This is a genomic window from Erwinia sp. V90_4 (assembly GCF_029967685.1).
Taxonomy (GTDB): Bacteria; Pseudomonadota; Gammaproteobacteria; order Enterobacterales; family Enterobacteriaceae; genus Erwinia; species Erwinia aphidicola.
This window is the reverse complement of record NZ_JASCAQ010000039.1, coordinates 1-81,754: the sequence shown is the minus strand read 5'-3', so window position 1 is coordinate 81,754 and position 81,754 is coordinate 1. Positions and strand designations below refer to the sequence as shown.

The window sequence follows — 81,754 nt, the reverse complement described above, 5'->3', positions numbered from 1 at the left end:
GGGCGCGGCATGCCGCGCCCGCCAGGGGTGATCATTCCGAAAGTCGTCAGAGGCGCAGTTTCAGGGGCTACAATGGCTGGCGCATACGCTTAAAACGGAGAACCAATGAAACCCTTACTTCAGGAGAAGATCGGCCAGAATATCCTGCTGAAGCTGGCCACGCTGATGGTGATCCTCGGCGCGATTAAGCTGTCCGCAGAGATCGTCGTGCCGTTTTTACTGGCGTTGTTCTTTGCCATCGTGCTTAACCCAATGGTCAGCTGGCTGATGCGGCGCGGCGTGCGGCGCGGGCTGGCGATCGGCCTGGTGACGGTGGCGATTATTATTGTGCTGGGGCTGCTCGGTCTGATGATTGCCGGGTCGGCGCAGGAGTTCAGCGAGGTTTACCCGCAGCTCCAGGCGCAGGCGGAACAGAAGCTGGCCGTGGTGCAGCATCTGGCCGGGCGCTTCCACATTAATATTTCGGCGCAGTCGCTGGCGCAGCGGCTGGATCCAAACGCCATCGTCGACGTCGCCACGACCATGCTTGGGCAGTTCTCCGGGGCGATGGCGCAGGTTATTCTGGTGGTGATGACGGTGATTTTCATGCTGTTTGAGGTGCACCACCTGCCGTACAAGCTGCGCTATGCCCTGGTCAATCCGCAGATCCGCATCGCCGGGCTGCACAAGGCGCTAAAAGGGGTGACGCACTATCTGGCGCTGAAAACCCTCATCAGCCTGTTTACCGGGGTGCTGGTGTGGCTGGCGCTGCTGGCGCTCGGCGTCAAGTTTGCGCTGCTGTGGGGCGTGGTGGCCTTTGTGCTCAACTTCATTCCTAATATCGGCCCGGTGATAGCCGGAGTTCCGCCGGTGCTCCAGGCGCTGTTGCTCAATACGCCGCTGGATGCCGGGCTAGTGGCGGGGCTGTTTATCGCCATTCATATGCTGCTGGGGAATCTGCTGGAGCCGCGCGTGATGGGGCGCGGGCTGGGGTTGTCGAGCCTGATTGTGTTTCTGTCGCTAATCTTCTGGGGCTGGCTGCTTGGCCCCATCGGCATGCTGCTGTCGGTGCCGCTAACCAGCGTGTGTAAGATCCTGATGGAGACCACGCCGGGCGGCGGAAGGCTGGCGATTTTACTGGGTAACGGACGAAAAGCGCTGTAATCAACGCGGGTCGGGCATGCCCGACCCCTACCACGATCTATTCAATAAACAGCCGGTCATACACGTGCTGTAAATGGCGCTCCATGCAGGCGCGCGCCTGCGGGGCATCGCGGGCGATAATCGCCGCGGCAATATCGGCGTGATCCTGATTCATCTCGCGCGGGAAATCACTTTCGGCGTAGTGGCTCTCCAGGCGCACAAAGCGCGAGCTTTTACGCTTGTTCCACAGGTATTCCATCATATCGCGCAGCACCTCGTTGCCGGTCATCTCGGCAATCAGCAGGTGGAAACGCTTATCTTCGCGCAGAAACTTGTCGTCATTCACGTGCAGCTGGATGAGATCCTGGGTGATCTCCTGCAACTCTGCGCGCTGGTCATCACTGCCGTTGCGCGCCGCCAGTTCCGCGGTCATCGCTTCATACACCTGGCGCGCCTGTATCAGCGCCTTGAGGCTGAACTCCTCCTCTGCCGGGGCGCTCTCGCTCTGCGGCAGCGGGTTCATGACGTAAACCCCGTTACCGGTGCGGATCTCCACCCAGCCGGTAATTTCCAGCGCAATCAGCGCTTCGCGGATCGACGAGCGGCTGACGCCGAGCTGCTTCGCCAGCTCCCGCTCCGGCGGCAGGATAGCGCCCGCCGGAAACTGTCCCTGCTTAATGCAGTTAATCAGCAGGTTAGAAATCTGCCGGTATAGGCGCTCTACTTTTAGTGTCGGTAAATCCATACCTGTTCCTGGCGGGGAAAGTGATGCGCTGAGCTTATCACAGCCGGGCGAGGCATGCCTCGCCCCGTCAAACGCACGCGACGCACGAAGGAGTTTGCCCTACCCAACCCACGCCAAATTTACCGTGCTGAGATCGCCATCACGGAACCGTAAGGTGATTAGCGTTTATTCTCTGGTCCAGCGGCCTGACCACTGGGCCGGAAAATCCTATAACGACACCGATAAACGGCCGCTGAGCCGGCAAGGATTACCGATGACGGTTTCTACCTTTGCAACACCTCTACAAAAAACCAGCCGTATCAAACGGATACAAACCGTATCGCTGATACTGCTGTTCACCGCCGGGATCATTAACTTTCTCGATCGCGGATCGCTGTCGATCGCCAACGCGGCGATCCGCAACGATCTCGGGCTGTCCGCCACCGAATTCGGCGTGCTGCTCTCCGCCTTCTCGCTCTCTTACGGCATCTCGCAGTTGCCGAGCGGCCTGCTGCTGGACCGTTTTGGTCCGCGCATCGTGCTGGGCGGCGGCCTGCTGTTCTGGTCGGTGATGCAGGCGATGGCCGGGGCAGTGAACAGCTTCAGCCACTTTATTATGCTGCGTATTGGCCTCGGCATCGGCGAAGCGCCGTTTATGCCGAGCGGCGTTAAAGTGGTCAACGACTGGTTCAGCGCCCGCGAGCGCGGCCTGCCGATGGGCATTTTTAACTCCTCCACCACCTTCGGCCAGGCCTTTGCCCCGCCGATCCTCGTGGCGCTGATGCTGGCGTTCGGCTGGCGCATGATGTTTGTGATTATCGGCGTGGCGGGCGTGGCGGTAGCGCTGTGCTGGGTGGCCTGGTATCGCAACCGCGACCGCTTTCCCCTGACCAGCGAAGAGCAGCAGTATCTTGACCAGGACACGCAGCCGTCGCAGAAAACCCGCGTGTCGCTAAAGGAGTGGGGGGCGCTATTTAAGAAGCGCACGGTGTGGGGGATGATCCTCGGCTTCAGCGGGGTCAACTATACCGGCTGGCTCTATCTCTCGTGGCTGCCGGGCTATCTGCAGGCGGAGCGCGGGCTGAGCCTGGCGAGCACCGGCTGGGTGGCGGCAATCCCATTCCTGTTTGGCTCCATCGGCATGCTGGTCAACGGCACCGTCGCCGACCGCCTGGCGCGACGCGGCTATGCGCTGGCAAAAACCCGTAAAGCGCTGATCTGCTTCGGCCTGGTCTGCTCCGCCGCCTGTACCCTGCTGGTAGTGCAGTCCACCTCCACCGCCATGGCCGTGGGCTTTATCAGCCTGGCGCTGTTCTTTGTCCACTTTGCCGGCACCTCAGCCTGGGGGCTGGTGCAGGTGATGGCGCCGTCGCGCATGGTGGCCTCGGTCAGCAGTATTCAGAACTTCGGCAGCTTTATCTGCGCCTCATTCGCGCCAATTGTCACCGGCTGGGTGGTCGACACCACCGGCTCGTTCAATATGGCGCTGGTGATCTGCTCCTGCGTGACCTTTGCCGGGGCGCTGGCCTATTTCTTTATCGTAAAAGATCCGATTACAGACTAATCAAGGAGAACTCATGGAACATACATGGCGCTGGTACGGCCCTAATGACCCGGTATCGCTGGATGATGCCCGCCAGGCGGGAGCCACGGGCATCGTCACCGCTCTGCACCATATCCCTAACGGCGAAGTGTGGCCAGTGGAAGAGATCAAAGCGCGTCAGGCGCTGCTGGCGGAGAAGGGCCTGGTGTGGTCCGTGGTCGAGAGCGTGCCGATCCACGAGTCGATCAAAACCCAGCGCGGCGACTACAAACAGTACATCGCCAACTATCAGCAGTCGCTGCGCAACCTTGGCGCCTGCGGCATCGACACCGTGTGCTACAACTTTATGCCGGTGCTGGACTGGACGCGCACCGACCTCGGCTGGGCGCTGCCGGATGGGGCGAAAGCGCTGCGCTTCGACCATATCGCCTTTGCCGCCTTCGAGCTGCATATCCTGCAGCGCCCGAACGCGGCGCAGGATTACAGCGCGGACGAGCAGCAGCAGGCCGCAGCGTACTTTAAGGCGATGAGCGCGCAGCAGGTCGAGACCCTGACGCGCAACATTATTGCCGGGCTGCCGGGTGCCGAAGAGGGTTACACGCTGGAGCAGTTCCAGGCGCAGCTGTCGCAGTATGACGGTATCGACCACGCCAAACTGCGCGAGCATATGGCGGAGTTTTTACGCGCTATCGTGCCGGTAGCGACGGAAGCGGGCATTGTCCTGGCGGTGCACCCGGACGATCCACCGCGCCCCATTCTCGGCCTGCCGCGCATTGTCTCCACCATTGAGGATATGCAGTGGCTGAAAGAGACCGTCGACAGCGTAAACAACGGCTTTACCTTCTGCACCGGCTCTTACGGCGTGCGCGCGGATAACGACCTGGTGAAGATGGCGGAGACCTTTGCCGACCGCATCCACTTTGCTCATCTGCGCTCGACCAAACGCGAAGAGAACCCCAACAGCTTCCATGAGGCCGCGCACCTGGCGGGGGATGTCGATATGGTGGGGGTGATCAAGGTGATTCTGGCCGAGGAGCAGAGGCGCCGCCGCAGCGGTAATCAGCGTGCTATTCCGCTGCGCCCGGACCACGGCCACCAGATGCTCGACGACCTGCATAAAAAAACCAACCCGGGCTATTCGGCGATTGGTCGTCTGAAAGGGCTGGCGGAAATTCGCGGCGTCGAGCTGGCGCTGAAGCAGATCTTCTTTAATTCTGACGCGAAATAGTTCTGGCGGCAGGAGGGCGGCAAGTTCACGCATCCCCGCACTGTAAGCGGGGTAGGTGAACGCAGCCAGCGCATCTGCGGCTTGAAGTATGACGGGTCAGTCGACGATAAACAGATGCGCACCGTTGTCAGTCCACGAGCGGTGCGCTTCCGCATTATCCGCCACCTGGTAACTCATGCCCGCCGTCAGGGTAAAAACGCGGCCATCTTTCAGCTCGGTATGCAGCTCGCCGGACAGGCACAGCAGGATATGGCCTTTACTGCACCAGTGGTCGGCCAGGTAACCTGCGGTGTACTCCACCATCCTCACCCGCACCGCGCCAAACTGCTGCGTGCGCCACCATGCCGTGCCCTTCTCACCCGGATGTTCCGTCGCTTCCAGTGCTGACCAGGCCGTGGTGCCAAAAGGAATGTCGCTCATCTTCATTATCTTGCCCTTTCATCTCGCGAAAAAACCAAACTACGCCTGCCTGTCGGCGGCGACAAGGCTTCTCGCCTCTTTCTGGCATTTACTGGCAGTATTCATATTTGTTATGCAAATTTTTTAATTGTTTAATGCAGGGTGTCGATAATTACTTGATAACATGCGGTGTAAAACCGACCATTTCCCGCCATTGCGGACTATTCGTGCGCCCTTCCGCGCCCACAGGGGATCAGCTTGCAAGCAATCATAAAGCCAAAGTATGAGCGTTTATGGCTGGTCATCGCCGGGCTGCTGCCGCTGATCCTGTGCCTGATCTTCACCTTTATTGAGGCGCGCCAGGCGGTGAAACGTCAGCAGGAGGTCACCGCCTCCATGCTGCTAAGCCAGGCGGAACATATCAGCGATATGGCGTGGAATATGTCTGACCGCCTGCGCCAGTTCAATAACCGCAGCTGTAACGAGATTAAGTTCAAGCTTCAGCAATTTGGCACGCTGTACCCCTATTTCCGTTCCGTCGGCGTAACGCAGGATGACACCGTATTCTGCTCCTCGGCCTTCGGCGATACCCGGGGCACGCTGGAAACCATGATGCGTCAACCAATGCCGGCCCTGCGTAAAGCCTGGTGGAGCCTGTCGGTGGCGGGGACTTTCGGCGTCCAGGACCGTCCGGCAGTGGTGTTTATGCGTGAAATCCCCAACGGCTTCGGTACTTATGCCGTGGTGGATGGTCAGTATCTGATAGATGTTATGCAGGCTGCCGGTACCCGCCACGGCTACCATATCGCCATGCGTTTTGGCGGTGGCTACCGCATTATTAGCGGTGAAATGCAGAACGATCGGCCCGGTATCCTCGGTAACAGCATCTACCGCCGTAGCTCTGAGCGTTACCCGATTGCCATCAGCATTACCGCCCCGCGCTCTGAAGCGCTGCTAAGCTGGCGGCAGGTGTTGTTCACCTTCCTGCCGATGGCAATTATCCTCTCGCTGCTGTTTATGGCCCTGACCAGCAGCTGGCTGAAGCGGAAAAGCTCGTGGGGTGATGAAATTCGCCGCGCCATTAGCCGCGATGAGTTCTCGGTAAATTATCAGCCGGTGATGAATCTGCAAACTGAATCGCTGGCCGGAGCCGAAGCGCTGATGCGCTGGCAGCGCTCCGACGGCAGCTGGGTGCGCCCGGATATCTTTATCGCCGCCGCCGAACAGGAAGGCATGATCGTTCCGCTCACCCGCCATCTGTTGGCGTTAGTGAGTAAAGACTGCGCCAGCTGGCAAGTGTCGCCAGGATTTCATATCGGTATTAACGTGGCGGCAGAGCATTTACAGCATGAGGCGTTCGTTAGCGACATTCGCCAGTTCGCTGCCAGCGTCGCGCATCTGCAACTGGCGATTACGCTGGAGTTGACCGAGCGCAGCCTGATCGTCGACGGCGCCGAGGTGGCGCGCAAGCTGGCCGAGCTGCGTCAGGAAGGGATGCACGTGGCAATCGACGATTTCGGCACCGGTCACTGCTCGCTGAGCTATCTGCAAACCTTCCCGATCGACTATCTGAAGATTGATAAAGGGTTCGTCAATGCGATTGAAGCGGTTGATGGCGAAACGCCGGTGCTGGACGCCATTATTCAGCTGTCGCACCGTCTGGCGCTGGAGGTGGTGGCAGAAGGCGTGGAAAATGCGATGCAGCTTGAATACCTGAAAAAACAGGGGGTGGCGTTTATCCAGGGCTTTTACTACGCCCGCCCGCTGGACAATGCCGCGCTGCTCAACTGGGTTAAGCAGCAGGAGAATAAGCCGCGATAACCTCTACTGACGCCAGCCGCGGAAGGTTCACCCCAGTTCCCGGGGGGAAAATGCCGTTAGTCGTCATCCCTCCCCCCGCTGTTTCTGAGCGAAATTATGTGACCTCGCCAGGAACAGATATACTGTATGCGGGCAAAGTGCGCGGACGTGCTACATGCAACGTTTCTGCATGGCTGACGATGGCGCATTTTGCTGTAGGTTTTTCACCCGTGACCGGTCAGGCAGACAGCGCGGGCCTGACCTTTGTCGTGTGAATTTTTATTTGTGAAACAGATAATTACAGGGTGTTTTATATGAAGCTACGTAGGAAGCGTGTTAAGCCTATTGGGATTAAAGACGTCACCATTATTGATGACACCAAATTACGTAAAGCCATTACCGCGGCCTCACTCGGCAACGCGATGGAGTGGTTTGATTTCGGCGTTTACGGCTTTGTGGCCTATGCATTGGGCCAGGTATTCTTCCCGGGAGCTGACCCGGGCACACAGATGATTGCCGCCCTGGCAACCTTCTCCGTTCCCTTCCTGATCCGTCCATTAGGCGGCCTGTTCTTTGGCGCTCTGGGCGATAAGTATGGTCGTCAGAAAATCCTGTCGATCACCATCATCATTATGTCAGTCAGTACCTTCTGTATCGGGCTGATCCCGTCCTATGCCTCCATTGGCATCTGGGCACCGATCCTGCTGCTGCTGTGCAAAATGGCACAGGGCTTCTCGGTCGGCGGTGAATACACCGGGGCTTCAATCTTCGTTGCCGAATACTCACCGGACCGTAAGCGTGGATTTATGGGCAGCTGGCTGGACTTCGGTTCAATTGCCGGTTTCGTGCTCGGTGCCGGACTGGTGGTGCTGATTTCAGCCGTTATCGGTGAAGCGAACTTCCTCGACTGGGGCTGGCGTATTCCGTTCTTCGTTGCGCTGCCGCTGGGCATCATCGGCCTTTACCTGCGCCATGCGCTGGAAGAGACCCCGGCGTTCCAGCAGCACGTGGATAAACTGGAGCAGGGCGACCGTGAAGGCCTGGCCGACGGCCCGAAAGTCTCGTTCAAAGAGATTGCCACCAAACACTGGAAAAGCCTGCTGGCCTGTATCGGTCTGGTGATTGCCACCAACGTCACCTACTACATGCTGCTGACCTACATGCCGAGCTACCTGTCGCATAATCTGCACTACTCGGAAGACCATGGCGTGATGATCATCATCGCCATCATGCTGGGTATGCTGTTTGTCCAGCCCGTTATGGGCCTGATGAGCGATAAGTTTGGCCGTCGTCCGTTCGTGATTATCGGCAGTGTCGCGCTGCTGCTGCTGGCAGTGCCTTGCTTTATGCTGATTAACAGCGGCGTGATGGGGCTGATTTTTGCCGGTCTGCTGATTCTGGCGGTGATCCTCAACTGCTTCACCGGCGTAATGGCTTCCTCACTGCCGGCGATGTTCCCAACGCATATCCGCTACAGCGCGCTGGCCAGTGCCTTCAATATCTCGGTGCTGATTGCCGGCCTGACGCCAACTGCCGCCGCATGGCTGGTAGAAGCGACCAGCAATCTGTATATGCCGGCTTACTACCTGATGGTGGTGGCGGTGATTGGTTTAATCACCGGCATCACGATGAAGGAAACGGCCAATATGCCGCTGCGCGGTGCCACTCCGGCAGCCTCTGATATGGCAGAAGCCAAAGAGATCCTGCAGGAACACCACGACAACATCGAGCACAAAATCGAAGATATCAGCGAGCAGATCGCCGAGCTGGAAGCCAAGCGCTCCCGCCTGGTGGATCAGCATCCGCGTATCAACGAGTAATCGTTACGGGCCGGGCATGCCCGGCCCCTACCACGATCGTGCAAATGGGTAGGGGTGAGGTATGCCCGGCCCCTACCACGACCGTGCGAAGTGGTAGGGGTGAGGCATGCCTCGCCCGTTTTTTTATCCTGCATTTGCCCACTTTCCCCGCAGTCAGCCCTTCAGATAAACCTTACGTGCGGCGAAACGCTCACTTTTACCGCCCGAGCAGCTACACTTCTCCCCTGATGGAAAACTGAATCTGAGGTAATAACGTGAAAATCAAAAGCTACGCGGCAATGAAAGCAGGCCAGGCTCTGGAACTGTATGAGTACGACGCGGCTGCGCTGAGCGCAGAGGAAGTTGAAGTCGAAGTGGAATACTGCGGCGTCTGCCATTCTGACCTGTCGATGATCGACAACGAATGGGGTATTTCCCAGTACCCAACCATTGCCGGCCACGAAGTGATCGGCCGCGTTTCCGCGCTTGGTGAAGCGGCACAAGACAAAGGCCTGAAGGTTGGCCAGCGCGTCGGCATTGGCTGGACGGCAAAAAGCTGCCAGCACTGCGATGCCTGCATCAACGGCGAGCAGGTCAACTGCCAGAACGGCAGCACGCCAACTATCCTCAACCACGGCGGTTTTGCCGAGAAGCTACGTGCCGACTGGCAGTGGGTGATCCCATTACCGGAAAGCCTGGATGCGGCCAGCGCCGGTCCGCTGCTGTGCGGTGGCATCACCGTATTTAAACCGCTGCTGATGAGCAACATCACTGCTACCAGCCGCGTCGGTGTTATTGGCATTGGTGGCCTGGGCCACATCGCGATTAAGATCCTGCGCGCCATGGGTGCCGAAGTGGTGGCGTTCAGCTCCACACCGAACAAAAAGCAGTCGATTCTCGATATGGGCGCCGACGAAGTGGTCAACAGCCGCGATCCGGAAGCGCTGAAGTCTCAGGCAGGCCGTTTCGACCTGATCCTCAGCACCGTTGCCGTCGACCTCGACTGGAAGCCGTACTTCACCGCGCTGGCGCCAAAAGGCAAGTTCCACACCGTCGGTGCCGTGATGAAGCCGATCGAAGTAGGCGCGTTTGACCTGATCATGGGCGACAAAGCCGTGACCGGTTCTTCCACCGGCTCCCCGGGCCAGCTGCGTTCGCTGCTGAAGCTGGCGGCACGCCGCGATATCGCGCCGCACGTGGAGTTCTTCCCGATGTCGAAAATCAACGATGCGCTGGACCACGTCCGCGCCGGGAAAGCCAATTTCCGCGTGGTGTTGAAAGCCGATTTTTAATCGGTTTCACCGTCAGGGCCGGCCTTTTTTTCGGTCGGCCCGTTTTATCCCCCTAACTCCCTCCCCCCGATAGCATTCCCGTCCCCCTGTAATATTTATTTACATCGCAATGCTAAATACATATAGTTCTCATTTGCTTTAACATTACAGGCCAGCAGTGGTCTGGATTGCACGCCAGTGGACCTCACCGCGTCATCAGGGATTCAGTTCAGAGACTCTACCGCTCAGGGATATTCGGTAAATTTTTCATGTCCGGTGCAGGAAATTAATTAAAACTATCGAGTTATCCGAGGAATTACCGTGCTGTTTTCTCGTCCTGAATTCACGAATAAAACACCCGCTACGTCATTATCCGCTCAGCGCATTTTCACCCCCTCCGTCGCCGCGTTACTGGTGATTTCTGCACTGCATCCGGCACTGGCAGCGGAAACCGCGCAGAGTGAAACGCTGACCGTGGAAGCTAACACCGCCAGCAGCCCGGCAGCACAGGCCGCAGCGGACTACAGCGTGCCGGTAACGACCGCCGGCACCAAAATGACGCTGGCGCTGCGCGATATCCCGCAGTCGGTCAGCATCATCAGCAAACAGCGAATTCAGGACCAGGCCCTGCACAGCATCGGCGAAGTGCTGAATAATACCACCGGCGTGTCCGCCTCGAATATCGACTCCGACCGCGCGAACTACTATTCACGCGGCTTTCTGATCAACAACTATCTGTTCGACGGCGTTCCGACCGTGGTGCAGGATGTGTGGGACCTCGGCGACGCCCAATCCGACACCGCCATTTACGACCGTATTGAGATCGTGCGCGGCGCTAACGCCCTGTCGCTCGGCTCCGGCAACCCTTCCGCCTCGGTTAACATGGTGCGCAAGCACGCCGACAGCAAAGTGGTCAGCGGCAGCCTGTCTGCAGAAACCGGCAGCTGGGACAAGCAGCGCTATGTTGGCGATGTCACCGTGCCGTTGAACGAGTCCGGCAGCGTGCGCGGCCGCGTCATCGGCGGCTATCAGGAAAATGACACCTGGCTGGATCGCTACCATGCCCGTAAGAAATTCCTCTCCACGCTGATCGACGCCGACCTGAGCGACGCCACCACCCTGTCGCTGGGCTGGGATTACCAGGACACCAGCAGCGAAGACCCAAGCTGGGGCGGTATTCCGACCTTCTACAGCAACGGCGAGCGCACTCGCTTCGACCGCAGCTTTAATTCCGGTGCGGACTGGGCCTATAGCGATAAACAGTCAAATAAGATCTTTGCCACGCTGAAGCAGAGGTTTGATAGCGGCTGGCAGGCGCAGGCCACCGGCAGCCACAGTAAAACCACCTTCGACACCCGCCTGATGTACCCGGACGGTTACCCGGATAAAGCCACCGGCCAGGGGATTGCCCTGTACAGCGGCTGGAACAAAGGCCGCCGCACCACCGACAGCGTAGACCTCTACGCTAACGGTCCGTTTGAGCTGCTGGGCCGCAGCCATGAGCTGATGATTGGCGGCAGCTACAGCAAGCAGGACAACACCTTCTTCAACAGCTTTGCAGACCTGTCCGGCGTCAATGTTGGTGATTACAGCAGCTGGAACGGCTCTACCGGCGCGACCGACTGGTCAGCCTTTAGCCCCTATCTGGAAGACACCATTCGCCAGAAATCGGTGTATACCGCCGCACGCTTCTCGCTGGCTGACCCGCTGTCACTGCTGGTCGGCGCTCGCTATACCGACTGGAGCGCCAACGGCACCTCCGGCACCAACGACAGCGATAAAATCGCGCCGTATGCGGGCCTGACGTACGATCTCAACGACACCTACTCCGTCTACGCCAGCTATACCAGCATCTTCCAGCCGCAGACGTCACGTAACAGCGAAGCGAAGTACCTCGATCCGGTCAGCGGAAAAAGCTATGAAACCGGCATCAAAGGCGACTGGGCCAACAGCCGTCTGACCGCCACGCTGTCGCTGTTCCGCACCGAGCAGAACGGCCTGGGCGTCAACAGCTACACCTACATCCCGGGCAGCACCGAATACGCTTACGACGCTGTCGATGCGGTCAGCCGCGGCGTGGAATTTGAAGTTAACGGTGCCCTGACCGACAACTGGCAGATGACCTTCGGCGCCTCGCGCTATATTGCCGAGCAGCGCGATGGCACCGCCGTGATGCCGGAGATCCCGCGCACTACCGCCAAACTGTTCACCAGCTATCGCCTGCCGATGCTGCAGGACCTGACCGTGGGCGGCGGCGTCAACTGGCAGAACAAGACCTTTAATAACGTCGCCGGTGGCCCGGCTGGCAGCGACTACATCGATCAAAGCCCGGTGACGCTGGTCAATCTGTTCGGTCGCTACCAGGTGACGAAACAGGTTTCCGTACAGGCCAACGTCAACAACCTGTTCGACAAAGAGTACTACGACTATATGGGCACGTATGTGGTGTATGGCGCGCCGCGTAACTTCTCCGTTTCGGCTAATTACGCGTTTTAATCTGCGTTAAAATCGGCCAGCCGCGCCCCTGCGGCTGGTTTTTTTTCACATATTAAGAAAAGTCCGATACGTTCTGATAATTTCCGATACACTGCTTTATCGACCCGCCCACATTGCTGATTCATGCACTACTACTCACCCGATGACAGCCAGTTAAAACTGCGCTCAACGCGTTTTATTCGTCGCATGTTCGCCATGCGTCAGCTGGGCACCTTTTTGTGTTTTTTTCCCTTTCAGTCGGTGCTTTCGGAACTGGATCGCAGCACGTGGTTCACTATTTTGCTGTTTATTAATGCCTTTATCTGGCCGTCGGTCGCCTGGCTACTGGCGCACTCCTCACCCGACCCGACCAACACCGAGCGCCGCAACTTAACCATTGATGCCGCGTTTGGTGGCGCATGGGTGGCGCTAATGGCCATCAGCCCGATGCCTTCGCTGATTATCATCGCTGTGCTGGCCTCTGACCGCTATGCCGCCGGCGGCTGGCCGCAGCTGAAACCGGCGATCCAGGCGTTTACGCTGACTTTTATTCCCGTCTGGGCGGTGCTCGGCCTGCCACTGCAGCCGACCTTCAGCACGCGCACGGTGTGGCTGACGCTGCCGCTGGCAACCTGTTATATGCTGGTGCTCAGCGCGGTGTCGTATCAGCTCACGCTTAGCCTGCGGCGTAAAAACCGCGAGCTGGAGCGCATCTCGCTGATGGACCCGAGCCTGAAGATCCCTAACCGCCGCCTGTTTGACCGCCGTCTGGAGAGCGAATACCTGCGCACCCAGCGTGGCGAAGGCCGCGCCTGGCTGATGCTGATCGACGTGGATAATTTCAAGCAGGTCAATGACCGTTTTGGCCACGAAGCGGGGGATTATCTGCTGGCGGAGATCTCACGCCTGCTGCGCAGCGAAGTGGGCACCCGCGATATTCCGGCACGCTTCGGTGGCGATGAGTTAGGGGTGATTGTGCGCGATGCCGACGATATCACTATCGTGATGCTGGCAGCGGCGCTGAAAGAGAAAATCGCCCAGATCCGCCTGCCCGCCTCTGCTGAATTCCAGTTCTCCGTCAGCATCGGCATTGCCCCGGCCAGTAACGCCGACTCCATCCACCAGTGGCTGCGCCATGCAGACCAGGCGCTGTACAGCGTCAAACGCACCGGCCGCGACGGCATTCACCTGTGGCAGGCTGCGGAAGTGTGAGCTGACAGATGATTCACATCACAACCTGAGACGCTTCTCCGCGATCAAATCACATTATTGCGTCGCGCAAAATCGAGCAGATCGACGGTTTTTTCCAGGCCGAGCTTGGTCATGATCCGCCGTTTGTAGGTGCTGATTGACTTGTTGCTAACGTGCAGCTTTGCGGCGATGTCGATCAGCGCCTCTCCTTTTGCCAGGTAGCCGAGCACTTCCAGCTCGCGGTTAGATAACATGCTGAGCGCGCCTTCTTCAGAAACTTTATCGGCAGGGGCTGCTCCTTCGAGTGCTCTTCTCGGGAAAAAATCATAGCCGTTGTAGATCGCTTTGAACGCATCCACCAGCTGGTCGAGATCGTTATCTTTACTGATGTAGCCATTTGCTCCGGCGCTGCGGGCGCGGTCGATAAAGTGCTGCTCACCGTGCGTTGAAAGCACCAGAATGCCGCCCGTGAACCCATCCGCCCGCAGTCGTTTGATCACCTCCAATCCGTTAGGTGGTGGGATATCGATATCGATAACCACCAGCTCCGCCTGACTGGATTGCAAAGCGCGTAGCGCTTCGCGGCCATTATCACACACGCCAACGACCTCATGACCGTTCGCCGTCGCCGTCACCTTCACGGCCAGCTGTGAAACAGGATGATCATCTACAATAAAAATCTTCGCCATATCATCAGCACCCAGAAATTAAATGGAATCAGTGGAAAACTTGTCGCGCAGCCTTTTCAGGGTGCGGACGCTATGCATTGCGTTCGCCCAGCGCCCGTTGCAGCTCATCCTTGAGCGTATCAATCTGCACCCTACACTCGGCCACCAGCGCTGACAGGCGCTGATACTGCCCTGCATCGACGGCCAGTTCCAGCTGCCGCGACGCATCGGCCAGCGCCAGCGCATTGATGGTCCGTGCGCCACCCAGCAGACTGTGTGCAACCTGCTTTAACTGCGGCATATTTTGCTGGGCCAGCGCGCTAGTCAGACGCTCACCATCGCGCTGGTTTTGCGCCAGTACCGAACCGATGAGTTGATTAAAGATCTCCGGCTGCGACTGCGCCAGCTTATCCAGCGTCAGGACGATATTCGGGTCAACTCCCCCTTCCTCATTCGCCTGCAATCCGTTGATGCGGGCGAGCAGGCTGCCGAGCTCAACAGGTTTGAACAGACAGTCGGTCATTCCCGCCTGCTTCGCCTGCGCCATCACTTCCTGCTCCGCCATCGCGGTCAGCCCAAACATCGGCTGCGGCGCCAGGCCGCGTTCAGTTTCCAGCTGGCGCAGGGCCCGCACCAGCTCAAAGCCGTTCATGACCGGCATATTACAATCGGTGATCACCAGGTCAAACGACGGTTGCGCCTGCTGCCAGGCATGCAGGGCGGCCTGACCATCTTCGACCGCGAGGCTGCGATGTCCGGCAAACGCCAGCTGCTGACTCAGCAGCAGCCGGTTCGGCGGATGATCATCAACAATCAGGATGTTGCGTGCCACAGGTGCCACCTGCGGCAGCGATACGCTCTTGTCCACCAGCGGCCCCTGCCAGACCGGAGCGGAAAAACGGAAAATAAACGTGGTGCCTTCATCGGGGGTGCTCTCCACTTCCAGCGTGCCGCCCAGCAGATCGGCTAACTGGCGGCAGATACTCAGCCCCAGCCCGGTGCCGTGGTGCGCGGCGCGGCTGCTCTCCACCTGCACAAACGGCTCGAATATCGCCTGCTGTTGCTCCGCACTCAAGCCCACTCCAGTATCACACACCTCAAGCACGAAGTGCGCATGCTCATCTGGCGCTTTTGCCGCCTGATAAATAACCACTTCCACCTCACCCTCGGCGGTGAATTTAATGGCGTTACTTAACAGGTTAGAGATGATCTGCTTCAGCATTACCGGATCGAAAAGGATCCGGTCATCCCGCACCTCAACACGGGTCACCAGCGTAATATCTTTCTCGTCCGCGCTGTAGCGAAACAGCGTGCTGATGCTGTTAAGCGTCTCCGTCAGGGAGAGCGGGATGCTGCGCACCTTAAATGTGCCCGACTCAATTTTCGCCATGTCGAGAATGTCGCCGAGCAGCATCAGCAGCGAACGCGCCGACTCGTAGGCCACGGCAATATTATTTTTACGCTGCTGCGGGCTGGATCGCCCCTGATTCTCCAGCTCCAGTAGGCCGATTAACGCGTTCATCGGCGTGCGGATTTCGTGGCTCATCTGCGAGAGAAACATACTTTTCGATTCGCTGATTTTGTCGACCCGGGACTTAGCGATTTGCAGCCTGCGCCGCAGGTTTTGCTGCACGGCGAGGTTGCTCTTCAGCAGCCGATTGCGCCAGAAAAAGAAGCCCAGCATCAGGCCGATGACAATCAGCGCAGCAATCGAGCTGACGATAATGTTCTGATAACGGCCCCAAACGTCGAGCCGCTCAAGAGTAAAGCGCAGCTGCCATCCGCTGAGCTGTGCATCCATCGCCTGTGGCGAGATATCGATCAGCGCGCTGTCGATAATCGTGAGCAGTGTGCGGTTCTGTTCGGTCGTCGCCATCGCCATTTTCAACGGCGGGATCGGCAGAATCATTGCCATTTTAAAGCGATCGGCAAGGTAGCTTTTCAGGAAGAATCCCGCTGCCGTTTGCGGTAGCACGGCCCCGTCCAGGCTGCGGGTCCACAGTGAAAACACCGTTTCTAACGAGAAGTTTTCCTCAACGAATTTTACCTGCGGGAACTGCGCGCGCAGGGCAGGCAGGTAGTAACTACCGGGATACACCGCCACAGTGCGGCCATTCATATCCGCCAGCGACTGCACCGCCGCACTCTCTTTGCGCGTGACCAGTACCCAGCTTGAGATCAGATAAGGGCGCGAGTAGATAACGCCATCACCACCGCCAGCGGAAGCATCTGCCAGCGCGATCAGCGATTCAGGATGTTGGCGCAGGTGGGCGCGCATCGCAGCCAGATTATCGAAGTTTTGCCAGCGAAATGTTATGCCGCTTTGCTGGCCGATTCGCTTCAACAGCGAGATAGTAAAACCACTCTCTTCACCCTTATCGTTAATAAAGGTCATCGGTTCGTGGGTATTGGTGATCAGTACCGGCACTACCGGATGCTGCTGCACCCAGGCACGCTGTTCCGGGCTGAGGGTGATGGCGCTGTTGATACTGAGCGGCGTCGCCAACCGCCAGGCCTCTGCCATGCGGGCAAAAGTGCGGGTAGGTACCGCACTGCGCACCTCATTGATGGCGGTAATCAGCGGTGCGAATTCCTGACGAGCGACAAAAATCAGGCTCTGATCCTCCAGCAGCGAACTTTTTTCACTGGTCAGCCGATTCTCATAAATGCGTGCATTGATTTCGCTGGCGGTAACGTCATTGCTCCACATCACCACGTTTTCATCATTGGCGACGGCGGCCATTGCCGAGTAGTAATCGTCCCTGGCCACCAGCCGGGCCTGCGGATAAGCCCGCTGCAGTGACCGACGCAGGCTGTCATCACCGACATAAACCAGCGTTTTGCCCGCCAGCCCTCCGGCACCGTTCAGCTCAATAATTGGCTGATGAACCAGCACCGCGTGGTCGGCCACCCAGGCGTCGGACAGCGTCAGCCCGGGCTGCTGCGCCAGCTGTGGCGTAGCGGGCAGCAGATCGATGTCGCCGGCATTTAACGCCTGCAGCGCCGAATGATGGTCGGGGTAGCGGATAATATTGAACGACAGCGGCAGGGCGCGCTGCAGCAGTGAGAGATAGTCGGCCATCAGGCCTTCAAAACTTTGCGGATCGGTGTCAACAACGTAAGGTGGATGGGCCGGCAACCAGACGCCAACGCGTATCTGCCGATGCTGTTGCAGCCAGGCAAGCTGGCTGGCTGGCAGCGTGAGCTGCGGAACATCAACGCGCGCACGCGGCAGTAACGTCTGGGAAACCGGGGCGGCTGCCAGCAGCAGCGGCGCGGAGAAAATGACCCCGACCAGCAGACGGCGAAACGCGGCGGTCAAAAGCACGTGGCAATACCTGAGTTCAGCTAAACATACTTTGATAATAGCAGGCAAACCCTCGCCTGCTGTTACACTGCCTGACGTTTATTTCCTCTCGTGTAGCCAGCGCTCTATGGCGCTATTCAGCTCAGTCACCGCGTCGATCACCGACTGCCACAGGCGGCTGATTTTCACTTCATCTGCGGGGACTTCCCGGCAAGCTAACTCCATGCTGCGGGAGACAGTTTTCACCCCCTCTGCGCCAAAAATCTGTGCGGCCCCGGAAATACTGTGTATAGATTTCGCCAGCTCAGGCCAGTCCTGCAGCTGGAATAGGTCGGCCGCCTGCGCCAGATCCTGCTGGTTGGTTTGCAGGGTAATGCTCATCAGTTCACGCAGAATCTCATCGTCATAGTCGCTGAGCGACTGTAGCTTGTCGTAGTTGACCAGTTCCTGCAAAGCCCGGGCATCAGTCGACTCCTGCGGCATATTTTTCATCACGATATCGAGGATAGACTGCAGCTGCGGCAGCTGTAAGGGTTTAAACATGCAGTCGTTCATCCCTGCGGCCAGGCAGCGGACGCGCTCCTCCGGCCATGCATTCGCCGTTAGCCCGAGGATGGTCACGTCCGCTTTCTGATGTTCACGGATCAGGCGCGTCAGCTCTAACCCATCCATTCCAGGCATGCTGCAGTCGGTAATCACTACGTCAAACGCCTCCTGCTGCCAGCAAACCCAGGCCTCTTCACCGTCTTTTGCCTCTTTCACCCGATGCCCGAGGTGCACCAGCTGGCGCCGCAGCAGCATACGGTTAGCCGGATGGTCATCAACCGCCAGAATACGCAGTGCCTGATGCTGAACCCGGCTTTCACCTGCGGTGCTCTGCCCATGTTCCGGGCGTTTATGGCTAAGGGCCACTGGCACGGTAAAACTGACCTGCGTTCCCTGTCCGGGATGGCTTTTCATGGAAATTTCACCGCTCATCATATGCACCAGCTGCGCGCAGATAGCGAGGCCGAGGCCGGAGCCAATCTGGGTGCAGCCGTTGTGCGCCTGCACCCACGGGTCGAAGATATCCTGCTGCTCCTCCTGCGAGATGCCTTTGCCGGTGTCCGTCACGCTGATGCGTAACATAGCCGAGCCGGCGATCTCATCGTTTTCCAATGCCATATCCACATTAATGCTCCCCTGATCGGTGAATTTAATCGCATTACTGACCAGGTTAGAGAGCACCTGACGAAAGCGCAGCGGGTCGATAAATAACTGGTACGGCAGCTGTGGCGGCAGCGTACAGCGCAGCCGTAAGCTCTTCTGGCGCGCCAGCCCTTCAAATACCCGCACCACCGGCGGCAGCAGATCGGTAGATCGCACCCACTCCGGCGCCAGCTCCAGACGGCCTGACTCGATGCGTGCCATATCCAGGATATCGCCGATTAACCCCATCAACGTGCGTGCCGACTCCCAGGCAACGCGTACCGGATCTTCCTCATCTGGCCGCGTCTCGCTGGTTTTTACCGACAGCTCCAGCAGCCCGATGATCGCGCTGACCGGCGTGCGGATCTCATGGCTCATGGTGGCGAGGAAGGTGCTTTTGGCGCGGTTGGCCTGCTCGGCCCGCTCGCGTGCTTCAGACAGGGCCTGCGTCAGCGTTTCGTTATGCTCCAGCTGCGATTGCAGATCCTGCTGAGCCACGCGCCTGGCGCGAACTTCACGGCGCAGATAGTAGATCCACAGCACGGTGGTGAGGATGATCACGCCCGCCACGCTGAATACCAGCCAGAACTGGGTTTTATAAAGCTCCCAGGTATCAAGCCGCACATCCGGCCGCGTCTGCCACTTATCAATGACGCTGTTGATATCAGCCGGGGAGATATTTGCCAACGACTTGTTGAGAATGCTTTGCAGCTCAGGCTGATCGCGGGCGATCGCAAAGGCAATAGCAGCCGCCTGGCTACCGACCTGCCCCCCTATTTTCAGCCGATCGCGGAAATAGCGTTCAATCATATAGCTGGCGCCAAACAGCGTATGCACCGCCACATCCGCATCACCGTTATCCACCATCTGCAGCGCAATGCTGGCATTCGCGGTTTCAATAAGATGGATGCCCGGATTGAGCCGTGCCAGTTCTGAGATCAGGCTGTTTTTGCTGACTATCGCTACGCGCGTCCCTGGCGGTAACGGCGTGGAAAAACTGCTCTCTTTGCGCTCAATCAGTACAAACGGCGAGTTAAAATAGGGCCGTGAGAACAGTAGATTCTCATTGCGGTCGTCACTGTGGCTGAGGGCTCCGATAAACAGCGCCTTTTTCGTTGCCACCTGCTGCTCCATCTCTTTCACCGAATCGGCCGCGACCGGGCGAAAATGGATGCCGGTACGCAGATGGATCATCCGCAGGATATCCGCGGTGACGCCATAAAAGTTGCTGCTGGCGTCCATCATGGTAAACGGTGCATAGAAGGCATTGACAGATACCGCCACGCTCGAGTGCTTCGCCAGCCATTTTTTTTCCGTCTCGCTGAATTCAACCGGCTTATTCACGCGCCACTGGTTGGCGCGCTCGCTCCACTGTTGCAGGATCACCTGCTGCTGCGTTCGCGGGATAGAATCCAGCACGCGGTTGACAATGCGGGTCAGGACCTCATCCTCTTTACGCAGCACAAAATGGCTGCCGGTGTCGCGCGCAGGATAGACCTGCTGTAACGTCAGATAGTGAGAGTAGTTGCGTTCCAGCAGATATGAGGTAGTGACCAGGTTGCCGATGTAGAAGTCGTTTTCGTCAAAGGCCACCGACGCCAGCGCCTGATCGTCCGTATTAAAATGCATAATGCGTACGCCGGGAAAGTTCTCCTCAATCCAGCTGTCATCCACGTACCAGCGGGCGATCGCCAGCCGCATGCCCTGACGATACTGAAAGGGTATTCCGCTGCCTTTCTTGCGGTGAACCAGCACCGGATGGTCGCTGATAAAGTTTTTTGAAGGGGTCAGATCGCTATGCAGCGGAATATCCTTGCCGGAAGGATCGGCCACCATATCCACCTGCTGCTGTAACAGGGCTTCCATTGCCGCTTCACGGTTAGGGAACCTTTGCATCTGCAGTTTTATCCCAAGATACTGGGAAACAAGGAAGATATAGTCGGCGATCATGCCTTCGAAATGCCCTTCTCCGCTAAAAATAGCCAGCGGCGGGATCTCCGGCTGCCAGACGGCCACGGTCAGCTCGCGCTTGTTACCCAGCCAGCGCCAGTCGCTATCATCCAGGGTAAACACTTTCGGGTTATAGACCTCCTGGCTGAGAAGATTGAGCGGTTCAGGCCGGGTGGGAATGGCAGCGGTCGCTGCCATGCTGAACATAAGGAACAGGGAGAGGATGAAATTTTTCACCGTATTAATCCAGGTTATGCCGACGGGCGAAATCGATCAGCTCCAGCGTGTTGTTTAACTGAAGCTTGGTCAGCAGCCGGGATTTATAGGTGCTGACCGTTTTATTGCTGATGTGCATTTTCTCCGAGATCTCAATCACCCGGATGCCGCGACTCAGATAGCGCAATACCTGAAGCTCACGGCTGGAGAGCTGGGTTACCACTTCCAGCTCTTTCGGCGGGGCCTTGCGCGAGACGCCGGGCTGGCGCCGCAGCGGAAAATAGCCATAGCCGCGCACCACGGTGCGTACCGCATCGCGCAGTTCATCAAGGTTATTGCCTTTGCCGATAAAGCCATCCGCACCGATGTTGATACAGCGGTTGAGATAGTGCTCATCATCGCGTCCGGTCAGCACCAGCATGCGGCCTTTAAACTCTGAGGCATTGAGTTTTTCAATTAGCTCAATTCCGCTAAGTCCGGGAATATCCAAATCTACAACGATAATATCCGGCTGCATTTTCTGCGCCAGCTTGAACGCTTCCAGTCCATTACCCGATTCAGCAAGAATCGTATGCCCGTCTTTTTCCAATAACATACGGATAGCCAGACGCGCCATTGGATGGTCGTCGATTATAATTACGTTTGCCATAGGTGTACCTTTAAATGTTTTCTCGCTATAAAGGTTGGCACAGGCACGGCAAAATAATCAACACAAAATTGATATTTTTTTATTTAAACCAAAAAACAAAAACTTAAATCAGAATATTAAAACCTTTTTAATCAGTGCGAGAAAACATGAAGGATGACAAAGATTTTCTTTTTTCCTGATTGTCACATGCTGATTATACCCTACAAAAATCAAACAAATGCTCACTCATAAATAACTGATAAAAAACAATTAAATCTCAAATGGCATTATCAAACCCACATCTGCAACAGCGATTACCCTGACTCCCCCCCTTTCAATGTAGTCCATGGATGACATTACGCGCTGAATATGATGACAGCGCTTGCCGCATCGCCCTAATGTTTATCAAATCCACGAGGGTATAGTAATCCCCAGCAAAAGAATAACTCAACAGGCTCATTCAAATACATCATAGATGAATAAATGACGTGAGTGAACGCTTTTGATATTTATTTCATTACAACAATCCAGACATCGCCTGGCCATTAACAATGAAATAAAAACCCTTATTGAAAACAGACCACAGGAATTTAAATCATGAAAAAGCAACTTCACGCTCTGGCGTTATTTTCTGTTTTTTGCGGCGCGGCAGTTTCAACTGCAAATGCAGCTGATGGCACTATCCAGTTCAACGGTGAAATCATTGATGCTGCTTGCACCGTGTCGCCAGCCAGCGCCAACCAGACGGTAACCCTGGGCCAGGTGAGCAGCTCTGCGCTGGCTACCGTTAACCAGCGCGCAGCCGCCACGTCTTTCCAGATTGATCTGACCGCCTGCCCGGCCAGCGTGACCACTGCCAGCGTTAAATTCGACGGTAACTCGTATCAGGGCGATAGCAGCACCCTGGCACTGTCGCCTGTACCGGGTGCTGCAACCGGTGTCGGTATCCAGATCCGTACCGCTACCGGTCTGGTGCTGCCACTTTATTACGGTTCGACGCCTACAGCACTGACTCAGGGCACAACGAATACCCTGAAATTCGACGCGGCCTATGTCGCTAAATCCGTTCCGGTAACTGCGGGTCCGGCAAATGCCGTTGCCACCTTCAGCGTTATCTACAACTGATTATCGGGCAGTGCCCTGCGTACTGCAGCCTTCTGCAAAGCCGGCTTAACGCCGGCTTTCACTTCCTCAGGAGTCACGATTGTGAAATCAAAACTTTGTTCTCTGCTGTTAGCAGGTTTACTCGCAGGAAGCGGAATTGCCCATGCCGGTGTGATCATCGGCGGCACGCGTCTCGTCTATGACGGCGCAAAAAAAGAGTCATCCATCAGCCTGGAAAATCCTGATGCCTCTCCTTATCTGATCCAGTCGTGGGTGGAAAACGAAGCGGGCCAGAGTGACAAAAGCAGTTTTATTGTCACCCCGCCGCTGTTTCGCCTTGACGCTAAACAGAAGAACACGCTGCGCGTGATGCAGGCCGCATCGGGTTTAGCTCAGGATCGCGAAACGCTCTACTGGCTGAACATTAAATCGATCCCAACGGCCAATCCAGACCGTGCGGAAAATACATTGCAGCTCGCCGTCAATACACGCATCAAGCTGATCTATCGCCCTGCTTCGCTGAAAGAGAGCACGCCTGACCAGGCCAGCGCGCAGCTGCAATGGTCGCGCCAGGGCAACAAGCTGAACGTCAATAATCCGACCCCTTACTACGTCAACTTCAATGCCATCAGCGTGGGCGGCAAAGCGCTCGCCAACGTGACCTATGTTGCGCCACGCAGCTCCGCCAGCTTTACGCTACCAGCTGCCGTTAGCAGCAGTCAGGTGGAGTGGAAAGTGATTAGCGACTACGGCGCGATCGGCGCTGCTCACAAGTCATCCTTCTAAGATTCGGCTGGAAAAAACAATGCGCTCCCTTGCTCATACTGAAAAATACCGCGGCAACCTGAAACCCTCATATCTGGCGGTGGCAATTGCCCTGCTGCTGCCGACGCTGTCGGTACAGGCCAAAGACTACTTCAACCCTGCGCTGCTTGAGCAGCCGGGGGAAAGCACTGCCGCAACCGATCTCTCGGCATTCGAAAACGGCGGGCAGCTACCGGGCCGCTATCCCGTCGAAATCTGGCTGAACGATGAGAGGGTCGACAGCAGAGATGTGGTGTTTTTTCAGACGGAGAGCAGAGGGCTGCAGCCCTGCCTGAGCGTGGACGAACTGCGTCTGTACGGCGTGAAAGTGGATCAGTTCCCCGACCTGCAAAAGCCCGGTGAGCGCTGTGTGGACCTTGCCGCCATTGCGGAAGCGACGGCAGAATTTGTCTTCAGCGCACACCGCCTGAATCTGTCGGTGCCTCAGATAGCCGTCACCCCCCGCATCCGCGGCTACGTCCCCCCTTCCCAGTGGGATGAGGGCATTAACGCGGCGCTGTTAAACTACAGCTTTAGCGGCACCAGCGAGCTGGAAAATCAGCAGAGCAGCAGCGGTAACAGCCAGTATCTCAACCTGCGCCCGGGAATAAATGTCGGACCATGGCGCGTACGCCACTACTCAACCTGGTCACGCAACAGCAGTGGCGAGGACCGCTGGGATACCGTCTACAGCTACGCGCAGCGCAGCATCGTGCCACTGAAAAGTCAGCTCACGCTGGGTGAAAGCCAGGCCCCTTCGGACGTGTTTGATAGCGTGCCGTTCACTGGAGCGCAACTGGCTTCCGACGATGAAATGCTGCCGGAGAGCCTGCGCGGCTATGCTCCGGTAGTGCGCGGCATTGCGCGCGGCAATAGCGCTCAGGTGCTGATCCGTCAGAACGGCTACCTGATTTATCAGACCACCGTGCCCGCTGGTCCGTTCGAAATCACCGATATGTTCCCGACCGGCGGCAGCGGCGATCTGTACGTTACGGTAAAAGAAGCCGACGGTAGCGAACAAAATATGGTGGTGCCATATGCTTCACTGCCGGTCCTGCAACGTGAAGGCCGGCTGCGCTTCAGCGTCACCGGAGGACAGTACCGCGCGTATGACCGCAGCGTCGATAACGCCGCATTTGCACAGAGCACGGCGATCTATGGCCTGGGTAAGGGCATGACGCTGTACGGTGGAGTCCAGGCGGCCCAGCACTACCGCTCGCTGGCGGCCGGAGTTGGGCAGAATCTCGGAGAAATTGGGGCAATTTCCGCCGATCTCACTCACTCCAGGGGGGAACCTAAAGAGGGGGAGAGCCGCCAGGGGCAATCGTGGCGACTGCGCTACAGCAAAAGTCTGGCGGAAACCGGCACCAACGTGGCGATCGCCGGTTACCGCTATTCGACAGAGGGCTTCTATACCCTGGCGGACGTGCTGGACAGCTACAGCGATAATCCCAACACCCTGCTGAGCAATAGAAAGCGTAATCGTGCCGAGATAACGCTCAGCCAGGACCTGGGCGACGAACGCGGCTACCTGTCGGTTGGCGCAGTCTCTGAAAGCTACTGGAACAACAGCCGCAAGACCTCATCATGGAACCTGGGCTACAACAACAGCTGGAACGGCATCAGCTACGGCCTGAACTACGCGATGAACCGTAACACCACGTCCGCAGGTACCACCGACAGCGGCCTGAGTAAAACCTACGATCGCGATCGCGTGGTCTCTTTGAATCTGAGCATCCCGCTGAATCGCTGGATGGGTAATACCTATGCCAACTACAACGTTAGCAGCAGCAAATCACGCGGCACGGTGAATACCGTCGGCCTGAACGGCACGGTGCTGGAAGATAACAACCTGAACTGGAATCTGTCGCAGGGCTATGCCGCCAACGGCCAGGGCAGCTCCGGCTACGCCGGTATGAACTATCGCGGCACCTACGGTGAGGTCAACGGCGGCTACAGCTATGCCAGCGGTCAGCGCACCATGAACTACGGCGTGCAGGGCGCGATTGTGGCGCATGCCGACGGCATTACCGCCGGGCAAACCATGGGGGAAACCTTTGGCCTGGTGAAAGTCCCGGGAGCCAGCGGCGTCAGCGTTAACAACCAGACCGGAGTCAAAACCGATTATCGAGGCTACGCGCTGGTGCCTAACCTGATGCCGTTCCGTAACAACGACATCACGCTAAACACTGAAACCCTGCGGGACGATGTCGACCTGCAGCAGACCACCCGTAACGCTGTGCCGACGCGCGGCGCGATGGTCAGGACAGATTACCGGGCGCAGGTCGGACAGCGTGTGCTGATGACCCTCACCCGCGCTGATGGCAAAGCCGTGCCGTTCGGTGCCACGGTAGTGAATGACGCCGATCGTGACGCGGGCAGCAGCATTGTCGGTGACGGCGGCCAGGTCTATCTGGCCGGGATGCAGAACCAGGGAACGCTGCTGGTGCAGTGGGGCAAAAACGCTGACCGCCAGTGCCGCGTCACCTATCGCCTGAACAGCGAGAAAAATGTTACCGGAATTCAAACGCTCAACGGCCAGTGCCGCTGATCGCCTCATCGTTAAGGTATTGATATGAAAAATTTGCTCAAAAAAGTGTTAACGCCTCACTTCCTTTGCTGTGCTGCTTTACTGGCTGCCTCCAACGGAGCAATGGCGTCCTGTAGCATCACTGATGCACGCTATACTGCTGCCGATGGTTTCACCATGAACCTGCCAACGATTGTGGTACAGCGAGATGCCCCCGTGGGGAGCATCGTGTACAGCAATACGCGCAACGAACTCAACTCGCGCGGCAACTTTATCGAATGTACCGTCGGCGGATTCAGTTCGCAGTGGGGTACGGGCGGTGCCCTTACCCCGGTAAGCTACGGCGGCCAGACGCTTTATGCCTCAGGCGTTACAGGGCTGGCATGGCGTGTCGTTACCCCCGGAGCGGGCTCAACCAGCGGCCGCTACGGCACGGGTGCACTCCCGCGCCAGCTTAACGGCGTTGCCTGCGTGTCCGGTACCAACTATTGGCGGCTGTGTGGCGGAACCTGGGGCAGCGTGCGCTTCGAACTGGTAAAAATCGCCTCGGTTACCGGCTCCGGTATGTTGACCACCGGGTCACTGACGCAGGCCAGCGTGGTCGGCGAGACAAATATTTATCATTTTTCTATCGGCGGCGGAGCAGTACAGACGGTGGCGTGCTCGGTGACCAACCCAAATATTACCGTCACGATGGGCAGAACCAAAAATACCGACTTCAGCGGCGTAGGCAGCACCAGCGGCGATGCGGACTTTAATATCGGCCTGAACTGCGATGCCGCCACCAATGTCAAAATGACTATCAGCCCGGGCAGCTCCGGCGCGGAAAACGCCGCTAACGGCGTACTGAAGCTGGATAATCCCGGCAGCGATGCCGCCAGCGGCGTCGGCGTACAGCTGCTGTACAACAGTGCTCCAGTCGCGCTCGGCAGCCGCATGACGATTGCCACCACCAGCGCGGACGGGGCGTATAATATTCCGCTGAAGGCGCGTTATATCCAGACCGGCGCGCAGATTGTGCCAGGTAAAGCCGATGCCAATGCCACCTTTACCATGACCTACCAGTAAGGCGGTAAGCGGTCCGCTGCCGGGCGACTGCCTTTTGCGCCCGCCGCGCCGCGAGTACGAACAGTGGATCGGTGTGTACTAAATGTCTATAGTAGACTTTAAATACACTTACTGGATGCCATCATGCTGACCCTCTCTCAACTCTGCGACGATAGCCAGCTGGCGCACGCCGCACTGCGCCCTCAGGTAAAAGTGACGCCGCTCGACCGTAGCCACGCACTCTCTGCGCAGTATCATTGCGAGCTGTTCCTGAAAGGCGAACATCTGCAGCATACCGGTTCGTTCAAGTTCAGAGGGGCGAGCAATAAGATGCGGCTGCTCTCGCCGCAGCAGCGCGCACAGGGGGTGATCACTGCCTCATCCGGCAATCACGGCCAGGGCATGGCGCTGGCCGGGGCGATGGCGGGCATACCAGTGACGGTGTACGCGGCGGCAACCGCGTCTCCGCTTAAGCTGGAGGCCATTGCCTCCTACGGTGCCCGGGTGGTAACGCTGGAGGGCGACGCGCTGAGCGTGGAGCTGGCCGCTGCGCGTACCGCCGCAGAACAGGGCGTTCCGTTTGTCTCCCCGTATAACGACGCGCAGGTGATTGCTGGCCAGGGCACCGTGGCGCTGGAAATGCTGGAGCAGGAAGCGCCGCTCGACGCCGTTTTTGTCGCGGTGGGCGGCGGCGGGCTGATCTCCGGGATTGGTGCGGTGATGAAAACGCTGTCGCCGCAGACGCGCATTATTGGCTGCTGGCCTGCAGCCTCCGTCGCGATGTGTGCTTCCCTCGCGGCGGGCGAAATCGTTGAGCCGCCCGAGCACGAGACGCTGTCCGACGGCACTGCAGGTGGCCTGGAGCCTGGCACCATCACCTTCCCGATCTGTCAGCAGGTGGTCGATGAGTGCGTGCAGGTCAGCGAAAAGGAGATCAAAGCCGCGATGAAAACGCTGGCGCGCTACGAGCGCTGGATGGTTGAAGGCGCGGCGGGCGTGGCGATGGCGGCGTTTATGCAGCAGGCAGAAAAATGGCGCGGCAAGCGCGTTGCGGTGATCCTGTGCGGCAAAAACATCACCCTGGAGAAGTTCTGCGAGGCGGTGCAATGAGGATTATTGAGCAGGCGGTGATTCAGGCGCACTACCATGAGGCGGACGCGCTGGAAAAGCTCAAAGAGGGGTTTCGCGCTTTTTCAGCAGGCCGCGTTCAGCTGCCGCCGGCGCAGCAGTTTCTGTTTGCGCAGGCGGGTGGCGACTGCTGTATTAAATCCGCGTGGATGGAGGGTTCAGAGAGCTTCTGCGTCAAAGTCTCCAGCGGCTTTTACCGCAACGGCGACCTCGGCCTGCCGGGCAATGACGGGCTAAATATGCTGTTTAGCGCACAAACCGGGCAGCCGCTGGCCCTGCTAAATGACCACGGCTGGCTGACCGGGATGCGCACCGCGCTGGCCGGAAGGGTTGCCGCCGAACTGCTGCTGCCAGAACGGGTTGAGCAGATCGCCATCTTCGGCACCGGGTTACAGGCCGAGCTGCAGCTGCGCCAGCTGCTGGCCCTGACCGCCTGCCGCCAGGTGATTATCTGGGGGCGCAGTGAGAACGCGCTGGTGCGCATTCGCCAGCGGCTGGCTGACTGCGATATCAACCTCATTACCACGCTGGAGGCCGAACAGGCGGCGCGCGCGGCCTCGATTATCGTTACTGCCACCCCCTCCTCCGTGCCGCTGCTGCGCCGGGAGTGGATCCGGCCGGGGACGCATATCACCGCCGTGGGTGCCGACTCGCCGGGCAAACAGGAGCTGGATGCCGCCATCGTTGGCGCTGCCGCCTGCGTGCTGGTCGACTCGCTTACCCAGTGCAGCAGCTATGGCGAGCTCAGCCATCTGCCCGCAGCACAGCGCACGGGAAAAATCATTGAGATTGGCAGCCTGCTGAGCGATAGCTCGCAGTATCAGCGTGCGGCGGAGGCGATCACCGTCGCCGATCTGACCGGACTGGGCGTGCAGGATGCGCAGATCTCCGCCAGCATTCTCGCGCAGATGGGGGGCCTGAGATGAACCAGCAAAGCCCAGCAGAAAGCCAGCAGTTCGCCACGCTGACAGCGATAGCGGACGGTATTGCCGCGCTGTTTTTCCCCATGGTGGAAGTGGCCATCCACGATGTCACCAGCAGTAAAATTGCCTATCTGGCGAATAACCTGTCGAAGCGCAGCATCGGCGATGATGCCGGGCTGGAGCAGCTGACGCTCAACGACCTCGATACGCTGACCGGGCCTTACGAGCAGCTGAACTGGGACGGGAAAAAGATGCGCTCCGTCAGCATTCGCGCCAGCGTGCCGGGCAGTGCGGGCTACATTTTCTGCATCAACTTCAGTACCGCGATGCTGGAAGATGCGCGCAATGCGCTGGAGACGTTCCTGTCAATGAGCCAGCTGCAGCCCCAGCCTGCGCCGCTATTTGCGCACGACTGGCGGGAGAAGATTAACACCGCCGTGCATCAGTGGCTGGCCGAGAACCACAGCTCGCTGACTATTCTGACGCGCAGCGACAAGAAAGCGCTGGTGACGGCGCTTTACGCTCAGGGAATATTTAACGTGCGCCACTCGGCCGACTATGTGGCGAACGTGCTGTCGCTGGGAAGAGCAACGGTGTTTAAATATTTGAAAGAGATTAAGGGTTGAGGTGGGCGTCGATTCTGTTCCTACTCTCAACCGTATCAGGATGGTCTTTCACTGCCCATGGGAAATAAATTATTTTTAGTGTTGTGTTAGCTCAGCATGGGCGGCGCCTGAGTTAACTATCCTGCGATGTTATCGCTGACGCTGTAGTCTTTGATTGATAAATACCACATCTTCCCAGCCGATAACTGGCTGCATATGACTCTCCCCAGTGATATGCATCTCATGGGGTGAAACAGGATCGTATTTTCGCCACAGCCGATCCTCAGGCAGGGTATTGTGTGGATTGGGATCGCCGTATTTGATGAAGCTGATCCACGCCGTCTGCATCTCTTTGACAACGCCTTTTGCCTTGTCACTCCATGCATCAGAATCGGTAAAATTATTAAAAATAAACTTAAGCTCCGATCCGTGGATCACCCCTAACCCCGTCGAAGCAAGATCGGGATCGATATAATCAAAATGGTAAAGATAGACATCACGGTGGCGCGCTAATGCATCGGCGTACAGATACAGACCGCTACGCAATAATCCCAGGGTAATGAGTTGGTTCATGCGTGCGGCTGCGCTGTATTGCTGGTTGAGCGGAAAACGCAGGAGAATCTCATCCGCACTCGGGCCAAATGCACTTTCAATTAATGATATATAGTGCTGTTCAGTGGCATCAGGGGGGACGAAAAGGCTACCTTCGTCCGTATTAAATCCTGCAAGCAGTCTTACCGGGTTTATCTCACCTTTTGCGACTGTATCAACGGGGTCTGCATGATAAACGTGTCCGTCTGGTACTGGCCAGAAACCGGCTACCTGCGGCGGCTGTAGCGTGGGTTGGGCTGTCTGGGTCAGCAGTTTATATACAGGTAATTCTCTTAACGCTGAAAGTCCTGCAGCATCATCCTTTAATCCTAACTTTTCAAAAAAATGAGATGCCCTGGACTGAGCCTGCTCAATTGAGAGCGCATTTTCAGGTGCAACCGCTGTTGCGTTAGGGAGGCTACCACTTTGCATAATGGCCTGATCAAATAAGCCTCTGGCAAGCGGTGACACAATCAGCGTACTGACCGCATAAGAGCCTGCAGATTCTCCCCCCACCGTGACGCGAGCAGGATCGCCCCCAAATGCCCGGATGTTACTCTGAACCCACTGGAGCGCGGCAACGATGTCCAAAAGACCCCAGTTCCCCGTTGTACCCTGTTCTGCGAACGCGGCTGCGGAGGGCAAAAAACCCAGGGTCCCCAGCCGATAGTTCAGGGTGACAACAATGATCCCCTGCTGAGCCAGATTTTTTCCCTCATAAAGCGGCTGGGAGCCACTTCCCATTAGATAACCACCGCCATGAACGAAGACGTAAACCGGTAATGCAGCTGCGCTACTGGCTGCCGGGCTCCAGATATTCAGATAAAGGCAGTCTTCGGAGAAGCTACCCTCGCCGTGTTGATGACTCATCGGTCCAAACTGAGTGGCATCCCTGACTCCTTTCCAGGGTTTAATTTTCTGCGGAGGGGAAAAACGCCGCGATCCCACTGGAGGTTGCGCATAGGGAATACCTCTGTAGATGAACACACCGTCGTGCTGACGGCCACGAAGCTTGCCGGCAGGAGTGCTGATTTCATGTGGAACTTCTCCTGGCCAATGCGGTGCACTGACGGGCGTCAGAAAATCCGATAACCAGCGATTCAGACTCTTATCTTCCATCGTATTTACCTCAATATTCATCACAACTCTGCAAGCCACAGGGGTAGCAGCATCTATGAGGAACAGGGTAAATTCGGAACAAAACGAAATAAATGCACGACTCATAGATACTTTATCTATGATTTGTTTTTAATAGCATTGACTGATTCGTTCCATTTTGGAATTTATATTGCTAATTTTGACCTGATAATCATCTTCAGGGAAAGGGTGTAGAGTCTCCTCATCAACTTAATGAGAGGAAAACGCCATGTTCGATACCCGCACAACACCTTATGCTGCACTGCTGATGCGTCTGACGCTCGGCACTCTTTTTCTGGCACACTTCGGGCTGAAATTTTTTGTTTTTACTCCCGCAGGTACTGCGAAATTCTTCGCTTCGCTGGGTCTGCCTGCTGGTCTGGCCTACCTTACTATGGCGGTGGAGCTGATTGGCGCAATAGCCTTAATTCTGGGTATCTACACGCGAATTGTCGCCGTGCTGCTGATCCCTGTTTTACTGGGTGCGATCGTTACCGTCCACGGCCCAGCAGGCTTCTTCTTCACAAATCCAAATGGTGGATGGGAATTCCCTGCTTTCTGGATTATTGGCCTGCTCGTTCTGGCGCTAACCGGTGACGGTAAGTTTGCCCTCAAACCGACCCAGCTGAACAAATAAGCTCTCTCTAAATGGCGAACGCGCTGTTCGCCTTTTAACCTGTCTGTGTACTGTTGTGACTTTCCGCTTTAGGCTAAAGTACCCCTCAGATTTCCAGCCAGGCCTCTACTATGTCAGCCCTGTTTTCTACCGAATCTTTCAGCAGCATTGTCCACTTTGTAACGGCAGCAAATTCAAGCAGTTTTACTGCGGCCGCTGAACAGCTGGGCGTTTCGAAATCGGCAATTGGTAAGAGTATTCAGCGGCTTGAGGCCAGCCTGGGTACGCCACTTTTCCATCGCACTACTCGAAAAATAAGTCTCACCACTGAAGGTGAAGCCTATCTTGCAAGCTGTCAGAGTGCGCTTGAAACCCTGCAAATGGCAGAAATGGCGCTGCGTTCAAAGCTCACTGAACCTACGGGGACAGTGAGGATCGATCTGCCCGCAGCCTTTGGCCGCTCGGTAATGATGCCGGTGCTGATGGACATGACAAAACGTTATCCCTATCTGAAATTAACCATCACCTTTAACGATCGCATCATAGATCCCCTTGATATTGGTTTTGATCTCGCCATCCGCTTTGGCCCCATAAAAGACACTACCGACCTAATCGCCCGCAAGCTAAATGACCAGCACCTGATTATCTGCGCTGCGCCTGACTATCTCTCCACTTATGGCACGCCTGAAACTCTGGCCGATCTTACTCATCACCGCTGTATTCTGGCCTGGCGCGGCGGGGCACCGCTAAGCTGGTTGATTCGTGACGAGGCCGGGAAAGAGATCAGGCTCAAGCCCGTGCCTTTTCATCAAATCAGTGATGGCGATGCCATGATTGATGCCTGTATCGCCGGAGCAGGCTTAATACAGTTTCCAGAAGCGCTGCTGCGCCCTCATATTCAGAGCGGCAGGCTGGTGCCGCTGCTAGCTGCCTGCAACCCTGCCCCCACAGAACTCAATGTCATCTGGCCCCGCGCCCGTCATTTGCTGCCGGGCGTACGCTTCATTATTGACGAGTTGATTGATTTAGCTGCACGCAAAGCATTCGAATAATTGTAGACTTCAGCTCTACACTCTGTGCCCTTATAGCCTGTTTATCCACTCAGGTTATCAGCGTAGGATCTCTTCAACGTCAGGTTGTCTGACAATTCATCCATTCATGAAGGGGTTCTACCATGCCAGTAGTCAATATCCAGATGTTCGACGGTCGCGACGACGCTAAACCTGCTATCGCTAAAGCAGTGACTGAAGCTATCGCTACCCACGCCAAAGTTGATCCGCAGTATGTCTATGTCATTTTCAACGATGTCACCACCGATAACTGGGCGATTTCAGGGGAGATTTTTGCTGAGACGCTGAAGAAATCCAGCTGACACAGGGCACTGATTAAATCAGCCGTTATGCATCAGCGCGTAACGGCATATTCCTGTTACAGGGAATGTCTCCCCCCTCTTCTTTGCACGTTTTCCTGCTGCCAAAGCTCTGGAGATTACAATGAAAAATGAAATTACCTGTGTGTTTAACCTGGCCGTCAATAACGGGCAATTCCCTGCGTTTAAAGAGTTAGTGTCACGCGTGGTTGAAGCCACCAGTAAAGAGCCTGGCACGCTAAGCTATGTGTATAGCGTCAGCGACGATCAAAAAACCGCACATATCGTCGAGCGTTATCGTCAGCAGGATCTGGTGAGCCATGTTGATCGCACGTTCGCCCCTTTTGCTGAGACCTTCCTCTCTTTAGTCACCATCACCGGCCTGACGGTTTACGGTGAACCCGATGATGAAATTCGCAAGCGATTAGATCCGTTCGGTGCCGTATATATGAAGCCTTTTGATGGGTTTACACGCTAATTAACAGCCTGAAGATGATGGATATCTCTGCTATGAAACTTTATGTTTACGATCACTGCCCGTTTTGCGTTCGTGCGCGCATGATTTTTGGCTTGAAGGATGTTGCCTGTGAAATCATTACTCTGCCAAACGATGATGAAGAAACGCCAGCGCGACTTATCGGCAAAAAAATGCTTCCCATCCTGCTGACGGAAAGTCATGAAGCAATCGGAGAGAGCCTGGATATCGTCAAGTATATTGATGACACCTATGGCTCGCCTGTCTTGACGATGCCAGACAATTTAGCCATTGAAACCTGGATGGAAGAGGCGACGAAACTGATTTACCCTCTGGCGATCCCAAGATGGGCAAACTCAGACTTTGCTGAGTTCAGCCAGGATGCGGCAAGGCACTATTTCGTTAACAAGAAAGAGACCGTTTTTGGTCCTTTCTCGCGTTTGCTGGAACAATCAGAAAGCATGGTGACTGCGATCAATGCACAGCTTGAAGTTCTTGAGTTGCTGTTCTCTCAGCAGCAGAGAGAGGCCGGGCATTTCTCACTGACGGATATCCGCCTGTTTCCCCTGCTGCGATCTTTATCTATCGTTAAGGGTATTAACTGGCCGCCACTGCTTGATGCCTGGCGGAGAGAGATGGCCCTAAGATCGCAGGTCAATCTTAATGACGATATCGCTATTTGAGTGGGATATCACGGGCGGCGGAGATTCAGAGCCGCCCGGAGCCAAAGTGGTCAGATGCAAAATCGAGAAAGCTACGTACTTTAGGCGTCAGGCGACGATCGGGTGCGTGGAGAATATGCAAAGGACGCGTGGGTATTTTGAAATCGGCAAGCACCTGAACCAGACTGCCCTCCTTAATCATAGGTGTAACCAGTTCAGCCGGTTGTAGCGCTACCCCCTGGCCAGCACGAGCTGCACTGATAAGTGCTTCTCCGCTGTCCAGCATTAACCGCCCCCCGACCGCTACCCGTAATATCCCTCCCTTATCTGCAAATTCCCAATGTGTTCTCAGTGATGTATGGCTAAAAATCAGGCACTCGTGTTGGCTCAGATCGTTGGGATGAACTAATGCAGGGGCATCATTAAGGTAAGCCGGTGACGCACAGGCGATCAGCTCATAGGGGTGTAACGCGCGGGCGACCAGCCCACTGTCGGGCAGCTGGCCAACGCGAAACACAATATCAAAGCCTTCATCAATCAGGTCTACCATCCTGTTTGCCAGCATGAGTTCCACGGTAACATCGGGGTTTTGCTTAAGGTAGAGGGGTAATAGCGGTGCCAGGGCATGAACACCAAATGTGACCGGGGCATTAATACGGATGCGGCCTCGTGGCGTTGAACGCGTCTCAGCAGCAAAAGACTCAACCGCCTCCAGTTCGGCAAGAATGATTTTTGCCCGCTCATAGAAATCGCGCCCTGCTTCCGTCACGCTGTGCTGGCGGGTGGTACGATTGATCAGGCGAACGCCGAGATGATGCTCGAGGAAGGAAACGTTTTTTCCCACCAGTTGTGGCGACATATCCAGCGCTTCAGCCGCGGCGGTAAACGACCCCAGCTCTACGGAACGCGTAAAAACCGTCATACTGGTAAGACGATCCATTAGAAACATCCTGTTGTAGATGAGCCGATAGTTGGCATGAATAATGTCATTTATGGGTAATGAGTACAATGTCAGGCAGACCTGGACGTTCCCCCTTCAACACATAAGAGTGTGAGTATGATTAACGCGGAATTTTCTCTAAGGCGTGAAAGCACACAGTTTATCTACCCGGAATCAGATAAGAAAATTGATATCGCGAAAGGCGTGGATTACATCCTGTCAGGAATAACGGCGCAGACATCACTGACTGCGTGGCATCTGGAAATGATGATTTACCGTACCGAGGAGATTATTGAAGCCGATGCGACCATCAGACCAATCCACGGTGAGATAGTCTGTCGAGAACCGTTATTGAAGAGCGTGTGCGCCAGCTATTTAGACGGTGCATCTATAGCCACGCCCGAGCATATTGAAGCAGCTTTTAATAAGCTGGCAGATGATATTTCCTACCATCCTCTCTCACTGTCCGATGAAGCGCTACCGGTTCTTGCCTGGTTCGTCTTCATCCGCGAGATAACGCATCATCTCGGTATTACTGCAGTGCGGGCGGCTTAGGTTTAGAGCAAAAAAAACCGGCTACTGTAGAGGCAGGTAACCGGTAAGGTGCTGCAGGATATCATTTTTATAAGAGTTTATATTTGGCTAGCGTGGCTTATGCCAGCCAGGTACCAGCCTTTTGATCGGGCGCGGCAGTCATGCCGCACCTGACAGAGTCAGTCATCAGTAATGAATAACGGTGCGGATCGATTTGCCTTCGTGCATCAGATCAAATGCATCATTGATATCATCAAGTGCCATGGTATGAGTGACGAAAGGTTCAAGCTCAATGTCGCCTTTCATGGCATCTTCAACCATGCCCGGCAGCTGGCTGCGGCCTTTAACGCCACCAAACGCAGAGCCTTTCCACTGGCGCCCGGTCACCAGCTGGAACGGACGGGTGGAGATTTCCTTGCCCGCGCCGGCCACGCCGATAATAATCGACTGGCCCCAGCCGCGGTGTGCGGATTCAAGTGCCGAACGCATCACATTCACATTGCCAATACATTCGAATGAGTGATCAACACCCCATCCCGTCATTTCGACAATAACCTCCTGAATGGGTTTATCGAAATCATTGGGATTAATACACTCTGTCGCACCGAACTGCTTCGCCAGCTCAAATTTAGCCGGGTTGGTGTCGATGGCAATGATGCGGCCTGCCTGTGCCTGACGCGCGCCCTGAATGGCTGCAAGCCCAATGCCGCCCAAGCCAAAAATAGCGACGGAATCACCAGGCTGCACTTTCGCCGTATTATGGACCGCACCAATACCTGTTGTTACGCCGCAGCCCAGCAGGCAGACATGTTCGTGATTTGCCTGTGGATTAATTTTTGCCAGAGACACTTCGGCAACCACGGTATATTCACTGAACGTAGAGCAGCCCATATAGTGATAAACAGGCTGGCCGTTATAGGAGAAACGCGTGGTGCCATCAGGCATCAGTCCCTTGCCCTGCGTTGCTCGCACCGCTGTACAAAGATTGGTTTTGCCCGATTTGCAGAACAGACATTCGCCACACTCTGCGGTGTACAGTGGAATGACATGATCGCCAGCTTTAACGCTGGTGACGCCTTCCCCTACTTCTACCACCACGCCAGCACCTTCGTGACCGAGAACCGCAGGGAAAACGCCCTCAGGATCATCCCCGGACAAGGTGAAAGCATCGGTGTGACAGACGCCGGTGTGGCTGATTTTTACCAACACTTCGCCAGCACGCGGTGGCTCAACATCAAGCTCAACAATCTCTAAAGGTTTACCAGGGCCAAATGCCACGGCAGCACGGGATTTCATATATTGCACTCCACTTTAACGAGGGGATCAGAAGGAGCGGAGTGAGAAATTTACATCCCCTTTGCACCGCTCTCGGCAGATGATGAATGATTCATCGGATGGGAGGAGTATAGATCACATACCCCATAGGGTATACAAAATTAATACAAAAACAGCCTAAGCACACTTCAACTTACTGTTATTAGAGTTAAATTAATTTAAGCAGATCGGCTGCTTACCCATAGTTACGCTTGAAAGAAGTTTGATGACTGAGGTACTGCAATAAAGAACAGCACCCTAAGGCGCTGCCTGATACCCGCGTTGATGAAGTGCGACTGAGCAAAGTCAATTTATTTAAAATAAGATCGAACCAGCTTAACCAGTTCACCTATCTGTTCTTCAGGAGCATCATCTGGGTTTAGCTTCCCGGAAAATTCCTCTTTTATATATATTTCAAGTATTTCCGTCATCAGACTGTTCATGGCACCTCTCACCGCAGCCATCTGCATCAGTACCGGGGCACAATCCACGCCAGCTTCAAGCGAGCGCTGGATACCTTCGCACTGTCCCTGGATCCTTTTGATTCGATTAAGCGCACGTTTTTTGTCTTCGGGGGAGTGTGGCATACATCCTCACATACTGTACCGGGGTATATTACAACGTGAAGATATTGCTGAGATGAGTGATGACCAAAATGATGATTCGTCACTTAAACAGGGAGAAGAACGCCTTCACGCATGAGCTATAGCGGACAGTTTGCCAGATGGGGATGACTTCACCAATACCCCCTCGACTAAGAGAGGCAGTGTAAGGCTGATAAGGTTCAGGCATAAAGTACCCATTCATTTTGAGTGAACAAACGCCTTATTTTTAATCCTTAATTTGATGCTGACCCTGCATCCCGAACTGACACTCTGGCTCCCCGTTAAACCTCGATGACTTCCCGCGCCCGCCGCGTCATGAAGAGATTCATCAGGATGCAGATAAACAGCACTAAAGCAGATAGCCGCATGGCTTCGGTCATACCCTGTGAAAATGTGTTGGCGTCGGCATGCGTTATAAGTGCACCAAAGATCGCCACGCCAATAACCCCCCCTAGCTGTCTGGCCGACGACATCAAGCCCGAGGAGATACCGGCATCATGCTGTGAAACAGACCCAAGCAGGGTGTTTGTGACCGAAGGAACTGACATTGCACTTCCCGTTCCAACCAGCATCAGCGCGCCATTCAGCAGCCACAGGGACGAGTGAACGGAAAGCTGAGATAACAATAAAAAACCCACAATTTGTACGCTAAAGCCCGTGGTGATGATGCGAACAGCACTGACCCGTCGAGCCACGCGGGAAGAGATCATGGTGGATACCGTCAGTACGGCGGTTAAAGGAATGAATGCGATGCCGGTCTGAAGTGCGTCATAGCCTTTGACTGTCTGAAAAAAGAGACTCAGTACGAAAACGGTGCCGTAAAAAACCAGATTGATCACCGCCCCACTCAGGCACATGGCAATCAGCATCTTGTTTTTAACCAGACGCGGAGGCAGCATCGGATCGGCAACATGCCTTTCGGTGACAATAAAGCTCAGGGTAAAGATCGCTGCCAGGCACAGGGCGCTCACAGGCAACGCAGTCCAGCCCCGCTCGCTCGATTCAGTCACAGCATAGGTCAGGCTGGCGATAGCCATTGCGCTCATTATCTGGCCTGCAACGTCGACTTTCTTCTCCACGCGAGGTGAGGCTGGCGCAAAACGCAGGATCAGGATGATAGCAATGAGACCAATGGGGACATTGATCAAAAACACGCTGCGCCAGCCGAAATATTGGATAAGGATACCACCCAGTACCGGTCCGGCAGCCAGCGCGATACCTCCACAGGCTCCCCACATAGCGACGGCTGTACGGCGGGTATTGGCATCCTGGAAGGTCAGCCTGATGAGCGTTAAAGAGGTGGGTACTAACAGGGCAGCACCTGCCCCCTGGATCCCCCGGAGCGCGATAAGCACTGTCATGCTGTTGGCTAACCCGCAGCCGATCGAACCCAGCGTAAACACGGCAAATCCCCAGCAAAAGACGGCTTTAGCACCATATTTATCCCCCCATGCGCCACCGAGAATTAACAGCGCTGAAAAAACCAGAGCATAGCTGTTGATCACCCACTGAAGGCCGGTAAGGTTAGTGTTAAATGCATCTCTCAAAGCTTGCAGGCCAACATTGACCACGCTGACGTCAAGCTGCACGACCAGAAACCCCAGGCAGGATGAGATCAGTATTGCCGTCAGGGCAGGTGTTACTTTTGACATGACTGATTTGGCCACAATGAGTTGAACATAACGCAAGGATAAGAATTGACATGTCATGCGTAAATACTAGAATTTGCACACCAACCATGCAAAAACGCATACCTTATGAATTGGGAAGACCTCCGTTTTTTTCTGGCCATAGCGAAAGCCGGGACAATTTCATCTGCTGCAAAAGATTTAAACGTGGATCAGGCTACCGTGAGTCGTCGTCTGGCCTCTCTCGAAGCAGACCTGGGGGTTCAGCTGTTCATTCGCTTACCGCGAGAATCACGCCTGACGCCAACAGGGGAGAAAATTTTAAACGAGGCAAAGGAAATTGAGGCGAAGGTATTCACAGTCGCCCGCCTCTCTTCCTCCGTTAAAACCTCGGCCCATTCCCGGGTAGCGATTTCGGCTCCGCCCATCCTTGCTCGCCATTTTTTTGCTCCCGCTATTTATCAGCTGGCACAGCGAAATCCTGAGATAAAGCTCGCCATCCAGAGCGAACCACAATTTGTTTCGCTCGCAAAAATGGAAGCTGATTTATCCTTGCGCCTCTCTGCGCCAATTGAAGAGACCGATATTATAAAAAAAGCAGGGCTGATGAAGTTTGGTTTATATGCGGCCCCTCATTACAAAAATCTCACAAACCCAGCGCTGTGGGAATTTATAGCTTACTCCCACAAAGAGCCGGATTTCGCCCACAAGCGCTGGCTGTACGCGCTGGCAGGAAAAAGGCGGGTGTGTTGTGAAGTCAGCGATTTGAGCAATCAGTATGAAGCTGCCTGTAGCGGAATTGGCGTTGCGGGTTTGCCCTGTTTCCTGGCGGACAAAGAGCCACGCCTGATTAAATTGCCCGCTGAACACCCGTTGCTAACCCTGGATATCTGGCTTGCTAAGCATCCTGACCGACGTGACGATCGGCAGATTCGTAAGCTCGCTACGGTCATCACAGAGTTTTTAGAGCGAGATGGGCTTGGCCTGCATCAGTAGTGCAGGCAACCCATTGGTTTTCAGGCATTAAGAAACCCAGGGGAAGCGTTGGCCTCACCTCCACTGGGTAACGGTAGTGTTTGGTCCACAGACTGTGTCAGCTGAACCTGTTAATACTCAGATTCCTCTCCCGGCAGTGGTACAGACAGCGCCATCCCTTTTGCACCTGCATAGAAGATGATGACATCGGTGCTTTGGCCGGTGGTGAATCCCCGGTGGGCAATATCGATGGACTCGTTGAAAGCCTCACCCGCGCTGAATGTCCTGGTATCCCCCGTCGCTTTATCCTCAATGGTCAGGGAACCTGACAGAATATAGGCCGTGTTAGGAATGGGGTGGGTATGCCAGGGCAGCTCTGAATGCGCGGGGATGGTCATTTTCATCACCGTAATTTCAAGCTCACCCGAAGGGTAATTTTGCAAAGTCTGGCCATTCCACGCCTGGCCACTTTGAAGCAGGGTTTCGCTGGTGTTTTTATGTCCGCTGGAAGAGTTTTGCATTTTACCGCCTGAGAATCAGTTAAATCAGATTTCTCATTATAGCGCCTGCGCACACGCCCAGGCTGAGCTCCACGCCCACTGGAAGTTATAGCCGCCTAACCAACCGGTGACGTCAACCACTTCGCCAATAAAGTACAGCCCCGGCACATCACGCGCTTCCATGGTTTTCGACGACAGCTGGCTGGTATCGACGCCGCCGAGCGTAACTTCGGCGGTGCGGTAGCCCTCGGTGCCGTTGGGCTGGATTTTCCACTGGTGCAGCGCGCTGGCCAGCTCCGCCTGCTGGCGGCTATTGAGCTGCTTCAGCGTGCATTCCGGCACCCTCCCCAGCAGCTGCAGGCACTCGACCAGGCGCTTCGGCAGCAGTTTGGCAAGGGTGTTTTTCAGGCTCTGATTGGGGTGCTGCTGGCGCTCTTCATTAATAAAGGCATCGATATTCTGCGCCGGGGAGAGATCAACGCTGACAAATTCGCCCGGCAGCCAGTAGCTGGAGAGCTGCAACACCGCCGGGCCGGAGAGGCCGCGGTGGGTAAACAGCAGCGCTTCTTTAAATACCGTGCCGTCTTCGGCGGTCAGCACCGACGGCACCGAAACGCCGGACAGCGTCTGTAGCTGCTCCAGCAGCGGTTTATGCAGGGTAAACGGCACCAGCCCGGCGCGGGTCGGGAACACCTTCAGGCCAAACTGTTCGGCAATTTTATAGCCAAACGGCGATGCGCCCAGCCCCGGCATCGACAGCCCGCCGCTGGCGATCACCAGCTTTTCCGCCTGCACCTCTGCACCGTTGAGCTGCAGCGTGTAGCCGCTGTCATCACGCGCTACCGCGAGTACTTCACTACGCAGGCGCAGCGTGACGCTGCCGGCTTCGCACTCTTTCAGCAGCATGTCGACCACCTGCTGCGCTGAGTCGTCGCAGAACAGCTGTCCGAGCGTCTTCTCGTGCCAGGCAATGCCGTGACGGTTAATCAGATCGATAAAATCCCACTGGGTATAGCGCGCCAGAGCGGATTTACAGAAATGCGGGTTATGCGACAGATAGGCCGCTGGCTCGGTATAGAGGTTGGTGAAATTGCAGCGCCCGCCGCCGGACATCAGGATTTTACGCCCGGCTTTTTTGCCATTATCGATCAGCAGCACGCGCCGCCCGATCGCGCCCGCCTGAGCCGCGCAGAACAGGCCAGCCGCACCCGCACCAATTACGATAACGTCAAATTTTTCCACCACAGACTCCGCGCCGAACCACAAAAACGCTGATTGTAGAGAGTTGACGGCTGGGATACCAGCGTGACACTAAATCGCAGCTGAAACATTTTGTAACCTGATGATTTCATGATGGTTTCAGGGGTAACAGTCACTCAAATGACACATTAATGTCAAAAAAAGTCTATATTTCCCTTTCCCCAGGCGCGGTTTGTCGCTGATAATGCGCCGCGTTCATGTCCTCCAAAATGGCGTAACGCTTATGCTGCATCTGTTTGCTGGTCTTGATTTACATACCGGCCTGTTCCTGGTTCTTGCTCTGTTGTTCGTACTGGTTTACGAAGCAATCAATGGCTTCCACGATACGGCCAACGCGGTAGCTACCGTGATTTATACCCGTGCAATGCGATCGCAGTTAGCGGTGGTAATGGCCGGGGTATTCAACTTCTTTGGTGTACTGTTGGGCGGCTTAAGCGTGGCTTACGCGATTGTCCATCTGCTACCCACCGACCTCCTGCTTAATGTCGGGTCGGCTCACGGCCTGGCCATGGTCTTCTCCATGCTGCTGGCTGCGATTATCTGGAACCTCGGCACCTGGTATTTCGGGTTACCGGCCTCCAGCTCCCATACCCTGATCGGTGCCATTATTGGTATTGGCCTGACTAACGCGTTGCTGACTGGCACCTCGGTAGTGGATGCGCTCAATATCCCTAAAATGATTGGCATCTTTATGTCGTTGATTATCTCGCCGATTGTTGGCCTGGTGATTGCCGGCGGGCTGGTATTTATCCTGCGCCGTTACTGGAGCGGGAATAAAAAACGTCAGCGCATCCATATGACTCCGGCAGAGCGCGAGAAGATCGACGGCAAGAAAAAGCCGCCGTTCTGGACGCGTATCGCGCTGATTGTCTCGGCGATTGGCGTCAGCTATTCGCACGGTGCCAATGACGGCCAGAAAGGCATTGGCCTGATTATGCTGGTGCTGATCGGCGTGGCGCCGGCAGGCTTTGTGGTGAATATGAACTCCAGCGGCTATGACATTACGCGTACGCGTGATGCCGTGAACCACCTGGAGCAGTATTACCAGCAGCACGCGGCCTCGCTGACGCACATCATCCAGATGGCGCCGCCAGCGTTACCGACGCCGGAACAGGTGCCTTCCGGCCCGCATGATTTCCACTGCGACGCTGCCCGTGCGCTGCCGGCTATCGAGCGCGTGCAGGGCCTGCTGAACAATCTCAGCAGCTACGATGCGCTGAACGTTGAGCAACGCAGCCAGCTGCGCCGCCTGCTGATGTGCATCTCGGATACCGCTGAGAAAACCGCCAAGCTGCCGGAAACCAAGCCTGACGACAAACGTTTCCTCAATAAGCTGAAGAGCGACCTGCTGAATACCGTTGAGTACGCGCCGGTATGGATCATCCTGGCCGTGGCGCTCGCGCTGTCGCTGGGGACCATGTTCGGCTGGCGTCGCGTTGCCACCACTATCGGTGAGAAGATCGGTAAGAAGGGCATGACTTACGCTCAGGGGATGTCGGCGCAGATGACGGCGGCGGTCTCTATTGGCGTGGCGAGCTATACCGGAATGCCGGTTTCAACCACGCACGTGCTCTCCTCTTCCGTGGCGGGCACCATGCTGGTTGACGGCGGTGGCGTTCAGGGCCGCACCATCAAGAACATCCTGCTGGCGTGGGTGTTCACCCTGCCGGTCTCGATTGTGCTGTCAGGTGGGCTGTACTGGATTGCGCTGAAGCTGATTTGATCGTGCTGCGGGCGGACCGAAAAAGAGGGTCCGCCCCTACAGTAAGAGTCGATGATTTTTTCCGCTCGACCCGAAAAGGGCGACCATGTTTAATGGTCGCCCTTTTTTAATGCCAGATGGCCAGGCCAATCAGGCTAATCACCACCAGCCCACACAGGGCGCTGGTCAAAATAAACTGCCCGCGCAGGCGCTGACAGCGACGAATAAACTCATCATCGTGGTGGTCAAGGTAGCGCTGATACCAGATATAGCCAATCAGCCGCACCTGCTTGCCCGGCTGCCCGTGAGACGTGAAGAACCCCGCCCCATCCACATACTGATACAGCAGCGGATCGCAGCCGCGCAGCACCACTAACAGCGCACGCAGCGAAGAGAAATAGCGCGCCATATTCACCACACAAACGACACAAAGAGCCCAGAAAAGCGCGATGGTGCTGATCATGATCCCCTCCCGGACTTTCATCAGGAAATGCGATACGCGACGAGAACGGGATCAACTCCCGCTGGTTCGCCAACCCTTATTATTGAGATGATTGCTGCAGCAGGACGGCGTAACAGCGCTGCTTTCGTTGCCGTCTTTTATCAGTGTAGGAGATCTGCTTAAATTTTTTCCAGCGATGTTTTATTTCGCCGGGGCATTCAGACAAAATTTCATGTTGATCGCCCAGCCAAACCACGTCGGCTGCCACAACATTCATTAACAATTTTCGCTATACTCTGGGACAGGCACTTACGCGAAAAGGAGTATTCATATGGCTTACAAACACATTTTGATTGCTGTCGATCTGTCCCCCGAAAGCAAACTGCTGGTCGACAGAGCGGTATCCATGGCTCGCCCTTACGACGCCAAAGTTTCACTTATCCACGTTGATGTGAATTACTCTGACCTGTATACCGGGCTGATCGACGTCAATCTGGGTGATATGCAGAAGCGTATCTCTGAAGAGACGCACAGCGCGCTGACCGAGCTGTCAAACGGGGCTGGCTACCCGATTGCCGAAACCCTGAGCGGCAGCGGTGACTTGGGCCAGGTGCTGGTCGACGCGATTAAGCAGTATCAGGTGGATTTAGTGGTTTGCGGCCATCATCAGGATTTCTGGAGCAAGCTGATGTCGTCAGCGCGCCAGCTGATCAACACCGTGCACATCGATATGCTGATTGTGCCGCTGCGCGACGAAGAGTAACGCTATATGCGTTGTTCACCGCCGCGTCGGCGGGCTGACTGAAAAAGAGGGTCAGCCCAGACAGGTCGCGGTGAAAATGACGCGTAGGGTCGGGCGTGCCCGACCCGTTGTTTATCCCCCTGGGGTGAGGGGGGCATAAATATCGAAACGGTGCCCCTTGGTCACCACGGCGTTCGGCGTGGCGACGTCCGCCAGCGGCGGCGCGTAATCCGGGCGCTTCACCACCACACGCTTAGTCGCCAGCATTCGCGCGGGCTCCAGCAGGCCATCGGCATCGAGGTCCGGCCCCACCAGCGACTGAAACACCCGCATCTCTTTCTTGACCAGCGCGCTTTTCTGCTTGTGCGGAAACATGGGATCGAGGTACACCACCTGCGGGCGCGGCGTAATATCGGTTAGCGCCGTCAGGCTCGAGGCGTGCAGCAGCGTTAGCCGCTCGCGCAGCCACGGGCCAATCTCCGCATCGGCATAGCCGCGTGCCAGGCCATCATCCAGCAGGGCAGCCACGACCGGATTACGTTCCAGCATGCGCACGCGGCAGCCCACGGCGGCCAGCACAAACGCATCACGCCCCAGCCCCGCCGTGGCATCCACCACCTCCGGCAGATAGCCGCTCTTGATGCCGACGGCTTTCGCTACCGCTTCACCACGCCCGCCGCCAAACTTACGGCGGTGCGCCATCGCCCCGCCAACGAAATCAACAAAGATGCCGCCGAGCTTTGGCTCATCGCGCTTGCGCAGCTCCAGATGCCCGGCCGTCATCACCAGCGCCATCAGCGCGTTTTCATCATGCACCAGCTGCCAGCGGGCAGCTAAAACAGATAAGGCGCCGTCTCCGGCGCCCGTTTCATCTAACAAACAGATGTTCACTAATCTCAGCCCTGCTCGGTAATACCGTAGTGTGCCAGCATCGCATCCAGCTGCGGCTCGCGGCCGCGGAAGCGGCGGAACAGCGCCATTGGCTCTTCGGAACCGCCGCGCGTCAGAATGTTGTCGAGGAACGACTGGCCGGTTTCACGGTTGAAGATCCCCTCCTCTTCGAAGCGTGAATAGGCGTCTGCCGCCAGCACGTCGGCCCACAGATAGCTGTAGTAACCCGCCGCGTAGCCGCCGGCGAAGATATGGCTGAAGGCGTGCGGGAAGCGGCCCCACTCTGGCCCAGGCATCACCGCCACCAGCTTTTTGATCTCTTTCAGCATCGGCAGGATCTGCGCGCCTTTCGCCGGGTCAAATTCGGCGTGCAGGCGGAAGTCGAACAGGCCAAACTCCAGCTGACGCAGGATAAACAGCGCCGCCTGGTAGTTCTTCGCCGCCAGCATTTTGTCCAGCAGCTCGCGCGGCAGCGGCTCGTTAGTCTCGTAATGGCCGGAGATAAACGCCAGCGCTTCCGGCTCCCAGCACCAGTTTTCCATAAACTGGCTTGGCAGCTCGACCGCATCCCACGGCACGCCGCTGATGCCGGAGACGCCCGGCGTTTCAATGCGCGTCAGCATATGGTGCAGACCGTGGCCAAACTCGTGGAACAGCGTGGTCACTTCGTTGTGGGTAAACAGCGCAGGCTTGCCACTCACCGGACGGTTAAAGTTACAGGTCAGGTAGGCAACCGGCTTCTGCAGGGTACCGTCGGCTTTACGCATCTGCCCCACGCAGTCATCCATCCACGCCCCGCCGCGCTTGTTCTCGCGCGCATACAGGTCGAGGTAGAAGCTGCCGCGCAGCTCGCCGCTCTCGTCAAACAGGTCGAAGAAGCGCACGTCCGGGTGATAGACATCCACATCGCTGCGCTCTTTAGCGGTAATGCCGTAGATGCGCTTCACCACTTCAAACAGGCCGTCCAGCGCGCGCTGTGCCGGGAAGTACGGGCGCAGCTGCTCGTCGCTGATGGAGTAGAGATGCTGTTTCTGCTTCTCGCCGTAATAGGTCAGGTCCCACGGCTGCAGGTCGTCGACGCCGTGCTCTTTTTTGGCAAAGGCGCGCAGCTGGGCCAGCTCCTGCTCCGCCTGCGGGCGGGCGCGCTTTGCCAGATCGGTCAGGAAGTCGGTGACCTGCGCCGGGCTTTCGGCCATTTTGGTCGCCAGCGATTTATCGGCATAGGAGTCAAAGCCCAGCAGCTGGGCGAGTTCGTGGCGCAGCGCCAGCTCTTCCGCCATCACCTCGCTGTTGTCCCACTTCCCGGCGTTCGGCCCCTGGTCGGAGGCGCGGGTTGAGTAGGCGCGATACATCTCTTCGCGCAGCGCCTGGTTATCGCAGTAGGTCATCACCGGCAGGTAGCTCGGGATATCCAGCGTCAGCAGCCAGCCCTGCTGCTCTTTGGCTTCGGCCTGCGCTTTCGCCGCTGCCAGCGCGCTTTCCGGCATGCCGGACAGTTCGCTCTCATCGGTAATCAACTTGCTCCAGCCCATGGTGGCGTCGAGCACGTTGTTGCTGTAGGTCGAACCCAGTTCGGACAGGCGCGCGGCGATCTCACCGTAGCGCTGCTGCTTCTCTTTCGACAGGCCAATACCGGACAGCTCGAAGTCGCGCAGCGCGTTATCCACCGCTTTCTTCTGCGCAGTATCCAGCGCGGCAAAGTTGGCGCCCGCTTTCAGGTCGCGATAGGCCTGGTACAGCCCTTCATGCTGGCCGACCCAGGTGCTGTACTCGGACAGCAGCGGCAGCGTCTGCTCGTAGGCCTGGCGCAGTTCCGGGCTGTTTTTCACCGAGTTCAGGTGGCTAACCGGGGAGAACAGGCGGCTTAAACGGTCATCCACTTCCGCCAGCGGCTGCACCAGATTATCCCAGCTGTACGGTGCGCCCTGCGCCACCACTTTTTCCACCACGGCGCGGCACTCATCCAGCGCCTGAGTCACGGCGGGCACCACATGTTCAGGTTTGATGGCGGAGAAAGGGGGGAGCGTAAAGGCAGAGAGTAACGGATTGGTCATAGCGCAGTCCTTTAATCGTTGTATGGGCAATCTGGTTAACATGAGGGTAACGGGTGAGAAAATCAATGGCGGGCCACGCAGACGCCCTGTTTCTGACCGCACTTTCCGCTTTGCCACCACCCGAGACACATTGCATACTCCCCGGCGTTAATACGCCGTATTACTTCGTTACAAACAGGGAGTGTCTCTATGTGGTACGTACTGGCAGCATCGCTACTGTTCCTGCCGTTTTATCATCGCAGCGCACTGGTGCTGCTGGCCATCGCGCTGGGCCTTGCCATCTTTGAGCAGGTGTTAATGCCACCGGCTATTGTGGCGCTGATCGTCATTGGCTTTGTTGCTGTCTATTCCGGTACGCACAAGCAGCCTTCTGCGTTCTCCCTGCCGGGGGAGATTATCCTGGTGGTCAGCGCCTTTGCGCTGATGCTGCATACGATTCCGGGCTTCAACAATCAGCTGATCGAATCCGGGGTGCGCGCCGGGCCACAGAGCGCGCCGTTTACCTTCTATTACAACCTCGACAAGGCGCTGGTGCCGTTTATCCTGCTGGCCTGCCTGCCGACCCTGCTTAAGCGGCCTTCGAAGCCACCTGCCAACGGGCTGTGGTGGCTAGTGCTGTTGATGTCAATGCCGCTGCTGCTGCTGCTGGCCACCTTTGCCGGGGGACTGAAAGTGGAACCGCACCTGCCCGAGTGGCTGGGTTCTTTTATGCTGGCCAATCTGTTTTTTGTCTCACTGGCGGAAGAAGCGCTGTTTCGCGGTTATATCCAGCAGCGGCTAAGCCAGCTGCTGGGCGACAAGCGTGCGCTGTTTATCGCCGCACTGCTGTTCGGTTCGGTGCACTTCTCAGGCGGGCTGCTGCTGGTGTTCTTCGCCACGCTGGCCGGGCTGATCTACGGGCTGGCCTGGCTGTGGAGCGGGCGGCTGTGGGTCTCTACCCTGGTGCATTTCAGCTTTAATCTGCTGCACCTGCTGTTCTTTACTTACCCGATGTGGCAACGAATCCCTGCCTGATCGCGCTTTTTTAACCCGTTTTCGCTATAATCACCGCAACCTGTGCCGCCCACTGGCGGCACGCTCGCTTTTACCTTCCCGGATTTCCTAATACATGCTCAGTTATCGCCACAGTTTCCATGCAGGCAACCATGCCGACGTTCTCAAACACACCGTGCAGAGCCTGATCCTCAGCTCACTGAATGAGAAGGATAAACCCTATCTCTACCTCGACACCCACGCCGGTGCCGGGCGCTATCTGCTGAGCGGCGAGCACGCTGAACGTACCGGAGAGTATCTGGAGGGCATTGCGCGTATCTGGCAGCAGGACGACCTGCCAACCGAGCTGGAGCCGTATATCAGCGTGGTGAAAAACTACAACCCGGGCGGCAAGCTGCGTTATTACCCTGGCTCACCGCTGATCGCCCGCCATCTGCTGCGCGAGTACGACCAGCTGCAGCTGACCGAGCTGCACTCCAGCGACTTCCCAATGCTGCGCAATGAGTTCCAGAAGGATGACCGCGCGCGCCTGGCGCGTGCCGACGGCTATCAGCAGTTGAAATCCAAGCTGCCACCGCTGTCGCGCCGTGGTCTGATCCTGATCGACCCGCCGTACGAAATGAAAAGTGACTATCAGGCCGTGGTGCAGGGGATTCAGGAAGGCTATAAGCGTTTCGGCACTGGCGTCTATGCGCTGTGGTATCCGGTGGTGCTGCGCCAGCAGATCAAACGTATGTTTAACGAGCTGCAGGCCACCGGCATTCGCCGTATTTTGCAGATTGAGCTGGGCGTGCGTCCGGACAGCGACCGTTTCGGGATGACCGCCTCGGGGATGGTGGTGATTAACCCACCGTGGAAGCTGGAGCAGCAGATGAACAACGTGCTGCCGTGGCTGCAGAAAGTGCTGGTACCGTCAGGCACCGGCCACCATAAAGTCAGCTGGATTGTGCCGGAATAACGGTGTCGCCTGCGGTTAACCTCCACCCGATCGCGTAGGGGCGAGGCCTCGCCCAGGGTCGGGCATGCCCGACCCCTACAGCTGAAGTGCGAGGCATGCCCGACCCCTACAGCGGAAATATCGCGAAATCATGCGCCATCTCGGTGGCGGCAAACACCGCCCGGCACTCTGCCAGCAGGCGCTCGCTGTCATGACGTAAATAGCGCGAGCTAAGATGCGTGATAATCAGCCGCTTTGCACCACTCTCCTGCGCCACTTGCGCCGCCTGTGCGGTGGTGGAGTGCCCACGGCTGTTGGCTTTCTCTTCCATGGCAATTTCCAGCGTCGCCTCATGCACCATCACATCGACATCCGCTGCCAGCTGCTGCGCCGCCGCCGTGGGGGCCGTATCACCGAAAATCGCCAGGCTGCGCCCCCTGATCGGCTCGCCGACATAATCCCAGCCGTTTATGGTGCGGCCATCGTCCAGCGTCACGCTGCGGCCATGCTTCAGGTCATAGAAGTACGGCCCGGCTGGCACGCCGTGCGCCGCCAGCCTCGCCGCATCCAGCGCGCCGGGTTTGTCATGCTCGTCAATACGGTAGCCGTAGCACTCCACCGGATGCGTCATCGGGTAAGCCGTCACGCGAAAATGCGCGTCATTGCACACCTCCCCCGCACCTATTTCCACAATCTCCAGCGGGAAGGTGACCCACGAACCGCTTAATGACAGGGTGGTTTCAACAAAGGTTTTAATCCCTACCGGGCCGTAAAGAGTCAGCGGTTCGAGTGAGCCATTCATCGATCGGCTGGTCAGCAGCCCCGGCAGGCCGAAGATGTGATCGCCGTGCAGATGAGTAATGAAGATCTTCTCGATCTTACCGGGCTTGATCGGCGTGCGCAGGATCTGATGCTGGGTGCCCTCGCCACAGTCAAATAGCCAGGTGGCGTTACGCACCCCCTGTAAATCCAGCGCGATGCTGGTGACGTTGCGCTCGCGGCTCGGCGTACCGGCCCCGGTGCCTAAAAACTGCAGATGCATAACTGTCATCCTTAAGCGAAAAGTGACAATGATAATCGGTATGAGGCTATCACAATCATAGACGCAACCTTTGCGGCTTTTCACCTTGTAGCGTTACACTCTACGCCAGCTGATTTAACTCACTTACTGAACTGGAAGACTCGATGACCAAACATTATGACTACCTTGCCATCGGCGGCGGCAGCGGCGGTATCGCCTCCATTAACCGTGCGGCCATGTACGGACAGAAGTGTGCACTGATTGAAGCAAAAGAGCTCGGCGGCACCTGCGTGAACGTCGGTTGCGTTCCGAAGAAAGTTATGTGGCACGCGGCGCAGATCGCCGAAGCTATCCACAACTACGGCCCGGACTACGGCTTTGATACCACCGTAAACCAGTTCAACTGGGACGTGCTGGTGAAAAACCGCAGCGCCTATATCGACCGTATCCACAGCTCGTACGACAACGTGCTGGGCAAAAATAAAGTCGACGTGATCAAAGGCTACGCGCGCTTTGTCGATGCGCACACCGTTGAAGTGAACGGCGAGAAGATTACCGCCGACCATATTCTGATTGCCACCGGCGGCCGCCCGAGCCAGCCAAACATCCCAGGCGCAGAATACGGCATTAACTCTGACGGCTTCTTCGAGCTGCAGGCGCTGCCAAAACGCACCGCCGTCGTCGGTGCAGGCTATATCGCCGTCGAAATTGCCGGTGTGGTCAACGCGCTGGGTTCTGAAACGCACCTGTTCGTGCGTAAACACGCGCCGCTGCGCAGCTTCGATCCGCTGATCGTCGACACGCTGGTGGAAGTCATGAACACCGAAGGCCCAACGCTGCACACCGAATCGATCCCGAAAGCGGTAGTGAAAAATGCCGATGGTAGCCTCACCTTACAGCTGGAAAACGGTAAAGAGCAGACCGTGGACTGCCTGGTGTGGGCGATTGGCCGTGAGCCGATGACCGACAACCTGAACCTTGATGTGACCGGCGTGAAACTGAACGAAAAGGGTTACATCAGCGTTGATAAATACCAGAACACCAATGTAAAAGGGATTTACGCGGTGGGCGATAACACCGGCGCGGTCGAGCTGACGCCGGTGGCGGTCGCCGCCGGTCGTCGCCTCTCCGAGCGCCTGTTTAACAACAAGCCGGACGAGCATCTGGACTACAGCAACGTGCCCACCGTGGTGTTCAGCCACCCGCCAATCGGCACGGTCGGCCTGAGCGAGCCGGAAGCGCGTGAGAAGTTTGGTGATGACCAGGTGAAAGTGTACAAATCGGCGTTTACCGCCATGTACACCGCCGTTACCCAGCATCGCCAGCCGTGTCGCATGAAGCTGGTGTGCGTCGGTGCCGATGAGAAGATTGTCGGCATCCACGGCATCGGCTACGGCATGGACGAAATGCTGCAGGGCTTCGCGGTGGCGCTGAAGATGGGCGCCACCAAGAAGGACTTCGACAATACCGTGGCGATCCACCCGACCGGTGCCGAAGAGTTCGTGACGATGCGCTAAGCGTTTTTGCCAGAAGATAAAGCCAGCTGATGCTGGCTTTTTTATTGCTCAGGGATCAGTAGTAGTTAATGGTAAACGTTGCCGTGGCATTAGCTTTACCCGGTTTCACGGGTCCGCTGGTTTTAATATAGCGAGCAAGCAGCGGGATAACCCTCGAAGTGCTACTACTGTCTCCGAGAGTAAAGGATCGCCCGGAAGAAAAATCGACGTTATCCCCACCCCAGGTCAGCTGGATACCCACGCCGGACGCGCTGTCGGCGCCCGATTGCAGACTGAATATTCCGTTGGCGGCATCAATCACCGGGGTATTGGGCTGCACCGTCACATAAAGCGTGTTCGGGGTTTTAACGCCGATGGCCGTGTTGCCGTTATCAGAATAATAGCTATTACGCCCGTCGATGAGCTTGCCGTAAAACCGCGGGCAGTCGGTAAGCTGGATAACGGCACTGCGCCACAGCGTAGCATCCCCCGCATTCTTGAACTGCTCAACGCCGTAACTGCCCATATCCACCGTGACGTTTGGCGTCGTACAGGTACGTGAGACGATATTCAGCGAGCCGGTAAAACTGGTTTCCACCGCTTTCAGGTCCAGCACGCCGGGAACGCTAAAGAATGCCCCGACCGTAGGCAGATCAGCACCATTCAATGTGCCCGGTTGTATATCTCCGGTTTTAATTAAAAACATATCAAGGTCAAAACTGCCCGGTGCTGTAAAACTTCCCCCACCCGTCATCTCTCTCCACGGTGTTTGTGTAAAGGGAACGGTGACATCCGTCGGATTGGTCCCGCGCCTGAACGCCACACCTATTCCCGGTATGCTTGTCTGCATAATCTTGCCTGCGAAGGGACCGGAGGAATAGTTTGATGGCGGCATAGGGGTCCGCGTAAAGTGATAATCCACAATCGGCCGATAAGTGATACCGTTGGCATTTGAACAACCGAAACTCATCCCCGCGGCAGGTCGATAGTACTGCTGATGGATCACGGTACCGTTGGGTACATCTGGACCGACGGTAATATTTGTACCCTGTATTGGCATCTGTACCGTGACCGCTGCACCGGTTATAAAATCACAGGTCAACGCGCGGGCGCCCGTCGCAACCATCAGCAGCGAAAGTAGAAGTGCACTGCGCGCACAGCTGTTTTTAAAAATCTTACAACGCATAATATTATCCTTCCTGTGACGAAGAGATCGGCACACAAATGCGGTTAAACTGCTGCACCACTGCCGTAGTGCGCCCTTTGGCCTGTGGCATCAGTTGATAACGTATCGCGCACCGATCCGCCGCGCTTTCACCCCACTTAACCCGCAGCTCGCCCTGCTGTTCGCTGACGCGAGCATAGAGCTGCCCGCCCTGACCAACCGCACCTACGCTATTACCTGCGCTGTCGATAACATCAGCACCGAACGGCACCGGCTGCCCCTCTAATGTGGCCCTGATCAGGATAGGGCTGCCGGTGCGCGTCTGATATTTCATCTTAACCACCGCGCCGGAGTACGGCGCCACGCGCTGGGTGGTGTTCTCCAGCTCCACGTCACCCTGGGTGCCTTTCGGATCGATGCTTACTTCATTGATCTCATACGGATTAAGGTAGGGCACCACCGCATAGCCGAAGGGATCGACCACCACGCCCGGATAGTTAGAAACGCGCGCCCCGCTGGCACCTTTTGCCTCGACCAGCGCGAAGGTCTCGGCCACGTAAGGTGAGGCAGTCACACCGCCGCCGTGGGCGATCAGCGTGCCGCTGGCTCCAACGGACTCACTGTGATAGTTGCGCCCGGTGCTGTAGGACGCATTCAGCGAGCTGTAAGGCGCACGATACTGCCCGTTAACCGATCCGCTGCTGCCGCTGCTGTTGTGCAGCCCGGTCACTCCATAGCTGAACTGGTGTTCACTGCCTGCCGCACCGGAAATGGTCGCCTGCTGGCCGCTGTTACCGTTGCTGTCACGGTTAAAGTCGAGGCGCATCTGCGGCGTATACGCCTGGTCCTGGCGACCCAGCGGGAAGCTGAAGGTCAGCTGGTAGTTATTCTGGCTGATGCCGTAACCGGACTGGGTACGGCTGGCGTTGATACCGTAGGTCAGGCTTTGATATCGGTTGCTGTAACCCAGCTGAAACTGCTGGTCGCTGCCGCTCTTATTCCAGTAGTTCTGCAACGAGCTGCTGATATAGAACTGCCCCCACGCCCCGGGCAGCCCCTGCGAAGCGGTGACAGTCAGGCGGTTTTTCGCCCGCCAGATACTGTTCTGGTCGTAACCCTGCTCCAAGGCATCACGCGCCTGCGCGGCGGTCATAAAATCCATATAGCCGCGGGTAGAGAAGCGGTAGGCAGCCAGCGCCAGATTGCTGTCAGTTTCACTAATCAGCTTGCTGTAGCTCAGCCGATAGCTCTGCCCGGCGTTGCTCAGGCCGTTGTTGTTAAGATGCGCACGCGCCTGGGTGACATCGGCGCTGACGGCCCCGACCGGGGTGCCGACCGCCGCCCCCACCTGCAAGGCATAATAGTTCTGGCTGAGCTGCGTCCCGGCGTAGCCGGTCAGCGCATTGGTCAAACCGCGTTGATAAGTACCCTGATACAGCGCGGGTTTGTCGCGCAGGTAGTCGCTGCGCAGGTTACCGGCGGTCAGCGAGTAGCGGTCACTCCCGGGGCGTAACAGTTGGGCAACAGAGGCATAAGGCACCAGGAAGCGCTGCTCGCTGCCGTCGGCCTCGCGCACCGTTACCGCCAGGTCACCGCCGTAACCGCTCGGGTAGAGGTCATTGATCAGGAACTCGCCCGGCGGCACGGTGGTTTCATAAATCACCTGGTCGCCCTGGCGCACGGTGACGCGCGCATTAGTGCGCGCAACACCATGGATATCCGGCGCGTAGCCGCGCAGCGCCTGCGGCAACATGCGCTCATCACTGGCAAGCTGCACACCGCTAAACGACAGCGTGTCGAACAGCTGCCCCTGAGTATTCGACTGTCCGGCGAGGAATCGCCCTTTTATCCCCGGGATATCACGCTGCAAGTAACTGTTGATCGCATCGTAACGCTGACCGCCGTGGTCGGTGGCGTTAAAGGACCCGTTATGGCGAAAGTACCACGCGCCGACGTTCAGCCCTGCGTTGATCCCGGCATACATCGACTGGTATTGATAGCCGGACGCGCTACTGTTATAGCCACTCAGGTTATAACCGAGCATGGCGGCTGTGACGCCTTTATCCCACAGCGCCGGATTGACACTACCGCGCGCGCGCTGCAGCAGATAAACCTGTGGAATACTGATATTCAGCTGCTGCTCGTTACTGTCAAACTCAATGCGTGATTCCGGCAGGCGAGCCTGCAGATCGAGGCATCCATCCTCGCCCGTCACCGGCGTCAGAAAATCTTTTGGCAGCCTGGCTTCGTTGAAATTGATACTCTGCAACAGCTGCGCAGTCAGGCACGGGTACACCGACTTATTCGCCCGGGCTTTAAACGTCACCTCTTCGTTGCCAATCGGCGCACCGTTGAGGTTAATCGATACGCGATAAGTTCCCGGCGTGGCGGATGCACCATTGGCGAAGCGCGACAAATCGACAGCACTTTTATTTTCCAGGTTGAGGAAAGAGGGATCAAACTCAACGTTGGTTGCGATATCCTGCGTCTGCGCACTGTAAGCGGGGGTGTTGAGTGCTGCCGCAATCAGAATACAGAGCGTAGAGATTTTTCCCCGCCGTGGGAGAGCAGGGGGGTGTACAGCAGAATTCAGTTTCATCCCGGTTCCAGCCTTCAAATTATTTGCGGAGGTCTACCGTGCGGTTATTTAACAATTGCGCTACCGTTGACGATGGCACCGTAGTCATTGACCGAGCTGAATTTCAGCTCGCTACCCGCTCTGGCACCCGGCAATACAAACGACTGTGAACCGCCCGGAGCGACCATCTGGCCTTCCACTTTTTTCGCCCCGAGCACTACCTCGACCAGCGAAACGTGGTAAGGAGTGGGATTAGTAACCGATACGCCATTGATGCCGGCAGTCCAGCTCAGGGCCTTCACCGCATCGTTGGCATTACCCGTGAGACCTGCCGGGCGGAAGAACAGCTTGATGCGCGAGCGGAATGCCATCTGCAGTAAGTTTTCCGCCTGAAGGGCTTTATCTTTAGCCGGGATTTCCAGCACGTTTAAATAAAACACCGACTCTTTATTGGCTGGCAGTGGCGTACCGGAATAACTCAGACGCAGAGTCTGGCCTTTCTTTGCTTCGATACGGTTAATCGGCGGCGTTAAAATAAATGGCACTGAGATGTTATCAGGTTTAGCTTCGGCATCACCGTTATCAATCCAGCTCTGTATTAGCACTGGTGACTTCCCGACATTATCCAATTTAACTGTCACTTCTTTCTGTCCGTCGGGATAAATCACCCTCGTCCCACCAATAACAACACTTGCAAAGGATGGTAAGCTTATCAAGCAGGAACAGATGGAAATAATCAAATAACGGAATAAGCGGGGCATATCATTTTCTCGGTCAGATAAATATGGGCAGCTAACACTGCCCTTGTTATTTATACCAGCAGGTTATTTATACTGCAGGCTGTAAACCACGCTGCTCACAACGGTACCTGCCGTTGTCGCCGCAGTGGCAAAGTAACGCACGTCGTATGGCAGGGAGGCTGAACCCGTTGAAGTATCAACATAGGTGGTGGTAGTTGCCTGGGTGCCACTGCCGACGTTAATCACGCCGCGCGAGCCAGAACCGTCAAGAAGCTGCAGGTCAACATTGGTGGCAGTTCCTGAATTGATCAGGCGGCCCTGGGCATTAACGGTGGCACCGTCCTCAAAATATGCGGAGGCAGTTTGCAGCGTCCCGGCACAGTTGGTCAGCGCCATAACAAATCGAGTGTCACCGGCAGTTTTGCTTGGGGTGTCCAGCACATTAGTACCCAGAGTAGGCAGAACAACTGTAGCGTCAGGGCCCTGGCCTTCGACACTAACATCACAGGTGCTGGCAGTCAGTTCACCGTTAAAAGTAATAGTCCCGGTAGATGCTGCCTGCGCCATATTTGCAATGCCAAGTGCAACCATTACGGATAATGCTAAAGTAACTTTTTTCATTGCTCTCATTCCTTTAAAACAGGTTAACAGGCAGGAGTCAATTCCTGCTCAGGTTGATTGATAAAACGATTAATTCACTACAGGTAAGTAAATGGCAAAAAAGATATCCATAAAAAAAAGCCTCATCCTTAAGGCCAGGGAATTTAATAACCAAATAAAAGCTACTGCAAAAACACGCCCTCAGGTCACAACAGGCTCAACATATTCGTCCGTGATTTAATTAATGAGTTTCATTTCTCAAGCTTTCCTTACTCTTTAACGTCATCCCTGATTAAATTCGCTGATTGTGCCTGAACTGCATATTACTGAGTTTTTTTCTGGCTACAATAGGGTGCCTGTGGCCTAAAAATGTCATAAAGTGACTTGCAAAATGCATCATTAAATTTTTAATGCCAATTTTTCATGATAAAAATCATGGAGTAGCAGATTCTTTTAATGATTTCTTTTGTCATTAAAATGACATTTTGGATAGATTTTGATGACAAGGATGAATGCAATAGATGAAAAGGACTACAGTGATTGATGAATAATCTTTCGGGATTTATTGAGGTAATTTACCGCGATGAGAAAGAGTTTCAGCTCATTAAGAATTAGCGGGGCGGACATGTCCCGCCCCTTATGATCGCGATGTCATTGACTGGGTTCGGGCATGCTGCATGCCCGAATCGCTTAGCTGCGGCTGGCACAGCCGCATTTATGCAGCGCACCGTGGGCCACGCGTCTGAGGTGCGAGTGGCGAACCTGGAGCTCGCCCTGACTCCATGCGCCATTTTCATCGGCGCGATCGTCCAGCAGGCGGTTCAGCGCCTCGGCGATTTGCAGGTCGCAGCGCTGCGCCCAGGTGGTCAGGCTCCACATTGACGAGCTGGCCTCGCCGACATCGTCAAAACCCACCACGCCGATATGTGCCCCTTCGCCGAAGTCGCGGATTGCCTGCATCGCGCCAAATGCCAGCACGTCATTCTCACAGAACAGCGCATCGATGCGTTCCGCAGCGCGCGTACGTTTCAGATAGGCCATCATCTGCTGGTACGCCAGCTCGCGGTCGTAATGCCCCGCCACCAGCACCTTATCCAGCGGCTTCTTCGCCGCATCCAGCGCCGCGGCGTAGCCTTCCATACGCATCAGCTGGCTCGACGCCGTGTCGCGCCCCTTCATATAGCCGAAGCGCTGATAGCCCTGCGACAGCAGCAGCTTGCCGATCTCTGCGCCCGCAGCAAAACCGTCAACGCTGACCACTTCGATATCCGCGTTATCGGTACTGCGGCACACGTGAATGCTGGGGATCTGATGCAGCTCTTCCATCGCCACAATCAGCTCGTCGCTGAAAATCGTGGCGAGGAACAGCAGCCCATCGACCTGCAGCTGCCCGGCCATCTGCAGTACCGAGTGGTAGTTCGCTTCAGAATCGACATTGAGCAGCAGCGCCATATAGCCGCGCGCGTTAAGCTGGCGCGTCACTTCATTCAGCATCTTCAGGGTATGAGGGTTACTAAACTCGTCGGCGACAACGCCAATAATGTGAGTTTTGCGCTGCTTCAGGCTGCGCGCCAGCAGATTAGGGCGAAAGCCGAGCTTTTTCGCGGCGGCCAGTACGGCTTCGCGCGCCAGCGGCGAGATAGATGCATCGGGTTTGAACGCCCGCAGCACGGTCCACTTCGATACGCCGGCCAGCAGGGCAACATCGCTGGCGGTGGCTTTCTGGGTCTGCTTCTCTGGCACGGTATTTTTCATTATGAATTCAGCGCGGAGGCTCCGGTAAATGAAACGGTTTTTCCACAGAATAGAACAAATTTACCGGAGCCAAAAGCGCGTGCTGCCCGATGTGTGATCGCACAGCGGGCGGACCGAAAAAGAAGGTCCGCCCCTACAAATTTATGTGCTATATGTTGGGTTAACGCCGAACCGCTACGCGGCCAGGTAACGCATTCTACATCTTCGATGGCTGGTTCCGTCCAGACAAAATGCATTACTGACGTCCAGCTTATGGCAGCGCCAGCGGCGAGTCCGTACTTAAGCTATTTGCCCATTTCATCACGTCATCATGGGCAACGACACGCCCCTCATCTACCGCAGCCAGCGCTTCCAGCGTCATCTGATGGCGCCGCTCTTCCTGATCGGTCATGGCTTGTATTGCCTGCTTCACCAACCACCCCCTGGAACGATCGTAGCTCGTCGCCAGCAGGTCCAGCTTTTCTGCCATTTCAATCGGTACATGCGCAGTAACGACGCGTGTGTTTGATTGCCCCAAAACGGATGCCTCATAAAACGATTCAATTTTAATCATAAAAAATCATCCTGATTTAGTTAGCCAACCAAGCCCTAAAAGCGACGGCTTGGTTAATGTCATGTCTTATATGCCACAGACGCTGTTTGAAATCCGTTCTGCCATTGAGTTAAACGAGGCGGCTCGCAAATAAGCGTAGGGGTCAGGCACGCCTGACCCGCCTGATCTTACCCTTCCAGCCGACTTAACCGCACATCATTGAAACGGCTATTTAGCACCTGCAAACGCTCAAGCAGGATCCAGTTGAGCGTATCGCGTACGATGGGATCTACCAGTTCACTGATTGCCCAGGTCAATGCATAACACTGATCGCACAGCTCCGGCGTTTCAATTTCATTGATATCAAGCTGTTCAAACATGCGAGATCTCCTGTGCTGATGAAAAGGGGATCTGCAATTCAAAACGAGTTTGGGTACACTTGTTCACAGCCATAGCGTTAGCTCCTTAACGTATTGGTCAGACGCCTCGTCAGTGTTAGCGCACTGCCGGGGCGTTGTTTTTACAACTCCGGTTGTAATCAGTTATTACATACGTTGTAATTACAACACCTCCATGATGAAATTATGTAATTACAATGTCAATCGAGAAACCAAAAACCGATCAGTACCAAATCCGCATATCGCACGAATTGCGCCGTCAGCTTGAGGATGAGATGAAGAAAGATGGGGATACATCGCTGGCAACATGGATTAAACGCGTGTTGCGCAAGGAACTTCAGGCCCGTGGGATCGAGCCAAAAGCCTGAAGAGTATTGAGTAAGGTGTGTAGGGGTCAGGCACGCCTGACCCGCTACTTACAGCGCTGGCTCATCCACTATTTGCAGGCGTCTCAGGCGTTGGCGATAACACTGCAACACGGCGGCCAGCGCTTCTGGCTGCATAAATGATTCGTTATAGGTCGTTTCCACCTGCTGCTGCTCTTTCAGCAAGTTAGCGAGCAGTGCAACCACCAGCTTGCGGCTCAGCCCCATAATCAGCCCGAGCGTCAGGAAATCCATCCCGAGATACTCTCCATACTGGGTGGTGAATCCAGCCGCCAGCTCTCTGCCGCCCTCTTCACAGGCCAGCAGAGGCAGTGCCAGATAGCTGCTTTGAAAATAAGCAGAGAAAGGCGCCACCGAGACAAAATCATACAGAGGCGACAACTGTGGCGCAGCGCCACGCGGATGCAGCAGGCCAAAGTTGCGCAGATGCATGTCGTTATTGCCCAGTAGATAAGCATAAATAATGCGCCGCAGCAGGTCGATTTTAAACGCCAGGTTATCGTTGACGTGCTGAATGAGGAACTGCGCGATCTGCTGATAGCTTACCCACGGAAGACCGTCATCGCGGTTTTTCCCGTACTTTTCACCAACGTTCATCGCCGCATCCAGCGGCTCCTGATGCAGTGCATGACCCTCTCTGTCGCGATCAAAACGACGGATAACGAAAGCATATTCAATGTCATCATCCGGGTGTTCAGGCCGGAAGGGCAGCAGTCCGTGCGCAGGTACGTCGAATCCGAGGCGTGCCATCAAGGTCATGGTGGCATGTTCATTTTCAGCCAGATGGGGAAACTCAACGGGTGATGGCTTAAGGATGTAGTCGCCCTGATAGCCCACCACGGCAAAGTCGCGCTGCCGCAATACCAGCTGCAGTTTCGGCTGGTAACCCGAGATACTCATACCCCGCTGCTGCTGCGGCAACTGCTGTACGAACTGCGTCCGGGTAAAGCCCAGACAGGGCTCAACGCGCGCGCTGCCTGTCAGTTTTTTCATCCCCCTGGTTGAATAGCCTGAGGTCTGTTCTGCCTCCGACTCCAGCCGGGTCAGCAGGATTCGACACCGATTCATGATGTTTCCTCAGCGCTGATGCGTACCGCGCCAATCAGGTTCTCACCGTTATGCAGCAGCATGCCGAGCAGATCCTGCTCATCAATTTTTTGTAGCTGGCTGTAGCGCATTTTCAGCCAGCCCTCCGGGGCCAAAGAAACAAAAAACGGGTGCAGCGTGGTGCTGGGGAATCTTCCTTTACTCACCGGCAGGCTGAGTGACAGTGCCGGGCCAAAATAATCCGGACGATAGGCAAACAGGTAGCCGTTGTCTTCCTGAGAAAGCACGCCGACGGCCTCATCGTACAGCCACACCGTTAAACGACGGCGCACAGTGACACTCCCAGCGCGGCAGCTACCGCATAGACACTGCCAAACTTCACTTGCTCAGGATCTTTAAACAGGCGCTTGAGAGTCGAGGCTGAGATCCCGGTTTGCAACTCCAGCGTAGCAATATCCAGGCCCAGCGCTTTACGCCTCTCATTCAGCTGCGCTCCCAGCGCCGCAAGCGATGTAATTTTATGCTGAGCCAGCTGCGAAAGCTGATCCTGCTCTGCCTGCTGCAACTCCTGTTTAAGCTCATTGAGCTGCGTGGCGATGGTTTGCAGCTTCAAGGAGATAACAAAGGGTTTCTCATGGCTCATATTTGACCCTTAAAAATTGAAGACTTAATAATATATCTCAATATTAGTCTATCGCGCGTGCCATATGTCACTTATGAGCTTTAAATGTATAAATAGATAAAAAAAAGGCCTTATACGAACGCATAAAGTCAGTAGTTAACTCCTGGAACCGCCGGGGCTTTGTGCACCAGCCTGTAGGCATAATTGGCGGCCATGCCGTGTACCCGGCAGTGCTTCAAAATTGTTGCCTTGTCACTATACTTTTTAGGGGAGTCACGATAGCGACTACTTCACCACATTCACCCTTTGAGGAGACAGAATGAGCACATTTAACACGGCTGACGGCACGCAAATTTATTTCAAAGACTGGGGCACGGGCAAGCCGGTCCTGTTCAGCCACGGCTGGCCGCTGGATGCCGATATGTGGGACAGCCAGATGAATTTCCTTGCCGAGCGCGGCTACCGCGTTATCGCCTTTGACCGCCGTGGCTTTGGCCGTTCCGATCAGCCGTGGGAAGGCTATGACTACGATACCTTTGCTTCGGATATCAACGACCTGATCACCCACCTCGACCTGCACGACGTCACGCTGGTCGGTTTCTCAATGGGCGGCGGCGACGTGTCGCGCTATATCGGCAACTACGGCAGCGAACGCATCGCCGCGCTGGTGCTGCTGGGGGCGGTCACGCCGATCTTCGGTAAAACAGCCGATCATCCGGAAGGGGTGGAAAAGGCCGTATTTGACGGTATTCGCGACGGGTTACGGCAGGATCGGGCGCAGTTTATCAAAGATTTCGCCACGCCGTTTTACGGCATTAATGCCGGGCAAACCGTCTCCGATGGCGTGCTAACGCAGACGCTGAATATCGCGCTGCTGGCCTCGTTGAAAGGCACCATCGACTGCGTGACCGCCTTTGCCGAGACCGATTTCCGCGCGGATATCGCAAAAGTGAACGTGCCGACGCTGGTGATCCACGGCAGCAACGACCAGATTGTGCCGTTCGAAGCCACCGGCAAGCTGGCCGCAGAGATGATCACAGGCGCCGAGCTGAAAGTGTATGACAACGCCCCGCACGGCTTCGCCGTTACCCACCAGGAGCAGTTGAATCAGGACCTGCTGGCGTTTCTGCAACAGATTTAATCTGACGTCACGGGGCGACCGGAAAAAATGGTCTACATCCCGTGCGGCGGAAATCCTCGGCACGGGGCGACCGGAAAAATGGCCTTCATCTCGTGCGGCGGAAATCCTCGGCACGGGGCGACCGGAAAAAAGGGTCGCCCCCTACGGGATTTGTAGGGGTTGACCCTCTTTTTCGGTCAACCCGCACGCGCCGCCAGCCACACCGCGTAGGCTTCATCCCAGATCGCCGCCGGAGTGCCCGCTTTACCCAGACCAAAACCGTGCCCGCCCTGTGAAATACGGATCATCTGCACCGGAACCCCGGCCTTGCGGCAGGTATCGTGCATGATCACGCTATTTTCCGGGTTCGAGGTGCGGTCATCCTCCGCCTGGGCGAGAAACGTGGGGGGATAGGCGCGCGTAACGTAGTTTTGCACCGACCAGTTTGCTTCTTCCGCCGGGGACGGATTTTTGCCCACCATCGACAGATGCGTATTGGTATGGGTATATGGCGGTTCGAGGGTGATCACCGGATAGATAAGCCCGACGCTGTCGACCTTCGGCACGATCTGGTCGAGGCTATCCTGCGGCGCATAGGACGCGAAATCAGGCCGCGCGGCCGCCATGCCGAACAGATGCCCGCCGGCAGAAAAGCCGAGCAGATGCACGTGCGGCTCCATTGAGCGCACCAGGCGGATCGCACGCTGCGCGTCCTGCAACGGTGCCAGATTACCGGCCTGCCAGTGTTCGCCGGGCAGCCGATAGCTCAGCACATACGCGGTAAAGCCTTTGCTGGTGAGCCAGCGCGCCACCGGCCAGCCCTCGCGCCCCATGCCAATCCAGCGATAGCCGCCGCCCGCGGCAATCAGTACCGCTTTGCCATTGGGGTTCTCCGGCAGAAAGCGCTGGATCCCCGGGCTGACGATATTGGACCACGAGCCGTTAGCGGAAATACGCAATGCTCCGCTCGGACCGCCACCGCCCGGGGGTTCGTCGGGCCACAGCGGATAGAAGTCCTGGCGGGCAAACAATTTATCGGTGCTCATGGCAAGCATAAACGCGCCACTCCCCAGCAATAACCGGCGGCGACTAATCATCGGGCATGTCCAGAATTCTCAACAGAAAACAGGGTAATGGATGTTGAGCGGCAAGCAGGCGCACTCAGTGGCGAAATAATATGCACTACGCCTAAAAATTGCTACAGGCGTCACACTTTTTTCAGCTGTTACGGGAAGAAAAAACGGAATGCGATAGATGCGGGTCCTGGGATCGGGACCCGCGGGCGTTACTTAACGTTTTTGGCACTAAACTCGGCGTAGTTTTCTTGCGTGACCACCTGATAGGGGATCCACATAAACTTATCGGCGTTTTTACCGTCCAGCACCTGCTTCGCCATCGTCACCGCCCCTTTGCCCTGCCCGGCGGCATCCTGGAATACGGTTAACGCCAGCTTGCCGCTCTTAATAAACTGCAGCGCATCCGGGGTGCCGTCGATACCGGCGACAAGAATATCTTTTTTACCGCTCTGGTTAAGCGCCATAATCGCGCCGATGGCCATTTCGTCGTTATTGGCGGCTATCGCGTCAATTTTATCGCCGGACAGCAGCCAGCTGGAGGTGACATCAACGGCTTCGTTACGCATCCACTGGGCGGACTGCTTTTCCACCACTTTCATCTCTTTGTATTTGGCAATGACCTCTTCGGTCGCCTTAGTACGCTGGCGCGCCTCTTCCGCCGACAGCGCGCCCATCAGAATTGCGACATTGCCCTTGTAGTTCATTCTTTTTGCCAGCGCTTCCATCTCCATGCGCCCGCCGAGCAGCGAGTCAGAGCCGACGTAGGCCATTTTACCGCTCAGTTCGACTTCCGGCTTGCGGTTGACGAAGATCAGCGGAATATTGGCGCGTTTTGCCGCGTCCATCATTGGCTTAACGCCCTGGGTATCCACCGGATTGAGGATAATCGCGTCCACGCCCTGGTTGATGAAGTTTTCGACCTGCTGCACCTGCACGGCCACATCGCCTTTGGCATCCTCAAACTGCCCCTGAATCTGCTCTTTCTCCATCTCTTTCGCCATCTGGGTACGCAGGATGGAGATAAAGTTAAGGTCAAAGTTGGCCAGCGCCACGCCGATACGCAGATCTTTCGCCTGGGAAGCGGGGGCGACGGCAAGCGCCAGAATCAACAATCCGCTCTTTTTCATATTCATCATATAATTCCTGTAGCTAGAGGTAAGTTATTATTTTTTATGCATTAACCGACATCAAAGCGACTGCGCCGGGCCTAAAAAAAGCGGCCTGGGCTGGCCGCATCGCTGTTTCATGACTCAAAGTGCGCTTTAAAACGTGCCAGGGCCTCTTCACTCTCCCCGGATGCCCATCCCTCCAGCGCAATCACCCCCCGATAGTTCATCGCCCGCAGCGCTTTGGCGATGGCGCGATAGTTAATCTCGCCGCTGCCCGGCTCACAGCGCCCCGGCACGTCCGCCACCTGAATTTCGCCAATGGCGTTGCCGCTGCGCTGTATCAGCGCGATCAGATTGCCTTCGCCGATCTGCGCGTGATACAAGTCGAGATTCATCTTCAGATACGGGCTGTTGACCGCCTCCACCAGCGCCAGCGTGTCGGCGGCGCGGGCAAACGGCGTGCCCGGATGGTCGACGGCAAGATTGAGGTTCTCCAGCGTGAACACCCTGCCCGCTTTCTCGCCGAGTGCCGCCAGCTTCTCCAGCGTGCGCACCGCTTTTACCCACATCTCCCCGGTCACCACCTCCACCGGCTTGACCGGCAGGCCCCGGTTATCCAGCCCGGTGCCGTGCAGGTTCAGGCTCGGGCAGTTGAGCCGCGCCGCCACCGCCAGCGACGCTTCAGCGCTGCTCAGCAGTGCCTCGATCTCTGCATCGTCCGTCAGGTTGCCCGACAGGTAACCGGTCATCGAGGTAAAGGTCGCGCCCGTTGCCGCCAGCGCGTCAATGTCTTTGTTGTTCCAGTGCCAGATCTCCACGGCGAAACCCAGCTGGTGAATGCGCTGCACGCGTTCAATAAACGGCAAATTAAGAAAAACCATTTCGGCCGAAACCGACAGACGATAGTCCGCCATTGTCATACCCCTCTTAGCTGAACAGGTTTACCCTGCTGGACTGAAGCGATGCAGGCCAGCGCCACTTGCAGCGCGTTACGCGCGTCTTCACCGCTGGCACGCGGGGTCTCACCCGTGGCGGCACAGCGCACAAACTCGGTCAGCTCGGCGATATAGGCCTCGGCCAGCAGGTCGGTATCCTGGCGCGAGGTGTCGATGGAGATCCCCGCGGCGCCGTAGCGCACGCAGTTATTCACGTTGATATTGCCCATCTGCAGCATGCCGCTGCTGCCGAACACCTCGGCGCGTACGTCATAGCCGTAAACCGCCTGGAAGCTGGCGTCGGCCACCGCGATGGCCCCGTTATCAAAGCGGATGGTGACCACGGAGGTATCCAGCAGCCCCTTATCTTTAAAATCCGGGCGCACCAGCGCGTCGGCGATGGCGTAAACTTCCACCGCTTTCGCGCCGGGGTTGCAGTGCAGCAGCATGTCAAAATCGTGGATCAGCGTTTCCAGATAAATGGTCCAGGGCGGGATGCCGCTGGGGTCGCGCAGCGGGGCCGGGTCGCGGGTCAGCGAACGGATCAGCTGCGGGGAGCCGATATCTCCGGCCTTGATCTCGGCCAGCGCCGCAGCAAAGCCGCGGGCAAAACGGCGGTTGAAGCCGACCTGCAGCACCACACCTGCCTGTTTTGCCGCATTGATGGCGTGGTCAGCCTCTTCCAGCGTGATAGCCATCGGCTTTTCGCAGAACACATGTTTACCGGCGCGCGCTGCCGCCGCGACCAGCTGCGCGTGGGTCCGCGCCGGAGTGGCAATCAGCACCGCATCAATCTCCGGGTCGTCGAGCATCGCCTGCGGTTCACTGTAATACTTGCCCGCGCCAAGCTGCCCTGCCAGGCGTTGAGCCGCCCCTGCAACCGGGTCCGCCACCGCCGCCAGTACCGCTCCCGGCACCTTCTGCGCCAGCGAAGCGGCATGGAAGCTCCCCATGCGCCCGGCGCCAATTAATCCCACTCGTACGCTGTTATCTGTTGCTGACATCGTGATTTCCCTCTGGTTGGTTCGCCTGCTGATGCGGCTTTAACAGACATAAGCAAACGCTATGCCAGAGTGCAGAGTCCCGCGCTGCGCGCGTTTCTCTGTTCGCCTCGCTCACAGAATGAACATAAAAAAAACATGTCAACTTTACATGTCGATAAAATGGACATTCCAATAGCGGGGAGAACACGATGAATCGACCAGAACTCGTCGGCGTCATTCAGGCTGAATATGATGGCAAGATGAGCCTGCCGGAAGGAAAGGAGGCCAGCCGCTGGGACAGCCTGCTGGAGCAGGCATGGCAGGATTTTAATCACGGTGAGCAGCCGGAATTCCTGCGCCCTGAGGTGCTGCGCTCCTGGCAGAGCAGCCGCGCCGCTGGAATTCATCCCGCGCACTTCGCCTACCGCTCTCCCCCGGAGGCGAAGCTGAAGCAGATCCTGGCGGAGAACGGGGAACTGATCGCGGTGGCGGGCAGCATTATGGAAAATCTGCTGGCGTATAACCCGGACGGCCACATTAATCTGACCGATGCGCAGGGCGTGACGCTCTCCTGCTGCGGGCGCGATCTCACCCCGGTCGGCAGCATCCTGCGCGAGTCTGAGCTTGGCACTAACTGTACCGGCCGCTGCCTGGAGCAGCAGCGGTTGGTCTATCTGCTGAGCGGCGAAAACTGGAAAATCGCCCTGCGCGAGCGCCATCTGCAGTGCGCCGCCGCCCCGATCCGCGATGCCGAAGGCCGCATGATCGGAGTGCTGACGCTGACCGCCAGCCAGGATAACTTTCACTATCACACCCTCGGCACCGTGCAGGCCGCCGCCGAAGCGGTTGGACAGCAGCTGATCCTGCGCGCGCTGCTGGCGGAGCAGAAGTCGATCCTCGAAACGCTTAACGAAGGGGTGATCGTGCTGGATCGGCGCGGGACGATCAAAACCATTAACCGCTATGCGCGCCAGATCTTCCACCGCGGGGTGCGCGCCGGGCAGCCGGTGGATGAGGTGCTTAACCCGGAGAATGCCCGCCTCGCCAGCATGACCTTCTGCAATGACCGCGAGCTGGTGTTTGTGCCGGCAGACAATCAGCGCGTCTCCTGCCTGGTGTCGGTGATGCCCGCACCGGGCGGCGGCAGGGTGATCGCCCTGCGGGAGAACCAGCGCATCCGGGCAATTACCCGCCGGGTGATGGGCACCAGCGCCAGCTACACCTTCGAGATGCTGTGCGGCAGCGCCCCGGCGCTACAGGCGGCGATGGATAAAGCGCGCAGCTGCTGCCGCAGCGACAGCACGGTACTGCTGACCGGCGAAAGCGGCACCGGCAAAGAGCTGTTTGCTCAGGCTATCCACAACGACAGCCCGCGCAGCGGTGAGTCGTTCATCGCCGTTAACTGCGGCGCGCTGCCGCGGGACCTGGTGCAGAGCGAGCTGTTTGGCTATGCCGACGGTGCATTTACCGGCTCGCGCCGCGGCGGTGCCGCCGGCAAGTTTGAACTGGCGGAGGGCGGTACGCTGTTCCTCGATGAGATTGGCGATATGCCGCTGGAGGCTCAGACCAGCCTGCTGCGCGTGCTGCAGGAGAGTGAAGTGGTGCGCATCGGCGCGTCGCAGCCGATCGGGGTCAACGTGCGTATTATTGCCGCCACCAACTGCAACCTGATCAACGCGGTGGAGAGCGGCGCGTTCCGCCGCGACCTTTACTATCGGCTGAATGTGATTTCGATTGCGATCCCGGCCCTGCGCGAGCGCAGCAGCGATATTCCGGCGCTGACCGAGTGGTTCCGCGAGAAAGTCTGCACCCAGCTGAAAAAGGTCAACGTGCAGTTCACCGCCGGGGCGATGGACGCCCTGACCCGCTACGACTGGCCAGGCAACGTGCGCGAGCTGGAAAATATTATTGAGCGGGTGATCAATATGAACAATGGGCTGTTTATTGACGTGCAGGACCTGCCGGATGAGGTGACGCAGCGCGCGCAGCCGGGCAGTGCCAGCCGTCATGAACCGCAGCCGGCGGCCAGGCTCGACGCCCACGAGCGGGCGCATATCATCACCACGCTCGACTCGCTGAACGGCAACCTGCGCCAGGCGGCTCAGTTAATGGGGCTGTCACGTACCGGATTATATAATAAACTCAAGAAGTACCAGATTAGCGCCGATGAGTTCCGCCGCTGACCTTTATCATACCCAAAATAATTCAGGTTGCAGGAAGGCGGCAAAGCTGTGAGTCCCCAGGAGCATAGATAGCTATGTGACTGGGGTGAACGGCTGTAGCCAACGCACCTGCAGCTTGAAGTATGAAGGGTATATTTCCCTGTAAATTGACTGAGTGCTTATGTGGTTTGAACATTTCGATATTGCCATCATCCTGCTGCAAATCGTGCTAATTGACCTGCTGCTGGGCGGCGATAATGCCGTGGTGATTGCCATGGCCTGCCGCAAGCTGCCGCCGCAGATGCAAAAGAAGGCGATTATCCTCGGCACGCTGGGGGCGATTGTTGCCAGGGTGATTCTGCTAGTGATTGCCGTGCAGCTGCTGGCGGTGCCGTGGCTGAAGATTGTCGGCGCGCTGCTGCTGCTGTGGATTGGCTTTAAGCTGGTGGCGAACGAAGAAGAGGAAGCGCACGTCGCCAGCGACAGCCGCCTGTGGAAAACCGTGCTGACCATTACCATGGCCGATGTGGTGATGTCGCTGGATAACGTGCTGGCGGTGGCCGCAGCGGGTAAGGGCAATGTCTGGCTGGTGTCGTTCGGCGTGCTGATCAGCATCCCGATTATCGTGATGGGCAGTAAGCTGGTGCTGACGCTGCTGGGGCGTTTCCCGTTTATCGTCATCGTCGGCGGCGCGCTGATTGGCTGGATAGCCGGCACCATGCTGGTGAGTGACCCGGCGGCGCTACGCTATACTGCGGCTATCCCTTATATCCACTGGATTGCCGGTGCGGTGGGCGCCCTGCTGGTTGTGGCGTTCGGCGCCGTCAGCAACCGACGCCGGGCAATGTCGTAGGGGGCGACCCGTGCCGATGGTTGGCACCGTGCTAGCGGGCTGACCGAAACAGAGGGTCAGCCCCTACAAATGCCGGGGCAACCCGTGCCGATCACAAATGCCGGGGCGACCGGTGCCGATCGGCGAATAGCGTTAAATTTTCTCTTTGCGCGACATACTGTCCAGGTAACCCATCACAAACGCCGACAGCACGAAGGTCAGGTGGATAATCACATACCACATCAGCTTGTTATCCGGGATATTTTTCGCATCCATAAACACCCGCAGCAGGTGAATGGATGAAATCGCCACAATCGAGGCCGCCACTTTGTTCTTCAGCGAGCCGGAATCCATCTTGCCCAGCCAGTTAAGCTTCTCTTTGTGCTCGCCAATATCCAGCTTCGACACAAAGTTCTCATAGCCGGACAGCATCACCATCACCAGCAGGCCGCCGACCAGCGTCATGTCGATCATCGAAAGCAGCACCAGCACCATGTCATTTTCCGACATCTCCAGCACGTGCGGCAGCAGGTGGAACAGCTCCTGGAAAAACTTAATGGCGAGCGCCACCAATCCCAGCGACAGCCCGAGGTAAATCGGTGCCAGCAGCCAGCGCGCAGAGTAAATCAGGTTTTCGACGAAACGTTCCATAGCATCCAGTTCGCAATTCAACAGGGCGCACAGTATAGCCGATGCAGTATGAACTTTTTCAAGACGCGCGCTGATAAACAGCGGAATTTAAGCGATTTTACGTTCTCAGGAGCGTGACGCCTGCCCTTCCTGCACGTCGTCAGGGGGCAGCAGGTCGTTAATCGGGCGCATCACCTTTTGCAGCTGGCGCTCGTAGCTGAAAGGCGTGTCGGCCTGGGTGCTGGCCGCTGAGTGGTTGATCCCTTCGGCGGCCTGAGCGGTGGCACAAGCGCTGAACAGCGCGACGACGATGGCTGATTTAACAAACTGTTGCATGATTTTCCCGAACTTAATGGTACTGACGGTGCTGGATACGGTAATCGCGCGGGGTCACGTTGAAGTGCTTTTTAAACACCCGCTGGAAACACTGCTGGGATGAGAAACCGAGATCCATCGAAATGGTCATAATGCTTTTGGTCGAGCTGACCAGACACTGCGCGGCCTGGTCGAGGCGGCGGCTGCGAATAAACGTCGCCAGGGTAATGCCTTTCTGCTCTTTAAATGCCCGCTGCAAATGCCACTTTGAGTAGCCAGATTTCGCCGCGACCGCCTCAATGTTGAGGCCCTCTTCCAGGTGATCGTCAATCCAGTCAACGATGACGTCGACAATTTCATGTTTCATTATGGATACTCCGCGATGATAGGCGACAGAAAGCGCCCACTCCTGCCTTACCCCTCATACTTCAAGCCGCAGGTGCGTTGGCTATAGCCGCCTGCCTGCACGCGAATTATTTTGGGTAAAACGGAACAACAAGTTAGTTATTTTATTGATTTATATGTTTTTTATAGCGATATGAAAAAAATGAAAGAACATATCAAATAATTATGGAAGGGATATTAGGTGAAGGATTAAAATAGTTCAAATAGATAATATGAATCTCCAATTATAGGATTCAACTATATGTCAGCCATGATGGATCTCAACCTGGTGCGGGTGTTTATCGCCATCTTTGAAACGCAAAGCGTCAGCGCCGCCGCTAACAGACTGTTTATCACCCAGCCCTCGGCCAGCTACGCGCTAGCCCGGCTGCGGGATGAAACGGGAAATGAGCTGTTTAAGCGCAGCCGCAAGGGGATGCTGCCCACCCCGGTCGCCAGCCAGCTCTATGCGGTATTTAAGAAGTCGCTGAGCGGGATAGAAAAAGCGGTGGCGGATACCCGTAGCTTCACCCCGGAAACATCTTTTCACAAATTCACCCTCGCGCTGTCCGATCTCGGGGAGCTGCTGCTGCTGCCACGGCTGGTAAAGCACCTGCGTGAAATTGCGCCCAACGTGCGCCTTGAAGTGATCCCCGTCGAGATGCGTAAGCTGGATGAGTGGCTGCTAACCGGGAAAATCGACGCGGCGCTGTGCAGCCGCAACGAAACGATTTCGCTGGCGCAGCGCGACCGCATTATGGATGAGCGCTATGTCTGCCTGCTCAACACGGCGCATCCGCGCATCGGCAACACGCTCTCCCTGCAGCGCTATCTGGAAGAACAGCACATTATCGTGTCAACCATCAGCGGGCATTACATGGTGGAGGAGCGCATCCGCGAGTACGGTTTTGAACGCAAAATCGCGCTGGAAGTGCCGCATTTTGCGGCGTTAGGCGAAGTGATTGCCGCCACCGAGCTGCTGGTGACGCTGCCGACCAGCGCGGCGAAGATTTACGTCGCGCGCGGCAACGGGCGCATTATCGAGCTGCCGTTTGAGCTGCCAAATCTGGAAGTTTACCTGTATGGCCATACCGAGATTGGCGATATCACCGCCAAAACCTGGTTCTACGACCTGCTGAAAAACGTCAGCCCGCAGCTGATGGTGCGCTAATCGTGGCGCATCGGGCCACGGCTCCAGTAAGCCATAAAGCTAATGCACTCCGGTGACAGGCCGCGTTCGCCAATCAGATAGCGACGCAGCTGCTTAACGGCGCTGGATTCGGCGGCCACCCAGCCGTGGAAGCGCTTGTCGCCGCTGTCGGCGCGATCCCAGAGGATATCGCCATCCTGCTCCTCATGCAGTTCGCCGCGCACCAGCGCACTTTCCGGCAGCTTAACCTGCTGCTTTACCGCGCTCAGCAGCGCTTCGCCGTGCGATGCCCCACTCTCTTCACGCGGCAGCCAGTGGACCTCGGCAAACCGATAGTGGCTGAGATCGACGCAGTCGCCGCGTTTCGGCATTTCAAGGAACAGCTGCAGCTGCGGCGGGTTCTGCCACCCGGCCAGCTGTTCAAGGATCGCCCTGGCCGCCGGCAGCGCGGTTTCATCCGCCACCACCAGCGCGCGCTCCACCTCCGGATGCGGGTCCCACTCATAGCCGCCGCTGCTGGTTGGACAAGCGCGGTTGGGCGCCACCAATTGCAGCGCCGCGCCCGGCTCGGCGTTTAGCGCCCAGGCAGACGCCGGGCCTTCGGTGCCGTGCATCACAAACTCCACCTCAACTTCACCCGCCCCGGCATTGAGGTGACGAAGAGTGTAGGTACGGGCAATCGGGCGCGTCTCCTGCGGCATCGCGCGCACTTTTTCCCACCAGGTCTTCTCGCCCTCATCGGTCAGCGTGGCAGGCGTGCCGTTGATCGACGGGAACAGCAGCTTGATGCGCTGGTCCGGCGCGTCCAACTTCATCTGGCGCACCTCGTCACCGCTGAACACACAGCGCAGCATCGAAGGAGAGAGTACCTGCTTGCGTGCCAGTACTACATTGAACAAGCGATAACCCTGAACATCCGCCATAAATCCGCCCTTAAACCGGTAAGCCGTGCGCGGCACAGCGCGCATAAGTTGCCCAAGAATAGCAAAGCCAAATGATAATGAGAATGAGTATGAGGTTCTTTACATGCAGCAGAAGCAGAGAAGCGATTGATCCGCGCAGGAAAAAGCGTCAGTTTAGGGGTTTGAGTTCTGCACGCGGAGTACGCCGATGTCCCTGACCCTTCTGACGCAGCTGGCCGATATCCCGGCCAGTCAGTGGGATGCCCTGACCCCGAATGCCCAGCCGTTTATGCGCCACGCCTTTTTATCGGCGCTGGAGGAGAGCGGCTCAGTCAACCGGGCCACGGGATGGCAGCCGCAGCATCTGCTGTGGTGCGAGGGGGATAAGGTGCTGGCGGCGATGCCCGGCTATGCCAAAACCCATTCGATGGGCGAATACGTCTTCGACCACGCGTGGGCCGAAGCCAGCCAGCGGGCACGTATTCCTTATTATCCCAAGTGGCTGTCGGCGGTGCCGTTCAGCCCGGTCAGCGGCGCGCGCCTGCTGGGGAATGAGCACGCGGGCGCCCGGCTGCTGCAGGCGCTGCCGCAGTTTCTTGAACAGCAGGCGCTGTACAGCGCGCATATCAACTTTAGCGATGCGCGCGTGCATCAGCATTTAGCCGGTGATGAACGCTGGCTGCCGCGCCTGGGCTGCCAGTACCACTGGCACAACCGCGGTTTTCGCGACTTTCAGGACTTCCTCGATCTGCTGACCTCACGCAAGCGCAAACAGCTGCGCAAAGAGCGCGAGCTGGTCGCCAGCCAGGGCGTGGAGTTTGCCTGGTATGAGGGCGCACAGCTGAGCGAGGCGCAGTGGGACTTTATCTACGACTGCTACGCCAACACCTACCTCGTACGCGGTCGCCAGCCCTATCTCACGCGGCTGTTCTTCAGCCTGCTGGCGCAAAGCATGCCCGCGGCCATCCGCGTCATCATTGCCAGCCAGCACGGCGACCCGGTGGCGATGGCCTTCAGCCTGGTGGATGGCGATACCTTATACGGCCGCTACTGGGGCTGTCTGGAGGAGTTCAACCGCCTGCACTTTGAAACCTGCTTCTGGCAGGGGATGGAGTACGCCATCGCCCACGGTTTGCAGCGCTTTGATGCCGGGGCGCAGGGCGAGCATAAGCTGATCCGCGGGTTTGAACCGGTCCTGACCGAGTCGTGGCATCGGCTGCGCCACCCCGGCCTGCACGATGCGGTAGCCGACTTTCTTCAGCAGGAGCGCGACGGCGTGCGCGCCTGGGCGGAAGAAGCGCGTTCAGCGCTGCCGTGGCGTCAGTCCCCGGCGTAAATAGAATCGTACTAAGGATAATCTGGTAATATTTTTTGCAGAATAAGAATAACGCCAGACTGGTGTCTTATTCTGCTGATTTATTTTATTAACGCTGGCCCTGCCATGATGCAAAAAACTTCCCGGAATATACTTTAGTGGATTGTATCCATTCACGTTATATTCACTGGGAAATAAGATGCCAGCTAAAAAACCTGCCAGTCCTGCCAGTAATGAAGCCGTCACTGCTGCCACCAGCGGAAACAGTCTGAAGGTTTATGACACCAGCGGCAAAGCAATAGAGTTTGGCAAAGTGGTGATGGAACTCACTTCAGCCACCGGCGGCAATAGTGCCGTCACCACCTGCCGCACCGTGGCCGACCTGCGCCAGACCGAACCTACCGCCGTTGGTGAGCTCGCGGTGGTTCTGGAGTACAGCGAAAATCATAAAATGGGCGGCGGGGTGTTTGTTTATGATATCAGCGATACCACCACGCCCGATGATAACGGCGTGAATTTCGTCACGGCTAAAGGGGCGCGCTGGAAGCGTGCACTGACCGATCACAACGCCCTGACCGTGGTGGATTTTGGCGCGCTGGCGGACGGTAAAACTGACTGTATCGATGCTGTAAAATATATGTGGGCCTGGTCAAAAAAATATAACCCGGAAATCGGCATTAAATTCCCTGCCGGGAAATTTATGATGTCAAAATTTGATATTTCTGACGTCACCCCGGAAACGCCTAAATTCCGCGTATCGGGCCAGACCGTGACCTTTGGCTATCTGCCTGCCACCACCCTGCTCTCCGATAGAAAAGATGGCGAGGTGATGTTTAAGGTTAAAGCGCGCTATACCGAGATCTCCAGCCTGATTATCGACGGCGAAAATAACAAAGCTAAAAATACTAAGGGGTTCTATCAGAATATCGTCGAAGCCGGCCAGTTCGTCCGCGTCTCCTGCGTGATGTTCTATAACATGGGCGGCAAATCCATCAGCATGCTCGACACGCTCGACTGTAAGATCGACCAGTGGTACGCCCGCGACTGCTATGACTCGGTTATCCACGCCACCTGGTCTGATAATCCCCAGGGGAAATGGGATCACATCACTGCCATTGAGCTGACCAACTTCAATATTCAGCGCAGTAAAGAAAAACCGGCGATCGACCTGCAGCGCTCCGGGCAGTCATTTATCTGGAATGGCTGGATTGAGCACTCGGACGATCCGGGCACCATTGCCAACGGCCACTGGACGATTAACGGGCTGAACATTGAAACCTGTAAAGCGCCGCTGAAGTGCCATTACAGCCGCATTATCAACCTGCAGCACAATGAACAAAATAATAAGGATGCCGAGGGCAAGGCCTTCACCGCTATGGATTTTTCCCAGAGCGGAGATCGTTGGGAGGCAATATCGCTCTATGAGCAGGGTGATGTGCGTATTGAAAACCACGGCGTCAGAATTAACGGCTCGCTGAATTATCAGTATCTGACCTCGCCCGACCGGATGTTTAACAGCGGCAACGATGAAAAATGGTTTTATGTCGGCGAGCTGCTGCTGACGCAAAACTCCTTCCAGGCGCATCTGCGCGTCATCGGCTCTGCCACCTTTACCAAGCAGGATGTCCCGCAGCTTGGCTTCAGTGAAAACACCGCCGAGGGCGCTGCGGATATCTTTATCCAAAAGGTCACGCGCGGGTTTATCTCCAGCTGGTCCGGCCAGGGAGCCAGCCCGGTGAAGCGGGTGATGTTGCAGGCGGGCAGCAGCAGCTCGCACACGAAGCTGTATGTGAAGCTGGCCAAGCTCTCTAACGTGGTCGCTCTGCTGGATACCAACGCCAACGACCGCTATACCGGTGGCGTGCACTTTATGTTTAACAAAGGCTACCGCGCCGCCACCCCGGAGGAGAGCGCCACGCTGGAAGCGGCGCTGACCGACACCAATGTCTATCACCAGCACTGGGTGGGTAATAACAGCGTGGGCTTTGGTTTTAATCATGACAACGAGCTGCTGCTGCAGGGCAAGACGCTGGCGAGCACCCAGACGGGTACGGCTAATAAGGTGCTGAAGGTCTACGTCAACGGCGTGGCTTACGGCCTTGAGCTGAAACCGTTAGTATAAGTGCGGGCGAGGCATGGCCCGCCTGATTCATCGAAGGGGTCGGGCATGCCCGCCCCGTTTACCCCCTGCTTCCCTCTTCCCGGCAGTGCCTGCCATGAGCAGAATCGTACTAAGGTTATTCTGGTAAATATTTAGGCAGCAATCAAAAATAATGAAACACAACAGTCTCATTTTAAGACTTAAGGCAAATATCTAGATTTTACCACTGCATTTAGCCTGGCCCTGCCGCATCGGCGATATTTTCCATGAATATACTTAAGTGGATTTTACCTGTACACCTTCCACTTTGCCGGGGGCCTTATGTCTGAGAATACCACCAGCTCTAACAATACCAATGGCACCATCCCTACCTCCATCATCACCTGTAAAACTCTGGAAGATCTGCGTACCACTGAGCCCACCGATATGGGCCAGATGGCAATGGTGCTGGAGTATAAAAAGGACTATAAAATGGGCGGCGGGCTGTTTGTTTACGATATGTTGGATACCACCACCCCGCACGACCACGGTGTCGTTATTCAGACCCCGGGTGGAAAAAGATGGAAGCGCGTGCTCACCGACTATAACGAAGTGACCGTGGTCCATTTTGGTGCGCTGGCCGACGGTAAAACCGACTGTAAACAGGCGGTAGAGTGGATGTGGAACTGGTCAAAGCGCGTTAACCCTACCCTCGGCGTTAAATTTCCCGCCGGCAAGTTTATGCTGTCAAAATTTGATATTTCCGCCGCAGAAGTTCCAAAATTCCGCGTGGCAGGGGAGCACGTTAACTTTGGTTACTACCCCTCAACAGAGTTAGTGTCAGATAAAAAGAATGACGTGATGTTCACCGTCAAAGCGCGCTATATGGAAGTCTCCAGCCTGATTATCGACGGCGAAAGTAAAGACGGCGCACGCAACACCAAAGGCTTCTTTAAAAACATTATTCCCGGCGGCCAGTTTGTACGCGTCACCAGCGTGATGTTTTACAACATGGGCGGCCGCTCGCTCGATCTGGTTGACACCCTCGACTGTAAAATTGACCAGTGGTACGCCCGCGACTGTACCGGCACCGTGGTTTACGGCCACTGGTCCGGTCAGGTACAGGGCAAATGGGACCATATCACCGCCATTGAGCTGTGCAACTTCAATATTCAGCGCAGTACCGGCCCGAATCCCGCCATCGATCTGCAGCGTGCCGGGCAGTCGGCAATCTACAATGGCTGGATCGAGCACACCGAATATCCCGGTAATATCGCCTACGGCCAGTGGACCATCGAAGCTTTCAACCTGGAGACCTGCCCGAACCCGATGCGCTGTTACCGTGCGCGCATCGTCAATCAGCAGTTTAACGTGCAGGCCGGTAAGGGCTTCGATTTTGACGATGCCACCGGTATTGAAGAGTGGCCGGAGATGTCCGTTTATGAGCAGGGGCATGTCGACATTGAAAGCCACGGGATTAAAATCACCGGCTCGCTGAATTACGATTATCTCACCACGCCGGGCAACGAGCGCATGGATAACCGCAGCGACAAGGAGAAGTGGTTTTACGTTGGGGAGCTGTTCTTCTCCCATAACACCACTCAGGCGCGCATTCGTATTGTCGGTACGGCGTTCTACAGCAGTATGCCGACCACCCAGATTGACGCCACGGAGCGCACCGCCGAAGGGGCCGCCGATATTTTCCTGCAAAAAACCGGCGACCAGAGCTATATCGCCACCTGGTCGGGTCAGGGCTCCTGCCCGGTCACGCGCGTGCTGCTGCAGCCGGGCAGTTCGGGTCAAAAAACCAGGCTGTACGTCAAGATTGCGGTGTATACCGGCTTCTGTAGCGCGCTGCTGGAGACCAACTCCCTCGACCGCTTCAGCGCCGGGGTGCACTTTATGTTTGATAAAGCTTACCGTGCCGCCACCGCCGCAGAGATTGCGGTACTGGATGCCGCACCGGATAGCGCTTTCCACCAGCACTGGCAGGGCCGCCCGGCAGTGGGCTACGGCTTTAATAACGACAATGAGCTGCTGATGCGCGGCAAGGTGCTGAATAATGACCAGTTTAATGCATCAACTAAGCATCTGAAGGTCTACGTCAACGGCGTGGCTTACGGGCTGGAACTGAAACCTTACAAAGGCTGATGGCCAGGGGCGAGGCATGCCTCGCCCCTACCGGTTGAATAAACATCGTAGGGGTCAGGCATGCCTGACCCGCGGTGACGGTATCAATCCGACGCTACAGCACCTTCGCCAGGAAACGCCGGGTGCGTGGGCGAGGCATGCCTCGCCCCTACGGGCTGATGTGCGGGTCGAGCGTAAAAAGGTCGCTCCTTACTCCTCGCCGACAAATCCGCCGGTCTGGTGCCGCCACAGGCGCGCATACAGGCCACCTTTCGCCAGCAGCTCGCTGTGGCTGCCGATCTCAACAATCCGTCCCTGCTCCAGCACCACCAGCCTGTCCATACGGGCAATGGTCGACAGGCGGTGGGCAATGGCGATCACCGTTTTACCGCCCATCAGCGTTTCCAGGCTCTCCTGAATCGCCGCTTCCACTTCGGAATCCAGCGCCGAGGTAGCCTCATCCATAATCAGGATCGGTGCATCCTTCAGCAGCACGCGTGCGATGGCGATACGCTGGCGCTGGCCGCCGGAGAGCTTCACGCCGCGCTCGCCAACGTGCGCGTCCAGCCCGGTGCGCCCCAGCGAATCCGACAGCAGCGGAATAAATTCGTCGGCTTTCGCCTGATGGATCGCCTGCATCAGCTCCTGCTGGGTCGCATTTGGGCGGCCGTACAGCAGGTTGTCGCGAATGGAGCGGTGCAGCAGCGAGGTATCCTGGGTGATCATGCCGATCTGCGCGCGCAGGCTCTCCTGGCTGACGTCGGCAATATTCTGGCCGTCAATCACAATGCGCCCGCCGTTGAGGTCATACAGGCGCAGCAGCAGGTTGACCAGCGTCGACTTCCCGGCGCCGGATGGGCCAATCAGACCGATTTTCTCACCGGGGCGAATGGTCAGCTGCAGATCATCAATCACCCGGCGCTCGCCGCCGTAGTTAAAGCGGATAGCGTCAAAGTGGATCTCGCCCTGATTGACCTTGAGCGCTGCGGCGTTGGCTTTATCGCGCACCTTGACCGGCTGCGCGATGGTCGACAGCCCGTCCTGCACCATGCCGATATTCTCGAAGATGCCGTTCACCACCCACATAATCCAGCCGGACATATTGACGATGCGGATCACCAGCCCGGTCGCCAGCGCAATCGCCCCGACGCTAAGCAGCGACTGCGTCCACAGCCACAGCGCCAGCCCGGTGGTACTGACGATCAGCAGGCCGTTCAGCGTGGTGATCACCACGTCCATATTGGTCACCATGCGTCCCTGGCTGCGGGTTTTCATCGTCTGGTCGTCAATCGCCTCGCGCGCGTGCTGGCGCTCCAAGTCGCTGTGGGCGAACAGCTTTAGCGTGGTGATATTGGTGTAGCCGTCGACGATGCAGCCCATCAGGCGCGAGCGCGAATCACTCGACGCCACCGAGCGCGCTTTAACGCGCGGCACAAAATAGCGCAGACACAGAACGTAGCCGATAATCCAGATAATCAGCGGAATCGTCAGCCGCCAGTCGGCTTCGGCAAACAGCACCAGCGTGGTGACGGCGTAGATCACCACGTGCCACAGTGCATCCACCGCCTGCACTGCCGAATCGCGCAGCGCGTTACCGGTCTGCATAATGCGCTGGGCGATGCGCCCGGCGAAGTCACTCTGGAAGAAGTTGAGGCTCTGACGCAGCACGTAGTTATGATGCTGCCAGCGGATCATACTGGTCATGCCGGGGTTGATGGTCTGGTGTACCAGCAGGTCGTGCAGGCCGATAAGCAGCGGGCGGAAGATGAGGGCCACCACCACCATCCACAGCAACTCGCCGCCGTGGTCGCTGAAGAAGGTGGCTGCCGGTCCGGCATTGACCAGGTCGATAATGCGGCTGAGGTAGCGGAACAGCGCCACTTCAATCAGTGACGCCACCAGGCCAATCACCAGCAGCAGCGCAAAACTCTGCCACACCTGGCGCAGATAAAAGCGATAGAACGCCCACAGACTATCCGGCGGCGTGTCGGCCGGGGCATCCCTGAAGATGTCGATCATCCTTTCAAAACGGCGATACAGCATAAAGCAGGCTCACTTATACGGCAGAAAACCTTCAGCTTAGTGCATTCCTGTGACGCGGGTCGACCGGAACAAATGGTCGACCCCTACGATTCGTGGCAACTTCAGCATCAATACGCGCTGACCGGAAAAAAAATCGCCCCCTGCGATTCGTGGCAACTTCAGCATCAATACGCGCTGACCGGAACAAATGGTCGACCCCTACGATTCGTGGCAACTTCAGCATCAATACGC

Annotated in this window: 72 protein-coding genes; 35 read left to right on the top strand and 37 right to left on the bottom strand. The window is 56.6% G+C overall.

The window, feature by feature from the left end; genetic code table 11:
• Positions 1 to 105: 105 nt before the first annotated feature.
• Positions 106 to 1,143: an AI-2E family transporter gene (locus QLG07_RS06640; RefSeq protein ID WP_048917762.1), complete on the top strand. Its 1,038-nt coding sequence runs from the start codon at positions 106 to 108 to the stop codon at positions 1,141 to 1,143.
• Positions 1,144 to 1,180: 37 nt separating this feature from the next.
• Here the strand turns inward: QLG07_RS06640 and QLG07_RS06635 are convergent, their stop codons facing one another.
• The gene (locus QLG07_RS06635) at positions 1,181 to 1,867 is read right to left on the bottom strand and encodes a FadR/GntR family transcriptional regulator (protein ID WP_048917763.1); all 687 of its coding nucleotides are present in this window, start codon (positions 1,865 to 1,867) and stop codon (positions 1,181 to 1,183) included.
• Between the two features lie 253 nt (positions 1,868 to 2,120).
• Between QLG07_RS06635 and QLG07_RS06630 the strand changes: the two genes are divergently transcribed.
• The gene (locus QLG07_RS06630; RefSeq protein WP_282468828.1) at positions 2,121 to 3,410 is read left to right on the top strand and encodes an MFS transporter; all 1,290 of its coding nucleotides are present in this window, start codon (positions 2,121 to 2,123) and stop codon (positions 3,408 to 3,410) included.
• Between the two features lie 13 nt (positions 3,411 to 3,423).
• Positions 3,424 to 4,617 carry a mannonate dehydratase gene (uxuA, locus tag QLG07_RS06625; protein WP_282468827.1) on the top strand — a complete coding sequence of 398 codons (1,194 nt, stop codon included), beginning with the start codon at positions 3,424 to 3,426 and terminating at the stop codon, positions 4,615 to 4,617.
• Positions 4,618 to 4,713: 96 nt separating this feature from the next.
• On the opposite strand, the gene QLG07_RS06620 is transcribed toward uxuA, so the two are convergent.
• On the bottom strand, positions 4,714 to 5,043 hold the full coding sequence (locus QLG07_RS06620) for a DHCW motif cupin fold protein (RefSeq protein ID WP_048917766.1): 330 nt from the start codon (positions 5,041 to 5,043) through the stop codon (positions 4,714 to 4,716).
• Between the two features lie 231 nt (positions 5,044 to 5,274).
• Here QLG07_RS06620 and QLG07_RS06615 point away from each other — a divergent pair, with 231 nt between their 5' ends.
• From QLG07_RS06615 to QLG07_RS06595, 5 genes are all read left to right on the top strand, one after another.
• On the top strand, positions 5,275 to 6,837 hold the full coding sequence (locus QLG07_RS06615) for an EAL domain-containing protein (protein WP_282468826.1): 1,563 nt from the start codon (positions 5,275 to 5,277) through the stop codon (positions 6,835 to 6,837).
• Between the two features lie 293 nt (positions 6,838 to 7,130).
• Positions 7,131 to 8,636, top strand: a complete 1,506-nt coding sequence (gene proP, locus QLG07_RS06610) for a glycine betaine/L-proline transporter ProP (protein WP_282468825.1) — start codon at positions 7,131 to 7,133, stop codon at positions 8,634 to 8,636.
• A gap of 254 nt (positions 8,637 to 8,890) precedes the next feature.
• Positions 8,891 to 9,907, top strand: a complete 1,017-nt coding sequence (locus QLG07_RS06605) for an NAD(P)-dependent alcohol dehydrogenase (RefSeq protein ID WP_048917769.1) — start codon at positions 8,891 to 8,893, stop codon at positions 9,905 to 9,907.
• A gap of 300 nt (positions 9,908 to 10,207) precedes the next feature.
• The gene (fhuE, locus tag QLG07_RS06600; protein ID WP_282468824.1) at positions 10,208 to 12,382 is read left to right on the top strand and encodes a ferric-rhodotorulic acid/ferric-coprogen receptor FhuE; all 2,175 of its coding nucleotides are present in this window, start codon (positions 10,208 to 10,210) and stop codon (positions 12,380 to 12,382) included.
• A 123-nt stretch (positions 12,383 to 12,505) separates the two neighbouring features.
• Positions 12,506 to 13,573 (top strand): diguanylate cyclase, encoded by a 1,068-nt coding sequence (locus tag QLG07_RS06595; RefSeq protein ID WP_282468823.1) that lies wholly within the window; start codon positions 12,506 to 12,508, stop codon positions 13,571 to 13,573.
• A gap of 44 nt (positions 13,574 to 13,617) precedes the next feature.
• Here QLG07_RS06595 and QLG07_RS06590 read toward each other — a convergent pair whose 3' ends face one another.
• The 4 genes from QLG07_RS06590 to QLG07_RS06575 form a co-directional block, all read right to left on the bottom strand.
• Positions 13,618 to 14,241 carry a response regulator transcription factor gene (locus QLG07_RS06590; RefSeq protein ID WP_282468822.1) on the bottom strand — a complete coding sequence of 208 codons (624 nt, stop codon included), beginning with the start codon at positions 14,239 to 14,241 and terminating at the stop codon, positions 13,618 to 13,620.
• Between the two features lie 70 nt (positions 14,242 to 14,311).
• Positions 14,312 to 17,548, bottom strand: a complete 3,237-nt coding sequence (locus tag QLG07_RS06585; RefSeq protein WP_282468821.1) for an ATP-binding protein — start codon at positions 17,546 to 17,548, stop codon at positions 14,312 to 14,314.
• Positions 17,549 to 17,626: 78 nt separating this feature from the next.
• Entirely contained in the window at positions 17,627 to 20,902 is a 3,276-nt protein-coding gene (locus tag QLG07_RS06580) for a transporter substrate-binding domain-containing protein (protein WP_282468820.1), read from the bottom strand.
• Between the two features lie 4 nt (positions 20,903 to 20,906).
• Positions 20,907 to 21,530 carry a response regulator gene (locus tag QLG07_RS06575; RefSeq protein WP_191150234.1) on the bottom strand — a complete coding sequence of 208 codons (624 nt, stop codon included), beginning with the start codon at positions 21,528 to 21,530 and terminating at the stop codon, positions 20,907 to 20,909.
• Between the two features lie 576 nt (positions 21,531 to 22,106).
• Between QLG07_RS06575 and QLG07_RS06570 the strand changes: the two genes are divergently transcribed.
• The 7 genes from QLG07_RS06570 to QLG07_RS06540 all read left to right on the top strand — a co-directional run bounded on the left by QLG07_RS06570 (position 22,107) and on the right by QLG07_RS06540 (position 29,671).
• Positions 22,107 to 22,634 (top strand): fimbrial protein, encoded by a 528-nt coding sequence (locus tag QLG07_RS06570; RefSeq protein WP_282468819.1) that lies wholly within the window; start codon positions 22,107 to 22,109, stop codon positions 22,632 to 22,634.
• Positions 22,635 to 22,715: 81 nt separating this feature from the next.
• Positions 22,716 to 23,399, top strand: a complete 684-nt coding sequence (locus tag QLG07_RS06565; protein ID WP_282468818.1) for a molecular chaperone — start codon at positions 22,716 to 22,718, stop codon at positions 23,397 to 23,399.
• Between the two features lie 19 nt (positions 23,400 to 23,418).
• Positions 23,419 to 25,968, top strand: coding sequence for a fimbria/pilus outer membrane usher protein (locus QLG07_RS06560; protein ID WP_282468817.1), 2,550 nt, complete (start codon positions 23,419 to 23,421; stop codon positions 25,966 to 25,968).
• 24 nt (positions 25,969 to 25,992) lie between these two features.
• Positions 25,993 to 27,015: a fimbrial protein gene (locus QLG07_RS06555; protein WP_282468816.1), complete on the top strand. Its 1,023-nt coding sequence runs from the start codon at positions 25,993 to 25,995 to the stop codon at positions 27,013 to 27,015.
• A 123-nt stretch (positions 27,016 to 27,138) separates the two neighbouring features.
• Positions 27,139 to 28,104, top strand: coding sequence for a threonine/serine dehydratase (locus tag QLG07_RS06550; RefSeq protein ID WP_048917772.1), 966 nt, complete (start codon positions 27,139 to 27,141; stop codon positions 28,102 to 28,104).
• Positions 28,101 to 29,048, top strand: a complete 948-nt coding sequence (locus tag QLG07_RS06545) for an ornithine cyclodeaminase family protein (RefSeq protein ID WP_282468815.1) — start codon at positions 28,101 to 28,103, stop codon at positions 29,046 to 29,048. Before QLG07_RS06550 ends, QLG07_RS06545 begins: the two co-directional genes overlap by 4 nt.
• Positions 29,045 to 29,671: a helix-turn-helix domain-containing protein gene (locus tag QLG07_RS06540; protein WP_282468814.1), complete on the top strand. Its 627-nt coding sequence runs from the start codon at positions 29,045 to 29,047 to the stop codon at positions 29,669 to 29,671. Before QLG07_RS06545 ends, QLG07_RS06540 begins: the two co-directional genes overlap by 4 nt.
• 129 nt (positions 29,672 to 29,800) lie before the next feature.
• On the opposite strand, the gene QLG07_RS06535 is transcribed toward QLG07_RS06540, so the two are convergent.
• Positions 29,801 to 31,381 carry a carboxylesterase family protein gene (locus QLG07_RS06535; protein ID WP_282468813.1) on the bottom strand — a complete coding sequence of 527 codons (1,581 nt, stop codon included), beginning with the start codon at positions 31,379 to 31,381 and terminating at the stop codon, positions 29,801 to 29,803.
• 226 nt (positions 31,382 to 31,607) lie between these two features.
• Here QLG07_RS06535 and QLG07_RS06530 point away from each other — a divergent pair, with 226 nt between their 5' ends.
• The 5 genes from QLG07_RS06530 (at position 31,608) to grxB (ending at position 34,521) form a co-directional block, all read left to right on the top strand.
• Positions 31,608 to 32,015 (top strand): DoxX family protein, encoded by a 408-nt coding sequence (locus QLG07_RS06530; protein WP_282468812.1) that lies wholly within the window; start codon positions 31,608 to 31,610, stop codon positions 32,013 to 32,015.
• Between the two features lie 110 nt (positions 32,016 to 32,125).
• Positions 32,126 to 33,046, top strand: coding sequence for a LysR family transcriptional regulator (locus QLG07_RS06525; protein ID WP_282468811.1), 921 nt, complete (start codon positions 32,126 to 32,128; stop codon positions 33,044 to 33,046).
• Between the two features lie 122 nt (positions 33,047 to 33,168).
• On the top strand, positions 33,169 to 33,366 hold the full coding sequence (locus tag QLG07_RS06520) for a 4-oxalocrotonate tautomerase family protein (protein ID WP_101761850.1): 198 nt from the start codon (positions 33,169 to 33,171) through the stop codon (positions 33,364 to 33,366).
• Between the two features lie 121 nt (positions 33,367 to 33,487).
• On the top strand, positions 33,488 to 33,841 hold the full coding sequence (locus tag QLG07_RS06515; protein ID WP_282468810.1) for an antibiotic biosynthesis monooxygenase: 354 nt from the start codon (positions 33,488 to 33,490) through the stop codon (positions 33,839 to 33,841).
• Positions 33,842 to 33,873: 32 nt separating this feature from the next.
• Positions 33,874 to 34,521 carry a glutaredoxin 2 gene (grxB, locus tag QLG07_RS06510; RefSeq protein WP_282468809.1) on the top strand — a complete coding sequence of 216 codons (648 nt, stop codon included), beginning with the start codon at positions 33,874 to 33,876 and terminating at the stop codon, positions 34,519 to 34,521.
• A gap of 25 nt (positions 34,522 to 34,546) precedes the next feature.
• Here the strand turns inward: grxB and QLG07_RS06505 are convergent, their stop codons facing one another.
• Positions 34,547 to 35,440, bottom strand: a complete 894-nt coding sequence (locus tag QLG07_RS06505) for a LysR family transcriptional regulator (protein WP_282468808.1) — start codon at positions 35,438 to 35,440, stop codon at positions 34,547 to 34,549.
• A gap of 117 nt (positions 35,441 to 35,557) precedes the next feature.
• On the opposite strand from QLG07_RS06505, the gene QLG07_RS06500 reads away from it, so the two are divergent.
• Positions 35,558 to 35,995, top strand: coding sequence for a hypothetical protein (locus tag QLG07_RS06500; RefSeq protein WP_282468807.1), 438 nt, complete (start codon positions 35,558 to 35,560; stop codon positions 35,993 to 35,995).
• A 165-nt stretch (positions 35,996 to 36,160) separates the two neighbouring features.
• On the opposite strand, the gene QLG07_RS06495 is transcribed toward QLG07_RS06500, so the two are convergent.
• The 3 genes from QLG07_RS06495 to QLG07_RS06485 form a co-directional block, all read right to left on the bottom strand.
• Positions 36,161 to 37,270, bottom strand: a complete 1,110-nt coding sequence (locus QLG07_RS06495) for an S-(hydroxymethyl)glutathione dehydrogenase/class III alcohol dehydrogenase (RefSeq protein WP_282468806.1) — start codon at positions 37,268 to 37,270, stop codon at positions 36,161 to 36,163.
• 329 nt (positions 37,271 to 37,599) lie between these two features.
• Positions 37,600 to 37,875, bottom strand: coding sequence for a metal/formaldehyde-sensitive transcriptional repressor (locus tag QLG07_RS06490; protein WP_282468805.1), 276 nt, complete (start codon positions 37,873 to 37,875; stop codon positions 37,600 to 37,602).
• A gap of 299 nt (positions 37,876 to 38,174) precedes the next feature.
• Positions 38,175 to 39,545, bottom strand: a complete 1,371-nt coding sequence (locus tag QLG07_RS06485; RefSeq protein ID WP_282468804.1) for an MFS transporter — start codon at positions 39,543 to 39,545, stop codon at positions 38,175 to 38,177.
• Positions 39,546 to 39,650: 105 nt separating this feature from the next.
• Between QLG07_RS06485 and QLG07_RS06480 the strand changes: the two genes are divergently transcribed.
• Positions 39,651 to 40,517: a LysR family transcriptional regulator gene (locus tag QLG07_RS06480; protein WP_282468803.1), complete on the top strand. Its 867-nt coding sequence runs from the start codon at positions 39,651 to 39,653 to the stop codon at positions 40,515 to 40,517.
• A gap of 110 nt (positions 40,518 to 40,627) precedes the next feature.
• Here the strand turns inward: QLG07_RS06480 and QLG07_RS06475 are convergent, their stop codons facing one another.
• On the bottom strand, positions 40,628 to 41,017 hold the full coding sequence (locus QLG07_RS06475) for a cupin domain-containing protein (protein ID WP_282468802.1): 390 nt from the start codon (positions 41,015 to 41,017) through the stop codon (positions 40,628 to 40,630).
• A 36-nt stretch (positions 41,018 to 41,053) separates the two neighbouring features.
• Positions 41,054 to 42,238, bottom strand: a complete 1,185-nt coding sequence (locus tag QLG07_RS06470; protein WP_282468801.1) for an NAD(P)/FAD-dependent oxidoreductase — start codon at positions 42,236 to 42,238, stop codon at positions 41,054 to 41,056.
• 241 nt (positions 42,239 to 42,479) lie between these two features.
• Here QLG07_RS06470 and pitA point away from each other — a divergent pair, with 241 nt between their 5' ends.
• Positions 42,480 to 43,979: an inorganic phosphate transporter PitA gene (gene pitA, locus QLG07_RS06465; protein ID WP_133622485.1), complete on the top strand. Its 1,500-nt coding sequence runs from the start codon at positions 42,480 to 42,482 to the stop codon at positions 43,977 to 43,979.
• A gap of 106 nt (positions 43,980 to 44,085) precedes the next feature.
• Here the strand turns inward: pitA and uspB are convergent, their stop codons facing one another.
• Together uspB and QLG07_RS06455 are read right to left on the bottom strand one after the other, a co-directional pair.
• Positions 44,086 to 44,421 carry a universal stress protein UspB gene (gene uspB / locus QLG07_RS06460; RefSeq protein WP_048917778.1) on the bottom strand — a complete coding sequence of 112 codons (336 nt, stop codon included), beginning with the start codon at positions 44,419 to 44,421 and terminating at the stop codon, positions 44,086 to 44,088.
• Between the two features lie 79 nt (positions 44,422 to 44,500).
• On the bottom strand, positions 44,501 to 44,677 hold the full coding sequence (locus QLG07_RS06455; RefSeq protein WP_166643145.1) for a hypothetical protein: 177 nt from the start codon (positions 44,675 to 44,677) through the stop codon (positions 44,501 to 44,503).
• 54 nt (positions 44,678 to 44,731) lie between these two features.
• On the opposite strand from QLG07_RS06455, the gene uspA reads away from it, so the two are divergent.
• The gene (gene uspA / locus QLG07_RS06450) at positions 44,732 to 45,163 is read left to right on the top strand and encodes a universal stress protein UspA (protein ID WP_048917779.1); all 432 of its coding nucleotides are present in this window, start codon (positions 44,732 to 44,734) and stop codon (positions 45,161 to 45,163) included.
• Positions 45,164 to 45,274: 111 nt separating this feature from the next.
• On the opposite strand, the gene rsmJ is transcribed toward uspA, so the two are convergent.
• Both rsmJ and prlC read right to left on the bottom strand, forming a co-directional pair.
• A complete protein-coding gene (rsmJ, locus tag QLG07_RS06445) occupies positions 45,275 to 46,033 on the bottom strand; it encodes a 16S rRNA (guanine(1516)-N(2))-methyltransferase RsmJ (protein WP_099753327.1) in 759 nt (252 codons plus the stop codon).
• 5 nt (positions 46,034 to 46,038) lie between these two features.
• The gene (gene prlC, locus QLG07_RS06440) at positions 46,039 to 48,087 is read right to left on the bottom strand and encodes an oligopeptidase A (RefSeq protein WP_048917781.1); all 2,049 of its coding nucleotides are present in this window, start codon (positions 48,085 to 48,087) and stop codon (positions 46,039 to 46,041) included.
• Positions 48,088 to 48,276: 189 nt separating this feature from the next.
• On the opposite strand from prlC, the gene QLG07_RS06435 reads away from it, so the two are divergent.
• Complete coding sequence (locus tag QLG07_RS06435) at positions 48,277 to 49,101, top strand: CPBP family intramembrane glutamic endopeptidase (RefSeq protein WP_048917782.1); 825 nt, start codon at positions 48,277 to 48,279, stop codon at positions 49,099 to 49,101.
• A gap of 94 nt (positions 49,102 to 49,195) precedes the next feature.
• The gene (locus tag QLG07_RS06430) at positions 49,196 to 50,038 is read left to right on the top strand and encodes a 23S rRNA (adenine(2030)-N(6))-methyltransferase RlmJ (protein WP_048917783.1); all 843 of its coding nucleotides are present in this window, start codon (positions 49,196 to 49,198) and stop codon (positions 50,036 to 50,038) included.
• A 106-nt stretch (positions 50,039 to 50,144) separates the two neighbouring features.
• Here the strand turns inward: QLG07_RS06430 and rnz are convergent, their stop codons facing one another.
• A complete protein-coding gene (gene rnz, locus QLG07_RS06425) occupies positions 50,145 to 51,059 on the bottom strand; it encodes a ribonuclease Z (protein WP_282468800.1) in 915 nt (304 codons plus the stop codon).
• 143 nt (positions 51,060 to 51,202) lie between these two features.
• Between rnz and gorA the strand changes: the two genes are divergently transcribed.
• A complete protein-coding gene (gorA, locus tag QLG07_RS06420) occupies positions 51,203 to 52,555 on the top strand; it encodes a glutathione-disulfide reductase (RefSeq protein ID WP_062818508.1) in 1,353 nt (450 codons plus the stop codon).
• Positions 52,556 to 52,610: 55 nt separating this feature from the next.
• On the opposite strand, the gene QLG07_RS06415 is transcribed toward gorA, so the two are convergent.
• The 7 genes from QLG07_RS06415 to QLG07_RS06385 form a co-directional block, all read right to left on the bottom strand.
• On the bottom strand, positions 52,611 to 53,720 hold the full coding sequence (locus QLG07_RS06415; RefSeq protein ID WP_282468799.1) for a fimbrial protein: 1,110 nt from the start codon (positions 53,718 to 53,720) through the stop codon (positions 52,611 to 52,613).
• Between the two features lie 4 nt (positions 53,721 to 53,724).
• Positions 53,725 to 56,298, bottom strand: a complete 2,574-nt coding sequence (locus QLG07_RS06410) for a fimbria/pilus outer membrane usher protein (RefSeq protein WP_282468798.1) — start codon at positions 56,296 to 56,298, stop codon at positions 53,725 to 53,727.
• Between the two features lie 44 nt (positions 56,299 to 56,342).
• Positions 56,343 to 57,038: a fimbria/pilus periplasmic chaperone gene (locus QLG07_RS06405; RefSeq protein ID WP_282468797.1), complete on the bottom strand. Its 696-nt coding sequence runs from the start codon at positions 57,036 to 57,038 to the stop codon at positions 56,343 to 56,345.
• Positions 57,039 to 57,101: 63 nt separating this feature from the next.
• The gene (locus QLG07_RS06400) at positions 57,102 to 57,638 is read right to left on the bottom strand and encodes a fimbrial protein (RefSeq protein ID WP_282468796.1); all 537 of its coding nucleotides are present in this window, start codon (positions 57,636 to 57,638) and stop codon (positions 57,102 to 57,104) included.
• Positions 57,639 to 58,307: 669 nt separating this feature from the next.
• Positions 58,308 to 59,372: a LacI family DNA-binding transcriptional regulator gene (locus tag QLG07_RS06395; RefSeq protein ID WP_282468795.1), complete on the bottom strand. Its 1,065-nt coding sequence runs from the start codon at positions 59,370 to 59,372 to the stop codon at positions 58,308 to 58,310.
• A gap of 250 nt (positions 59,373 to 59,622) precedes the next feature.
• Positions 59,623 to 59,925, bottom strand: coding sequence for a ribbon-helix-helix domain-containing protein (locus QLG07_RS06390; protein WP_282468794.1), 303 nt, complete (start codon positions 59,923 to 59,925; stop codon positions 59,623 to 59,625).
• Between the two features lie 167 nt (positions 59,926 to 60,092).
• Positions 60,093 to 60,284, bottom strand: coding sequence for a hypothetical protein (locus QLG07_RS06385; protein ID WP_133622478.1), 192 nt, complete (start codon positions 60,282 to 60,284; stop codon positions 60,093 to 60,095).
• Between the two features lie 215 nt (positions 60,285 to 60,499).
• Between QLG07_RS06385 and QLG07_RS06380 the strand changes: the two genes are divergently transcribed.
• Entirely contained in the window at positions 60,500 to 60,670 is a 171-nt protein-coding gene (locus tag QLG07_RS06380; protein WP_282468793.1) for a hypothetical protein, read from the top strand.
• A gap of 48 nt (positions 60,671 to 60,718) precedes the next feature.
• Here QLG07_RS06380 and QLG07_RS06375 read toward each other — a convergent pair whose 3' ends face one another.
• The 3 genes from QLG07_RS06375 to QLG07_RS06365 are packed head-to-tail and all read right to left on the bottom strand — an operon-like array spanning position 60,719 to position 62,378.
• Complete coding sequence (locus tag QLG07_RS06375; protein WP_282468792.1) at positions 60,719 to 61,756, bottom strand: HipA domain-containing protein; 1,038 nt, start codon at positions 61,754 to 61,756, stop codon at positions 60,719 to 60,721.
• Positions 61,753 to 62,067, bottom strand: coding sequence for a HipA N-terminal domain-containing protein (locus QLG07_RS06370; RefSeq protein WP_187497304.1), 315 nt, complete (start codon positions 62,065 to 62,067; stop codon positions 61,753 to 61,755). The genes QLG07_RS06375 and QLG07_RS06370 overlap by 4 nt, the downstream gene beginning before the upstream one ends.
• The gene (locus tag QLG07_RS06365) at positions 62,052 to 62,378 is read right to left on the bottom strand and encodes a helix-turn-helix domain-containing protein (protein ID WP_133622475.1); all 327 of its coding nucleotides are present in this window, start codon (positions 62,376 to 62,378) and stop codon (positions 62,052 to 62,054) included. Before QLG07_RS06365 ends, QLG07_RS06370 begins: the two co-directional genes overlap by 16 nt.
• A 298-nt stretch (positions 62,379 to 62,676) precedes the next feature.
• On the opposite strand from QLG07_RS06365, the gene QLG07_RS06360 reads away from it, so the two are divergent.
• Positions 62,677 to 63,498: an alpha/beta hydrolase gene (locus QLG07_RS06360; protein ID WP_048917789.1), complete on the top strand. Its 822-nt coding sequence runs from the start codon at positions 62,677 to 62,679 to the stop codon at positions 63,496 to 63,498.
• Between the two features lie 176 nt (positions 63,499 to 63,674).
• Here the strand turns inward: QLG07_RS06360 and QLG07_RS06355 are convergent, their stop codons facing one another.
• The 4 genes from QLG07_RS06355 to QLG07_RS06340 form a co-directional block, all read right to left on the bottom strand.
• Positions 63,675 to 64,574 carry an alpha/beta hydrolase gene (locus QLG07_RS06355; RefSeq protein WP_166643143.1) on the bottom strand — a complete coding sequence of 300 codons (900 nt, stop codon included), beginning with the start codon at positions 64,572 to 64,574 and terminating at the stop codon, positions 63,675 to 63,677.
• A gap of 188 nt (positions 64,575 to 64,762) precedes the next feature.
• Entirely contained in the window at positions 64,763 to 65,686 is a 924-nt protein-coding gene (locus QLG07_RS06350) for a sugar ABC transporter substrate-binding protein (RefSeq protein ID WP_191150266.1), read from the bottom strand.
• 110 nt (positions 65,687 to 65,796) lie between these two features.
• The gene (locus QLG07_RS06345; protein ID WP_282468791.1) at positions 65,797 to 66,576 is read right to left on the bottom strand and encodes a TIM barrel protein; all 780 of its coding nucleotides are present in this window, start codon (positions 66,574 to 66,576) and stop codon (positions 65,797 to 65,799) included.
• 2 nt (positions 66,577 to 66,578) lie between these two features.
• Positions 66,579 to 67,601, bottom strand: coding sequence for a Gfo/Idh/MocA family oxidoreductase (locus QLG07_RS06340; protein WP_282468790.1), 1,023 nt, complete (start codon positions 67,599 to 67,601; stop codon positions 66,579 to 66,581).
• 188 nt (positions 67,602 to 67,789) lie between these two features.
• Between QLG07_RS06340 and QLG07_RS06335 the strand changes: the two genes are divergently transcribed.
• Positions 67,790 to 69,763 carry a sigma 54-interacting transcriptional regulator gene (locus QLG07_RS06335; RefSeq protein WP_282468789.1) on the top strand — a complete coding sequence of 658 codons (1,974 nt, stop codon included), beginning with the start codon at positions 67,790 to 67,792 and terminating at the stop codon, positions 69,761 to 69,763.
• Positions 69,764 to 69,923: 160 nt separating this feature from the next.
• Entirely contained in the window at positions 69,924 to 70,595 is a 672-nt protein-coding gene (locus tag QLG07_RS06330; RefSeq protein ID WP_048917795.1) for a TerC family protein, read from the top strand.
• Between the two features lie 132 nt (positions 70,596 to 70,727).
• On the opposite strand, the gene QLG07_RS06325 is transcribed toward QLG07_RS06330, so the two are convergent.
• From QLG07_RS06325 to QLG07_RS06315, 3 genes are all read right to left on the bottom strand, one after another.
• Positions 70,728 to 71,225 (bottom strand): TIGR00645 family protein, encoded by a 498-nt coding sequence (locus tag QLG07_RS06325; RefSeq protein WP_048917796.1) that lies wholly within the window; start codon positions 71,223 to 71,225, stop codon positions 70,728 to 70,730.
• Between the two features lie 105 nt (positions 71,226 to 71,330).
• Positions 71,331 to 71,540, bottom strand: coding sequence for a hypothetical protein (locus QLG07_RS06320; RefSeq protein WP_048917797.1), 210 nt, complete (start codon positions 71,538 to 71,540; stop codon positions 71,331 to 71,333).
• A 13-nt stretch (positions 71,541 to 71,553) separates the two neighbouring features.
• Entirely contained in the window at positions 71,554 to 71,886 is a 333-nt protein-coding gene (locus tag QLG07_RS06315; RefSeq protein ID WP_048917798.1) for a helix-turn-helix domain-containing protein, read from the bottom strand.
• A 279-nt stretch (positions 71,887 to 72,165) separates the two neighbouring features.
• Between QLG07_RS06315 and QLG07_RS06310 the strand changes: the two genes are divergently transcribed.
• Positions 72,166 to 73,074, top strand: coding sequence for a LysR family transcriptional regulator (locus tag QLG07_RS06310; protein ID WP_099753337.1), 909 nt, complete (start codon positions 72,166 to 72,168; stop codon positions 73,072 to 73,074).
• On the opposite strand, the gene QLG07_RS06305 is transcribed toward QLG07_RS06310, so the two are convergent.
• On the bottom strand, positions 73,071 to 73,976 hold the full coding sequence (locus QLG07_RS06305) for a siderophore-interacting protein (RefSeq protein WP_133622469.1): 906 nt from the start codon (positions 73,974 to 73,976) through the stop codon (positions 73,071 to 73,073). The genes QLG07_RS06310 and QLG07_RS06305 overlap by 4 nt on opposite strands.
• Before the next feature lie 187 nt (positions 73,977 to 74,163).
• On the opposite strand from QLG07_RS06305, the gene QLG07_RS06300 reads away from it, so the two are divergent.
• From QLG07_RS06300 to QLG07_RS06290, 3 genes are all read left to right on the top strand, one after another.
• Positions 74,164 to 75,291, top strand: a complete 1,128-nt coding sequence (locus QLG07_RS06300; protein WP_282468788.1) for a GNAT family N-acetyltransferase — start codon at positions 74,164 to 74,166, stop codon at positions 75,289 to 75,291.
• Positions 75,292 to 75,469: 178 nt separating this feature from the next.
• Positions 75,470 to 77,392, top strand: coding sequence for a hypothetical protein (locus QLG07_RS06295; protein WP_282468787.1), 1,923 nt, complete (start codon positions 75,470 to 75,472; stop codon positions 77,390 to 77,392).
• A gap of 300 nt (positions 77,393 to 77,692) precedes the next feature.
• Positions 77,693 to 79,501 (top strand): hypothetical protein, encoded by a 1,809-nt coding sequence (locus QLG07_RS06290; RefSeq protein WP_282468786.1) that lies wholly within the window; start codon positions 77,693 to 77,695, stop codon positions 79,499 to 79,501.
• A gap of 189 nt (positions 79,502 to 79,690) precedes the next feature.
• Here QLG07_RS06290 and QLG07_RS06285 read toward each other — a convergent pair whose 3' ends face one another.
• Positions 79,691 to 81,523, bottom strand: a complete 1,833-nt coding sequence (locus tag QLG07_RS06285; protein ID WP_282468785.1) for an ABC transporter ATP-binding protein — start codon at positions 81,521 to 81,523, stop codon at positions 79,691 to 79,693.
• Positions 81,524 to 81,754 lie beyond the last annotated feature (231 nt).

Excerpts from the sequence above, each read along its gene's own strand:
- QLG07_RS06555 (WP_282468816.1), top strand. The coding sequence starts at position 25,993 with ATGAAAAATTTGCTCAAAAAAGTGTTAACGCCTCACTTCCTTTGCTGT.
- QLG07_RS06630 (WP_282468828.1), top strand. The coding sequence starts at position 2,121 with ATGACGGTTTCTACCTTTGCAACACCTCTACAAAAAACCAGCCGTATC.
- grxB (WP_282468809.1), top strand. The coding sequence starts at position 33,874 with ATGAAACTTTATGTTTACGATCACTGCCCGTTTTGCGTTCGTGCGCGC.
- QLG07_RS06480 (WP_282468803.1), top strand. The coding sequence starts at position 39,651 with ATGAATTGGGAAGACCTCCGTTTTTTTCTGGCCATAGCGAAAGCCGGG.
- QLG07_RS06560 (WP_282468817.1), top strand. The coding sequence starts at position 23,419 with ATGCGCTCCCTTGCTCATACTGAAAAATACCGCGGCAACCTGAAACCC.
- QLG07_RS06325 (WP_048917796.1), bottom strand. The coding sequence starts at position 71,225 with ATGGAACGTTTCGTCGAAAACCTGATTTACTCTGCGCGCTGGCTGCTG.
- rnz (WP_282468800.1), bottom strand. The coding sequence starts at position 51,059 with ATGCATCTGCAGTTTTTAGGCACCGGGGCCGGTACGCCGAGCCGCGAG.
- QLG07_RS06375 (WP_282468792.1), bottom strand. The coding sequence starts at position 61,756 with ATGAATCGGTGTCGAATCCTGCTGACCCGGCTGGAGTCGGAGGCAGAA.
- QLG07_RS06530 (WP_282468812.1), top strand. The coding sequence starts at position 31,608 with ATGTTCGATACCCGCACAACACCTTATGCTGCACTGCTGATGCGTCTG.
- gorA (WP_062818508.1), top strand. The coding sequence starts at position 51,203 with ATGACCAAACATTATGACTACCTTGCCATCGGCGGCGGCAGCGGCGGT.
- QLG07_RS06340 (WP_282468790.1), bottom strand. The coding sequence starts at position 67,601 with ATGTCAGCAACAGATAACAGCGTACGAGTGGGATTAATTGGCGCCGGG.
- pitA (WP_133622485.1), top strand. The coding sequence starts at position 42,480 with ATGCTGCATCTGTTTGCTGGTCTTGATTTACATACCGGCCTGTTCCTG.
- uspA (WP_048917779.1), top strand. The coding sequence starts at position 44,732 with ATGGCTTACAAACACATTTTGATTGCTGTCGATCTGTCCCCCGAAAGC.
- QLG07_RS06285 (WP_282468785.1), bottom strand. The coding sequence starts at position 81,523 with ATGCTGTATCGCCGTTTTGAAAGGATGATCGACATCTTCAGGGATGCC.
- QLG07_RS06475 (WP_282468802.1), bottom strand. The coding sequence starts at position 41,017 with ATGCAAAACTCTTCCAGCGGACATAAAAACACCAGCGAAACCCTGCTT.
- QLG07_RS06575 (WP_191150234.1), bottom strand. The coding sequence starts at position 21,530 with ATGGCAAACGTAATTATAATCGACGACCATCCAATGGCGCGTCTGGCT.
- QLG07_RS06620 (WP_048917766.1), bottom strand. The coding sequence starts at position 5,043 with ATGAAGATGAGCGACATTCCTTTTGGCACCACGGCCTGGTCAGCACTG.
- QLG07_RS06550 (WP_048917772.1), top strand. The coding sequence starts at position 27,139 with ATGCTGACCCTCTCTCAACTCTGCGACGATAGCCAGCTGGCGCACGCC.
- uxuA (WP_282468827.1), top strand. The coding sequence starts at position 3,424 with ATGGAACATACATGGCGCTGGTACGGCCCTAATGACCCGGTATCGCTG.
- QLG07_RS06290 (WP_282468786.1), top strand. The coding sequence starts at position 77,693 with ATGTCTGAGAATACCACCAGCTCTAACAATACCAATGGCACCATCCCT.
- QLG07_RS06350 (WP_191150266.1), bottom strand. The coding sequence starts at position 65,686 with ATGAATATGAAAAAGAGCGGATTGTTGATTCTGGCGCTTGCCGTCGCC.
- proP (WP_282468825.1), top strand. The coding sequence starts at position 7,131 with ATGAAGCTACGTAGGAAGCGTGTTAAGCCTATTGGGATTAAAGACGTC.
- QLG07_RS06295 (WP_282468787.1), top strand. The coding sequence starts at position 75,470 with ATGCCAGCTAAAAAACCTGCCAGTCCTGCCAGTAATGAAGCCGTCACT.
- QLG07_RS06395 (WP_282468795.1), bottom strand. The coding sequence starts at position 59,372 with ATGAAAAATACCGTGCCAGAGAAGCAGACCCAGAAAGCCACCGCCAGC.
- QLG07_RS06415 (WP_282468799.1), bottom strand. The coding sequence starts at position 53,720 with ATGCGTTGTAAGATTTTTAAAAACAGCTGTGCGCGCAGTGCACTTCTA.
- QLG07_RS06545 (WP_282468815.1), top strand. The coding sequence starts at position 28,101 with ATGAGGATTATTGAGCAGGCGGTGATTCAGGCGCACTACCATGAGGCG.
- QLG07_RS06520 (WP_101761850.1), top strand. The coding sequence starts at position 33,169 with ATGCCAGTAGTCAATATCCAGATGTTCGACGGTCGCGACGACGCTAAA.
- QLG07_RS06300 (WP_282468788.1), top strand. The coding sequence starts at position 74,164 with ATGTCCCTGACCCTTCTGACGCAGCTGGCCGATATCCCGGCCAGTCAG.
- QLG07_RS06405 (WP_282468797.1), bottom strand. The coding sequence starts at position 57,038 with ATGCCCCGCTTATTCCGTTATTTGATTATTTCCATCTGTTCCTGCTTG.
- QLG07_RS06330 (WP_048917795.1), top strand. The coding sequence starts at position 69,924 with ATGTGGTTTGAACATTTCGATATTGCCATCATCCTGCTGCAAATCGTG.
- QLG07_RS06360 (WP_048917789.1), top strand. The coding sequence starts at position 62,677 with ATGAGCACATTTAACACGGCTGACGGCACGCAAATTTATTTCAAAGAC.
- QLG07_RS06400 (WP_282468796.1), bottom strand. The coding sequence starts at position 57,638 with ATGAAAAAAGTTACTTTAGCATTATCCGTAATGGTTGCACTTGGCATT.
- QLG07_RS06595 (WP_282468823.1), top strand. The coding sequence starts at position 12,506 with ATGCACTACTACTCACCCGATGACAGCCAGTTAAAACTGCGCTCAACG.
- QLG07_RS06385 (WP_133622478.1), bottom strand. The coding sequence starts at position 60,284 with ATGTTTGAACAGCTTGATATCAATGAAATTGAAACGCCGGAGCTGTGC.
- QLG07_RS06320 (WP_048917797.1), bottom strand. The coding sequence starts at position 71,540 with ATGCAACAGTTTGTTAAATCAGCCATCGTCGTCGCGCTGTTCAGCGCT.
- QLG07_RS06535 (WP_282468813.1), bottom strand. The coding sequence starts at position 31,381 with ATGAATATTGAGGTAAATACGATGGAAGATAAGAGTCTGAATCGCTGG.
- QLG07_RS06335 (WP_282468789.1), top strand. The coding sequence starts at position 67,790 with ATGAATCGACCAGAACTCGTCGGCGTCATTCAGGCTGAATATGATGGC.
- QLG07_RS06495 (WP_282468806.1), bottom strand. The coding sequence starts at position 37,270 with ATGAAATCCCGTGCTGCCGTGGCATTTGGCCCTGGTAAACCTTTAGAG.
- QLG07_RS06315 (WP_048917798.1), bottom strand. The coding sequence starts at position 71,886 with ATGAAACATGAAATTGTCGACGTCATCGTTGACTGGATTGACGATCAC.
- QLG07_RS06345 (WP_282468791.1), bottom strand. The coding sequence starts at position 66,576 with ATGGCGGACTATCGTCTGTCGGTTTCGGCCGAAATGGTTTTTCTTAAT.
- QLG07_RS06505 (WP_282468808.1), bottom strand. The coding sequence starts at position 35,440 with ATGGATCGTCTTACCAGTATGACGGTTTTTACGCGTTCCGTAGAGCTG.
- QLG07_RS06640 (WP_048917762.1), top strand. The coding sequence starts at position 106 with ATGAAACCCTTACTTCAGGAGAAGATCGGCCAGAATATCCTGCTGAAG.
- QLG07_RS06390 (WP_282468794.1), bottom strand. The coding sequence starts at position 59,925 with ATGATTAAAATTGAATCGTTTTATGAGGCATCCGTTTTGGGGCAATCA.
- QLG07_RS06365 (WP_133622475.1), bottom strand. The coding sequence starts at position 62,378 with ATGAGCCATGAGAAACCCTTTGTTATCTCCTTGAAGCTGCAAACCATC.
- QLG07_RS06310 (WP_099753337.1), top strand. The coding sequence starts at position 72,166 with ATGTCAGCCATGATGGATCTCAACCTGGTGCGGGTGTTTATCGCCATC.
- QLG07_RS06435 (WP_048917782.1), top strand. The coding sequence starts at position 48,277 with ATGTGGTACGTACTGGCAGCATCGCTACTGTTCCTGCCGTTTTATCAT.
- QLG07_RS06305 (WP_133622469.1), bottom strand. The coding sequence starts at position 73,976 with ATGGCGGATGTTCAGGGTTATCGCTTGTTCAATGTAGTACTGGCACGC.
- QLG07_RS06515 (WP_282468810.1), top strand. The coding sequence starts at position 33,488 with ATGAAAAATGAAATTACCTGTGTGTTTAACCTGGCCGTCAATAACGGG.
- QLG07_RS06540 (WP_282468814.1), top strand. The coding sequence starts at position 29,045 with ATGAACCAGCAAAGCCCAGCAGAAAGCCAGCAGTTCGCCACGCTGACA.
- QLG07_RS06500 (WP_282468807.1), top strand. The coding sequence starts at position 35,558 with ATGATTAACGCGGAATTTTCTCTAAGGCGTGAAAGCACACAGTTTATC.
- uspB (WP_048917778.1), bottom strand. The coding sequence starts at position 44,421 with ATGATCAGCACCATCGCGCTTTTCTGGGCTCTTTGTGTCGTTTGTGTG.
- QLG07_RS06525 (WP_282468811.1), top strand. The coding sequence starts at position 32,126 with ATGTCAGCCCTGTTTTCTACCGAATCTTTCAGCAGCATTGTCCACTTT.
- QLG07_RS06490 (WP_282468805.1), bottom strand. The coding sequence starts at position 37,875 with ATGCCACACTCCCCCGAAGACAAAAAACGTGCGCTTAATCGAATCAAA.
- QLG07_RS06635 (WP_048917763.1), bottom strand. The coding sequence starts at position 1,867 with ATGGATTTACCGACACTAAAAGTAGAGCGCCTATACCGGCAGATTTCT.
- QLG07_RS06590 (WP_282468822.1), bottom strand. The coding sequence starts at position 14,241 with ATGGCGAAGATTTTTATTGTAGATGATCATCCTGTTTCACAGCTGGCC.
- QLG07_RS06430 (WP_048917783.1), top strand. The coding sequence starts at position 49,196 with ATGCTCAGTTATCGCCACAGTTTCCATGCAGGCAACCATGCCGACGTT.
- QLG07_RS06455 (WP_166643145.1), bottom strand. The coding sequence starts at position 44,677 with ATGAATGTTGTGGCAGCCGACGTGGTTTGGCTGGGCGATCAACATGAA.
- prlC (WP_048917781.1), bottom strand. The coding sequence starts at position 48,087 with ATGACCAATCCGTTACTCTCTGCCTTTACGCTCCCCCCTTTCTCCGCC.
- QLG07_RS06355 (WP_166643143.1), bottom strand. The coding sequence starts at position 64,574 with ATGATTAGTCGCCGCCGGTTATTGCTGGGGAGTGGCGCGTTTATGCTT.
- QLG07_RS06380 (WP_282468793.1), top strand. The coding sequence starts at position 60,500 with ATGTCAATCGAGAAACCAAAAACCGATCAGTACCAAATCCGCATATCG.
- QLG07_RS06410 (WP_282468798.1), bottom strand. The coding sequence starts at position 56,298 with ATGAAACTGAATTCTGCTGTACACCCCCCTGCTCTCCCACGGCGGGGA.
- QLG07_RS06485 (WP_282468804.1), bottom strand. The coding sequence starts at position 39,545 with ATGTCAAAAGTAACACCTGCCCTGACGGCAATACTGATCTCATCCTGC.
- QLG07_RS06570 (WP_282468819.1), top strand. The coding sequence starts at position 22,107 with ATGAAAAAGCAACTTCACGCTCTGGCGTTATTTTCTGTTTTTTGCGGC.